The 115,343-nt window shown below is 32.0% G+C and carries 96 protein-coding genes and 2 tRNA genes (1 of these 98 running past the window's edge); 57 read left to right on the top strand and 41 right to left on the bottom strand.

From position 1 onward, the window contains the following. From IEW41_RS11700 to IEW41_RS11675, 6 genes are all read right to left on the bottom strand, one after another. A protein-coding gene (locus IEW41_RS11700; RefSeq protein ID WP_188606551.1) for a chloride channel protein crosses the window boundary here: on the bottom strand, window positions 1-292 show its 5' end (the start). 1,511 nt of this gene lie to the left of the window's left edge; only the first 292 of its 1,803 coding nucleotides appear in the window; its start codon is at window positions 290-292; the stop codon falls past the left edge of the window. Between the two features lie 43 nt (window positions 293-335). Further along, a complete protein-coding gene (aspS, locus tag IEW41_RS11695) occupies window positions 336-2,090 on the bottom strand; it encodes an aspartate--tRNA ligase (RefSeq protein WP_188606550.1) in 1,755 nt (584 codons plus the stop codon). A gap of 114 nt (window positions 2,091-2,204) precedes the next feature. Next, entirely contained in the window at window positions 2,205-5,720 is a 3,516-nt protein-coding gene (locus IEW41_RS11690; RefSeq protein WP_188606604.1) for an efflux RND transporter permease subunit, read from the bottom strand. Further along, window positions 5,713-6,900, bottom strand: a complete 1,188-nt coding sequence (locus IEW41_RS11685; protein WP_188606549.1) for an efflux RND transporter periplasmic adaptor subunit — start codon at window positions 6,898-6,900, stop codon at window positions 5,713-5,715. Before IEW41_RS11685 ends, IEW41_RS11690 begins: the two co-directional genes overlap by 8 nt. Before the next feature lie 12 nt (window positions 6,901-6,912). After that, window positions 6,913-8,325, bottom strand: coding sequence for a TolC family protein (locus IEW41_RS11680; RefSeq protein WP_188606548.1), 1,413 nt, complete (start codon window positions 8,323-8,325; stop codon window positions 6,913-6,915). 3 nt (window positions 8,326-8,328) lie between these two features. Further along, entirely contained in the window at window positions 8,329-8,931 is a 603-nt protein-coding gene (locus IEW41_RS11675) for a TetR/AcrR family transcriptional regulator (RefSeq protein WP_188606547.1), read from the bottom strand. Window positions 8,932-9,056: 125 nt separating this feature from the next. On the opposite strand from IEW41_RS11675, the gene IEW41_RS11670 reads away from it, so the two are divergent. Both IEW41_RS11670 and IEW41_RS11665 read left to right on the top strand, forming a co-directional pair. Next, complete coding sequence (locus tag IEW41_RS11670; protein ID WP_188606546.1) at window positions 9,057-10,031, top strand: polyprenyl synthetase family protein; 975 nt, start codon at window positions 9,057-9,059, stop codon at window positions 10,029-10,031. Window position 10,032: 1 nt separating this feature from the next. Beyond that, window positions 10,033-10,380, top strand: a complete 348-nt coding sequence (locus IEW41_RS11665; protein ID WP_188606545.1) for a hypothetical protein — start codon at window positions 10,033-10,035, stop codon at window positions 10,378-10,380. On the opposite strand, the gene IEW41_RS11660 is transcribed toward IEW41_RS11665, so the two are convergent. Further along, entirely contained in the window at window positions 10,364-10,837 is a 474-nt protein-coding gene (locus IEW41_RS11660) for an alpha-ketoglutarate decarboxylase (RefSeq protein ID WP_229660217.1), read from the bottom strand. The genes IEW41_RS11665 and IEW41_RS11660 overlap by 17 nt on opposite strands. A gap of 185 nt (window positions 10,838-11,022) precedes the next feature. Between IEW41_RS11660 and IEW41_RS11655 the strand changes: the two genes are divergently transcribed. After that, window positions 11,023-13,779: a 2-oxoglutarate dehydrogenase E1 component gene (locus tag IEW41_RS11655; protein ID WP_188606543.1), complete on the top strand. Its 2,757-nt coding sequence runs from the start codon at window positions 11,023-11,025 to the stop codon at window positions 13,777-13,779. A 36-nt stretch (window positions 13,780-13,815) separates the two neighbouring features. Continuing rightward, window positions 13,816-15,027 (top strand): 2-oxoglutarate dehydrogenase complex dihydrolipoyllysine-residue succinyltransferase, encoded by a 1,212-nt coding sequence (gene odhB / locus IEW41_RS11650; RefSeq protein WP_188606542.1) that lies wholly within the window; start codon window positions 13,816-13,818, stop codon window positions 15,025-15,027. A gap of 864 nt (window positions 15,028-15,891) precedes the next feature. On the opposite strand, the gene IEW41_RS11645 is transcribed toward odhB, so the two are convergent. Together IEW41_RS11645 and IEW41_RS11640 are read right to left on the bottom strand one after the other, a co-directional pair. After that, window positions 15,892-16,527 carry a response regulator transcription factor gene (locus IEW41_RS11645; protein WP_188606541.1) on the bottom strand — a complete coding sequence of 212 codons (636 nt, stop codon included), beginning with the start codon at window positions 16,525-16,527 and terminating at the stop codon, window positions 15,892-15,894. A gap of 68 nt (window positions 16,528-16,595) precedes the next feature. After that, the gene (locus IEW41_RS11640) at window positions 16,596-17,036 is read right to left on the bottom strand and encodes a retropepsin-like aspartic protease (protein ID WP_188606540.1); all 441 of its coding nucleotides are present in this window, start codon (window positions 17,034-17,036) and stop codon (window positions 16,596-16,598) included. A gap of 79 nt (window positions 17,037-17,115) precedes the next feature. Between IEW41_RS11640 and IEW41_RS11635 the strand changes: the two genes are divergently transcribed. The 8 genes from IEW41_RS11635 (at window position 17,116) to IEW41_RS11600 (ending at window position 22,322) form a co-directional block, all read left to right on the top strand. Further along, window positions 17,116-17,883 (top strand): TatD family hydrolase, encoded by a 768-nt coding sequence (locus IEW41_RS11635; protein ID WP_188606539.1) that lies wholly within the window; start codon window positions 17,116-17,118, stop codon window positions 17,881-17,883. Between the two features lie 2 nt (window positions 17,884-17,885). Beyond that, window positions 17,886-18,917 carry an asparaginase gene (locus tag IEW41_RS11630; protein WP_188606538.1) on the top strand — a complete coding sequence of 344 codons (1,032 nt, stop codon included), beginning with the start codon at window positions 17,886-17,888 and terminating at the stop codon, window positions 18,915-18,917. A 73-nt stretch (window positions 18,918-18,990) separates the two neighbouring features. Continuing rightward, window positions 18,991-19,078: transfer RNA gene (locus IEW41_RS11625), tRNA-Ser, on the top strand. Window positions 19,079-19,153: 75 nt separating this feature from the next. After that, window positions 19,154-19,927 carry a MotA/TolQ/ExbB proton channel family protein gene (locus IEW41_RS11620; protein ID WP_188606537.1) on the top strand — a complete coding sequence of 258 codons (774 nt, stop codon included), beginning with the start codon at window positions 19,154-19,156 and terminating at the stop codon, window positions 19,925-19,927. Window positions 19,928-19,947: 20 nt separating this feature from the next. Then, on the top strand, window positions 19,948-20,400 hold the full coding sequence (locus IEW41_RS11615) for a hypothetical protein (protein ID WP_188606536.1): 453 nt from the start codon (window positions 19,948-19,950) through the stop codon (window positions 20,398-20,400). A 1-nt stretch (window position 20,401) separates the two neighbouring features. Next, window positions 20,402-21,010 (top strand): ExbD/TolR family protein, encoded by a 609-nt coding sequence (locus IEW41_RS11610; RefSeq protein ID WP_188606535.1) that lies wholly within the window; start codon window positions 20,402-20,404, stop codon window positions 21,008-21,010. A gap of 19 nt (window positions 21,011-21,029) precedes the next feature. After that, on the top strand, window positions 21,030-21,518 hold the full coding sequence (locus tag IEW41_RS11605) for an ExbD/TolR family protein (RefSeq protein WP_188606534.1): 489 nt from the start codon (window positions 21,030-21,032) through the stop codon (window positions 21,516-21,518). Between the two features lie 99 nt (window positions 21,519-21,617). After that, a complete protein-coding gene (locus IEW41_RS11600) occupies window positions 21,618-22,322 on the top strand; it encodes a porin family protein (RefSeq protein WP_188606533.1) in 705 nt (234 codons plus the stop codon). Here IEW41_RS11600 and IEW41_RS11595 read toward each other — a convergent pair. The 14 genes from IEW41_RS11595 to IEW41_RS11530 form a co-directional block, all read right to left on the bottom strand. Then, a complete protein-coding gene (locus IEW41_RS11595; RefSeq protein ID WP_188606532.1) occupies window positions 22,317-22,925 on the bottom strand; it encodes a hypothetical protein in 609 nt (202 codons plus the stop codon). The genes IEW41_RS11600 and IEW41_RS11595 overlap by 6 nt on opposite strands. Beyond that, window positions 22,922-24,379 carry an RNA polymerase factor sigma-54 gene (gene rpoN, locus IEW41_RS11590; RefSeq protein ID WP_188606531.1) on the bottom strand — a complete coding sequence of 486 codons (1,458 nt, stop codon included), beginning with the start codon at window positions 24,377-24,379 and terminating at the stop codon, window positions 22,922-22,924. Before rpoN ends, IEW41_RS11595 begins: the two co-directional genes overlap by 4 nt. Before the next feature lie 92 nt (window positions 24,380-24,471). Beyond that, window positions 24,472-25,905 carry an asparagine--tRNA ligase gene (gene asnS, locus IEW41_RS11585; RefSeq protein WP_188606530.1) on the bottom strand — a complete coding sequence of 478 codons (1,434 nt, stop codon included), beginning with the start codon at window positions 25,903-25,905 and terminating at the stop codon, window positions 24,472-24,474. A 53-nt stretch (window positions 25,906-25,958) separates the two neighbouring features. Beyond that, window positions 25,959-28,355, bottom strand: coding sequence for an efflux RND transporter permease subunit (locus tag IEW41_RS11580; protein WP_188606529.1), 2,397 nt, complete (start codon window positions 28,353-28,355; stop codon window positions 25,959-25,961). Between the two features lie 73 nt (window positions 28,356-28,428). Further along, entirely contained in the window at window positions 28,429-29,706 is a 1,278-nt protein-coding gene (locus tag IEW41_RS11575; protein ID WP_188606528.1) for a DUF5686 family C-terminal domain-containing protein, read from the bottom strand. Window positions 29,707-29,766: 60 nt separating this feature from the next. After that, on the bottom strand, window positions 29,767-30,324 hold the full coding sequence (frr, locus tag IEW41_RS11570; RefSeq protein ID WP_188606527.1) for a ribosome recycling factor: 558 nt from the start codon (window positions 30,322-30,324) through the stop codon (window positions 29,767-29,769). Window positions 30,325-30,383: 59 nt separating this feature from the next. After that, a complete protein-coding gene (gene pyrH / locus IEW41_RS11565; RefSeq protein ID WP_188606526.1) occupies window positions 30,384-31,091 on the bottom strand; it encodes a UMP kinase in 708 nt (235 codons plus the stop codon). 108 nt (window positions 31,092-31,199) lie between these two features. Beyond that, the gene (gene tsf / locus IEW41_RS11560; protein ID WP_188606525.1) at window positions 31,200-32,165 is read right to left on the bottom strand and encodes a translation elongation factor Ts; all 966 of its coding nucleotides are present in this window, start codon (window positions 32,163-32,165) and stop codon (window positions 31,200-31,202) included. A 96-nt stretch (window positions 32,166-32,261) separates the two neighbouring features. Beyond that, window positions 32,262-33,044, bottom strand: a complete 783-nt coding sequence (gene rpsB / locus IEW41_RS11555; protein WP_188606524.1) for a 30S ribosomal protein S2 — start codon at window positions 33,042-33,044, stop codon at window positions 32,262-32,264. Window positions 33,045-33,232: 188 nt separating this feature from the next. After that, window positions 33,233-33,619 (bottom strand): 30S ribosomal protein S9, encoded by a 387-nt coding sequence (rpsI, locus tag IEW41_RS11550; protein WP_188606523.1) that lies wholly within the window; start codon window positions 33,617-33,619, stop codon window positions 33,233-33,235. Further along, window positions 33,619-34,074 carry a 50S ribosomal protein L13 gene (gene rplM / locus IEW41_RS11545; RefSeq protein WP_188606522.1) on the bottom strand — a complete coding sequence of 152 codons (456 nt, stop codon included), beginning with the start codon at window positions 34,072-34,074 and terminating at the stop codon, window positions 33,619-33,621. Before rplM ends, rpsI begins: the two co-directional genes overlap by 1 nt. A gap of 352 nt (window positions 34,075-34,426) precedes the next feature. After that, complete coding sequence (locus IEW41_RS11540; RefSeq protein WP_188606521.1) at window positions 34,427-35,023, bottom strand: mobile mystery protein B; 597 nt, start codon at window positions 35,021-35,023, stop codon at window positions 34,427-34,429. Then, window positions 35,014-35,475 (bottom strand): mobile mystery protein A, encoded by a 462-nt coding sequence (locus IEW41_RS11535; protein ID WP_188606520.1) that lies wholly within the window; start codon window positions 35,473-35,475, stop codon window positions 35,014-35,016. Before IEW41_RS11535 ends, IEW41_RS11540 begins: the two co-directional genes overlap by 10 nt. Before the next feature lie 290 nt (window positions 35,476-35,765). After that, window positions 35,766-36,077: a winged helix-turn-helix transcriptional regulator gene (locus tag IEW41_RS11530; RefSeq protein WP_373282963.1), complete on the bottom strand. Its 312-nt coding sequence runs from the start codon at window positions 36,075-36,077 to the stop codon at window positions 35,766-35,768. A 156-nt stretch (window positions 36,078-36,233) separates the two neighbouring features. On the opposite strand from IEW41_RS11530, the gene IEW41_RS11525 reads away from it, so the two are divergent. The 4 genes from IEW41_RS11525 to IEW41_RS11510 are packed head-to-tail and all read left to right on the top strand — an operon-like array spanning window position 36,234 to window position 38,919. After that, window positions 36,234-36,815: an NAD(P)H-dependent oxidoreductase gene (locus tag IEW41_RS11525; protein ID WP_188606518.1), complete on the top strand. Its 582-nt coding sequence runs from the start codon at window positions 36,234-36,236 to the stop codon at window positions 36,813-36,815. A 10-nt stretch (window positions 36,816-36,825) separates the two neighbouring features. Continuing rightward, entirely contained in the window at window positions 36,826-37,344 is a 519-nt protein-coding gene (locus IEW41_RS11520; RefSeq protein WP_188606517.1) for a redoxin domain-containing protein, read from the top strand. A gap of 9 nt (window positions 37,345-37,353) precedes the next feature. Beyond that, the gene (locus tag IEW41_RS11515) at window positions 37,354-37,779 is read left to right on the top strand and encodes a hotdog fold thioesterase (protein WP_188606516.1); all 426 of its coding nucleotides are present in this window, start codon (window positions 37,354-37,356) and stop codon (window positions 37,777-37,779) included. A 6-nt stretch (window positions 37,780-37,785) separates the two neighbouring features. After that, complete coding sequence (locus tag IEW41_RS11510) at window positions 37,786-38,919, top strand: low temperature requirement protein A (protein WP_188606515.1); 1,134 nt, start codon at window positions 37,786-37,788, stop codon at window positions 38,917-38,919. 69 nt (window positions 38,920-38,988) lie between these two features. Here IEW41_RS11510 and IEW41_RS11505 read toward each other — a convergent pair whose 3' ends face one another. From IEW41_RS11505 to polA, 3 genes are read right to left on the bottom strand one after another with little or no spacing between them, the layout of a single operon-like run. After that, complete coding sequence (locus IEW41_RS11505) at window positions 38,989-39,333, bottom strand: tyrosine-type recombinase/integrase (protein WP_373282964.1); 345 nt, start codon at window positions 39,331-39,333, stop codon at window positions 38,989-38,991. A gap of 45 nt (window positions 39,334-39,378) precedes the next feature. Further along, complete coding sequence (locus tag IEW41_RS11500) at window positions 39,379-40,830, bottom strand: FAD-dependent oxidoreductase (protein WP_188606514.1); 1,452 nt, start codon at window positions 40,828-40,830, stop codon at window positions 39,379-39,381. A 13-nt stretch (window positions 40,831-40,843) separates the two neighbouring features. After that, window positions 40,844-43,690, bottom strand: coding sequence for a DNA polymerase I (gene polA / locus IEW41_RS11495; protein ID WP_188606513.1), 2,847 nt, complete (start codon window positions 43,688-43,690; stop codon window positions 40,844-40,846). Between the two features lie 100 nt (window positions 43,691-43,790). On the opposite strand from polA, the gene IEW41_RS11490 reads away from it, so the two are divergent. Further along, complete coding sequence (locus IEW41_RS11490; protein ID WP_188606512.1) at window positions 43,791-44,726, top strand: isoaspartyl peptidase/L-asparaginase family protein; 936 nt, start codon at window positions 43,791-43,793, stop codon at window positions 44,724-44,726. On the opposite strand, the gene IEW41_RS11485 is transcribed toward IEW41_RS11490, so the two are convergent. Next, entirely contained in the window at window positions 44,723-45,583 is an 861-nt protein-coding gene (locus tag IEW41_RS11485; protein ID WP_188606511.1) for a cyanophycinase, read from the bottom strand. The genes IEW41_RS11490 and IEW41_RS11485 overlap by 4 nt on opposite strands. 103 nt (window positions 45,584-45,686) lie before the next feature. On the opposite strand from IEW41_RS11485, the gene cphA reads away from it, so the two are divergent. After that, window positions 45,687-48,344: a cyanophycin synthetase gene (gene cphA, locus IEW41_RS11480; protein WP_188606510.1), complete on the top strand. Its 2,658-nt coding sequence runs from the start codon at window positions 45,687-45,689 to the stop codon at window positions 48,342-48,344. 115 nt (window positions 48,345-48,459) lie between these two features. Here cphA and IEW41_RS11475 read toward each other — a convergent pair whose 3' ends face one another. Then, window positions 48,460-48,732 (bottom strand): hypothetical protein, encoded by a 273-nt coding sequence (locus IEW41_RS11475; RefSeq protein WP_188606509.1) that lies wholly within the window; start codon window positions 48,730-48,732, stop codon window positions 48,460-48,462. Window positions 48,733-48,904: 172 nt separating this feature from the next. Here IEW41_RS11475 and IEW41_RS11470 point away from each other — a divergent pair, with 172 nt between their 5' ends. Continuing rightward, window positions 48,905-50,317 carry an aldehyde dehydrogenase family protein gene (locus IEW41_RS11470; protein ID WP_188606508.1) on the top strand — a complete coding sequence of 471 codons (1,413 nt, stop codon included), beginning with the start codon at window positions 48,905-48,907 and terminating at the stop codon, window positions 50,315-50,317. On the opposite strand, the gene IEW41_RS11465 is transcribed toward IEW41_RS11470, so the two are convergent. Genes IEW41_RS11465 through IEW41_RS11455 form a run of 3 tightly spaced genes read right to left on the bottom strand, consistent with a single transcriptional unit; the run spans window position 50,314 to window position 55,949 of the window. Then, the gene (locus tag IEW41_RS11465; RefSeq protein WP_188606507.1) at window positions 50,314-51,318 is read right to left on the bottom strand and encodes an isoaspartyl peptidase/L-asparaginase family protein; all 1,005 of its coding nucleotides are present in this window, start codon (window positions 51,316-51,318) and stop codon (window positions 50,314-50,316) included. The genes IEW41_RS11470 and IEW41_RS11465 overlap by 4 nt on opposite strands. 10 nt (window positions 51,319-51,328) lie before the next feature. Continuing rightward, window positions 51,329-52,996, bottom strand: coding sequence for an MFS transporter (locus IEW41_RS11460; protein WP_188606506.1), 1,668 nt, complete (start codon window positions 52,994-52,996; stop codon window positions 51,329-51,331). 25 nt (window positions 52,997-53,021) lie between these two features. After that, a complete protein-coding gene (locus IEW41_RS11455) occupies window positions 53,022-55,949 on the bottom strand; it encodes a GH92 family glycosyl hydrolase (protein ID WP_188606505.1) in 2,928 nt (975 codons plus the stop codon). A 114-nt stretch (window positions 55,950-56,063) separates the two neighbouring features. Between IEW41_RS11455 and IEW41_RS11450 the strand changes: the two genes are divergently transcribed. Both IEW41_RS11450 and IEW41_RS11445 read left to right on the top strand, forming a co-directional pair. Next, entirely contained in the window at window positions 56,064-57,299 is a 1,236-nt protein-coding gene (locus tag IEW41_RS11450) for a metallophosphoesterase (protein ID WP_188606504.1), read from the top strand. A gap of 54 nt (window positions 57,300-57,353) precedes the next feature. Further along, complete coding sequence (locus tag IEW41_RS11445; RefSeq protein WP_188606503.1) at window positions 57,354-57,650, top strand: thioredoxin family protein; 297 nt, start codon at window positions 57,354-57,356, stop codon at window positions 57,648-57,650. A 3-nt stretch (window positions 57,651-57,653) separates the two neighbouring features. Here the strand turns inward: IEW41_RS11445 and IEW41_RS11440 are convergent, their stop codons facing one another. After that, the gene (locus IEW41_RS11440) at window positions 57,654-58,283 is read right to left on the bottom strand and encodes a polysaccharide deacetylase family protein (protein WP_188606502.1); all 630 of its coding nucleotides are present in this window, start codon (window positions 58,281-58,283) and stop codon (window positions 57,654-57,656) included. Between the two features lie 7 nt (window positions 58,284-58,290). Continuing rightward, a complete protein-coding gene (locus IEW41_RS11435; protein ID WP_188606501.1) occupies window positions 58,291-61,602 on the bottom strand; it encodes a glycosyltransferase family 117 protein in 3,312 nt (1,103 codons plus the stop codon). Window positions 61,603-61,753: 151 nt separating this feature from the next. Here IEW41_RS11435 and IEW41_RS11430 point away from each other — a divergent pair. Beyond that, a tRNA-Gln gene (locus tag IEW41_RS11430) sits at window positions 61,754-61,826 on the top strand. A gap of 50 nt (window positions 61,827-61,876) precedes the next feature. On the opposite strand, the gene IEW41_RS11425 is transcribed toward IEW41_RS11430, so the two are convergent. Further along, window positions 61,877-62,701 carry a universal stress protein gene (locus tag IEW41_RS11425; protein WP_188606500.1) on the bottom strand — a complete coding sequence of 275 codons (825 nt, stop codon included), beginning with the start codon at window positions 62,699-62,701 and terminating at the stop codon, window positions 61,877-61,879. 157 nt (window positions 62,702-62,858) lie between these two features. On the opposite strand from IEW41_RS11425, the gene rimP reads away from it, so the two are divergent. Genes rimP through infB form a run of 3 tightly spaced genes read left to right on the top strand, consistent with a single transcriptional unit; the run spans window position 62,859 to window position 67,352 of the window. Further along, the gene (gene rimP, locus IEW41_RS11420) at window positions 62,859-63,323 is read left to right on the top strand and encodes a ribosome assembly cofactor RimP (RefSeq protein ID WP_188606602.1); all 465 of its coding nucleotides are present in this window, start codon (window positions 62,859-62,861) and stop codon (window positions 63,321-63,323) included. A 12-nt stretch (window positions 63,324-63,335) separates the two neighbouring features. Further along, window positions 63,336-64,568 carry a transcription termination factor NusA gene (gene nusA, locus IEW41_RS11415; protein ID WP_188606499.1) on the top strand — a complete coding sequence of 411 codons (1,233 nt, stop codon included), beginning with the start codon at window positions 63,336-63,338 and terminating at the stop codon, window positions 64,566-64,568. A 30-nt stretch (window positions 64,569-64,598) separates the two neighbouring features. Further along, window positions 64,599-67,352 carry a translation initiation factor IF-2 gene (infB, locus tag IEW41_RS11410; protein WP_188606498.1) on the top strand — a complete coding sequence of 918 codons (2,754 nt, stop codon included), beginning with the start codon at window positions 64,599-64,601 and terminating at the stop codon, window positions 67,350-67,352. A gap of 73 nt (window positions 67,353-67,425) precedes the next feature. Here infB and IEW41_RS11405 read toward each other — a convergent pair whose 3' ends face one another. Then, window positions 67,426-67,809 carry an SPOR domain-containing protein gene (locus tag IEW41_RS11405; protein ID WP_188606497.1) on the bottom strand — a complete coding sequence of 128 codons (384 nt, stop codon included), beginning with the start codon at window positions 67,807-67,809 and terminating at the stop codon, window positions 67,426-67,428. A 211-nt stretch (window positions 67,810-68,020) separates the two neighbouring features. Between IEW41_RS11405 and IEW41_RS11400 the strand changes: the two genes are divergently transcribed. The 19 genes from IEW41_RS11400 (at window position 68,021) to remB (ending at window position 98,027) form a co-directional block, all read left to right on the top strand. After that, window positions 68,021-69,319, top strand: a complete 1,299-nt coding sequence (locus tag IEW41_RS11400) for a c-type cytochrome (RefSeq protein ID WP_188606601.1) — start codon at window positions 68,021-68,023, stop codon at window positions 69,317-69,319. A gap of 29 nt (window positions 69,320-69,348) precedes the next feature. Then, complete coding sequence (locus tag IEW41_RS11395; RefSeq protein WP_188606496.1) at window positions 69,349-72,462, top strand: TAT-variant-translocated molybdopterin oxidoreductase; 3,114 nt, start codon at window positions 69,349-69,351, stop codon at window positions 72,460-72,462. 30 nt (window positions 72,463-72,492) lie between these two features. Next, window positions 72,493-74,223: a helix-hairpin-helix domain-containing protein gene (locus IEW41_RS11390; protein WP_188606495.1), complete on the top strand. Its 1,731-nt coding sequence runs from the start codon at window positions 72,493-72,495 to the stop codon at window positions 74,221-74,223. A gap of 4 nt (window positions 74,224-74,227) precedes the next feature. Next, window positions 74,228-74,761: a DUF3341 domain-containing protein gene (locus tag IEW41_RS11385; protein WP_188606494.1), complete on the top strand. Its 534-nt coding sequence runs from the start codon at window positions 74,228-74,230 to the stop codon at window positions 74,759-74,761. 5 nt (window positions 74,762-74,766) lie between these two features. Then, on the top strand, window positions 74,767-75,348 hold the full coding sequence (locus tag IEW41_RS11380; protein ID WP_188606493.1) for a c-type cytochrome: 582 nt from the start codon (window positions 74,767-74,769) through the stop codon (window positions 75,346-75,348). 2 nt (window positions 75,349-75,350) lie between these two features. Beyond that, on the top strand, window positions 75,351-76,721 hold the full coding sequence (locus tag IEW41_RS11375) for a quinol:cytochrome C oxidoreductase (protein ID WP_188606492.1): 1,371 nt from the start codon (window positions 75,351-75,353) through the stop codon (window positions 76,719-76,721). A 28-nt stretch (window positions 76,722-76,749) separates the two neighbouring features. Then, the gene (locus IEW41_RS11370; RefSeq protein WP_188606491.1) at window positions 76,750-77,820 is read left to right on the top strand and encodes a cytochrome c oxidase subunit II; all 1,071 of its coding nucleotides are present in this window, start codon (window positions 76,750-76,752) and stop codon (window positions 77,818-77,820) included. A gap of 37 nt (window positions 77,821-77,857) precedes the next feature. Further along, window positions 77,858-79,651 carry a cytochrome c oxidase subunit I gene (locus IEW41_RS11365; protein ID WP_188606490.1) on the top strand — a complete coding sequence of 598 codons (1,794 nt, stop codon included), beginning with the start codon at window positions 77,858-77,860 and terminating at the stop codon, window positions 79,649-79,651. 69 nt (window positions 79,652-79,720) lie between these two features. Continuing rightward, the gene (ruvB, locus tag IEW41_RS11360; protein WP_188606489.1) at window positions 79,721-80,743 is read left to right on the top strand and encodes a Holliday junction branch migration DNA helicase RuvB; all 1,023 of its coding nucleotides are present in this window, start codon (window positions 79,721-79,723) and stop codon (window positions 80,741-80,743) included. Further along, window positions 80,743-82,077, top strand: coding sequence for a cytochrome P450 (locus IEW41_RS11355; protein WP_188606488.1), 1,335 nt, complete (start codon window positions 80,743-80,745; stop codon window positions 82,075-82,077). The genes ruvB and IEW41_RS11355 overlap by 1 nt, the downstream gene beginning before the upstream one ends. Window positions 82,078-82,079: 2 nt before the next feature. Next, window positions 82,080-83,006, top strand: a complete 927-nt coding sequence (gene queG, locus IEW41_RS11350; RefSeq protein WP_188606487.1) for a tRNA epoxyqueuosine(34) reductase QueG — start codon at window positions 82,080-82,082, stop codon at window positions 83,004-83,006. Between the two features lie 83 nt (window positions 83,007-83,089). Then, window positions 83,090-85,405 carry an NADP-dependent malic enzyme gene (locus IEW41_RS11345; RefSeq protein ID WP_188606486.1) on the top strand — a complete coding sequence of 772 codons (2,316 nt, stop codon included), beginning with the start codon at window positions 83,090-83,092 and terminating at the stop codon, window positions 85,403-85,405. A gap of 45 nt (window positions 85,406-85,450) precedes the next feature. After that, window positions 85,451-86,032: a Holliday junction branch migration protein RuvA gene (gene ruvA / locus IEW41_RS11340; protein WP_188606485.1), complete on the top strand. Its 582-nt coding sequence runs from the start codon at window positions 85,451-85,453 to the stop codon at window positions 86,030-86,032. 4 nt (window positions 86,033-86,036) lie between these two features. After that, a complete protein-coding gene (sov, locus tag IEW41_RS11335; protein ID WP_188606484.1) occupies window positions 86,037-93,302 on the top strand; it encodes a T9SS outer membrane translocon Sov/SprA in 7,266 nt (2,421 codons plus the stop codon). 60 nt (window positions 93,303-93,362) lie between these two features. Beyond that, window positions 93,363-93,743, top strand: coding sequence for a glycine cleavage system protein GcvH (gene gcvH, locus IEW41_RS11330; RefSeq protein ID WP_188606483.1), 381 nt, complete (start codon window positions 93,363-93,365; stop codon window positions 93,741-93,743). After that, window positions 93,736-94,098, top strand: coding sequence for a VanZ family protein (locus IEW41_RS11325; protein WP_188606482.1), 363 nt, complete (start codon window positions 93,736-93,738; stop codon window positions 94,096-94,098). Before gcvH ends, IEW41_RS11325 begins: the two co-directional genes overlap by 8 nt. Window positions 94,099-94,161: 63 nt before the next feature. Next, the gene (locus tag IEW41_RS11320) at window positions 94,162-94,887 is read left to right on the top strand and encodes an energy transducer TonB (RefSeq protein ID WP_188606481.1); all 726 of its coding nucleotides are present in this window, start codon (window positions 94,162-94,164) and stop codon (window positions 94,885-94,887) included. Between the two features lie 117 nt (window positions 94,888-95,004). Beyond that, a complete protein-coding gene (locus IEW41_RS11315; RefSeq protein ID WP_188606480.1) occupies window positions 95,005-95,802 on the top strand; it encodes an energy transducer TonB in 798 nt (265 codons plus the stop codon). Window positions 95,803-95,918: 116 nt separating this feature from the next. After that, entirely contained in the window at window positions 95,919-98,027 is a 2,109-nt protein-coding gene (gene remB, locus IEW41_RS11310) for a gliding motility outer membrane protein RemB (protein ID WP_188606479.1), read from the top strand. Between the two features lie 3 nt (window positions 98,028-98,030). On the opposite strand, the gene IEW41_RS11305 is transcribed toward remB, so the two are convergent. Continuing rightward, window positions 98,031-98,891: an MBL fold metallo-hydrolase gene (locus IEW41_RS11305; protein ID WP_188606478.1), complete on the bottom strand. Its 861-nt coding sequence runs from the start codon at window positions 98,889-98,891 to the stop codon at window positions 98,031-98,033. A gap of 150 nt (window positions 98,892-99,041) precedes the next feature. On the opposite strand from IEW41_RS11305, the gene cyoE reads away from it, so the two are divergent. The 12 genes from cyoE (at window position 99,042) to tsaB (ending at window position 108,208) form a co-directional block, all read left to right on the top strand. Then, a complete protein-coding gene (gene cyoE / locus IEW41_RS11300) occupies window positions 99,042-99,935 on the top strand; it encodes a heme o synthase (RefSeq protein WP_262891385.1) in 894 nt (297 codons plus the stop codon). 1 nt (window position 99,936) lies between these two features. Then, a complete protein-coding gene (locus tag IEW41_RS11295) occupies window positions 99,937-100,518 on the top strand; it encodes a cytochrome c oxidase subunit 3 (protein WP_188606477.1) in 582 nt (193 codons plus the stop codon). Between the two features lie 56 nt (window positions 100,519-100,574). After that, window positions 100,575-101,552: a cytochrome c oxidase subunit 3 gene (locus IEW41_RS11290; protein WP_188606476.1), complete on the top strand. Its 978-nt coding sequence runs from the start codon at window positions 100,575-100,577 to the stop codon at window positions 101,550-101,552. Window positions 101,553-101,573: 21 nt separating this feature from the next. Next, window positions 101,574-101,954: a cytochrome C oxidase subunit IV family protein gene (locus IEW41_RS11285; RefSeq protein WP_188606475.1), complete on the top strand. Its 381-nt coding sequence runs from the start codon at window positions 101,574-101,576 to the stop codon at window positions 101,952-101,954. 68 nt (window positions 101,955-102,022) lie between these two features. Beyond that, a complete protein-coding gene (locus IEW41_RS11280) occupies window positions 102,023-102,742 on the top strand; it encodes a hypothetical protein (protein ID WP_188606474.1) in 720 nt (239 codons plus the stop codon). Further along, on the top strand, window positions 102,732-103,475 hold the full coding sequence (locus IEW41_RS11275; protein WP_188606473.1) for an SCO family protein: 744 nt from the start codon (window positions 102,732-102,734) through the stop codon (window positions 103,473-103,475). Before IEW41_RS11280 ends, IEW41_RS11275 begins: the two co-directional genes overlap by 11 nt. After that, window positions 103,475-104,020, top strand: coding sequence for a DUF420 domain-containing protein (locus tag IEW41_RS11270; RefSeq protein ID WP_188606472.1), 546 nt, complete (start codon window positions 103,475-103,477; stop codon window positions 104,018-104,020). Before IEW41_RS11275 ends, IEW41_RS11270 begins: the two co-directional genes overlap by 1 nt. Further along, complete coding sequence (locus tag IEW41_RS11265) at window positions 104,013-104,243, top strand: CAMCR motif-containing small membrane protein (protein WP_373282962.1); 231 nt, start codon at window positions 104,013-104,015, stop codon at window positions 104,241-104,243. The genes IEW41_RS11270 and IEW41_RS11265 overlap by 8 nt, the downstream gene beginning before the upstream one ends. Before the next feature lie 146 nt (window positions 104,244-104,389). Beyond that, window positions 104,390-105,718: a TolC family protein gene (locus tag IEW41_RS11260; protein WP_188606471.1), complete on the top strand. Its 1,329-nt coding sequence runs from the start codon at window positions 104,390-104,392 to the stop codon at window positions 105,716-105,718. A gap of 5 nt (window positions 105,719-105,723) precedes the next feature. Beyond that, window positions 105,724-107,034 carry an efflux RND transporter periplasmic adaptor subunit gene (locus IEW41_RS11255; protein WP_188606470.1) on the top strand — a complete coding sequence of 437 codons (1,311 nt, stop codon included), beginning with the start codon at window positions 105,724-105,726 and terminating at the stop codon, window positions 107,032-107,034. Next, complete coding sequence (locus IEW41_RS11250; protein WP_188606469.1) at window positions 107,027-107,524, top strand: TlpA family protein disulfide reductase; 498 nt, start codon at window positions 107,027-107,029, stop codon at window positions 107,522-107,524. The genes IEW41_RS11255 and IEW41_RS11250 overlap by 8 nt, the downstream gene beginning before the upstream one ends. 12 nt (window positions 107,525-107,536) lie before the next feature. Beyond that, on the top strand, window positions 107,537-108,208 hold the full coding sequence (gene tsaB / locus IEW41_RS11245; protein ID WP_188606468.1) for a tRNA (adenosine(37)-N6)-threonylcarbamoyltransferase complex dimerization subunit type 1 TsaB: 672 nt from the start codon (window positions 107,537-107,539) through the stop codon (window positions 108,206-108,208). Here tsaB and IEW41_RS11240 read toward each other — a convergent pair. From IEW41_RS11240 to IEW41_RS11220, 5 genes are all read right to left on the bottom strand, one after another. After that, window positions 108,205-109,017, bottom strand: coding sequence for a mechanosensitive ion channel family protein (locus IEW41_RS11240; protein WP_188606467.1), 813 nt, complete (start codon window positions 109,015-109,017; stop codon window positions 108,205-108,207). The two genes, tsaB and IEW41_RS11240, sit on opposite strands and share 4 nt — an antisense overlap. A 99-nt stretch (window positions 109,018-109,116) precedes the next feature. Next, window positions 109,117-109,815 (bottom strand): hypothetical protein, encoded by a 699-nt coding sequence (locus tag IEW41_RS11235; RefSeq protein WP_188606466.1) that lies wholly within the window; start codon window positions 109,813-109,815, stop codon window positions 109,117-109,119. Window positions 109,816-109,867: 52 nt separating this feature from the next. Beyond that, window positions 109,868-110,218: a DUF1304 domain-containing protein gene (locus IEW41_RS11230; protein WP_188606465.1), complete on the bottom strand. Its 351-nt coding sequence runs from the start codon at window positions 110,216-110,218 to the stop codon at window positions 109,868-109,870. Window positions 110,219-110,307: 89 nt separating this feature from the next. Beyond that, window positions 110,308-110,508 carry a dodecin family protein gene (locus IEW41_RS11225; RefSeq protein ID WP_188606464.1) on the bottom strand — a complete coding sequence of 67 codons (201 nt, stop codon included), beginning with the start codon at window positions 110,506-110,508 and terminating at the stop codon, window positions 110,308-110,310. A 61-nt stretch (window positions 110,509-110,569) separates the two neighbouring features. Then, the gene (locus IEW41_RS11220; RefSeq protein ID WP_188606463.1) at window positions 110,570-111,472 is read right to left on the bottom strand and encodes a NifU family protein; all 903 of its coding nucleotides are present in this window, start codon (window positions 111,470-111,472) and stop codon (window positions 110,570-110,572) included. A 354-nt stretch (window positions 111,473-111,826) separates the two neighbouring features. Between IEW41_RS11220 and IEW41_RS11215 the strand changes: the two genes are divergently transcribed. Then, the coding region (locus IEW41_RS11215) for an FIDD domain-containing protein (RefSeq protein WP_188606462.1) at window positions 111,827-115,343 on the top strand (3,517 nt) is incomplete at its 3' end.

Genomic DNA, 115,343 nt, shown 5'->3' with positions numbered 1-115,343 from the left:
TTTTTATAAACGAAGGTGTTTCATTTGCAACGACTTTTTTAAATACATACTTGTTAAGTAAATAAACAAAAAGCAACCCTAGAACTGGTAAAATGAAGTATAATTGATTTTGAGAAAAAATTATACCATGTTCTAATAAGCTTTGAATAAAAAAAGTAATGTTTTTTAATGTTACTGCTGCTAAACCAGCAAGCAACCCAACAAGAACACTTAATATATAAACAAAGTTTTTTTGAGAGATATTCTTGTATCTCCAAATATGAAACCGTTTAAGAAGTGACTGTTTTGGCATTATTAAAACTACTAAAAAATCCTGCAATTGCAGGATTAATTTTTTATGATTTAAGGTTTAGTTTTAAACTTAACTCTTCAAGTTGTTTGTCATCAATAGGAGCAGGTGCATCAATCATCACATCACGACCAGAATTATTTTTTGGGAATGCAATAAAATCACGTATTGTTTCTTGTCCGCCAAGAATAGCAACTAATCTATCTAACCCAAATGCTAATCCACCATGAGGAGGCGCTCCATATTGAAAAGCATCCATTAAGAAACCGAATTGTGCTTTAGCTTCTTCAGGTGTAAAGCCTAAATAATCAAACATTAACGATTGTGTTTTTTTATCGTGAATTCTAATTGAACCACCTCCAATTTCATTACCATTCAACACTAAATCGTAAGCATTTGCTTTTACATCTCCTGGATTTGTAGAAAGTAATTCTAACTGACCTGGTTTTGGAGAGGTAAATGGGTGATGCATTGCATGGTAACGTTGGGTGTCCTCATCCCATTCTAATAATGGAAAATCCATTACCCAAAGTGGAGCGAATTCTTTTGGATTACGTAAACCAAGGCGTGTTGCCAATTCCATACGTAAAGCACTCAGTTGCGGACGAACTTTATTTGTGTCTCCAGAAAGTACACATATTAAATCGCCAACTTTTGCTCCAGTGATTTCAGCCCATTTTGCTAAATCAGCTTCGTCATAAAATTTATCAACTGAAGATTTATAAGTTCCATCTTCATTTACTCTACAATAAACCATTCCTAAAGCACCAATTTGTGGGCGTTTTACCCAATCGATAAGTTGGTCTATTTCTTTACGAGTATAATTGTTTCCACCAGGAACAGCAATACCAACAACTAATTCAGCAGAATTAAAAACACCAAAATCTTTATGTTGAGTAACTTCATTTAGCTCTCCAAATTGCATCCCGAAACGAATGTCTGGTTTATCATTTCCATACAAACGCATAGCATCATCGTATAACATTCTTGGAAATTCTTTGACGTCAACTCCATTTACTTCTTTTAGTAAATGACGAGTCAAACCTTCAAAAGCATTTAATATATCTTCTTGTTCAACAAATGCCATTTCGCAATCTATTTGTGTGAACTCTGGCTGTCTGTCGGCACGTAAATCTTCGTCTCTAAAGCATTTTACAATTTGAAAATACTTATCCATGCCGCCAACCATCAACAATTGTTTAAACGTTTGAGGCGACTGTGGTAATGCATAAAATTGACCTTCATTCATACGAGAAGGCACAACAAAATCACGAGCTCCTTCTGGAGTAGATTTTATTAAATAAGGCGTTTCAACTTCAATAAATCCTTCTTTCGACAAATAATTTCTAACCTCTTGAGCCACTTTAGCTCTAAAAATTAAACTGTTTTTTACTGGATTACGACGAATATCTAAATAACGATATTTCATTCGTAATTCTTCTCCACCATCTGTTTCATCTTCAATTGTAAAAGGTGGCAATATTGCAGAATTTAAAATAGTTAATTCAGACACCAAAATTTCAATATCACCTGTTGGGATATTTGGGTTTTTAGAAGCACGTTCAATAACAGTTCCTTTTACTTGGATTACAAATTCACGTCCTAATTTTTGAGCTTGCTCCATTATTGCTTTTGGTGTACGCTCTTCATCAAAAATAAGTTGTGTAATACCATATCGATCACGTAAATCGACCCAAACCATAAATCCTTTATCACGTATTTTTTGTACCCAACCTGCAAGTGTAACTTCGTTATTAATGTGTGATGTTCTTATTTCACCACAATTGTGACTTCTATACATAAATTTAATTTTTTACACTTTTCTAATTAGTAAAGTGTTTAAGGTTGCAAATTTAATGAAGTTATATGATTATCAAATAAAAAAGCCTCAACATTTGTCGAGGCTTTTTCGCTATTAATCAATGTCCAATTGGACGTTAGATCCATTTTCTAAATCTTCATTTACTGATTTCACTTTTCGTCGTAGCCACATTTTGAATTTCATTGTAAGGAAAAACATAACTGGAACAAAAATCAATGTTAGGAAGGTTGCAACTAATAATCCATAAATTACTGTCCAAGCTAATGGACCCCAAAATACTACGTTATCTCCTCCCATATAAATATTAGGATTAAAATCGCTAAATAAAGTAAAGAAGTTAATGTTTAATCCTATTGCTAATGGAATTAATCCTAAAATCGTAGTAATTGCTGTAAGTAATACAGGACGCAAACGTGCTTTTCCTGCTTTTACTATGCTTTCGAACAAATCATCGACTTCTAAATAATCATCCATATCGATATCTAATTCATTCTTTTTTCTATCAACTAAAAGTTGAGCGTAATCAAGTAATACAACACCATTGTTTACCACAATTCCAGCTAATGAAATAATACCAACCATGGTCATCATAATGACAAATGCACTTCCAGTAATTACAATGCCACCAAAAACTCCAATAAAGCTTAAGAATATTGCCATCATAATAATTGCTGGCTTTGAAACAGAGTTAAATTGAAAAATTAAGATGAAAAATATTAAGAGTAATCCTGTAAAAAATGCGCCCATTAAAAAGGCCATTTGTTTATTTTGCTCTTCAATTTGCCCTGTATAATCTATTTTGATGTTTTCTGGCAAACCTTCATAACTTTTCATTTCGTTTTGAACTTGAGTTACAATCGCTAATGCATCTGTATAACCAGGTGCTAAAGCAGAATATACTGTAACCACACGCTTGGTGCTTTTATGTTTTATAGCACTAAAACCAGAATTGTTTTCAAACTTAACTAATGTAGATAATGGAATATCTTTTAGCTTACCAGTATTATCTCTAAACGTGATATTTTGATTGAATAAAGCACTAGTGTTATATCTGTTTTCTTCATTAAAACGAACATAAATATCAAAATCATCACCACCTTCTTTATAAACACCTGCTTTTGCACCAAAGATTGAATTACGCAATTGTTGGCCAACTTGAGCAGCACTAACTCCTAATTCTCCTGCTTTTTTTCTGTCAATAGTAACACGCATTGTTGGCTTATCTTTATTAACATCAATTTTTAGCTCATCAATTCCAGCAATGTTTTTTTCATTGATGAATTCGCGCATATTTTCTGCGGTGTTAATCAATTCATTATAATCATCACCTTCCAATTCAATATTAATAGGAGCTCCAGCTGGAGGACCATCCATGTTTTTTTCAACTGAAATTAATACACCAGGATAAATGCCTACTAGAGCTTCTTGTACTTTTTGACGCAATAACTCACTATCTTCACCTTTTCTGTACTTAAACTCTCTCATGGAAGCTGTAATTTTAGCTTTATGAGGCATTTCGGCAGCAGAGCCACCATCAGTTTGTGGGTTTCCAGCACCTTCTCCTACTTGAGAAACAGCACTTTCTACCAAGAAATTATAATCACCTTCTTTATATTGGCTATTATCAAGAACCTTATAAACCCTAGATTCAATTTCTTTAGTTATGGCATTTGTTTTATCGATTGCAGTACCTTGAGGGTACTCGATGTAAACTATAATTTGGTTTGGTTTGTTATCTGGGAAAAACTCAACTTTTGTACGTTGTGTTGCTAAAGAAGCTCCAAAAGCAACAAAGGCTAAAATCAATAAAGCGAAAGTTCCAACAGTTAATGCGATAGGCATTCTACCTGAAAGCGCACGACGTAATTGACGCTCATACCAATTTTCGAGTTTTACTAAAGTGTTGTTTTGGAAATTATTTGCCATTTTTCTTAAGAACAAACGATATACCCAAAGCATAATAGCTGTAAATAACATTAATGTTCCTAATGCTCTATATTCTCCAGCTACAAAAAACACAATAAGACCTAATATTGCCATTATGCTTGTAGAAGTTATTATCTTTTTTAATGGCATGTCTTTATCTTCAATACTCATAAATTGAGACACCAAAACCGAGTTAAAAAAGATAGCCACAAATAATGAAGATCCTAAAACAACAGAGAGCGTTATTGGTAAAATCATCATGAATTCTCCCATAATTCCAGGCCATAAACCTAATGGGATAAAGGCTGCTACTGTTGTTGCTGTTGAGATAATAATTGGGAAAGCAATTTCGCTAATTCCTTTTTTAGCTGCTTCAAGCCTACTCATGCCTTCTTCATCCATGAGTCGATAGACGTTTTCTACAACCACAATACCATTATCTACAAGCATTCCTAGTCCCATAATTAGTCCGAAAAGAACCATTGTGTTTAAACTATGTCCTAAAAGATTTAAAATCATTAGCGACATAAACATGGACATTGGAATTGCAAACCCTACGAATATGGCATTTTTAAATCCTAAAAAGAACATTAAAATCGTTACAACAAGGATAACACCAAATATGATGTTGTTAACTAAATCATCTACTTGACCTATGGTTACAGATGACTGATCGTTTGCTATTGTGACTTTTAAATCTTTTGGGAAATAATCATCTTTTGCGTTTTTAACAATTACTTTAATTTGGTCTACTGCATCAACCATGTTTTTTCCAACACGCTTTTTAACGTCGAGCATCACTACAGGATCACCATATTCTCTAGCAAAAGTGGTTTTGTCTTCTTCTTTAAAAGCCACTGTTGCCACGTCTTTTAAGTAAATAGCTTCACCGTTTTCAGATTTTACAACAAAATTTTCTAATTGTGAAGGCGATTCTATTTCACCAAGAATTCTAATAGTACGACGTTGTCCACTTGCTATTAAATTACCAGCAGACATTGTCATATTACCATTATTAATAGCTCCAATGATATCGTTAAAAGTAACTTCTGAAGCCATCATTTTATAGATGTCTACAGCAATTTCTACTTCTTTATCTTGAGCACCACGTATATCTGCTTTTTTAATTTCAATTAAGTTTTCAATTCTATCTTGAAGATATTCAGCATACTCTTTTAATTTTTCAATAGGATAATCTCCAGAAATATTAATATTAAGAATAGGCATTTCTTCTGATAGGCTCAACTCAAATATATTTGGTTCTACTTTGGCACCATTAAAAGTTGGCCAATCTTCGCTTGATGTTTCACTATCAATTTCGTCTTTTACTTTTTGTTTAGCCTGGTCAACAGTAATGTTTTCATCAAACTCAACAATCACCATAGAGTAATCTTCTTGTGATGTTGAGGTAATGTCAACCATATTACTCACTGTTTTTAGTTTATCTTCAATAGGATCTGTAATCAGCTTTTCAATATCTTCAGCTGTGTTTCCTGGGTAAACTGTACTTACGTATATTTTAGTTTCATTAACCTCTGGAAAGTTTTCTCTTGGCATATTAAAAAATGCAACTAAACCAAGATAGAAGATTACTAAAATAAGCACATACATTGTGGTTTTATTGTTAATAGCCCACGATGATAAACCAAATTCTTTATCGATTTGTTTTTTGTTTTTAGCCATTTTTTTCAGTTTCATAAGTTAATACTTTCACAGTTTGGCCATCTTTTACGCTTCTTGCTCCTTCTTTAATAATTTCAACACCATTCTCAATACCTTCAAGAACTTCAATAACATCGCCTTGTGTTTTTCCTGTTTTAATAATAACTCTATTTGCTACACCTTCTCCGTTAGCATTTTTGTTTTTTACTACATAAACATATTGTTCACCTTCTGCATTTTCTGAAATAATACTTTGTGGTACTAGTAATGCATTTTCGCTTGTGTAATCATTAATTTTAAGCTTTGCAGTAAGGTTTGGTTTAATAGTTTTTTCTTTATTTGGAATAGCAATTTCTACTTTAAACGTTCTATTTGCTGGGTTTATAAAATCACTAGCCTGACGTACTTTTGTATCTATAGTTTTTCCTAAAACAGCAAATTCTACTTGTACATTTTTACCTGCAACTACATTAGAAATATAACGTTCTGGCACTTCGGTTTCTATATACATATTGTCTAGGTTTACAATGCGTATTAGCTGTGTTTGTCCTGCACCAACAACACTACCTTGTTCTGTAATAATATCATCAATAGTTCCAGAAAAAGGAGCTCTAACAGTAGTTTTAGCTAACTGCTGTTTTAATTGATTTACTGCTTGTTGTTGTGATTCATAAGAAGATTTAGCTTGTAAATATTGAATTTCGCTTCCTATTTTTTGATCCCAAAGACGTTTTTGACGCTCAAAAGTTGTTTTAGCCAAATCAGCCTGAATTTGTAATTGTGCTAATTGTTGTCCTAACCCTCCATCGTCAATTCTAGCTAATACTTGACCTTTAGTTACTTTTTGACCTTCTTTAACATACACATTGGTTAGAATACCATTGTATTCTGGAGTAATAACCATTAAGTTTTTGGTAGTCACATTACCTTGTAATTCAAGCATGTGATTAAACACTTCTTGTTTTGCAGTGAAAGTTGTTATTAGAGGAATATTTTTGGTAGTATCTAATTCAGAAATTTTTTCATCTAACAATTTTATTTTTGCGTGAATAGCTTCTTGTTGGCCAACTAATTCAGCACGTTTTGTTCTAATAGTTTCTAGATTATTACTTTCTAATACTTTTTCTACAGAATTCTTTTTTTCTTCACCACAGGAAGTTAAAATGAATGCAATTGCAATGATTGATAATATATGTTTCATTTGATAGTGTTTTTATTGTTTGTTGATTGAGTTTAATATGGTTTCTAATTCAGCTTTTTTGGTAATTACATCTAACATTGCTTGTAAAAATTCTTGTTGAGCTGTGTATAATTGAGTTTGTGCTTGACGCAAATCGAAACTAGAAGCAATACCTTCGAAAAATTTGGTTTGATTTTTAGCTTCAATACGTTCAGCAAGTTTTAGGTTTTGTTTTTTGTTATCATAATCTTCTATAGCAAATTGATAATTGCTTTTAGCAGAAGATATTTGTAATTGAAGTTTTTGTTGTGTTTCTAATAAATCATCTTCAGCTTTTTCAAGGTTTATTTTTGCACGTTGAGTTGATGCACTTCTACCTAAAGAACTAAATATTGGAATATTCATACTTACACCTAATAAAGATGACCCAAACCATTGTTGTTCTTTTTTTAAGAAATCGAAATTATCTGCATTTCCTGAATAACCTGCATTTACAAAAGCACTTAAACTAGGTAAAGCTTTACTTTTTTCTAATTTTAGTAACAACTCTTTAGAAACCTTGTCGTTCTCTGCTATTTGATAATCGATAGTGTTTTCAACATTGGCATCTGCCTCTAAAAGAGTTAATGAGATGTTTTCTTGAGTTAAAGTTTCTAGATTATCTGTTAAAACAGAATTGTTATTAAGATCTATTCCTAAAGTGATATTAAACATTTGATAAGCCAATGTTTTTAAACGTTCGGTATTTTTAAGTGAGCTTTCAACACTAGAAAGCGTGATTTGTAATTGCTCAACACTTTCTTCTTCTTCCAATCCATTTTCATAAATTTTAGTTAGATCGTTTAAGTTTTTTTGAAGCACTTCTTTGTTTCGTTGTAATATCTGAACACTTTCTTCAGCTAAAAGCACATTTCCGTAAGCATTAATAACTGCTTTGCGAACTTCTAAATCTGTTTTTACTTTGGCGTTTTCAGAAATTTCTAAATACACTTTTGCAGACTGTAAACCAACAAGATAAGAACCATCAAAAATTAATTGACTTACTGTAACTGACGCATTCATTGTTTGCTTGGTTCCAAAACGTACAGGAATAAAACCGTCAGGTGAGTTAACATCAAAATTTGTTTGGTTAGCATCAAAATAATCATTTACAACATCTATAACACTTTGTGTGTTATCAAAAGCTGCAGCTGGTAAAAGTGATACTTGTTGTTTTAACCAGTTTTGATATTCTATTTTCCCATTTATTTGTGGTAAACCTGTTGCTGTCGTTTCCCATTTACGTTGTTTTGCAGCTTCTATATCGCGTTCAGCGTTTTTTGATGTTCTGTTATTTTGTAATGCAAAATCAATGGCTTCTTGTAAGCTGAAACTTTGTGTGTTCTCTTGAGATAATCCTAAAAAAGGGAGCAACACCACTAAGGTTATTATAATTTTTTTATACATGTTTTATGATTGATTGTTTATGAATTTGTTTAATGTTTTTAGCCCTTTGTCTGTAACAATAGCTCTTAAATGGTATTCTAAATAACTTTCCATTAAATAGTCCATTGTGAAGTTTTGTGAAGGGAAAATAGTCTCGTCCTTTATTCCAGACATTCCATTGAAGTACATTCTTGAAATGAAATCGACATCTATATTAGGTCTAAAAAGACCAGTGTCTACTCCGTTTTGAATACTCTCTTTAACAGAGACGTGCATTTTTTCGAATTGCTTTAACTGTAGTCGCTGAAATATTTGAGGATAATATTTTTTAAGTTGATGTTGTGGCGATGTTTTTTCATTCTTTAAATAATTCATCACATACATTTTTATGTCGTACAATTCCTCAATAGGATTGTGTGATGCATCACAAATGCAATCTATACCATCGCAAATATTCTCAAAAAGCGAAAAGGTAACTGCTTCAACTAACTTGGTTTTGTTTTCAAAATGCACATAAATGGTTTTTTTAGATATGCCCATTTCATTGGCAATATCGTCCATTGTTACGCTTTTAAAACCTAGTGTTAAAAACAGTTCGGCTGATTTTTGTATAATTTTTTCTCTCATAATTGGGTGCAAATGTACACAAGGAAACTTTAAAAACAAAAATAGTTTCCAAAGTTTTAATAATTTCTTAACATATGTTTTTAAAGAGCTTGTAATAGTTGATTCATTTACTTTATTTTTGTGACATGCAACATATTCAATTCTATCAGGAAGCATTTCTAAAATATCTTAATGATTTTAAGGTTGAAAGGCAACCTGCTTCATTGTATCAACCAATACAATATATACTAGATTTAGGAGGTAAACGGTTACGTCCAGTTTTAACGTTAATGACTGCCGAAATTTTTAATTGCGATTATAAAAAATCTTTAGACGCAGCATTAAGTATTGAAGTATTTCATAATTTCTCATTAATACATGACGATATTATGGATGATGCGCCATTACGAAGAGGAAAAGAAACCGTTCATGAAAAATGGGATATAAATACAGGTATTCTATCAGGAGATGCAATGCTAATTATGGCATATCAGTTGTTTGAAAATTATGATGCTAAAACCTTTCAAGCATTAGCCAAGTTGTTTAGCAAAACAGCTTTAGAGGTTTGTGAAGGGCAACAATACGATATGGATTTTGAAACTCGAGATGATGTAACTATTGAAGAGTATTTAAAAATGATAGAGTATAAAACAGCTGTTTTAGTTGGAGCCGCCATGAAAATGGGAGCAATTGTTGCCGAAGCATCAGAGAAAGATCAGCAAAGTATTTATCAATTTGGAAAAAACCTAGGTATAGCATTTCAGTTACAAGACGATTATTTAGACGCTTTTGGTGACCCAAAAACATTTGGAAAACAAGTTGGAGGCGATATTATTGAGAACAAAAAAACGTATTTATATCTTAAAGCATTAGAATTTTCTAATGATGAAGATGCTTTACAATTACAACATCTTTTTGGAATAAGTCCTTCTGAAAATAATGATAAAATAGAATCTGTTAAACAACTGTTTATAACAAGTGGCTCAGCCGATGCAACCCAACAAGAAATTAAAAACTACACAAATAAAGCTTTTTCAGTGTTAGAAGATATTGCAATTTCTGAAGAAAAAAAGCAAGTTTTAAAACAGTTTGGAGAGCAGTTAATGAGCAGAAAAGTATAAAATGAAAAAAGTAACAACTTTTGAAGAATTAGTAGAGGAAGCTAATCAACTTAATTTATACAAAAAACTTATTGCTCAGTTAAATAAAGACTTGTTGTTTGCAAACATAAATTTAGAGTTTGATGAAGAGGTGCTACCTTCAAGTTTAAAGTTAATACTTCATGAAACGGTTTATAAATTAATACAAGAAAAGTTTAATGATTATCTTAACTTACTCTATATCGTTGATGTATCTGAAGAAAAAATAAAGCAGCTCGATGGAAGTGATGCCATACAATTATCAGAACAAGTAACATTTTTAATTTTAAAGCGAGAGTGGCAAAAGGTTTGGTTTAAAAATAAAATCTAACAAAAGGAGCCCAAGCGTCTGCATAAACACTTTTATCTTTATCATAAAGCACGTCATAGCGTATACCAACAGTTACATTTCTTGTTCTATAACCTGCACCAATAAACAACGCAGGATACCAATAGTTTTGGTCTTCAATTCCTAAATTATCTTCCCACTTTCTATTAACATTAAGTTCTTCAAATTCTGCCGAAAGCTGTAGTTCTTCAATTGGGCTAAATAACCCTATAATGCTTCCACCAAAAATTGTTGATTTGTATGCGTTTTTTTGACTGTTATAAGTGCCATTAAGTCCTACTCCTAAAGCAAACTTATTATTAAACTCATAAATAGCACTTGGCGCTATTGTACCACTAAAAAACCCATCGCCAAAACTTAAACCTAAACCTCCACCAAAGCGAACATGCTTCCAAAAATCTTTTTTAGAATCTGGATTGTTGTTTTGTGAAAGTATCACTGTTGAACAAAAGCAAAAAATTAGACTTAAAAGAAATTGTTTTTTCAAGATTTGTGGGCTAAAACTCATAATTAGATAATTTATTACAATTGAATATTATAAATATAATAAAACCATATCTAATTTTAGTAAAAGTTGTATTTTTGAAAAAAATTTGACAACACCAGAACGTTTTACAAAGCATAATGGATAAATTTTCCTTCTTAAACGCAGCACATACAGCATATTTTGCTGATTTATACGACCAATATTTACTAAATCCAGATTCAGTTGAACCAAGTTGGAGGGCCTTTTTTCAAGGTTACGATTTTGGTAGTGAAAGCTATGGGTTAAATGGAGAAATTGTTGAAGGTGTATCTACACAAATTCCTGAACAAATTCAGAAAGAATTTAATGTTGTTCGTTTAATAGATGGTTACAGAAACAGAGGGCATTTGTTTACAAAAACTAATCCAGTTCGAGCAAGAAGAACCTATGAGCCAACTTTAGATATAGCCAACTTTGGGTTGTCAAACCAAGATTTAGATACAGTGTTCTCTGCAGGAGAGATTTTAGGCATTGGCCCACAATCACTCAGAAGCATAATTGTGCATTTAGATAAAATTTATTGCAACTCAATTGGTGTTGAGTATATGTATATTAGAAAACCTGAAGAAATTCAGTGGATTCAAGATAAGTTAAATGTAAATGATAATCAGCCAAATTTCACGGTTGACCAAAAGAAACATTTACTTAAAAAACTAAATGAAGCCGTTTCGTTTGAAAGTTTTTTACATACAAAGTATGTTGGTCAAAAACGATTTTCATTAGAAGGAGGAGAGTCATTAATTCCAGCTTTAGATGCAATTATTGAAAAAGCTTCTGAGTATGGAGTTAAAGAGTTTGTTATGGGAATGGCTCATCGTGGACGTTTAAGCACTCTAACAAATATTTTCGGAAAATCTGCTAAAGACATTTTTAGTGAGTTTGACGGAAAAGATTATGAGCAGGAAGTTTTTGATGGTGATGTAAAATACCATTTAGGTTGGACAAGTGATAGAGTTACAGATACAGGAGCAAAAATTAACTTAAATATTGCGCCAAACCCTTCACATTTAGAAACTGTTGGAGCTGTAGTTGAAGGTATTGTAAGAGCAAAACAAGACGATAAATATCCGGACAATCCGTCACAAGTATTACCAATCGTAGTACATGGTGATGCAGCTATTGCTGGTCAAGGACTTGTTTATGAGATTATACAAATGGCATCATTAGATGGTTATAAAACTAATGGTACAATTCATATTGTAGTTAATAATCAAATAGGGTTTACTACTAATTATTTAGATGCACGTTCAAGCACCTATTGTACAGATGTAGGTAAAGTAACTTTGTCGCCAGTGTTACACGTTAATGCTGACGATGTTGAGGCTGTAGTACATTCAGTATTGTTTGCATTGCATTTTAGAATGAAGTTTAAACGTGATGTATTTATAGATTTATTAGGTTATAGAAAATATGGTCATAATGAAGGAGATGAGCCACGTTTTACTCAACCAAAATTATACAAAGCTATAGCTAAGCATGAAAACCCTAGAGATATCTATGCAGAAAAATTAATTGCACAAGGTATTATCAACAAGGAGTATGTTACAAAATTAGAAGAAGACTATAAAGCATCTTTAGAAGTTAATCTTGAAGATTCACGTAAAATTGAAAAAACTGTCATTACTCCATTTATGGAAAATGAATGGAAAAATTATGTGACAGTAACTGAAGATGAAATGATGAAGCCAATCAACACAAAGGTTTCTAAAAAAGAGTTATCAAAAATAACGCAAGTTATATCAACACTTCCAAAAGATAAAAAATTCATTCGCAAGATTGAACGATTAGTAGAGTCAAGACAAACAATGTTTGATGAAGACAAACTAGATTGGGCAATGGCAGAGCATTTGGCTTATGGTACTTTGTTAGAAGAAGGTTATGATGTTCGTATATCTGGTCAAGATGTAGAACGTGGAACTTTTTCTCATCGTCATGCAGTTGTAAAAGTAGAAGATAGTGAAGAAGAAATTTTATTGCTCAATCAAATAAGTGATAAGCAAGGAAAGTTCTTTATTTATAACTCACTATTATCAGAATATGGTGTAGTAGGTTTCGATTATGGTTATGCTATGGCAAGCCCAAAAACATTAACCATTTGGGAAGCGCAATTTGGAGACTTTAGTAATGGAGCTCAAATAATGTTAGACCAATATATTTCAGCAGCTGAAGATAAATGGAAACTTCAAAATGGATTGGTAATGTTATTACCTCATGGTTATGAAGGTCAAGGAGCAGAGCATTCTTCGGCACGTATGGAGCGTTATTTACAGTTGTGTGCAAAAGATAATATGTATGTAGTAGATTGTACAACACCTGCAAACATGTACCATTTGTTACGTAAACAAATGAAGGCTAATTTTAGAAAACCTTTAATTGTATTTACACCTAAAAGTTTATTACGTCATCCAAGATGTGTTTCAACAGTTGATGAGTTTGCAAATGGAAGTTTTAAAATGTTAATTGATGATGAGCAAGCTAAAGCTGATAAAATTAAAACATTAGTATTTGTAACAGGAAAATTCTATTACGATTTACTAGAAGCACAAGAAAATCTTGGCAGAAATGATGTTGCTTTAGTTAGGATAGAACAATTATTTCCTTTGCCAACGGATGATATTAGAGATATATTGAAGAAATATAAAAATGCCGATGATGTAGTTTGGGCACAAGAAGAGCCAAGAAACATGGGAGCTTATAGCCATATGTTGATGCATTTAGATGAGGCAAAAACATTCAGAGCAGCTTCAATGAGAGCTTATGGAGCACCAGCAGCAGGAAGTTCAACACGATCTAAGCGTCGTCACCAAGAAGTAATTGATTACGTTTTTGATAAAACCAAAAACAACCAACGATAATTTAAAGAAAACAAAAACACTAAAATATAATATACAATGATTTTAGAAATGAAAGTTCCTTCACCAGGAGAGTCTATCACAGAAGTAGAAATAGCAACTTGGTTAGTTGCAGATGGAGATTATGTTGAAAAAGATCAAGCAATAGCTGAGGTAGATAGTGATAAAGCAACTCTAGAGTTGCCAGCTGAAGCAAGTGGGATTATTACTTTAAAAGCTGAAGAAGGTGATGCTGTAGCAGTTGGCGAAGTAGTTTGTTTAATTGATACAAGCGCTGCAAAACCAGAAGGTGATGCGCCAGCAAAAGAAGAGAAAAAGATTGAGGCTCCTAAAAAAGAAGAGTCTAAGGCTCCTGCTTCTGAAACAAAAACATATGCTACAGGGACAGCAAGTCCTGCAGCTAAAAAAATACTAGCCGAAAAAGGAATGGATGCATCATCAGTTTCTGGTTCTGGTAAAGATGGTCGTATTACTAAAGATGATGCTGTAAATGCTACACCATCAATGGGAACACCAACAGGTGGTGCAAGAGGAACATCTAGAAGTAAAATGTCGATGTTGCGTCGTAAAGTTGCTGAACGTTTAGTTGAAGCTAAAAATACTACAGCAATGTTAACTACATTTAATGAGGTTGATATGTCTCCAATATTTGCTTTACGAAATGAATATAAAGACACATTTAAAAATAAACATGGAGTAAGTTTAGGGTTTATGAGCTTCTTTACACTAGCAGTTGTGAGAGCATTAAAAATGTATCCTGCAGTAAACTCAATGATAGATGGACAAGAAATGGTAAGTTACGATTTTTGTGATATTAGTATTGCAGTTTCTGGACCAAAAGGATTAATGGTTCCTGTTATGAGAAATGCAGAAAACCTATCATTTAGAGGTGTTGAAAACGAAGTAAAACGTCTAGCTATTAGAGCTCGTGATGGACAAATAACTGTTGACGAAATGACAGGAGGAACTTTTACAATATCTAATGGTGGTGTTTTTGGAAGCATGCTATCTACACCAATTATAAACCCTCCTCAAAGTGGAATTTTAGGAATGCATAATATTGTTGAAAGACCTGTAGCTGTTGACGGTAAAGTTGAAATACGACCAATAATGTTTGTTGCGCTATCTTACGACCATAGAATAATTGACGGAAAAGAGAGTGTAGGGTTTTTAGTAGCAGTTAAAGAAGCTTTAGAAAATCCGACAGAACTATTAATGAATAACGATGTGAAAAAAGCATTAGAGTTATAATAATATTTAAGCTAAAATTTAAAAGGGCAACTTATTTAATAAGTTGCCCTTTTTTCTTGAAAATATATAACTAACTAATAACTAAAAAAAATTAACAAGAATATTTACTGTAATGATTAAGATGACACTAACAATTAATCCAATGATTAAAAATTTATTGTCATGATTATATTTACGCTTCATAGTTTTCATTTTACCTAAAGTTGAAATCGTTATTATTAATTTTTTAACTAAAAGCCCTGAATCAATGACAATTTAGAGCCTTAATAGAATCCCATATAATAACTAAGTTAATAGCATTGTAAATGTCTTAATTATAATAACACCAAACAATACGTAGAACTACGTATTTTTTGTTTTTAAAAACATAAAATACTGATAATCAATAAAATGAATTTTTATTTTTTCTAATAAAAAATAAAAAAGCCCTAAATCAATGACAATTTAGAGCCTTTTAAAAATAATTCTCCCTAAGAATTAATAGCGATGTAAATATCGTTATAAAGAAAACACCAAACAATACGTAGTTCTACGTATTTTTTAATGAAAATTGAATGATTTTCGACTTTTTTGAGAATAAATCAAAAAAGGCACAACTTTTATTGGTTGTGCCTTTTTATATAATTAACTAATAACTAAAGTAAGATTACTAATAGATTTAAAGAAATAACAAGTATAGAGCTAATTATTAACCCTATTATAAAGAAAGTATTAATGAGGCCGAATTTGTGTTTCATTTTGGTGTTTAACAATTAGGTTAAAAACTCTGAATCACTAAATATCCAGAGTTTTTTTAACCTAAAAGAAATTGATTAATAGCACTGTAAATATCGTGATAAAGAAAACACCAAACAATACGTAGAACTACGTATTTTTATCTAAATATTCTTCGTTTTCTTTTGCATACAATGCTAAACTCCCACTTTTCGATTCTAGTTTGAGTTTACTAATGATGTGGCTTTTGTGTTTTTCAACAGTTCTGCTAGAAATAAATAAGATATCACCAATTTCTTTAGCAGTTTTATTTTGAGCAATAAGTTTAAGTACTTCTGTTTCGGCAGGTGTAAGGAGTTCTAGTTCTTCTGGGATTTCTTCAATCTGTAAATATTTAATTAACTCAGCACTAAAATATGGTTTGTTGTTTAATACAGATGCAATACAATTTTCAATTTCTACGAGAGCAAATTCTTTTAAAACATAGCCAAAAACACCTAACGATTTAGCCTGCTTATAAATAGTTTCATCTTTTTCGAAAGTAATTAGTATAATTTTTGTTTGTAGGTTTAGCTCTTTACATTTTTGAGCTATTTGTAAACCAGTCAAAAAAGGCATTTGAATATCTAAAATAGCAATATCAGGCTTTAACTCTTCAATATGTTGTAAAGCTTCTTTACCATTTACAGCGCTTGCAACCACATTATATTGTTTTTCTAACAAAAAGTCATTTAACCCTTTAAGTATAAGTGGATGGTCATCAGCTATAATAATTGATGCGTTCATGTGCTATTAATAATGAGGGATTTCGAGTTTAAAGATAATTACATTTTGCCAACAAATAAAGAATTAAGCTACAATTTTAAGTACAAGTATTTTTTTTCATAATCAATTATAGCTTTAGATTGCTTTAGAATATCAGCACCAATAATACCATCAACAGGCTTTGCGTTGTGGCTTATTAAAGCTGTATTTACATGTGTAAGATTGAATAAAATTAGAGCAACTTTTTTATGTTTCCATTTTCCAATTTTTAAACTATTCTTTTTAGAAACTTGAGTTAACATATCTGTTGCGCCTGCTCCAGCAGCTTTTACATCACTATCTTTGGCTTTTAATTTAAAAGTTTCTATTGCTTCAAAGCCTACGCAAGAGCTCGAAGCTCCAGTGTCTAAAATAAAAAGTCCTTTTACACCGTTTATAGTAGCTTTAATTTCAAAATGATTAGTTTTTGTAAGTTTTAATTTAACTTTTGTATACCCTTTTTTTAATAAAAACTCTTGAAGCAATTCCATATTGTATTTTATAAACATTACAATTTAAAATAATTTTTTAAGAGGAAGTATAATTATATAAAACAATTATTTTTGCTTTATGATAATTACAGATACTCATACACACTTGTACAGTGAAGCGTTTGATGAAGATAGACACGAAATGATAAAGCGTGCTATTAATAATAAGGTTACACGTTTTTTTATTCCTGCAATAGACTCAACTTATACCGACGCAATGCTTCAACTCGAAGTTGATTTTCCTGAACATATATTTTTAATGATGGGTTTACACCCAACACATGTTAAGGATAACTATAAGGAAGAATTAAATCATGTTGAAACTATGCTGGCAAAGCGTAAATTTTATGCAGTTGGTGAAATAGGTATCGATTTGTATTGGGATAAAAGCACTTTAGCAAATCAGATAGCTGCTTTTAAACATCAAATTAAACTAGCAAAACAATATAAATTGCCAATTGTAATTCACTGTAGAGATGCCTTTGATGAGATTTTTGAGGTTTTAGAAAGCGAAAAGAGTGAAGATTTGTTTGGAATTTTTCACTGTTTTACTGGTAATTTAGAGCAAGCTAAAAAAGCAATTTCTTATAATATGAAATTAGGTATTGGAGGTGTTGTTACTTTTAAAAACGGAGGAATAGATCAGTTTATTAATCAAATAGATTTAAAGCATATAGTACTAGAAACCGATTCACCTTATTTAGCGCCAAAACCTTATAGAGGAAAACGCAACGAAAGTGCTTATATAATAAAGGTATTAGAAAAACTATCTGAGCTTTATGAGTTATCAGAAGAAAAAATTGCCGAAATTACAACTCAAAATTCTAAAGACATATTTAATATATAAAAATGCCAAACACGCAACCTAACATACTATTAATATATACTGGAGGAACTATTGGTATGATAAAAGATGCCAATACAGGTGTGTTGAAAGCTTTTGATTTTAATAATCTTCTAAAAAAAATTCCAGAATTAAAACTGTTAGATTGTGAGATAAAAACCGTTTCATTTACTGAGCCGATAGATTCTTCAAATATGAATCCAGAATATTGGGTTCAGATAGCAGAAATTATTGAAAGTAATTATAATGATTTTGATGGATTTGTAGTATTACACGGAAGTGATACAATGAGTTATTCTGCTTCTGCTTTAAGTTTTATGTTAGAAAATTTAGCAAAACCAGTAATATTTACAGGGTCACAATTGCCAATAGGTGATTTGCGCACAGATGCCAAAGAGAATTTAATTACATCAATACAAATGGCATCTTTACAACATAATGGCAAGCCAGTAATAAAAGAAGTAGGTCTATATTTTGAATATAAATTATATAGAGGCAACCGAACAACAAAAATTAATGCAGAACATTTTGAAGCTTTTGAGTCTTTAAACTATCCGCATTTGTCTGAATCTGGAGTGCATTTAAAAGTTTATAAAGATTATCTATTTCAACCTAACACAAGAAAAAAATTAGTCCTTCATAAAAAATTCGACACTAATATTGCATTAATAAAGTTATTTCCAGGAATATCTCAATCTGTTTTAAACTGTATGTTTAGCTCTCCAGATATCAAAGGTATTATTATTGAAACTTATGGAGCAGGTAACACTACAACAGAAGATTGGTTTATAAAACTTTTAGATAAAACAATAAAAAGAGGAATACCTATAATAAATGTCACCCAATGCTCAGGCGGAAGTGTTAATATGGGACAGTATGAAACCAGTTCTCAACTCAAAACTATTGGTGTAATCTCTGGAAAAGACATCACAACTGAGGCAGCAATTACAAAATTGATGTATTTATTAGGAGAAAAAATTTCAGCTAAAACGTTCAAAACCATATTTGAGACGTCTTTGCGTGGAGAAATGTCCTAAAATTAACGAACAAAATTTTTTGCCTTGAAACTTTTTTTCGTTATTTGGCATGTCAATTTCGTAATAAAAGTTTAGAGAGGTGGCCGAGTGGTCGAAGGCGCACGCCTGGAAAGTGTGTATGCGTCAAAAGCGCATCGAGGGTTCGAATCCCTTTCTCTCTGCTGTAATTTTTATTTTTTAATTGCAAATTTTTTATATCTTTAACACTTTAACTAATAAAATTAAGATTAAGAACAATGAAAAGATTATTTTCTATTCTAGCCATTGCAGGTATGATGGCTTTCGGGACTGTTAATGCAAATACAAATGCTATTACAACGTCAAGCGCAACAACAGTTGCAACAACAATTCAAGAACCAGATTCAGCAGCTGAACCTGAATTAGGGTTTACTCAAGAATTAAAAAAACGTTTTATTGAAGGAGGCCCTGGGTTTATGGGTATTGTATTGTTATGTTTAATTCTTGGATTAGCAATTGCTATTGAGAGAATTATCTTTTTAAACTTATCAACTACAAACACTAAAAAGTTAACTCAAAACGTTGAAGATGCTTTACAATCAGGTGGAGTTGAAGCAGCTAAAGAAGTTTGCAGAAACACAAAAGGACCTGTTGCTTCTATTTTCTATCAAGGATTAGATAGAACTGACGAAGGTATGGATGCCGTTGAAAAAGCTGTAGTAGCTTATGGAGGTGTTCAAATGGGACAATTAGAGAAAAACGTTTCTTGGATTTCATTATTTATTGCACTAGCACCAATGCTTGGTTTCATGGGAACTGTAATTGGTATGATTCAAGCATTTGATAAAATTGAAGCTGCTGGAGATATGCAACCATCACTTGTTGCTGGAGGTATTAAAGTAGCACTTTTAACAACTGTATTTGGTCTTGTTGTGGCAATTATCCTTCAAGTATTTTATAACTACATTATTGCAAAAATCGATAGCATTGTAAATGATATGGAAGATGCTTCAATAACTCTTATGGATTTATTGATTAGAAACAAAAAATAATAATTCAATAATTATAAAAAATGAATTTACATAAAATTTTAAAAATATTAGTTGCTGTACTAAGTTTAGGCGCAATCATATCTTTAATTATGATTATTTCTAAAGGTGATGAGGCTATAAAAGCTTCAGCATTAACTGGTGACACAGCAATTATTGACCCAATGGCTTGGTTAACGTATATAATTTTTGGATTATCTATTGCATTTGTTTTGTTTTTTGTAGTAAAAAACTTATTTACAAATACTGGTTCTTTAAAAAGTACGTTAATAGGTGTAGGAGCATTTCTAGCAGTACTTATAATAGCATATCTTACATCTAGTGGAGATGATGCAAGTAATTATATGTATAATGGTGTTGCAGCAACCGAAGGAGAATCTCATATGGTTGGTGCAGGATTAAATGCATTTTACATACTTATTGTTGGTGCAGCAGCAGCAATGATATTTTCAGGAATTAAAAAAATAGCGAAATAATATGGCAAAGAGAGCAGCACCAGAAGTAAATGCAGGCTCTATGGCTGATATTGCGTTTTTACTTTTAATATTCTTTTTAGTAACTACAACTATTGAAACCGATTCAGGTATTAGTCGTAAGTTGCCACCAATAGATGATACTCAACAAGAGGATGTAATTATCAAAGAAAAGAACTTATTTACAGTTCTAATTAATGGTAAAGACCAATTGTTAGTTGAAGACGAATTGATGGAGCTTAAAGACCTTAGAAAAGCCGCAACCGCGTTTTTAGATAATGGTGGAGGTACTGATAATGAAGGTAACAAATGCGATTATTGTCATGGAAAGAAAGATCCTTCTTCTTCCGACCATCCAGATAAAGCTATTATCTCTTTAAAAAATGATAGAGAAACAACATATTCAGTATACATATCAGTTCAAAATGAACTAGTTGCTGCATATAATGATTTAAGAGATAGAAGAGCACAAGATTTGTATGGAATTACATTTAAAGAAATGCAAAAAAATCTTTCAGATGTAAATTACAAAGGAAATAAAGATAAACTTAAAGAGAAAATTGAGAAAATTCAGGTTGAATACCCTCAAAAATTATCTGAAGTACAAAACTAATTTAGAAAAATAGAATAATATGTCTAAATTTAAAAAGAAAAAATCAGGAGATTTACCAGCCATATCTACAGCATCTTTACCAGATATTGTATTTATGTTACTGTTCTTTTTCATGGTTGCTACAGTAATGCGTGAAAACACATTATTGATAAAGAATAACTTGCCAAGTGCTGATCAAATTGAAAAACTTGATAAGAAAGATTTGGTAATGTATATTTATGCAGGTCAGCCACAAGAAAGATTTCAAAGTCAATTTGGTAAAGAATCACGAATTCAACTAAATGATAAATTTGCTGATGTAAAAGATATTGCAGCCTTTATAGCTGCTGAGCGTGCATCAAAACGCGAAGAGCTTAGAGATTACCTTACTACATCTTTAAAAGTAGATAAAGATGCTAACATGGGATTAGTAGGCGATATTAAGCAAGAACTAAGAAAAGTTAACGCCTTAAAAATAAATTATACCACTAAAAAAGGTGATATAACTTTAAATAAAAAAGGCAACTAATTTTATTTGTTAAAAATAAATTTTAAACATCCTGAATATTTTATTTAGGATGTTTTTTTATATACTAATTTTAAATCTTTAATAAATTATATTTGTACTATGAGCAAAAATTTTCTTTTTTATATTTTATGTTGTTTTGTTGGTTCTTCTTTTGCTCAAGAAGAAACAGCTAACGACACTACAAATGTAGATCTAAACTATAGAGAAGATCAGTTTTATATATCTGTTACTTACAACTTACTTAATAATAAGCCTACAGATGTATCACAAAGTGGGTTTTCTAGTGGTTTTCATTTTGGGTTTATTAGAGATATGCCTTTAAATGAAAAAAGAGATTTCGCAATAGGTTTAGGTCTTGGTTTATCTTCAAATTCCTACAATCAGAATATGCTTATTCAAAAGGATAATACAAATCAGTTTACTTATACAGTAATTGATAAGAGTGTTGATGCTTTTAAAAAAAATAAGTTTACAACATATTTAGTTGAAATGCCTTTAGAGTTCAGATGGCGTAAGTCAACACCAACAGATTACACTTTTTGGAGAGTTTATACGGGTTTTAAAGTAGGATATGTTATTCATAGCTCATCAAAATATAAAGGCGATTTAGGATCTGTTAAAACAAGTGGAATAGATGATATTGAAAAACTACAATATGGTTTGACTTTAAGTGCTGGATATTCAACATGGAATTTTCATGTGTATTATGGACTAAACCCAATATTTAAAAATTCTGCTATAATAGATGGGAAAACAATAGACATAAGCAATATTAAAATAGGCTTGATGTTCTATATTTTATAGCCAATAATTTAAAACAAGTAATTGAGGTATTACACCAACAAAAAAACCAATAATTAATTCTGAATTTGTATGTGCTTTTAAATGTAGCCTTGAGGTAGCAATAGCACCTAGCATTATACATAATAAGGCTATAGTGCCATTAATATTTATTTGAAAATGAATACTAATAGCAATAGCAAACATAAAAAAGCCTGAAGCCGCTACCATATGTAAGCTTGCTTTAAATTTTAATATAGCTAATATTAAACAAGCAAAAGTTGAACAAAGAGCACCAATAAAAAAATAATATAACTCTTCAATTTCATTATGAGTTATTACTCTACTTACTAATATAAAAGTGATTAATCCATTCAATATTAAAGGAATAATGCGTTCTCTAGTAGTTTCTAGATGTACACTTTCAACTTTTTTTAATGTCTTTAACAGATAAAATAAAAGTATTGGAAGTACTACAGTTAAAATTGTTATCGAGAATATTTTAGCTTTAATTATTGGATCTGGAATGTAACGTGGAGTTTTAGAAAAATATAAAGTTACACCCAGCAGAGGCATAAATAGAGGATGAAAAATGTATGAAATTGCTTTTATAACACGATCTATCATATCTTTTTGCGTAAACGTGCTACAGGAATATCTAATTGTTCTCTATATTTTGCAACAGTTCTACGAGCTATAGGATATCCTTTTTCTAATAAAATTGAAGCTAATTTTTCGTCTGTTAATGGTTTTCGTTTATTTTCTTCTTCAATAACAGTTTCAAGAATCTTTTTAATTTCTCTTGTTGAAACTTCCTCTCCTTGGTCATTAGTCATTGATTCAGAAAAGAATTCTTTCACTAGTTTAGTTCCATAAGGAGTATCAACATATTTGCTATTAGCAACACGCGATACTGTAGAGACATCCATCTCTATTTCATCGGCAATATCTTTAAGAATCATAGGTTTTAACTTTCGTTCATCACCTGTTAAAAAATATTCTTGTTGATAATGCATAATTGCACTCATAGTCACAAATAATGTTTGTTGGCGTTGTTTTATAGCCTCAATAAACCATTTTGCAGCATCTAATTTTTGTTTAATAAATATTACTGCATCTTTTTGCGATTTAGATTTGTCTTTAGATTCTTTATAACCCTTCATCATATCAGAATATTCTCTAGATACATGAAGCTCTGGAGCATTTCTGCCATTTAATGTTAACTCTAATTCGCCATCAATAATTTTAATAGCAAAATCTGGTACTATATGCTCAACTATTTTATTGTTTCCAGCGTAAGAACCACCTGGTTTAGGGTTTAAATGTTCAATTTCATCAATAGCATCTTTAAGCTGAATTTCGCTTATGTCGAATTTTTGAAGTAGTTTTTTATAGTGTTTTTTAGTAAATTGATCAAAAGCCTTATCAATTATTGCAATCGCTAATTCAACATCTGGATTTTTCTCTTTTCGATGTAGCTGAATGCTTAAACACTCTTGAAGATTGCGAGCTCCAACTCCAGCAGGATCTAACTGATGTACTATGTGAAGCACTTTTTCTATGCTTTTTTCGTCGGTATATACATTTTGTGTAAATGCTAAATCATCTGCAATATCTGTTAACGAACGACGTATGTAACCACTTTCATCAACACTTCCTACTAAAAACTCGGCTATATCTCTTTCGTTATCAGATAATCTAAAAGTGTTTAATTGATTGGTTAAATATTGTGTAAATGAAGTTCCAGCAGCAAAAGGAATGTCTTTGTCATCATCATCTGCACTATAATTATTGGTTTGAGTTCTGTAATCAGGAATATCGTCATCACTCAAATACTCATCAACATTAATGTCTTCGCCTATTGTTTCGCTATCATCGTAATTATCATCTGTATTATCAAATTCATCATAATTATCGTCAATATTCTCTTCTTTTCCGCCTTCTAAGGCAGGATTTTCTTCCATTTCTTGCTTTAAACGTTGTTCAAATGCTTGCGTAGGCAACTGTATCAGTTTCATTAACTGAATTTGTTGTGGTGACAACTTTTGCGATAATTTGAACTGTAAATATTGTTTAAGCATATAATAAATTTGATTACTCTAAAATTAAAAAAAACAATCTATATAAGTTATAAATATAGATTGTTTTGTAATAAGAATATTTTATTTAATAGTTAAAATTCAGCATTTTGAGGTGTTCTAGGATAAGGAATTACATCTCTAATATTACCCATTCCTGTAGCAAACATTACTAAACGCTCAAAACCTAGACCAAAACCTGAATGTACTGCAGTACCATATTTACGTAAATCTAAATACCACCATAATTCTTCTTCATCTATATCTAGAGCTTTCATTTTTGCTTTTAATACATCTAAACGCTCCTCACGTTGTGAGCCGCCAACCATTTCGCCAATTCCTGGAAACAGAATATCCATAGCTCTAACCGTTTTTCCATCTTCATTTAATCGCATGTAAAACGCTTTTATATTAGCTGGATAATCAAATAAAATTACTGGACATTTAAAATGTTTTTCTACCAAGAAACGCTCATGTTCACTTTGTAAGTCGGCTCCCCATTGTTCAATAATATAATTGAATTGTTTTTTCTTGTTAGGTTTTGAATTCTTTAAAATATCTATTGCTTCAGTATAGCTTACTCGTTTAAAGTTATTATCTACAACAAAATTTATTTTTTCAATAAGACTCATTTCAGAACGTTCTGCTTGAGGCTTTGTTTTTTCTTCATCTAACAAGCGCTGCTCTAAAAATTCTAAATCTTCTCTGTTATTATCTAAAACATATTTTAAAACAGATTTCATGAAATCTTCAGCCAAATCCATATTTCCAGCCAAATCCATAAAAGCAACTTCTGGCTCAATCATCCAGAATTCTGCTAAATGGCGTGAGGTGTTAGAGTTTTCTGCTCTAAACGTAGGTCCAAATGTATATACTTTACCTAGAGACATTGCAAAGGTTTCTGCTTCTAACTGACCAGAAACAGTAAGGTTTGTTTCTTTTCCGAAGAAATCTTCTTTAAAGTTTACAGAACCATCTTCATTTAAAGGCGGATTTTTTGCATCTAAGTTACTTACACGAAACATTTCGCCAGCACCTTCAGCATCACTACCTGTAATAATAGGTGTATGCATGTAGTAAAATCCGTTTTCATTAAAATACTTATGAATAGCAAACGATAGTGATGAGCGCAAACGCATTACTGCACTAAATGTATTAGTACGAGTACGTAAATGAGCATTTTCTCTTAAAAATTCAAACGAATGTTTTTTAGGTTGAATTGGATAAGTTTCTGGATCAGAATCTCCAAGAATGTTAATTGATAATACAGCAATTTCTACATTCTGACCTTTACCTTGACTCTCAATTAATTGTCCTTTTATATGTACTGCAGCTCCTGTAGTTATACGTTTTAGTATGGCTTCGTCAGTTTTTTCAAAGTCAACTACACATTGTATATTTTGAAGCGTAGAACCATCATTTAAAGCAATAAAACGGTTAGCTCTAAAAGTACGAACCCATCCTTTTATTTCTATATCTTGTGATTTTGCGTCTTTCTTTAATAGTTCGGCAACTGTATTCGATTTCATTTGGATAATTTTATTTTTAAAGTGCAAAGATAAAAGTTTACACTATTTTAAATCTAATCTTTTAAATTTTCGTCGTCTTCCTCAGGAATAATATTTATAGAAGGCTCTTTTAAAACTTCTTTATTTGCAATACTTCTTTCTAATGATAATAATAGTGATGGAAGCAATAATAAATTAGACAACATTGCAAATAATAATGTAGCAGATACTAAAGCACCAAGAGCTACTGTGCCTCCAAAACTTGAAATTGTAAATACTGAAAAACCAAAGAATAAAACTATTGAAGTATAAAACATACTTACTCCAGTTTCACGCAAAGCAGCATAAACCGATTTTCTGATTTTCCAATGATTAGCCTGCAATTCTTGTCTGTATTTTGCTAAAAAGTGAATGGTATCATCTACCGAAATACCAAAAGCAATACTAAACACTAATATTGTTGATGGTTTAATTGGCACACCCAAATAACCCATTAATCCAGCAGTAATTAATAGAGGCAATAAATTTGGGATTAGTGAAATTAATATCATTCTAAATGACCTAAACATGTAAGCCATAAATAGTGAGATTAAGAAAATTGCTAATGATAATGAAATTGCTAAGTTTTTAACTAAGTAAGTTGTTCCTTTTTGAAAAACTAATGCTTTACCAGTTATAGTAACATTATAATTTTCTTTAGGAAAAACCTTATCTATTTTAGCCTGAAGATCTTCCTCTATACGTTCCATTTTATCAGTTCCAATGTCTTTCATAAAGGTTGTGATACGAGCGTATTGGCCAGTGCTGTCGACAAAACTTTTTAAAAGATTTGCTTCAGAAGAAGAGTTTTTTGCATACGATAAAATAAAACTATTCTCCTGACTTGTAGGTAGCTGATAATATTTTGGATTTCCGTTGTAATAGGCTTGTTTAGAATATTTAACCAAACTAACAACAGAAACTGGTCTTGAGAGTTCAGGTATTTCATCAATTAACTCTTCAAGTTCATTCATACGCTTTAAAGCGCTTAATTTCATAACACCTTTTTTGCGTTTGGTGTCTACCATTATTTCTAATGGCATTATACCATTAAACTCACTTTCAAAGAAACGTATGTCTTGAAAAAACTCTTGATTTTTAGGCATATCTTCTATGAGGCTTCCAGAAACTTTTATCTGAAAAATACCAATCATACTAACAATAAGTAAAATAACAGCAGAAAAATAGATAGTTATTTTTCGCTCTTTTACCATGCGTTCCATCCAATTAACAAAACCACCAATCCATCGCTTATTTAAATGTTCTAAATGGCGATCTTTAGGGAAAGGCATAAAACTGTAAATAATAGGAATAATAAGTAAGCACAGCATAAAAATTGCAAGAATACTTAATGATGCCACGACTCCAAACTCTTTTAATAGAGTACTTTCTGTAAGCATAAATGTTGCAAAACCCGATGCTGTTGTAACATTAGTCATCAAGGTAGCATTACCAATTTTAGTAACAACGCGTTGTAATGATTTTACTTTATTACCATGCGATTTTACCTCATTTTGATATTTGTTAATAAGAAAAATACAGTTAGGTATACCAATTACAATAATTAATGGTGGAATTAGTGCTGTTAGCACTGTGATTTCATAATTAAGAAATCCTATAATTCCTAATGTCCACATTACACCAATACTAACAACAATAAGAGAGATGAATGTGGCTCTAAACGATCTAAAAAAGAAAAAGAAAATTAGAGAAGTTACAAGTAAGGCAGCACCAACAAACAATCCAATTTCATCAACAATATTTTGAGCATTTAAGGTACGTATGTAAGGCATTCCAGATACTCGAACATCTAAATTGTTGGCATTTTCAAATGCCTCAATCTTCTTTTCTAAAACATCTATTATAAAATCTTTTCGAGCCGATGTATTAACTATATCCTTTTTAAGATAGATGGCTGTACGAACAGTTTTTGTGTTTTTATTAAAAAGGAAATTGTCATAAAATGGATATTGTTCAAACAGTTCTTTCTCTAAAATGGTTATCTGATCTAGAGACTCAATAGAATCTTTAATAAAAGGCTCTAATTCAAATTTTTGCTTATCAGTGTTTTTTACAAGCTTTTGAAGATCTTTTATTGACAGAACAGCATCTACTTCGTCATAAGATTTAAAATCTTCAGAGAGCCTGTTCCATGCATTAAGTTTTTCAACTGTAAACAAAGAAGAATCTTTAACACCAAGAACAATAAGATTACCTTCTTCACCAAATATTTTTAAAAACTCGTTATAAGTTACATTAACCTCATGGTCATCAGGTAGTAAGTTAGCTTCAGTGTAAGTAAAGCGCATATTTTTCCATTGAGAACCTAATGCGACTGTAATTAAACCTATAGTTATAAGTATGGCAATTCTGTTACGCAAAATAAGTCGCGCAATCACTTCCCAAAATCCTGTTGTGAATAATTTAAACATGCTCTTGTTTAAGAAGCGACAAAGGTAGAAAAAAGCTAAGTATTAGAGTGCTTAATTATTAGATAATATTCAATTATAAATTAACATTAAAAGTAAACTTAAAAGCAATATTATCTTCAATTTTTGGAAGATGATAACCACCATATCTGTAAGCAAAGCTAAAGCCGAAACCAAAAAGGAGTTTGTTAATTTCAAAACCTGATTCAGAGTAACCTTTGTCTAAAATTCCAAAATTAATATTTTCATGTCTCTCTACATGGCTCATATCACCTACAGCGTATCTTGTTATTAATACTAGCTGTGGTTTAAATCGAGCTGAAATCTTAAACGGACTTACATAATGTTTAAACTGAAACGTAGTAAATCTATCTGAAAAGAATTCATTAAAGTACATAGTTTCAAAACTATTTATACCAGCAACCGAAAAGCGCTGTAGTATAGTTTCTTTTGTGATATTATTTGGATATGCATGATATAAATTGGTTAAAGGAATATTTCCATTTGCAAATCCACCTGTAATTGTTGCTTCTGTTATAGCATCATTTTTGTGCTTTATCTGGTATATAGTTCTAAAATCAATTTTCGAAAAGCTAAAATTACTTTCAAAAATATCTTTAAAACTTTTAGTGTATTGTAAGGTAAACTTCGGATAGCCTTCTTTTTTTTCTATGATCCCCTTTTTAGTAATTTCAAAATCACTAAAAGGAGACCATTGAAAAGCTATTTTTGCAGTACTTAAATGAAACTCCCTAAATGTATTACCATTTACAGTATATGCATAGTTGTAGGTTGGATTAATATTACTAATTGCAAATTGTGTTTCTGATAATAAATTTTTTGCAAACTGATGTTCTAATGAAACAGCTTTAGTTATGTGTCTGTGAAATAAATCGATATTTAATAGACGAGGTTCAAAAAAAGAAAAGAAGCGTTTATCAGTTAAAAAAGCTGAACTTCCAGTTTCTTGTAAATCATCAGTATATGATAAATTTACCCAAGAATTAGTTTTTTCGGCAATTCTAAAACCGCCACCAATACTATATTTAAATGTATGGTCTCTAAAACCATAAACAACATAGCTGTTAATGCGGTATTTTTTAGAAAAGTTTTCGTTTGTGACACCTCCTAGACCTGTTCTTAATCCTTCGTACTGATTAAATTTCAGTAAATAGCGTAAGTCTAAATTTATATACTTAGTCGGTAAAAAACCATTGCCTAATTGCTTTAAAAATTCTGCTTTCTTTACAATTGAATCATTAACTGCTGTAGAGTCCTTAGGCACAGGAGTTATTTGTGATTGCGCTAAATAAGTGCAAAGAATAAGAATGAATAAAACGAAGTTTTTTAGCATTAAAAAGTAAATAGTTATAAAAATTAGTATAAAAAAAGCGACAAATTAGCCGCTTATAATTTATACTGTCATGATTTCTTTTTCTTTGATTTCTAAGATATCATCAATTCTTTTAACGTATTTGTCGGTAAGATGTTGCACATCTACTTCAGCATTTTTTTGAAGGTCTTCAGATACATCAGTAAGTTTTTTAATATCAGAATTAGCATCTTTACGAGCACTTCTAACGCCAATTTTAGCATCTTCGGCCTCCATTTTAGCTTGTTTTGCAAGGTCACGACGACGCTCTTCTGTTAAAGGCGGAACATTAATAATAATAGTCTCACCATTATTCATAGGGTTAAATCCTAAATTCGCAATCTGAATCCCTTTTTCAATTTCTTGAAGCATATTTTTTTCCCAAGGCTGAACTGTTATAGTTCTACCATCTGGTGTATTTACATTGGCAACTTGATTTAAAGGTGTTTGTGAACCATAGTAATTAACCATAACTCCACCAAGCATTGCTGGGCTAGCCTTACCTGCTCTAATATTAACAAGTTGTTTTTCTAGATGCTTAATTGCTGCATCCATTGCTTCTTTAGTTGAATCTAATATAAATTGAATTTCTTCGTTCATTTTTAAAAAACTTTAATGTTTTAATGGCTTTCAAAAAGCAAGCCAAAATGTATTTATAGTTATAAGTTTACTTTGGTTCCAATTTTTTCGCCAGCAACAACCTTAAGTAAATTGCCTTTTTTATTCATATCAAAAACTATAATTGGCAGTTCGTTTTCTTGGCTTAAGGTAAATGCTGTAGTATCCATAACTTTTAAACCTTTGCGTAATACGTCATCAAAAGTAATGTGGTCAAACTTAACAGCTGTATTATCTTTTTCTGGGTCAACGTTATAAATACCATCTACACGTGTTCCTTTTAAAATAACATCAGCTTCAATTTCTATAGCACGTAGTACTGCTGCCGAATCGGTTGTGAAATAAGGATTTCCAGTGCCACCACCAAAAATAACAACACGACCTTTTTCTAAATGGCGCATTGCTTTTCGACGAATAAAAGGCTCTGCAACTTGATTGATATGAACTGCAGATTGTAATCGAGTAGGCACACCAGCATCTTCTAGAGCGCTCTGTAATGCTAAACCATTAATAACGGTAGCTAACATTCCCATGTGGTCTCCTTGTACTCTGTCCATACCATTACTTGCACCTGCAACACCTCTAAAAATATTTCCACCACCAATAACAATGGCTACTTCTACACCTTTTTCTGTAATGGCTTTTATGTCTTCTGCATACTCTGCTAAACGTTGAGGGTCAATACCATATTGGCGAGTTCCCATTAAGGCTTCACCAGATAATTTAAGGAGGATTCTTTTGTATTTCATCGGTTGTTTTGAATGCTTACGCAAAACTACATAATTTTTTTGTTTTTAGATTATAAAAAAAGCCTCTCTAAACAGAGAAGCTTTTTATTATATAACAAATGTGTTAGACTATCCTAAAGACACACGTTTAAAATCTGTAACAGCAACGTCACCATAAGAGGCAACATACTTTGCAACATTTAATTTCTCGTCTTTAATAAATGTTTGGTCTAATAAACATTTTTCTTGATCTAAAGTTGTGTTATCAGAAATGAATCTTTCCATTTTACCTGGAAGAATTCTATCCCAAATTTGTTCTGGTTTACCTTCAGCTTTAAGCTCTGCCTTAGCATCTGCTTCAGCTTTTGCTAGAACTTCTGGAGTTAATTGTGCCATTGAGATATATTGAGGTACATTTTTAAGAGTTTTTCCTAAACGACCTAATTCTTCATTATCTTTTTCGATAACAGCAATTCTTGCTTCAGTTTCTGATGCAATAAATGCAGGGTCAAAATCTTTATAAGATAATGTTGAAGCTCCCATTGATGCAATTTGCATTGCAACGTCTTTTGCTAATTCTTCAACATTGTTAACTTTTGCAGTAAAACCTACAATAGCAGCAATTTTGTTAATATGAACATAAGCTCCAACGTAAGGTGCTTCTAATTTTTCAAAAGCATTTAAATCGATTTTTTCACCAATAACACCAGTTTGCTCAACTAATTTATCAGCAACAGTCATACCACCAAAATTAGCAGCTAATAATTCTTCTTTAGAATTACAGTTTAATGCTAAATCTGCTACATCGTTTGCTAATGCAATAAAAGATTCATTTTTACCAACGAAATCAGTTTCGCAACCTAAAACGATAGCAACACCAACTGTATTATCAGCATTTATTTTAGCAACAGCAGCACCTTCAGATGATTCTCTGTCAGCTCTTTTTTCTGCAACTTTTTGACCTTTTTTACGTAATACTTCGATAGCTTTATCAAAATCTCCTTCAGCTTCAACTAATGCTTTTTTGCAGTCCATCATACCTGCTCCTGTTGCTTGTCTTAGCTTGTTTACTTCTGCGGCTGTTATTTTTACCATAGCTTCCATAATATTTTTAAAATTTAAAAAAGTCGTTCAATTAATTTTCAACAAAGAAAAGAACTAAACGACTTATTTATGTTGTGAAATTGTTATTTATTCTTCTTCTTCAGCGGCTACTTTCTTTTTTGTAGCTGCTTTTTTTGGTGCTTTAGCTTCTTTTTCATCTTTAGCATCTTTTTCAGTTTTCTCTGATTTACGTTCAGATAAACCATCAGCGATAGCAGATGTTACAAGAGATAAAACTTTATCTATAGATTTTGAAGCATCATCATTTGCAGGAATTAAATAATCTACTTGACGTGGATCAGAATTCGTATCAACCATTGCGAAGATTGGAATGTTTAATTTTTGAGCTTCTTTTATTGCAATGTGTTCACGTTTAATATCAACTACAAATAAAGCACCTGGTAAACGAGTCATGTCTGAAATAGAACCTAAGTTTTTTTCTAACTTAGCTCTTAAACGATCAACTTGTAAACGTTCTTTTTTAGATAATGTTAAGAATGTACCATCTTTCTTCATTTTATCAATCATTGCCATTTTCTTAACGGCTTTTCTGATAGTTACGAAGTTAGTTAACATTCCACCTGGCCATCTTTCAGTAATGTAAGGCATGCTTACAGCACCTGCTTTTTCAGCAACGATGTCTTTAGCTTGTTTTTTTGTAGCTACAAATAATATTTTCTTTCCTGAAGCTGCAATTTTATGAAGAGCTTCTGATGTCTCTTCTATTTTTGCTGCTGTTTTGTAAAGATTGATGATATGGATACCATTACGCTCCATATAAATGTAAGGAGCCATGTTTGGATCCCATTTTCTTGTCAAGTGACCGAAGTGTACACCTGCGTCAAGTAATTCTTTTACTTCTACTTTCATTTTGTTTTAGTTTACGTTCTGTTGATTAGCAATGTTCCATTTGCCTTTTGGCGTTTGGCTTCATTTAGATGCTTAACTAAATCCTGACCTTTTGAGTCATGGACAACAATAACTGGTTTAAATTTTGTTTTAAAAAAACTTGATTGGAAATACGTTTTATAATATTTCCAATCGAGTTGGTAATAAGATTAACGTTTAGAGAACTGGAATTTCTTACGAGCTTTCTTCTGTCCGAATTTCTTACGCTCAACCATTCTAGGGTCTCTTGTTAACAATCCTTCTGGTTTAAGAATCAATCTGTTTTCTGCATCAACTTCGCACATTGCGCGAGATAATGCTAAACGGATAGCTTCTGCTTGACCAGTAATACCACCTCCATATACATTTACTGTAATATCAAAGTTGCCTTCATTGTTAGTCATGACCAAAGGTTGATTTACTTTGTACTGCAATGTAGCAGTAGGAAAATAAGTCGCCATGTCTTTTTTATTGATTGTAATGTTACCTTTTCCTTTGGCAACATAAGCGCGAGCAACAGCCGTTTTTCTACGGCCAATTTTGTGAATTACTTCCATTAATTAAATTCGTTTAAGTTAATTGCTTTAGGTTTTTGAGCTGCATGAGCATGCTCAGTTCCAACCACAGCAGTTAGGTTACGGAATAAATCTGCACCTAATTTGTTTTTAGGGAGCATTCCTTTTACTGATTTTTCTACTAATCTTGCTGGATCTTTTCCAAACATTTCTGTAGCAGATAAACTTCTTTGACCACCTGGATAACCTGTGTGACGAATGTACGTTTTGTCATTCCACTTGTTACCTGTTAAGTTGATTTTTTCAGAGTTGATAACAATAACGTTATCTCCGCAATCAACGTGTGGTGTGAAGTTAGGCTTGTGTTTACCTCTTAATAGTTTTGCAACTTTAGAAGCTAAACGACCTAGACTTTGACCTTCAGCATCAACCAAAACCCACTCTTTATTTACAGTAGCTTTGTTTGCTGAAATCGTTTTGTAGCTTAATGTATCCACACTAATTAATTTTATTTATTAAACATTCCTCTCTCAAAAAGAGTTTGCAAATTTACGATAATCTATTTGATTACCAAATAGTATAGGGTAATTTTTATAGACAAATTATAGGCTTGTAAATTAGAAGGTTAATTAATTTTTAGGATGCGTTATTTTAAACAGCAAAAAAAGGTCTTAATGTACCAATAAAATCACTCCGAAAGGAGTGGTTTTTAAATGTGTGGGAACTGTCTCGGCTATGAGTAGTTGCGTGGTTTAGTGGTTCACTTAGCATGTACTTACCAAACTGAAAATCCACAAGGATTTTCAGAAGTAGGCGAGAACAAACAATTAAATGTACACGTTGTTGGCATTAGTTTTCTGCAAATTTTATTAATGGTGCAATGTTCCCATTGTCAGCCTTTCTTAATGCGTTAATATACTCTTTTCTTGTTTCGTTTGCTTTAACCATGTTTGATTGATGCCACGAGAATATTTCTTTCCCAAATATTGATTCTATAATAATATCAGCCATCATTCTAGAGTGTCTTCCATTTCCATTTGGAAAACAATGAATAGATACAATGCGATGTTTAAATCTAATTGCTATTTCTTCAGGTGAAAAAGTTTTGTTTTCTATCCAATATTTAGTGTCGTCTAATAAATTTTTTAATTCAATCCCAATTTGTGTCCATGGAATTCCAATGTTTTTTTCGGTCTTTCTAAATTCGCCTGCCCATTTCCATACATCACCATACATTCTTTTGTGTAAGTTTTTTATGAACTTTTCCGTTAAAATTTTTTCAGTTTTGAATTTTGTATGAATAGACCATTCGACTGCTTTTTCAATGTTAAATTGCTCAAATTCATCCAGTTCTCCTTGAGTAGTAATAGACTTTATTTTAAGACCCTCCTTTTCTTCTTCATCTAAAGGTGTTTGTCCATCTTTATATTCTAATTCTAATCCCATAATGATTTTTTCATCTCTCGTTTTATTTCAATAGCAAGTTCTTTTATTGTTTTAGCAATCTTTTCATCTCCAATTCCTTGGTCCTCTAATTTCATATTTTGGTTTGTTCTTAAAACTATTTTTCGAGCCAGTTTTTCAGCTTTTAAGTCTACTAGTTTTTCAATGGTCCCATCTTTTGGAATAAAACCATAAACAAATTTCATATCCAAAGCATTACCAACATCCTTTAACTTATTAATGGTTATCTGACCTGTAGCTTCACGTTCCTCGATTTTTTGTATTGCTCCTTTAGTTAATTCAAGTTTGGTCCCTAATTGGTCCCTAGTCATGTTAAGAGTGGTTCTAATAGTATTCACCCATCCTTTTTGAGGGACCAGGACCATAGCTGCATCCTTAAAATTTCCTAATTTTTGGTCCAGTTGTTCTATGAGCAGTTTTTTCTTGTTTCTCATTTGTTATACATATAAGTATTTAAATTAATTCAAAAGTATACAAATATGTATAAAAAAACAAATAAAAGAATACTTATATGTCTCTTTTAAAGTTTATAAACATACAAATATGTATGATTGAGTTTATGAAAAAAGTTCTGATTTAATTACTGCCAACGGTTTTGTATATGAAAAGTAGCGGATTTTACTCACGGACTTTTCGGTTTGGTACTGACCTTAAATTTGTAAAATTCATTTTCGATTAGGCGCTTAAACCGCTATTTTTTATATACGTTGTTGTACGCTGGCTTTTATCCATTTTCTATTATTCTACATTGTTCAAAGTCCATTTCGGGATAAGCTTCATTTGCCCAATCACTTAACAACTTTAAAACGGGTAAAAGTCCAACTGCTTTTTCGGTTAATGAATATTCAACTCTTGGTGGAATTTCAGCAAAGGACTGTCTTAAAAGTAATCCATCATTTTCCAATTCTTTCAATTGATTAGTCAGTACTTTTTTTGAGATTGTAGGTATAAGTGCATTTAACATTCCAAATCGCATAGAACCATTAGATAGTAAATATAAGATAATCGGTTTCCATTTGTTTCCAATTATGTTCATCGTATGCACAAGGGAACATGCATTTGGGTTGTCTATATATTTTCTTGCCATTAGTTACTTTTTGGTTACCACTATTTGTTCAAATTCAAACACTATAGTTTCTTTTATAAACTATTATTAGTTTCTTTGCGATACAAATGTAATTAAAAATTTAAAATGAAAAATATTTTTATAATAAATGGGCATCAAAAATATCCGTTTTCAGAAGGAAAGTTAAACGAAAGTTTAACTAAAAAAGCAGAAACCTACTTTAAGAGCAACGGTTACAATATCAAGAAAACTACAATGGAAGATAATTATGATGTTAATGAGGAAATCGAAAAATTCAAATGGGCTGATGTTGTTTTCTTTCAAACTCCTTTAAACTGGATGGGTGTTAGTTGGTCATTTAAAAAATACATTGATGAAGTATTTTCGATGGGTATGATGGGCGAAATGTCTGATGGTGATGGTAGAAGTAAGGAAGCACCGAAGAAGAATTACGGATTAGGTGGAAAGTTAAAGGGAAAGTATATGATGTCAGTAACGGCTAATGCGCCAAAAGAAGCATTTAACAATCCAGAGGAAACTTTTTTTAATGGAATGAGTGAAGATGACCTTTTAAAACCAATGCATCTTAATTTTAAGTGGTTTGGTTTTGAACAATTGCCAACATTTATGGCATATGATGTAATGAAAAATCCAGAAATAGAGAATGATTTTAATCGTTTTGAAAATCATTTAAAAGCAAACTTTTAAAGTATTAATTATGAATAGACCAACACCAAAACATACAGCACCAGATTTACAGTTTCCATTATTGGATGGAAATCAATGGAATTTAGCAGACCAAAAACCAGACAACTTTACATTAGTTGTTTTTTACCGTGGGCTACATTGTCCTATTTGTAAAAAGTATTTACAACAGTTACAAGAATTGTTACCACAATTTCAGCAAAGAGGTGTTAATGTCGTAGCAGTAAGTATGGATACTGAAAAGAGAGCAAGACTTTCTCGTCAAAAGTGGGAATTACCTAATCTTACTTTGGGATATGAGTTATCAGAATCCACAGCAAGAGATTGGGCTTTGTATTTAAGTGCAGGCGTAAAAGATGGAGAGCCAAGTGAGTTTAGTGAACCAGGATTATTTTTAATTGACAATAATAATCAAGTTTATTATTCTTCTATAAACAGTAACCCTTGGGGAAGACCATATTTACCATCTTTTGTAAAAGCAGTAGATTACATTATTACAGCAGATTATCCAGCTCGTGGAGAAATGTTATAACTTTACATTATGGATGCAACAACAAAAGAAAGACTGATTCGTCTTGCTGAAGACGATATTCCTATTCATAAATATTTTGGATTAAAAGTAGATACCATTGAAAAAGATTTTATAAGAGTAAAAGTCCCTTTTAGAAAGGATTTAGTTGGAGATATCCGTACCAATCATTGGCACGGTGGAATTATTGCTACAATTTTAGATTCTGTTGGTGGTGCAATTGGTATAGCCAATTTTGATTCAGCAGAAGACAAGCTGTCAACAATAGATTTGCGAGTGGATTATTTAAGATTTGCAGATGGAAAAGATTTAATTTTTGAAGGAAAGTTGGTCAGAATGGGAAACCGAATTATGGTAACCAAAATGAAAGCTTTACAGGAGAATATATTAATAGCAGAAGGTAAAGGAGTGTATAATTTTATACGTGCAAAAAAATAATTTCTATTGAAGAAAACATTCAAATATTTAGTTCAAAATAGGCATGCCACATGGTTGGAGCTTTTTTTTGATTTGGTTTTTGTGTCCAGTATAGGTATTGTTACGCATCAACTTGCACATACGCATCACAATCATATAGACCCTAAACAAATTTGGATGTTTCCTCTTCAATTCCTATCTATTTGGTGGATTTGGACGCTACATACCTTATTCGCTAATCGTTTTGATACAGATAGTAGGTACCATAGAATTTCAAGTTTAGCCATCATGTTTTTAATGATAACAATGACTGCCTTTTTAGGCAGTGATTTATTTGAAAACTATGGGTTGTTTATTGGCTTTTATGCAGTTATTCAAATAATTATTGCGGGCTTGTATATTAATTCTACTAAAGCACTTAATGAGTCAAAAGAGTATGCTAGTAAATGCGGTATAATTATAATTATTGGAACAATTATTATTGGTGCTTCATTTCTCTTCCCTGATCCTTACAGAGAAATTACTTTAGTTTTAGGAATCTTTTTTGAAATGATAGCTTTTATTCTTGTAAGCAAAAACAAGAATGTGCCTCCAGTACATAAAGAGCATTTAGTTGAAAGAATTGGTCTTCTTTCCATTATACTTTTAGGTGAATCTATTATTAGTTTAACAACAGCCTTAAGAGATATTAATTGGGATGCATTGAGTGTCATTGCTGCCGTAACTGGATTTATAATGATAGGATTAATCTGGTGGATTTATTATGATAGCTTTCATGTAATGGAAAGATTAAAAGCAATGAAGAATGGTTTTACTCTTATTTATTCTCACTTCTTTCTTGCTATGGGATTTGTGATATTAGCTAATGTCATCAGACATGCTATTTTGAATGATTTAAACCAAAACGATTTTAGGGTACTGGCAATAGTGGGAATGTGTTTCTTTTATGTAGGAAAACAAACCATATATTTTAAATTTTTACCACCTTTTAGAAAACCTATAGTTATCAATACACTTATTTGTGTTTTTATAACAGTGGGTTCAACGTTTCTTCCAAAAATTGAATATGCACTTATAGGAGTAACAATTGGAATGCTATACTACACAATAGGAAATTTCAAGTTTACTTTGACAAAAGACGTGTCGAGGTTTTTGGATTAATAATGATTTGAAACGGTCTTTCAAGCTTGCGTACAACTGGTTATATGTGGACTAATATACTCATTATCCCTAATTATTTTCCGGATAAGAGGAATTTTTGTTCTTCTTCTCGGTTTTTTGTTCTATTGCATAATCTAAAGGACTTTTTATGTCTAACAAATCCTTTCGTGCTACATGTGTATATATCATAGTGGTTTCTGGTTTAGCATGACCAAGCAATTCTTGTATATGCCTTAATCCAACTCCACTTTCAAGTAAATGTGTTGCATAGCTATGTCGTAACGCATGTGGTGTCACTTTTCTGTTAATCTTTGCAGCCTTACAAGATCTATATAAAAACTTCCTAATACTACTTGCAGAATATGGTTTCCCTTTTTCACCTTCAACAAAGTAAACCTCAGGTTGATACGTAATTAAATAATTTTGTACAAGGATTCTTGTACGAAGTAATACTAAATATTATGTTTTTTGTCTCTTTAGTAAACTGCCTCTAGGCTCATTACTTTCATGGAGTGCAATTTTTGAATGAAGAAACTCTGCAGCTTTTGCTGAATCTTTTACTTTTGACGCACTGCGTTCTAACATTTCTGATTCAAACTCAGTTAAAACATTTTTTCTCACTCCATTTTTTCTCCATTGTGATAAAGGTCTGCAGCCTCTTGAAATTCCTCGTGCTAAAGATAAAGCATCTAGAAGAGCCTGATTTGCTCCCTGTCCTTTAAATGGGCTCATGGGATGAGCTGCATCTCCAATTAGAGTTACTTGTCCACCTTTATCTAATAAATCTGAATCCAGTAATTCACGATCATAAACTGGATAGCCTGAAATCTCAGTCTCATTTGTTGCTGCTAAAATTTGCGGAATAGGATTGTGCCACTGGGTTCTAAGACACGCTTCTTCTTTAAGAGCATGAGTTCCTTTAGCACTTAGAGCCACTGCTTCTTTTTCAGGCATTGGAAAGCTAAGTTGCCACATTATTGAGTCTGATGTATATGGCATCATATAAATACGCTCATTACCATTTGCGGTTTGAAATACTGTAGCTGAATCTAATAAAGAACTATCAATGCCTTTAAGAGCCTTTAAATGGCAAATACCCAATATAACAATGCAGTCCAAGTAGCGTAAAGGGGTAACGTTTTCACCAACAAGTAATTTTCGTACAGTACTACGTATACCATCGGCTCCTACTACAATATCAGCTTTGGCATATTTTATCTTACCATCCACATCAAAGCTCAGATTAACATTCTCACCTTTTTTTAAATCTACTAATTGGTGATTCCATTGTATTTTATCATGTCCACCTAGTTGTTCAAGCAATGCTAACCTTAGAGATTGTCTTGCTATATGTACATTGGTACGTTTTGAATTTGTTTTTGAATTTGACTGTGTCCACTTTCTCATTCCCCATTCTCCGATTACCTTTCCTTCTGTAGTATGAACCACATGTCTTGTTGAGACGACACCTTCGTTTAACGACAAAATGCCAAACCCTTTTATTGCTTTACTTGCTTGCTGTAAAGTGAGTCCATAGCCTTGCGATCTAGCATCAAAATTGCTATCTCGCTCATAAAGTGTAAAAGGAATTCTGCGATGCAAACAAGCTACTGCTAAAGCAATTCCTCCTATACCACCACCTATAATAGCAACGTGTGGGTAGTCTTCTTTATCTGATATTGGATGATTAGCAGAAAGTACCAACCCAGAGCCAGAGCATTTTAAACACGAATATTGATGACCTTTAGGACGAACTGGGGCAGTTTTTTGCTCTTTTGCTTTTTCAAAAAGATTAATTGCTTTTTGATAGTTGAGTTTTGCTTTTTTATGTAGCCCACGACTTTTTTTGCCATTGCCTTGACATTCTGGGCAAACAGTCCAACTAGCCTCATTATTTTCTGTCTTTGTCACCTCTTTTTTTGCCTTAGTGTGCCTCTAACCAATTATCTCCAATATCTAAATCAACATCTAAAGGCACTTTTAGTTTATAAGCATTTTCCATTTCGGTTTTTACTAATGTTTTTATGCTTTCCAGTTCTGGTTTGTATACATCAAACACCAACTCATCATGCACTTGTAACAGCATTTTGGTTTTGTAATTCCCTTCTTCCAGTTTTTTGTGAATGTTAATCATTGCAATTTTAATAATATCTGCAGCACTACCTTGTATTGGTGCATTTACTGCGTTACGTTCGGCAGCGCCTCGTACCACAGCATTACGAGAGTTAATATCTTTTAAGTAACGACGACGACCTAAAACGGTTTGCACATAACCATTATCGCGAGCGAAATCGACTTGCTCACTAATAAAATTACGTAGTTTTGGATAAGTTGCGTAATAAGTGTCAATCAATTCTTTAGCTTCACTACGAGATAAGTCGGTCTGGTTGCTTAATCCAAAAGCGGATACACCATAAATAATACCAAAATTAACCGTTTTGGCATTGCTACGTTGCTCTCGAGTTACGGCATTTAAAGGCACATTAAACACTTTTGATGCAGTACTTGCATGAATGTCTTCGCCATTTTTAAAGGCATTAATCATGGTTTCTTCTTCGCTTAAAGCTGCAATAATGCGAAGTTCTATTTGTGAATAATCGGCTGCCAACAAAGTGTAGTTTTCATCTCTTGGAATAAATGCTTTACGCACTTGTCGACCACGTTCGGTACGAATAGGTATATTTTGAAGATTAGGATTATTACTAGCTAATCTGCCTGTAGCTGCTACAGTTTGCATATAGTCTGTATGTACTCGACCTGTAGTTGGCTCCACCTGATTTGGTAACGCATCAACATAAGTACTTTTTAATTTAGACAACCCTCTAAACTCTAAGATATGTTGAATAATATCATGATCTTTTGCCAAATAAGATAAAATATCTTCAGAGGTTGCATACTGTCCAGTTTTGGTTTTTTTAGGTTTATCAACGAGTTTTAGTTTGTCAAACAAAATATCACCTAATTGCTTAGGCGAAGCAATGTTGAATTCTTCACCTGCTTCTTTATAAATATTAGCTTCTAGTGTTTTTATTTCGCTATCTAATTCTTCTGAAAATGAATTTAAAAATGACTCATCTAAATTAATACCTTCTAACTCCATATCTGCAAGTACACGTAGCAGAGGAATTTCAATATCATCAAACAATTTTTGAGTATTAGCGTCGCCTAATTCTTTTTCAAAATGCTCTTTTAGCTGAAGCGTTATATCTGCATCTTCCACAGCATATTCAGTTTGCTTATCTAAAGGAACATCTCTCATTGAAAGCTGATTTTTTCCTTTTTTACCTATTAATTCTTCTATAGAAATAGGTGTATAATTTAGATAAGTTTCTGCCAACACATCCATATTATGTCTCATATCTGGATTTATGAGATAATGTGCTAACATGGTATCAAACAATTTACCTTTTACTTTTACATTATATTTTCGAAGAACCTTAATATCGTATTTTAAATTCTGACCTATTTTTTGAATGGTTTCACTTTCAAAAAACGGACGTAATTGCTCAATAAGTTCTTGTGCTTCGTCTTTGTTTTCTGGAAATGGTAAATAGAAGCCTTTTCCAGCTTCCCAAGAAAAAGCAATACCAACCAACTCTGCAGTAATTGGATCAATTCCTGTAGTTTCGGTATCAAAACATACACTGGTTTGTTTCATCAGGTTTTGAATAAACAGTTTGGTTGCCATTCCTGATGCTATACTTTGATAAAAATGCGAATTAGTTGCTGCAGTAATCCTTGCATCTTGATTAGTTATAATGGCATCAGAATTACCTTGCGCATCAAATAATGAAAATTGTCCTGCTCCAGCTGAAGTAGGCTTTTTTACTGTTTGTTGTACAGATGATGATACTGCTGATGTGTTTTCTGAAGGTGAAGATTGTTCTTCAGCAGAAAACGTTTTTAAGAAATTATCGGTTAATCGTCTAAATTCTAATTCCTGAAAAATATTTTTTACTCCTTCAATATCTGGTTCAGACATTTCAAAATCTTTCGCATCAAATTCCACAGGAACATCTAGCATAATAGTTGCCAGCTTTTTAGATAGTATTCCGAGTTCTTTATTGGCTTCAATATTTTCTTTCATTTTACCTTTTAGCTCATGTGTATTTGCTAATAGATTTTCCATACTTCCGTATTGTGCTAAAAACTTCTTTGCTGTTTTTTCTCCAACACCAGGCAGGCCAGGAATATTATCTGATGAGTCTCCCATCATTCCTAAAAAATCAATAACTTGTAAAGGATCATCAACTTCAAATTTTGCTTTAACTTCTTCAATTCCCCAAGTTTCATAACCGCCACCAAAAACAGGTCTGTACATGAAAATGTTTTCAGACACCAACTGCGCAAAGTCCTTATCTGGAGTAACCATAAAGGTTTTATAGCCTTCTTTTTCGGCTTGTTTAGAAAGGGTTCCAATAACATCATCAGCTTCAAAACCTTCTTTCACCATAATAGGAATATGCATGGCTCTTAATATCTGTTCTATATAAGGCACAGCTACTTTTATTGCTTCTGGTGTTGCATCTCTATTGGCTTTGTATGCTTCAAACATCTCAACTCTATCTGCACTTCCTCCTTTATCAAAACAAACAGCCAAATGGTCTGGACGTTCGCGCTTAATAACATCTAACAAAGAGTTAGTAAACCCTAATATAGCAGAGGTGTCTATTCCTTTTGAATTGATTCTTGGGTTTTTTATAAAGGCATAGTAGCCACGAAATATTAATGCATAAGCATCAACTAAAAAAAGGCGTTTTTGGTCTGACATTGTGTTTTTATATTGAAGACTATAAAACTACAAAACTTATACTACGAATTGAAATTAATTGAAATGCAATTTGTAATTTTCGCCCATAAATAATTATAGGATGAATAATTTTTCGATTGCAATTCATGGTGGAGCAGGAACACTTGTAAAAGGACTAATGACTCCAGAATTGGAAGCAGAGTATAAAGCTGCTTTGCAAAATGCTTTAACACAAGGTTATGCTGTTTTAGAAAAAGGAGCTAGTGCTTTAGATGCTGTTGAGGTTGCAGTCAGACTATTAGAAGATTCTACTTTGTTTAACGCAGGTAAAGGCTCTGTATTTACAGCAGAAGGCACACATGAAATGGATGCCGCTATTATGAATGGAGAAAACCTTAAAGCAGGAGCAGTGTCTTTAATTACAGGAATAAAAAACCCTGTGTCTTTAGCTCGTGATATTATGGATAAAAGCTATCATGTTTTTTTAGCTGGAGAAGGAGCAATGCAGTTTGCTAAAAGTAGCGGTTATACAATTGAAAGTCCAGATTATTTTTATGATGAAGTACGATATAAACAATGGCAAGGCATAAAAGACAGCGATAATTTTCAGTTAGACCATAGCGTAAAAAAGGATGGCAAATTTGGAACTGTTGGAGCAGTTGCTTGTGACCAAAAAGGGAATATTGCAGCAGCCACATCAACTGGTGGAATGACTAACAAGAAATGGGGACGCGTTGGTGATAGCCCAATGATTGGTGCAGGAACTTACGCTAATAATAATACTTGTGCTGTGAGTTGTACTGGAAGTGGTGAATATTTTATAAGAGGTGTTGTAGCTTATGATGTGTCTTGTTTAATGGAACACAAAGGGATGTCTGTTGAAGAAGCTTCAAACGAAGTTATAAATAATAGAATTCTTAAAATACAAGGTGATGGTGGCTTAATAGCTATAGACACAAAAGGAAACATTGCTATGCCTTTTAATACCGAAGGGATGTATCGTGCTTGTAAAACCTCAAATGGTAAAGAAGTAATTGCTATTTATAAAGAAAACTAGACGAAAGGCGACTCTATTGGGAGGACTTTAACTTGTCGAGTGTCTAAATTAAAATGATCACCATTCGCTAGTACATGAACCTTAAGGTTTGTCATGGTCATTGGTGTCCCAATTTTTAGTATTTTTTCGTTGTTGTGCGTTAAATGACTTCCATCAAAAACAATGGCCATTCCTGAACCTATTACTGTACAATCGTTACCATTTTTTATAATCATACCAGTGTCTTCAGCCAATCCAATACCTAGTAAGTTCGGAAATTTTGCAACTGCTTCAGAGATACGACCAAAACGACCTCTTTGAATAAAATGAGTATCAACAATTAATTTCGGAGCCAGATTTAATCCTTTTTTCATTATTACAGCACCTTTAACAAATGCTTTTGCACTGCTACCACCAGCTATCATTTCATTTGCCATAGCCATTGCTCCAGCACTTGTGCCAGCAATCACAAATTTTTCATCGTTTATATACCTATCAGATAAAATTTTATGAATTGTAGTGCCTCCAATATATTTTGAGATTTTAGATTGATCGCCACCAGAAAACATAACGCAATCTGCTTCTTTAATTAGTGATATAAAATCTTCACGTTCTGAATCACTTTTTGATTTTATATTTAAAACATCAATTTTAGAGCAGCCTAAAGTTGAAAAAGCTGTTATATAATTTTCGCCTACTTCAACAGGAATACTAGATGCAGTTGGTATGATAACAATTTTAGCATCAACTCCACCAGCTTCATTTACGACATGCGATAAAATACCTTCTTCAATATAATCTAATCTATGGATTTCATCATCTTCAAATCCTTTGTCTTCATTTCCTCCAATAGGTATTAAAGTTCCTTTAATCTTCATTCTCAATAATTATAATTAGCAATTTGCAAAAATAAGCTTAAATAATTAAAAAAAATTCTATATTTATGAATAATCAAATTAACCACCAAAATCCCAATTTTTTATGAGAATACGTGAGATAAATGCAATGAGAGGTCCAAACTATTGGTCTGTTAGAAGACACAAATTAATAGTCATGGTATTAGACCTTGAGGAGATGGAAGAAAGACCCTCAAATAAAATTGATGGATTTAAAGAAAGACTTGAAAAAATGTTTCCAAGCATGTTTGCCCATCGTTGTTCGGTAGGTGAACCTGGTGGATTTTTTCAACGAGTTGAAGAAGGTACATGGATGGGACATATTATAGAACATATTGCTCTCGAAATTCAAACGCTTGCAGGAATGGATGTTGGTTTTGGACGCACACGTGGTTATGGTGAAAAGGGTGTTTATAATGTGGTTTTTGCTTACATGGAAGAGTCTGTTGGGCGCTATGCTGCAAAAGTTTCTGTTGAGATATGTCAAGCGTTAATTGATGGTAAAGATTATGACTTATCTGACGATATTCAGAGAATGCGAGAGTTGCGTGAAGATGAGCGCTTAGGGCCAAGTACTGGCTCTATTGTTGAAGAAGCAGCTGCAAGAGGTATTCCTTGGATTCGACTAAATAAATATTCACTTTGTCAATTGGGTTATGGTGCAAATCAAAAGCGAATTCAGGCTACAGTAACTAGTGAAACTAGTAGTATTGGAGTAGAATTGGCATGCGATAAAGAAGACACTAAATATTTGCTTGAACAAGCTGAAGTGCAAACACCAAGAGGCGATATTATTAGACGAGAAAGCAGTTTAGAAGAAGCTTGTAGATATGTTGGTTTTCCTTTAGTTGTAAAACCTGTTGACGGGAATCATGGTAGAGGAATTACTGTTAATATTAAAAATTACGATGATGCCTTAATAGCTTTTAGAAGCGCAAAAGAAAGCTCTAAAAGCGGAGCAATTATAATCGAAAAATATATCGTAGGTGATGATTATCGTTTATTGGTCATTAATAACAAATTAGTTGCTGCTGCAGTACGCACACCTGCTCATGTAATTGGAGATGGTAAGTCTACTATTCAGCAACTTATTGATGAGGTTAATAAAGATCCAAGACGTGGTTATGGCCATGAAAACGTTCTTACTCAAATAACAGTTAACGATTTAACCTTGAGTATTATTAAAGCTAATGGTTACACTTTAAACTCAGTTTTAGAAAAGGACAAACGATTATTATTAAAAGACACTGCCAATTTAAGTACAGGAGGAACAGCAGAAGATGTTACAGATATTGTACATCCAGCTAATGTATTTATGGCAGAACGAATTTCAAAGATTATAGATTTAGATATTTGCGGAATAGATGTAATGACTACAGATATTAGTAAGCCTCTAGAAGAAACAGGAGGAGCAGTATTAGAAGTAAATGCTGGACCAGGCTTTAGAATGCATTTGGCACCAACTAGTGGATTGCCTCGTAATGTTGCTGCTCATGTTATTGATAAATTATTTCCTCAAGGATCAACAAGTAGAATTCCAATTATTGCTGTAACAGGTACAAATGGGAAAACAACCACTACAAGATTAATATCGCATTTAGCAAAAATGAAAGGTTACAAAGTTGGATATACAACGAGCGATGGTGTATATATTCAAAACCGATTGTTAATGAAAGGCGATTGTACAGGTCCTGCAAGTGCCGAATTTGTACTTAAAGATCCAACAGTAAATTTTGCAGTATTAGAATGTGCTAGAGGAGGATTGTTAAGAGCTGGTTTAGGGTTTCATAAATGTGATATAGGTATTGTAACCAATGTTGCTGCAGATCATTTGGGTCTAAAAGGAATTCATACCATAGAGCAATTAGCAAAAGTAAAAGGCGTAATTCCAGAAACAGTATTGCCAGATGGATACGCAATTTTAAATGCTGATGACGACTTGGTTTATGATATGCGTAAAAGTGTAAATTGTAATGTTGCTTTGTTTTCTATGGATGAAAATAGTCCGAGAATAAAAGCAATGCAAAAACTAGGAGGTATTTCTGCAGTTTATGAAAACGGATATATTACTATTTGTAGAGGCGAGTGGAAGCTTCGCGTAATAAAAGCTGTTAATGTACCATTAACATATGGAGGACGAGCAACATTCATGATTCAAAATGTATTACCTGCTGTAATTGCAGCTTATGTAAAAGGATTTACAATTGATGAAATAAAAATTGGTTTAGAAACCTTTATTCCTTCACCTGCCCAAACACCAGGACGTTTAAACTTATTTCAGTTTAAAGATTTCCAAGTGTTGTTAGATTATGCTCATAATCCAGCAGGAATGCGTGCATTACAAAAATTTATTGAAAACATTGATGCTACTATAAAAGTCGGAATTATAGCTGGAGTTGGTGATAGACGAGAAGAAGATACTAATGAAATAGGTAGTATTGCTGCTGATATGTTTGATGAAATTATTATACGACAAGACAAACATTTAAGAGGCAGAACAGAAGATGAATTAATAGGAATGTTAGATGCAGGTATTAAAAAGAAAGACCCAAACAAGAAAACGACTATTATTCCAAATGAAAAGGAGGCTGCTACGTTTGCTATTAAAAATGCAATAAAAGGAGCTTTAATAGTTATTTGTAGTGATGTTATACCTGATGCGTTAGATTTGGTTCAGAAGCTTAAAGAAGAAGAAGCAAATAAATTATACGAGTTTTCAACTGATGATATTCCGAATAAATAGTGAGAATATCTTATAACTAAAAAATCTTCATCAGTTCTTTATATTTGAACTGATGAAGATTTTTTTATATAATTAAATGTTTACTCAAGTTAAATTGAGTTTAACATTTTAATGATTAACAATTCTTAATTGTTTTAACTTTAATTTGAAGACTTTTTCTGTAAGCTTTAATACTGATTAATTCATTACTTTTATGGTAATTTAAATCAATAACTTGAGCTTTAACAGCTGTGCTTAAAGTTTTGTTATCTTCAACTTTAATAGAGTCATTGTTAGTTGTAACCTCTAAAACTGAATTAGATTCTTGCTTTGTAACAGAAGTATTATTCTGTGCAACACTAATTAGTGGAAGTGTAAATAACAATATTAAGATTAAAACTTTTTTCATGACTTAAAACTATATTTGGTTTTAATTACATGTCAAAGAAACAGCGGAATTATAGTCTATTTAAATATATTAGATGAAAAACATCGATAAATGGTTAATATGAATTTGACAACGAAAAACATCGACGAAATTCACAAATTAAGCTTACAGCCCAATAAATAAGATAAAACTAATGACAGATTATACAACAAATACCTACTACAATCTATTTATCCGACAAAAGGACAACCAGTATAAAATAGGTAATACTACTTATAAAGAACGTGTTAAAAAATTGAATGCTTTAAAAAGGGTTGTTGAGATTACTTATAAAGAAAAAATTAGGCAAGCCTTATATGATGATTTTAAAAAACCTTTTACAGAAACTGATCTTACAGAAATTTATCCAGTAGTAAGTGAGATAAAATTTGTAAAAAGTAATTTGAAAGACTGGATGAGTCGACAAAAAGTTGAAACGCCAATGGCATTGTTGGGATCTTCTTCTTGGTATAATTTTGAGCCAAAAGGCGTTTGTTTAGTGATTTCTCCATGGAATTTTCCTTTAAACTTAACTTTTGGGCCATTAGTTTCAGCAATTGCTGCAGGTAATACTGTGATATTAAAACCTTCTGAAATGACGCCTCATATATCTAAAGTGATGGCTGAAATAGTTAAAGATATATTTGAAGACAATGAAGTAGCATTATTAGAAGGTGAAGTTGAGGTGTCTCAAGAGTTATTAAAATTGCCATTTAACCATATCTTCTTTACTGGCTCGCCTAATGTTGGTAAAATTGTAATGAAAGCAGCAGCAGAGCATTTAACATCTGTAACTTTAGAATTAGGAGGTAAGTCACCAACAATTATAGACGAAACAGCAAACTTGAAATCCACAGCTAAAAAAATTGCTTGGGGAAAATTCATAAATAATGGACAAATATGTGTCTCTCCAGATTATTTATTAGTAAAAGAATCAATTAAAGACAATTTTGTAAACGAATTAAAGCAACAAGTAAAAGCTTTTTATACTGAAGAAGCTTCAAAGTCTGAATCTTTCAGTCGTATAGTTAATAATAGACATTTTGATAGATTAGTTAATCATCTTGAAGATGCTAAAAAGCACAATGCAACATTTGAAATGGGAGGGAAAAGTAAGTCAGAAGACAACTTTATTGAACCCACTTTAATTTCAAATTTACCTGAAAACGCATCGTTATTACAAGATGAAATATTTGGTCCAATTCTTCCAATTAAGACTTATAAAACTAATGAAGAGGTTATTAACTATATCAATTCAAAAGAAAAACCATTAGCGCTTTACATTTATAGTAAACATAAGAAAACAATTAATGATATTATAAAAAACACAAGAGCAGGAAGTACGTGTATTAATAATAATGTTGTACAATACTCTAATCATAATTTACCTTTTGGAGGCTCCAATAATAGTGGTATTGGTAAAAGCCATGGTTTTTTTGGTTTTCAGGAATTTTCTAATAAGCGTTCAGTAATGAAACAACATACAAAAGGATCTATTGAATTTTTGTTTCCACCTTATACAAATTTGAAGCAAAAAATAGTAGACTTAACAATTAAATGGTTTTAAACCTTATTGAAATAATCTGATTGTATTTGTTCGTTTTTCCCATCTTGGTATTTAGTCATGCTAAACCATTGATGTATTGAATAAGAACCTGTAACACCTTTTTTGTTTACTGCAATATAACCAACCTGAAAATTCTTGTAATCACTATTTGGTTTATTTACAATTCTGCTTATAGCTTCTTCGCAAGCTTCTTGAGGTGTTTTTCCTTGACGCATTAATTCTACTACAAGAAAACTTCCAACAGTTTTTACAACTTCTTCACCAAGACCTGTTGCAACACAAGCTCCAATTTCATTATCTACAAACAAACCAGAGCCAATAATTGGCGAATCACCAACGCGTCCTGCCATTTTAAAAGCTAATCCGCTTGTTGTACAGGCGCCAGAAATATCACCATTTTTATCAATAGCAAGCATTCCTATGGTATCATGATTTTCGATATTAATTATAGGTTTGTATTGAGAGGTTATCTTCCATTCTTCCCAAGCTTTTTTTGAAGCTTCAGTTAGTAAGTCTTCTTTTGGGAAACCTAATTCGTAAGCAAATTGCTCTGCTCCTTTTCCTGCAAGCATGACATGAGGAGTATCTTCCATAACTTTTCGAGCTACAGAAACAGCATGAACCACATTTTGTAAATACACTACAGACCCACAATTACCATGTTTATCCATGATGCATGCATCTAGCGTCACATTTCCATCTCTATCTGGCAACCCACCTTTACCTACAGACTGTCCTGCTTCATTAGCTTCTTCAACTTTGCAGCCTTGTTCAACAGCATCAAGAGAATTACCACCAGCTTGTAATACTTCCCATGCTTTAGCAGTAGCATCCATAACATGCCAAGTAGCAATAACTAATGGGATTGAGCCTTTTTCTTGAGATTCGGTTGGGATTGGTTTTCCTTCAGAAGTGTTTTCAACACAATTAACTAAAGTACTTCCAACTGCTAATCCAACTCCTGTTAATGAAGCGTTTTTTAAAAATTTTCTACGTTCCATAGTTGTTTTATTAATACTCTACACCTTGTTTGTCTAATATAGTTTTGGTTCTAAATGCATAAAACAATAAATACACAAAACACAATACAGCAATCCAATATGAAGGCTGAATACCAAATACATCAGCAAGTTTACCTTGTACTGGAGGGATAATTGCACCTCCTAAAATCATCATAATTAAAAAGGCAGAACCTTGTGATGTGTATTTTCCTAATCCAGCAATACTTAATGCAAAAATACCTGGCCACATAATAGAACAGAATAATCCACCAGATAACAAAGCAAATAAAGCTAGTTGCCCAGATGCAAAAACTCCTATTAACATTCCTAAAATACCTAAGGCACTAAATATTTTTAAAGTTGCTACAGGTTTATCTTTAGCTAAAAAGAATCCACCTATTTGTACTGCAACACAGATGCTAAATAATAAAATTTCTGTGCCAGTATATTTGCCATAATTAACCAATAAAATTACTCCTAAAGCCACATAAGGAACTATAATAAGGAGCCATTTTTTTAATCCTTTACTTGGATTAAAAACTGTAATTGCTCCTACCCAACGACCAATCATCAATCCTCCCCAATATAATGAGATGAATGGTGCAATTTCGGCATCATTCATTACAGGGAGTTTTAAAGCATTTAAGTTATTTGCTTTATCTGAAACTGCTTTTAGTAACTCTCCTAAATTACTTTGAATTGTCACTTCAACACCAACATAAGTGAATATGGCTAGCATCCCTAAAACTAATTGAGGATATTTCATTGCTCCCCAACCATCAGGTTTTTTTGAAGCGTTTGAATAGGCAACCCAGATGCAAGCTATTACTGATAATAAAGATATAAATAACAATATTAAACGTTTATGCTCTAATGCTTCAGTAGTTATTTCATTACCTGTATAGGTCATAAAAATAAGAGTGAAACACGTTGCAATTATTAATGTTAAAATGATAAGTGTATTACGAGCTTTATTAGCAGTTTCGAATGTTGAGTCTGCCTTTGCTTGTGGGAGTTTTTTTGAAAAATGAAACAATGCTGCAGCTAATAAAAAGGAAATACCAACACCTAAATATAAGGCTTGAACAGTTGTTAGTTTTATCTCATTATTGGTAATCATAGCATTTAACTCGTCACCAGATAAAGGTGTAGATCCAAAGATTATAAATGCAATTACGATAGGTCCAATAGTAGTACCAAAAGAATTAATACCACCTGCAAGATTAAGTCTATGTGAAGCTTTTGAAGGTTCTCCTAATGCTATTGCAAAAGGGTTAGCTGCTGTTTGCTGTAATGAAAAACCTAATCCAACTATAAATAGAGCTAATAGGACTAAATAAAACACTTCTGTTTGACCTTGTTGAGCACCATTAACTACAAAATACATAACGATAGCTCCAATTGCAGAAATAATTAAACCATAAACAATACCTGATTTATAACCCAAGCTGTTTAATATATCTCGCTTTATTGTACTTGATAAGATGAATAACAATAATGCTCCAATATAGTAGGCTCCATAAAAAGCAAAATCGACTAATTGCGATTGAAATTGGTCGATATTAAAATAGGTTTTACAAAAAGGAATAAAAACGCCATTTGAAGCAGCAATAAATCCCCAGAAAAAAAATACAGTAACCAAAGTAGTTAATGCAGATTTGTTGTTTTGGTTAGTCATGTTAGTTTTTGTATAAGTTAGTATGTTATTGTTTTATGCTAATTTCATCAATAAAAATCCAGCTTCTTCCATCATGTTTATAGCCAAGATGCCACTTAGGGAGTTTGCCTAGTTTTCTAGCAACTATTTTTATGTACTGATAAGAATTTGAAGGCATTTTGAAATCAATAGTTTTAATTGTAGAACCATCAGAATACTTAGAAGCGTCTATATTATAATTTCCAATAAATTTATAATTATTATTATCATTAGAGGCATAACATTCTACAACGGTTGGGTAGAAAATCCATGAGCGTTGATCTTCTAAGAAGTTTACACTAATAATGTTTATAGTTTTCTCTTCTCCTAAATTCACAATCGCCACAACATCTTTATCTTGATATCCTTGCCAAGAACCTGTTCTAAAATCTTTTGTGCCTTTTATGCCATCTATAAGTGCATTCTCACCACCTCCATTATATTGATTTGCATAAGTGGTTTTTAATTTTAGCGACATATTTGGATCTATTTTATAAAAAGACGTAGAAACAGTAGCACTTTTTTCATTATCCTTTTCTGCATAGACTTTTAATAAAGTAGGCTCAGATATTTTTATTGGAGCTTCATATTTAATGAATTCTGAGTTATTATAAGCATAAAATATTGTTGCATCCTTATCAGTGTTTTCTAAAACAACTTCAGTTTCATTTTTAAATGCAACATCTCCTTTAGCAATAAAAGGAATAGGTACAATATTGTAATCTTCAATTTCGGTTTTTGGCTCATCACCTTCAGCGGTTCCCCAATCTGATGGTTCATTAGTCATAAACAATTCTAAAGTGCCTCCTTCAATTATGTCTTTATGAGAAATATAAGTTTCATTTAGAGTTCTGCCATTAAGTTTAGCACGTTTTATATACTTATTTTCAGGGTTTAAATCGTAGGCTTTAATATGAAATTTTTCACCATTTTCAAGGTTTATAGTTGTTTTGTCAAACAATGGTGTTCCAATGATATATTGATTTGAGCCTGGAGTAACAGGATAAAATCCCATAGAGCTAAATACATACCAAGCACTCATTTGTCCGCAATCTTCATTACCAGAAATTCCGTCAGGATCATTTTTATATAATTGAGTAAGAATTTGATGAACTTTCTCTTGTGTTTTATAAGGTTTATTTACAAAATTATATAAGTAAGCCATATGATGACTAGGTTCGTTACCATGCGCATATTGACCAATTAGCCCAGTGATATCTGCTTGATCTCTTCCTGATGTTTTAGTTTTTGCTGTAAATAAAGTATCTAGTTGAATTTCTAATGAATCTTTTCCTCCCATAAGCTTTATTAACCCTGAAACATCTTGAGGCACATAATTACTGTACTGCCACGCATTAGCTTCAGTATAGTTAAAATTTACTTCGTAAGGATCAAAAGGAGAGAACCATGTGTTTCTAAAACGGCCTCTCATAAACTTCGTTTCAGGATCGTATACGTTTTTATAGTTTTGTGCACGCTTTATATATGTTTCATAATCATCATCTTCATTTAATTCTTTTGCCATTTGTGCAATTGTCCAATCGTCATAAGCATATTCTAATGTTTTAGAAACAGATTCACTTTCTTCTTCAACTGGAATATATCCGAATTTTTTATATGATTTTAAACCTAAATGATCTCGAGTAGCAGAATGTTTCATCGCTTCAAAAGCTTTATCAACATCGTAATCTTTTATCCCTTTAAGATAAGCGTCAGCAATAACAGGAACAGCATGATACCCAATCATACAACCAGTGTAATTACCACTTAAATCCCAAATTGGTAGTATGCCACCTTCTTCATACTTAGCCACAAATGTGTTTATAAAATCATTTGTTCGTTTTTGTTCTATAATGGTATAAAGTGGGTGAGCTGCTCTGTAAGTATCCCAAAGCGAAAACACAGTATAATATTCAAAATTCTTAGTTTCATGAATTTTTAAATCCATTCCTCTATATCTTCCATCGACATCTTGATATAAATTTGGAGCTATCATAGTGTGATATAAAGCAGTATAAAAATTAGTTTTATAATCTATATTTGAGCTTTCAACAACAATTTTTTCAAGTTGTTTTTCCCAAGTAGACTGAGCTTTTTCTTTAACTTGGTCAAAAGTTTTTTCACCTATTTCAGTTTCTAAATTTTTTCGTGCACCTTCTTCATCAACAGCGCTAATACCTATTTTTACATAAACAGGCTCATTTTTTGGGTTGTTAAATTGAAAAGCCGCTTTTTTGTTTTTGTATTGAGATTTTGATGAGCCTAAATCAACAGTTATTGGATGCGAAAATTTAATATAATAGTATAATTTTTGATTTTTCGCCCAAGCTTTTGAGTGACGATGACCAGATAATTCGGTATCAGATAATCTTTTAATACTACCACTTAACAATTCATCTCTATGAAGTAAATCGATTATAATAATTTGGTCTTGTGCAGTTGGGAATGTGTATTTGTGAACTCCACTTCTTTGAGAAACGGTTAGTTCTACATCTATTTCCGTTCCATCTAAATGAACTTTATAATATCCAGGTTCTGCAGATTCTCTTTTATGAGAAAACTTAGCTCTGTATCCTTTTTTGCCATCACTACCATTATTAAATAACACTTTATTAGTTGGCATTAGCAAAATATCACCATAATCACTTACTCCAGTTCCACTTAAATGAGTATGAGAGAAACCATAAATATATTTGTCACTGTAATGATAACCAGAGCAACCATCCCAACCATCCAAACGAGTATCAGGACTTAGTTGCATCATACCAAAAGGCATTGTTGCTCCAGGATAAGTATGTCCATGTCCACCTGTTCCTATAAATGGATTTACATAAGAAATTAATGATTTATCTTTTTTTGCAGATTCAGTTTTTGGTTTATTATTACAACTGATTGCTAGAAAAAAAACAATTATTAAATATAAATATGACTTCATTTGCGTTATTATTCGTAATCTTTCGGAAATATACTAAATCTTAAGAGATGGTTAAATTTAATCTTAAGATTTTAATAACAGTTTAATTCAATTATATTTGATAAAAAACACTAAATGGCTCGATTCATTATTCCTCTTTTAATCTTTTCTACCATCTTTTTTTTGATTGAATTTTATGCTTTTCAGGCACTTAAAACTGTTACTAAAAGTAAAATCATAAAATGGGTTTGGATTATTTTAGCCATTGCTATTTACTTAAATTTATTCTACACACTTTTTACAACGCCTAGAAGTGCAGGTCAAACTAAAGCATTTCAGTTTGCTGCAGGATTTTTAATTACTTTTTTAATCCCGAAATTGGTATTATTAATAATCATGTTTGGAGAAGATGTGGTTAGAGTAATTCAAAAACTAATAACTTGGGTTGGACCAGGTGAAACAAAACCACTTGCAGGAAGACGTGCTTTTATTTCTAAAATAGCTTTAGGATTAGCAGCAATACCTTTTACTTCTTTTCTTTATGGAATTATAAAAGGACGTTACAATTATAAAGTACTTAAGTATGAAATTGCTTTTGATGATTTACCTGATGCTTTTGATGGCTTTAAGATTACTCAAATTTCTGATATTCATTCTGGAAGCTTTACTAATAAAGAAAAAATACAGTATGGCGTCGATTTAATAAATGAACAAAAATCTGATATTATTTTGTTTACAGGTGATATTGTAAATAATAAAGCAAATGAAATGGATGATTGGATAGATGTTTTTAAAAATTTTGAAGCCCCTTATGGTAAATTTTCAATTTTAGGAAACCATGACTATGGCGATTACGTAGATTGGAATAGTAAAGAGGACAAAAAGAAAAATTTTCAAGACGTAAAAGAGATACATCCTAAAATAGGTTTTGATTTGTTATTAAATGAAAACAGATTTATAGAAAAAGATGGGCAGAAAATAGCTATAGTTGGTGTTGAAAATTGGGGAAAAGGATTTAACCAGGCAGGAAATTTAGAAGAAGCATCTAAGGGAATTAATAAGGAAGATTTTAAAATTTTAATGTCTCACGATCCTTCACATTGGGAATATAAAGTTAAACAAGACGAATTGCATTACCATTTAACATTAAGTGGTCATACACATGGATTACAAATGGGAATTGAAATTCCTGGGTTTTTTAGATGGAGTCCGTCTCAGTATGTTTACAAACAATGGGCTGGATTATATGAAGAATTTGGAAGATATATTAACGTAAATAGAGGATTTGGCTATCATGCTTTTCCTGGTCGAGTTGGAATTTGGCCAGAAATTACAGTTATTGAACTTAAAAAAGGCACAAGTAATGCATAATTACTAGGAAATCTTATATTTGTATATAAACATTTGACTTAAAACTTTAAAGGTATGTCAAAATTTGGGGAATTAATAGATGTCGATATTCCAGTTTTGTTAGATTTTTTTACAGAATGGAATGAACAATCTACAGCAATGCATCCTGTACTTAGAGATGTAGCAGCTGCTCTTGGTGATAAAGCAAAGGTTATAAAAATTGATGTTGATAAAAACAAAGAACTAGCCGAAGCTTTACGCGTTAAAGGTTTACCTACACTTATTATTTATAAAAGTGGAGAGATGAAATGGCGTCATAGTGGTGAACAAGATGCTAATACTTTAATAGGAATTATTCAAGAATATATTTAGTTTTTATAAAGACTGAAACGAATATCCTCTTGCACTAAAATACTCTAATATTTTTGGTAATGTATGTTGCATTCTTTCGGATGCTTTAACACTATCATGAAACACAATAATACTACCGTTTTTAGCTTTAGAAATTACATTAGTATAACATTCATCATTTGATATAGTGTTATCCCAGTCAAAAGACAAAACATCCCACATTATTATTTTATAATCTAAAGCAATTAGTTTTTTGCCTTGCTTAGGGCTTATTTGCCCATATGGAGGACGAAAAAGATTTGTCTTGGTTTTAGCTTCAATAATGTTTTGGGCTTCTAATACATTCTCAATATAATCTTTAGTTTTTGTTGTCCAACCTTTTACATGATTATGAGTATGATTACCAATAGCATGGCCTTCTTCTATTATACTTTGAAAAATTTCAGGATATTTTTTTATGTTATTTCCAATGCAAAAAAAGGTAGCTTTTGCATTATGTTTTTTAAGTTGATGTAGCGTCCAACTTGTTATTTCTGGCGTAGGGCCATCATCAAAGGTGAGGTAAATAACCTTATCTGTAGTCTCAATGTCCCAAACATAGTTTGGGAACATCTTTTTGACTACTAATGGTGTTTTTGATGGAACTAGGTTCACAAGAAATTTATTCTAATTTTAAAATGCTGTCAATTGTATCAACAGGAATATCTCTTTCTTCTCTTATGTTTTTCGGTTCAGGTTCTTCATCTTCAAAAGCACTAAAGAGTTTTAAGAAATTATTGAATTTTTCTTTTTCTTTTAAAGCCAAGTCTTTGTCATTATATACAAAAACTAAATCTACTAAACTCCTATAGCGTTCAATATCCGTAACAATTTCTTCCAGATATCTCTCTTGTGTCTCTTTAGACAAACCACTGTAATAGGTTAAATTCTCTTGATATTTTTTTGTTACATCTTTGTATAGTTTACGTGCTTTTTCTTTACTACCTATTTCGTAGTAAGCACTTATATAAGGCTCTAGAAGAGTGTAATACCCAAAGTCTTCAACAGGCATCTTTTTCATAGCTAAGTCAGCAACTTTTTCAGCTTTGTCATACTTATCTTCATTAATTAACTGCTCAATAAGTCGCGCTAAATTACCTCTGTAAGTTATACTGTTTTTACGGGTTTCTATATCATGGTAAATATCTGTGCCACTATTTCCCCATTTCCAAGACATAACTTTTTCATACATTAAATCACTATCTACGCGACCCATATCAAAAGGGTTAGCTCTATCAACGGGAGTTTTTATTGGGACTAATTTGTAGCATAAACCATCTAACTGTAAGTAGTCTTTCATCCAGATATAGTCATCATCACCAAAACTTCCACCAGTAAAATAAATAGGACGCTCCCAATTATTATTGGCTATAATGTCTAACATTAATAATCGGTTTTTATATAAAGCACTTCCTTTAATTTCAATATCAATATAAGGAACAATTTCATCTGCATCTTTTGCTTTAACAATTCCGTTTTTTAATACTGCATTTTTGTCAACAGGAATTCTTACAAAACGCGTTGGGAAGAAATTAGAGTTAAGCATTTGATTAGGATATACACTTGTGTCTTCGCCAGTTTGTTGTAAAATATATCTTAGTTTAGTTCTTGGATTGTCGCTAGTTACAAAATTTAAAAAGTCTTTAATTAAAAGAGTGTCTTTTATAACTTCTTGTCTCATTATATAGTCACGAGTTCCATATCTATACTGTTCATGGGTTAGCTGTGATGGTATAGGGTCACTTTCGTAAGCTTTACGTTTCATTTGGTCTATATACCAATCGGTTTGAAATAAGCTAGTATTTACAACTCTTACATCACGGCGAATACCTTCTATTTCTTGAGCATACCACAATGGGAAACTATCGTTATCACCAATGGTAAATAATATCGCATTTGGTGCACAAGATTCTAAATACTTTATAGCCATAGCATGTGCAGTTTCTTTATTTGATCTGTCGTGATCATCCCAATTATTTGCTGCTAAAATACCTGGCACTAACGCTAGGCAAACAACAGTTATTCCTGGAGCTAAAAACTTTGATGAGGTATATTTTTTGAGTGCTTCAAAAATTGCATACACTCCAAAACCTATCCAAATAGCAAACACATAAAAAGAACCAATTACAGAATAGTCACGCTCTCTAGGTTCAAATGGTCTTACGTTGGTATAAAACTGAATTGCTAATCCTGTCATAAGAAAGAAAACCAACATAGTCCAGAAGGTTTTTTTGTCTTTACTAAAAAGGAATAGAAAACCAATTAGCCCTAAGATAAGTGGTAAAAAATAGTAGGTGTTTCTTGCCTTATTGTTTTTTACATCACTTGGTAAATTGTCTTGAGACATATTAAGATGCCAAGAATCTATAGGGTTTATTCCACTAATCCAGTTGCCATGTAAATCATCATATTTTCCTTGAATATCATCTTGTCTTCCAACAAAATTCCACATAAAATATCTCCAATACATATAGCCAAGTTGATATTCGAACATATAACCAATATTTTGGATAAGAGATGGTTTTTCAACATCAAGGTATTGACCAAATTTCTTTAAGAAACTATGGTAATCTTCATAATCTACTTTGCCTTCGTAAACGCTCTTTTTAAAATCTGAAACAATTGAACGCAATTCGTTTTGCATTTGATATTCTGGCTTAATATTAAATTCTAATAAACCAGTAAACATCATATAATTTTCGGCATTTTCTGTACTCCACATTCTAGGTAAAACAGAAGCATGCTCAGAATTATAATTTTGTTTTGCATTCTTCCAGTCGTTTATAATAACATATTTTCCTGTTTTATAATCTTTTTCATAATTAGGCTTATCATCAACATAAGGCTCATTTTCATCTAATCCTGTATATTGTTCAGTAAATAATGGACCGTAAAACAAATGTGTTTCTGGGTATTGTTCAAGGTTGTAATAAGCTAGTAATTCTCGAGCATCTGAAGGGTTATTCTCGTTAATTACAACATTGGCATTGGCGCGAATTGGCAACATTAGCCAACAAGAGAACCCAATAAAAATAAACATTAGACATAAAATTAGAGTATTACCAATTTGTTTGCCTTTGTCTTTAGTATATTTTAAGCTAAAATAGAATGCAGCAATTACTGCTAGTAAAGCAATTATTGTCCCAGAATTAAATGGAAGCCCAAAAGTATTTACGAAGAATATTTCCGAAGCACTAAATATCTTTAATGCATTTGGTAACAGTAATTTAAATATAAATAACAAAATTGCAGCTGAAGCAACATTGGCAATAATGAAGTTTTTTACTGTTATAGTTTTATAATTTTTAAAATAATAAATAAGTCCAATAGCAGGAATAGTTAAAAGGCCCATAAAGTGAACTCCAAACGATAATCCAATAACAAAAGCAATTAAAACTAACCAACGGTTTCCTCTAGGTTTATCCATATCTTGCTCCCAACGCAATGCTAACCAAAACAGAATAGCCATTATTAAAGTTGCCATAGCATAAACCTCGGTTTCAACAGCATTAAACCAGAACGAATCTGTAAATGTAAAGGCTAAACTACCTACTAAACCACTTCCTAAAATGGCAGTTTTTTTAGTTTTAGTTAAATCTTCGTCTGCTTCTTTTACTAATTTTTTTAATAAAAGAGTGATGGTCCAAAACATAAATAATATAGTAAATGCACTTGCAACAGCACTCATCATATTAAGCATCATACCAATTTGTGAAGGCTCTAAAGCAAACATAGAGAAGAAGGCTCCTAACATTTGAAATAATGGAGCTCCTGGTGGATGACCAACTTGTAATTTTGATGAAGTTAAAATGTATTCACCAGCATCCCAGAAACTTACAGTAGGTTCAATAGTAAGCCCATAAACGATTAATGAAATTAAAAAAACGAACCAACCTAAAATTGTATTCCATTTTTTATAGCTGAAATGTGTCATAAATCTATGTTTGAAAAGAAGTGCGAATTTAAGAATAAAAAAACAAGGTCTAAAGGTTTTTATGCAAACGTTAAGATTTTAGGATTATTTTCTTTAAAAAATGTTTGTGCAAATCAAACTTTGTACTAAATTTGCATCCTCATTTAGAGATTGGCCTATGGTGTAACTGGCAACACGTCTGGTTTTGGTCCAGAAGAGTCTAGGTTCGAGCCCTAGTAGGCCAACAAAAAAGTCTTCCTTTTCGGGAAGACTTTTTGCTTTTATATATGTCTCATTATATTTTAAAAGTAATAACAGGTCTTTTTGCATGATTTACTAAATCTTCACTTATACTACCATTAAAGAAATGGGCAATACCTTGTCTTCCATGTGTACTTATCCCAATTAAATCTGCATCAATCATTTTAGAAAAATTTAAAATGCCCTTTTCAACAGTTTCATCATTATAAATATTAATAGTATAATTATCAAAAGTGTAATCTTTTATAAATGCTTTTATACGTTTATTAGATTCTTCAGTTGTGCTAAAGCTATTTGCGGTATTAACCATTAGTAAGTGTATTTTCGCATTAAATGATTTGGCAAAATCTACAGCTTGTTTATACGTTTCTTTATTGTCCTTTTTAAAGTCTGAAGCAAAAACAAAATTATCAACAGTAAAATTTGCATGTTCGTTTTTAATCACTAACACAGGAATGTCTGAAGTTCTTACAACTTTTTCAGCATTAGATCCAATAAACATTTCTTTAAACCCACTAGCTCCATGAGAACCCATTACTATCATATCAACATTGTTTTCATGGCAAGTATCTATAACAGATGAAAAAGTATTATTAGCCTTAACAGTTTCGTGCACTATTATGCCATCTAAAAACTCGCTAGCCATAACTTCTTCAAATCTTTGATGAGCTAGTTTCATAAAAAACATAGCTTCAGGCAATGCACTATGAGTACTTAATGCATCAACTTCTTGCAGAGGTAATTCTAACATATGCAGCAAATATATTTCGCAGTCATGTTTTTTAGCTAATTGTGCAGCAACTTTAAGAGCATTCTCTGCTTCTTTTGAAAAGTCAGTTGGAACTAATATTTTTTTCATTGCGTTTAAGGTTAGTTATTTGTTTTAAAAATAATAATAAAAATCGACTTTATTACAGTTGCAGAAATCAATTTAAATGTTGTATATTTGCAGCGTTGTATGAAAAAAAGATAACGTGAGGGGACAAAAAGTCCCCTCTTTTTATACTAAAAAAATGCTGAATCAAACTACAGTTCAATCATTGATAGAGAATGGATTAGAAGAAAGACCAGATCTTTTTCTAATTGATTTTACCATATCAACAGATAATAAAATTTATGTCGTTATCGATGGAGATAATGGCGTGAGTGTTGAAGATTGTATTTTTATTAGCAGAGCTGTTGAGCACAATTTAGATAGAGAAGATGAAGATTTCTCATTAGAAGTTACTTCTGCTGGAGCTACGTCTCCATTGATAAATAAAAGACAGTACAAGAAAAATATTGGTAGAGTTATAAAAGTTAAAGCTAAAGAGGATATTAAAATTGAAGCAAAGTTGACAGAGGTTGATGAAACTGCAATTTCCTTAGAGTGGAAAACAAAAGAACCTAAACCAATTGGCAAAGGAAAAATAACAGTAAATAAGCAAGCTAAAATTGCGTTCGACGACATTTTAGAAGCAAAAGTGATTATAAAATTTTAATTCATAGTAGGTATGGAAAATATTGCATTAATTGATTCTTTTTCAGAGTTTAAAGATGACAAATTAATCGATCGTGTAACGTTGATGGCGATTTTAGAAGATGTATTAAGAAATGCACTTAAAAAGAAATATGGTGATGATGATAACTTCGATATTATTATCAATCCAGATAAAGGAGATTTAGAGATTTGGAGAAATAGAATTGTTGTTGCTGATGATAATGTGCAAGAACCAAATCAAGAAATTGCATTATCTGAAGCTCGTAAAATAGAGCCAGATTTTGAAGTAGGTGAAGATGTTGCAGAAGCAGTTAAATTAATTGATTTAGGAAGACGTTCTATTTTAGCATTACGCCAAAATTTAATTTCTAAAATACATGAGCATGACAATACTAATATCTATAAGCAATTTAAAGATTTAGTAGGAGAAATATACACTGCTGAAGTACATCATATTCGTCACAGAGCAATAATATTGTTAGACGACGAAGGCAATGAAATAATTTTACCAAAAGAAAAGCAAATCCCATCAGATTTCTTTAGAAAAGGAGAAAATGTAAGAGGTATAATAGAAAGTGTTGAGCTAAAAGGAAACAAGCCAACAATTATCATGTCTAGAACAGCTCCTGTATTTTTAGAAAAATTATTTGAACAAGAAATACCAGAAGTTTTCGACGGTTTAATTACAATTAAAAATGTGGTTAGAATTCCAGGGGAAAAAGCAAAAGTAGCTGTAGATTCTTATGATGACAGAATTGACCCAGTTGGAGCATGTGTTGGTATGAAAGGATCTAGAATTCATGGTATTGTTCGTGAACTTGGTAATGAAAATATTGATGTAATTAATTACACAAACAACTTACAACTATTCATAACAAGAGCTTTAAGTCCAGCAAGAGTAACTTCTGTAAAAATTAATGAAGAAACTAAACGTGCTGAGGTTTTATTAAAACCTGAAGAAGTATCAAAAGCAATTGGTAGAGGTGGACACAATATTCGTTTAGCTGGGCAATTAACAGGATACGAAATAGACGTATTTAGAGAAGGAGCTGAAGAAGATGTAGAATTATCTGAATTTACTGATGAAATAGAATCTTGGATTATTGAAGAGTTTAGTAAAGCAGGTTTAGATACAGCGAAAAGTATTTTAGAACAAGACGTTCAAGATTTGGTTAAAAGAACCGATTTAGAAGAAGAAACAATTTTAGAAGTTATTAGAATTCTTAAAGAGGAATTTGAAGAATAACACATATTTAAAGTATATTACAAGCAATTTATGGCTGATACAATTAGATTAAATAAAGTATTACGCGAACTCAATATTTCCATTGATCGTGCTGTTGATTTTTTAGAATCAAAGGGCGTGAGCGTGGAAAAAAGTCCGAATACAAAAATATCAGAAGAAGTTCACACAATTCTTTCTAACGAATTTCAAACAGATGCAAATAAAAAAGTTGCATCTCAAGAAGTAAGTGAAGCAAAGCTTAAAGAAAAAGAAGAATTGCGCGAACAGCGTGAACGTGAGCTTGAAGAGAAACATAAAAAAGAGGAAGCAAGCAAGCAAGTTGTAAAAGCCAAAGCCGAATTAAGTGGTCCAAAACAAGTTGGAAAAATTGATTTAAATCCAACTAAACCTGAGCCAAAAAAGGAAGAAGCAAAAATTGAAGAGCCTAAAAAAGTTGAACCAGTAAAACCTGAGCCAATAAAGCAAGAGGCACCTAAAGAAGAAATAAAAGAAACTCCAAAAGCAGTTGAGCAACCTAAAATTGAACAGCCTAAAGTTGAAAAACCTAAAGAAGTTGTAAAAGAAGAAAAGAAAGAAGTTGCTGAAGAGGAAGAGGAAACTTTAAAAACAAAATATCAAAAATTATCAGGACCAAAAATTGCAGGTGAAAAGATAGACTTATCACAATTTAATAAGCCTAAAAAGAAGAAAGAAGAGAAAAAGCCAGATGCAAATAAAGACGCAGCTAATAAGAAAAAAAGACGTCGTATAAGCAAAGGTCCAACTCCAGGAGGTGATACAAACTCTAACCAAAATAGAGGAAATAATAATAACCAAAGAGGAAACTTTAAAGGTAAACCTCAAGGAGGAAAACGCACAAGTACAGTAAAAGAAGAACCTAGCGAAGCAGAAGTACAAAAGCAAGTTAGAGAGACTCTTGAAAAGCTTCAAGGTAAATCTTCAAAAGGAAAAGGAGCAAAATACAGAAGAGATAAAAGAGATCAGCATCGTCAACAATCTGAAAAAGATTTAGAGCAACAAGAAGCAGACAGCAAAATTTTAAAAGTAACTGAATTTGTTACTGCTAGTGAAGTTGCTACAATGATGGATGTTCCAGTAACTCAAATTATTTCTGCATGTATGTCACTAGGAATGATGGTAACAATGAATCAGCGTTTAGATGCTGAAACATTATCTGTTGTTGCAGATGAGTTTGGATATGAGGTAGAGTTTGTAACTTCAGATTTAGAAGATAACATTGAAGAAGTTGAAGATAAACCAGAAGATTTAAAACCACGTGCACCAATTGTAACAGTAATGGGACACGTTGACCATGGTAAAACATCACTTCTAGATTATATTCGTCAAGAAAATGTAATTGCAGGAGAGTCAGGAGGTATTACACAACATATTGGAGCTTACGGAGTACAATTAGAAGGAGGCCAAAAAATAGCTTTCTTAGATACTCCAGGTCACGAGGCCTTTACCGCAATGCGTGCTCGTGGTGCTCAGGTTACCGATTTAGCAATTATTGTTATTGCTGCAGATGATGCCATAATGCCACAAACCAAAGAAGCAATAGCTCATGCCCAAGCTGCAGGAGTTCCTATAATATTTGCCATTAATAAAATTGATAAACCAGGAGCAAATCCAGAAAAAGTAAAAGAAGGATTAGCTAACATGAATTTATTGGTTGAAGATTGGGGAGGAAAAATTCAATCTCACGATATATCTGCAAAAACAGGTCAAGGTGTTAAAGAACTATTAGAAAAAGTATTGTTAGAAGCCGAATTGTTAGAGCTTAAAGCAAATCCTAATAAAATGGCTAGCGGAACAGTTGTGGAAGCGTTTTTAGATAAAGGACGTGGATACGTTTCAACAATTTTGGTACAAGCAGGAACTTTAAAAGTTGGTGATTATGTACTTGCTGGGAAAAACAGTGGTAAAGTTCGTGCTATGCATGATGAGCGTGGAAATGATGTTAAATCTGCAGGTCCTTCAACACCAGTATCTATATTAGGTTTAGATGGAGCGCCTCAAGCAGGTGATAAGTTTAGCGTATTTGAAGATGAACGTGAAGCTAAGCAAATTGCTGCTAAACGCACACAATTACAACGTGAGCAATCTGTAAGAACACAACGTCATATTACACTTGATGAAATTGGTAGACGTATTGCATTAGGTGACTTCCAAGAATTAAACATAATCCTTAAAGGAGATGTTGATGGTTCTGTTGAAGCATTAACCGATTCGTTCCAAAAATTATCGACTGAAGAAATTCAGGTTAATATTATACATAAAGGTGTTGGAGCTATTACTGAAAGTGATGTGTTATTAGCTACTGCATCAGATGCAATTATAATTGGATTTAATGTACGCCCAATGGGTAATGCAAGAACAATAGCTGATAAAGAAGAAATAGATATCAGAATGTACTCAATTATCTATGATGCTATTAATGACTTAAAAGATGCTATGGAAGGTATGTTATCTCCAGAGCTTAAAGAAGAAATTACTGGTACTGCTGAAATTAGAGAAGTCTTTAAAGTCTCTAAAATTGGAACAATTGCAGGATGTATGGTAACTAGCGGTAAAATATTCAGAAACTCTAATGTAAGATTAATTAGAGATGGAGTTGTAATATACACAGGCGAATTAGCCTCACTTAAACGATTTAAAGACGATGCAAAAGAAGTTGCTAAAGGATACGATTGTGGTATGCAAATTAAAAACTACAACGATATTAATATTGGAGATGTAATTGAAGCATTCCATGAAGTAGAAGTAAAAAAGAAATTAAAATAATTAAAGAGAATATACTTTAATAAAAAAGCGACCATTTGGTCGCTTTTTTATTATCTATAAATTAATATTTTAGCTAGTTTTTTTCTTTTTTAGAATAAAAAATAAATGCATTTGCAAAGTTCTTTTTAACTTTCACTAAAGCTCTATCAGCTTCTAGTCTGCTTCTAAAATTCCCTACCCATACTTTGTAGTTTGGAGTTTCGTATTCCATAGATATTGGCCAATCTTTATATAAAGAACTAAATTGACTTTTGGTAGATTCAGCTCCACCTCTTTCACCAGAATACACCTGAATTTTATATAAATCAACAGTTTTTATATCTTTTTTAAATTCTAATAATTTTTCAATGTCTTTATCTTGGTCAATTACAACGTTTCCTTCTTGTGCTTGAGCTTTTAAAGAAAACCCAATGAATATCAAGCAAATAAATGCGCCTTTAATACACGATTTTATCATAACTTTTTTAAATTTTATACAAATGTAAATTTATTAAACTTAAATATCACTCAATTTATTATTTAGAATGTTTATAAATTATCAATTAACAGTTCTCTAACATTTCTAAAATCGACTTTAAGTATTACTTTTGCGTGAGATTTTTAACTGTATTTTTTTCTTATTAATGAAAAAATCATACCAAAGTTTAGAAGATAATTCAACTAACAATATGAAACAGGTGATACACCGTAAATTAACCTCAAAGATTCTATATTTAGGGTTTGTTATATTACTTACGCTTTCAACGTCACTACAAGCTCAAGATGGTGATCCTGCAAAAGGAAAAGCTTTATTTAACACTAACTGTGCTGCTTGTCATAAACTAGATAAGCCAATGACTGGTCCTGCTCTTAGAAATATTGAGCAAAAGCTAGCAGATGAGCAAGGTTTAGACAGGGCGTGGATTTCTGCATGGATACGTAATAGTGCTGCTGTTATTAAGTCTGGTGATGCTTATGCAAACAAAATTTTTAATGAGCATAACGGAACAGCAATGACTGCTTTTCCAACATTAGAAGACCAAGACATTAGTGATATTTTAGCTTATACTGCTGAGGTTGTTGAAACTCCAGCTCCAGGCACAGGAACTGATGTAGGAGTAAATCCAAATTCAACTACAGATAATTCTTCAAGCAAACTTATATTAGGTGCTTTAGCTTTATTGTTTGGTTTATTAGCAATGGCTTTAGTTATAGTGAGACGTACTTTAAATCGTTTTGCTGAAGCTAAAGGAGTTGATATAGCAACTAAAGAAAAAGGATTGCCACTTTGGAAGGCATTTGTTAAAAATCAATTTTTAGTAATAGTAACTGCAATTTTATTCTTGTTAGCAAGTGCTTACTTTATATTTGGTTATTTGTCTCAAATTGGAGTTGATCAAGGGTATATGCCAGTACAGCCAATTCATTATTCGCACAAAATACATGCTGGCGATAATGGTATAGATTGTAAATACTGTCACTCTTCTGCAAGAGTAAGTAAAACATCAGGTATACCATCATTAAATGTGTGTATGAACTGTCATAAAACTATTTCTGAAGTTGCTCCAGAAACATTAGCTGAAGGAAATAAAATAGGAGTAGATTATAACGCTGAAATTCAAAAGCTATATGCAGCAGCAGGATGGAGCGATACAGAACAAAAATATACAGGAGAAAGTAATCCGGTTAAATGGGTAAGAATACATAACCTTCCAGATTTTGCATATTTTAATCACTCACAACACGTTACTGTTGGAGGTATTGAGTGTCAAACATGTCATGGTCCTGTTGAAGAAATGGAAGTAATGTATCAATTCTCTTCATTGACAATGGGATGGTGTATTAACTGTCACAGAGAAACAAATGTAAAAGTTGAAGACAATGCCTACTATACAAAGATACACGAACAGTTATCTAAAAAGTATGGAGTAGACAAACTTACTGTTGCACAAATGGGAGGTTTAGAATGTGGTAAGTGTCATTATTAATTTATTAAGAAGTAATTCAATTATATAATATGTCATCAAACAAGAAATACTGGAAAAGTGTTGAGGAGCTAAACGAAAACAGCTCTATTGTTGAGGCGCTTAAACAAAACGAATTTGTTGAAGAAATTCCTACTGATGAGTTTTTAGGAGATAAAAGCACATTAGAAGCTTCTTCTACAACACGTCGTGATTTCTTAAAATATGTTGGTTTTAGTACAGCTGCAGCTTCACTAGCGGCTTGTGAAGGACCAGTGATTAAGTCGATTCCTTATGTAGTGCAACCTGAAGAAATTATTCCTGGTGTTGCAAATTACTATGCAACTACAATTGCAGATGGTTTTGACTTTGCAAGTGTTTTAGTAAAAACTCGTGAAGGGCGTCCAATTAAAATTGAAAACAACACAATGGCTACTGCTAATGGTGGTGCTAATGCCAGAGTTAATGCTTCAGTTTTAGGGTTATATGATAGTTTAAGAGTTCAAGGGCCAAAGAAAGACGGTAAATCAATTTCTTGGAGTGCTTTTGATTTAGAAACTAATCAAAAGTTAACCGACTTAATGAATGCTGGTAAGGAGATTGTGTTATTAACACAAACTTTTGCAAGTCCTTCAACAAGTAAATTGATATCAAACTTCAAAGAAAAATATGGTAATGTACGCCATGTAGTTTATGATGCTGTTTCAGAATCTGCTGCATTAGATGCATACCAAGCTAAATATGGAGAACGCGCTTTAGCTAATTACGATTTCTCAAAAGCTTCAACTATAGTTTCTGTAGGTGCTGACTTTTTAGGAGATTGGCAAGGTGGTGGTTTCGATTCAGGTTATGCTCAAGGACGTGTGCCTCAAGAAGGTAAAATGTCTAGGCATATTCAGATTGAAGCTAATATGTCGTTATCTGGTGCAAATGCAGATAAGCGAGTGCCTGCAACACCAAGCCAACAAAAATTAGCTTTAGCTAAATTATATAGTTATGTTATTGGTGGTTCAGTTTCTGGAGACCTTCCAAAACAAATTGATGATGCAGTTCGTAAGGCAGCTTCACAATTAAAAGAAGCTGGAAGTAATGGTGTTGTTGTAACAGGAATTCAAGATGTTAACGCACAAACTGTAGCGTTAGAAATCAATGCTTATTTAAGTAGTAAAGTATTTGATAAATCTGCTCCAATAAAAACAAGACAAGGTAATGATGCAGATGTTGCAACTTTAGTGGCTGATATGAAAGCTGGAAAAGTTGGTGCTATCATTATGAGTGGAGTTAATCCATTATATACATTACCAAACGCAAATGATTTTGCTGAAGGGTTAAAGAAAACAGAATTATCTATTGCTTTCTCTATGAAAGCTGATGAAACAGCTTCAGTTACTCAATATATAGCTGCTGCACCTCATTATTTAGAGTCTTGGGGAGATGTTGAACTTAAAAAAGGACATTACGGTTTAACACAACCAACTATTCGTCCTTTGTTTGATACACGTCAGTTTCAAGATGCTTTATTAAAATGGACTGGTAATGATGTGTCTTATCACGATTTTATTAAAGATAATTGGAATACAGGTATTCTAGGCGGAAGTTCTTTCAACCAAGCATTGCATGATGGATTATTTGTTGGAGCTATGCCTGCATTAGAAAACGCACCTGAAACAACCGAAGCTAATACTTTAGAAACTGTAGCTTCATCTGGAGATGCAGCAAGAGCCTTAGCATCATCATCTAAAGCAGAAGGATTAGAGCTAACATTATACACTAAAGTAGGAATGGGAGATGGTCAGCAAGCCAATAACCCATGGTTACAAGAGTTTCCAGATCCATTAACAAGAGTATCTTGGGATAACTATTTAACTGTATCTACAGCAGATGCAAAGCAATTAAATCTTAAAAATTGGCATGTTGCTAATGGAGGTTTAAATGGTAACTATGCAGATGTTACTGTTAACGGTGTTACTATAAAAAATGTGCCAGTAATTATTCAACCAGGACAAGCTAATGGGTCTGTAGGATTATCATTAGGTTATGGAAGAACAGCTGGATTAAAAGACGAAATGAAAACTGGTGTTAATGCTTATGCGTTATACCAAAACTTCAATACAGCTCAAAATGTAAGTGTAACAGCAGCTTCAGGAGAACATGAGTTTGCTTGTGTACAATTACAAAACACTTTAATGGGTCGTGGAGATATCATTAAAGAAACAACACTAGAAATTTTCAACACAAAAGATAAAGATTATTGGAATGCAATTCCGGTGGTGTCTTTAAATCACGTTGAAACTCCTGTTACTTCTCCTGATGTAGATTTATGGGACGAATTTGACCGTTCAATTGGTCATCATTTTAATTTATCTATCGATTTGAACGCTTGTACTGGATGTGGAGCATGTGTTATTGCATGTCATGCTGAAAATAACGTTCCTGTAGTTGGTAAATCAGAAATACGTCGTAGTCGAGATATGCACTGGTTGCGTATTGATAGATATTATTCTTCTGAAGATACGTTTGAAGGAGATGATACTAAAAAAGAAAACTTCTCTGGTTTATTTGGAGATAATGGTTCACTTGGTGGATTTAATGAAATGGAAACACCTGCGGATAATCCACAAGTAGCATTCCAGCCAGTAATGTGTCAGCATTGTAATCATGCACCTTGCGAAACTGTTTGTCCAGTTGCTGCAACGTCTCATGGTCGTCAAGGCCAAAACCACATGGCTTATAACCGTTGTGTAGGTACACGTTATTGTGCAAACAACTGTCCTTATAAAGTTCGTCGTTTCAACTGGTTCTTATACAGCGAAAATGACGAGTTTGATTATCATATGAACGATGATTTAGGACGTATGGTATTAAACCCAGATGTTGTTGTTCGTTCTCGTGGTGTTATGGAAAAATGTTCTATGTGTATTCAAAAAACACAAAAAACTATTCTTGATGCTAAACGTGATGGACGCGAAATTAAAGATGGAGAATTCCAAACAGCTTGTTCTTCTGCATGTAGTAATGGAGCAATGACTTTTGGTGACATCAATGATAAAGAAAGTAAAGTTGCAAAACTTAAAGAAGATAACCGTATGTATCACTTGTTAGAAAGCGTTGGAACAAAACCAAACGTGATGTATCAAACTAAAGTGAGAAATACAACTGAAGCATAATATTAATTAAGTAATAATTATAAAAGGATTATGGCGTCTCATTACGAAGCACCTATTAGAAGACCTTTAGTTACAGGTGAAAAATCATACCACGATGTATCTGTGGATGTTGCACGACCTGTTGAAGGTAAAGCCAATAAAGCTTGGTGGATAGTTTTTTCTATTTCATTAGTAGCTTTTCTTTGGGGAATTGGATGTATAATTTATACCATTTCAACAGGAATTGGTGTTTGGGGTCTAAACAAAACTGTTGGTTGGGCTTGGGATATTACTAACTTCGTTTGGTGGGTTGGTATTGGTCACGCAGGAACTCTGATTTCTGCAGTACTTTTACTATTCCGTCAAAAATGGAGAATGGCAATTAACCGGTCTGCTGAAGCAATGACAATTTTCTCGGTAGTTCAAGCAGGATTATTCCCTATTATTCACATGGGTCGTCCATGGTTAGGGTATTGGGTATTACCAATTCCAAATCAATTTGGATCACTTTGGGTAAACTTTAACTCACCATTACTTTGGGATGTATTTGCGATTTCTACTTATTTATCAGTTTCACTTGTATTTTGGTGGACAGGTTTATTGCCAGATTTTGCAATGATTAGAGATAGGGCAGTAAGACCTTTCCAAAAGAAAATATACTCTTTACTAAGTTTCGGATGGTCAGGTAGAGCAAAAGATTGGCAACGTTTTGAAGAAGTATCTTTAGTGCTTGCAGGTTTAGCAACACCACTTGTACTTTCGGTACATACAATTGTATCTTTTGACTTCGCAACATCTGTAATACCAGGTTGGCATACTACAATTTTCCCACCTTATTTCGTTGCAGGAGCAATTTTCTCAGGATTCGCAATGGTAAATACACTTCTTATTATCATGAGAAAAGTGTGTAGCCTAGAAGATTATATAACAGTACAGCACATCGAATTAATGAACATTGTAATTATGATTACTGGTTCTATCGTAGGTGTAGCTTATATCACAGAGTTGTTTATTGCATGGTATTCTGGAGTAGAATACGAGCAGTATGCATTCTTAAACAGAGCAACTGGTCCTTATGCTTGGGCATATTGGATGATGATGTCTTGTAACGTGTTCTCACCTCAATTTATGTGGTTCAAGAAATTAAGAACTAGTATTATGTTCTCATTCTTTATCTCTATTGTGGTAAACGTTGGAATGTGGTTTGAGCGTTTTGTAATTATCGTAACATCATTACATAGAGATTACTTACCATCTTCATGGACAATGTTCCAACCAACATTTGTTGATATTGGAATCTTTATTGGAACTATTGGATTCTTCTTTGTATTGTTCTTACTATATGCACGTACATTCCCGGTAATTGCACAAGCAGAGGTAAAAACAATTTTAAAATCATCAGGTGAGCGTTATAAAAACATCAGAGAGAGAGGAGATAGTTTAGTTGGAACAGGAGCTGATGAAAGAACTTCGGGAAAAAAAGTAGCTATTAAAGCAAATGAAAAGCCTAAAGTTGATAACTCAGATAAGGTTAATAGTTTGTTTGAAAGTATCGGAAAGTTTGATGCTAACACTCAAAAAGCTGACGACCTTAAACTAATAAATGGTATTGGTCCTAAGATGGAAGAAGTATTAAATAGCATAGGTATTTATACTTTCTTACAAGTGAGCAAAATGACGAAAAAAGAATATGATTTGTTAGACGAAATCACAGGCACTTTCCCAGGAAGAGCTGAGCGTGATGATTGGTCAGGACAAGCTAAAAATTTAATAAACAAATAATAGTATGGAAGAATCTTCGAAAGTAATTCACGCTATTTATACTGATGATGATGTATTAATGTCAGCTGTTAAGAAAGTTAAAGCTGAAAAACATCATATTGAAGAGATATATACACCTTTTCCAGTTCATGGACTAGATAAGGCTATGGGATTAGCTCCAACCAGAATTGCTATTGCTGCATTTATGTATGGTTGTGTTGGATTAACAGTTGCAATTGTAATGATGAATTTCATTATGATTGAAGATTGGCCTCAAAACATTGGTGGTAAACCAAGTTTTAGCTATATAGAAAATATGCCTGCATTCGTACCAATTATGTTTGAGCTTACAGTGTTTTTTGCAGCTCACTTAATGGTAATTACATTTTATTTACGTAGTAGAATGTGGCCGTTTAAAGAGGCTGAAAACCCAGATACTAGAACTACTGATGACCATTTTTTAATGGAAATTGCAATTCATAATAACGAAAAAGAATTAGCTGATTTATTAAAGGAAACTGGAGCAGTAGAAATTAACATAATTGATAAAGCGCATTAATACAGATGAAAAGCTTATTTAAAATAACAGTATTGATTGTAGTATTAGTATCGGTTGTATCTTGTAAAAAAGATACTAGACCAAACTACCAATTTATGCCAAATATGTACGAACCTGTAGGTTATGAAACTTATAGCGAATCAAATGCTTTCAAAAATGGGTATGAGGCACAATTACCTGCAGAAGGTTCTATACCAAGAGGATTTAAACCTTTTGATTTTGATAGCACTAATGAGGGTTATGAATTGGCTAAATCTACACTTACTAGTCCATTAGATTCTACACAAGTTGATACAGAAAGAGGTAAAATTTTATATGACATATACTGTGGGATTTGCCATGGAAATAAAGGTGATGGACAAGGGAACTTGGTTAAAAGAGAAAAAATATTAGGTGTACCAAGTTACGATGATGCAGGAAGAATGTTAACTGTTGGAAGTATTTATCATACAATTTACTATGGTAAAAATGCAATGGGTTCTTACGCTAATCAGCTTAATGAAGAAGAGCGTTGGCAAGTAGTTGACTATGTGCTAAAATTAAAATCAGAATTAGGAGGAAATAAGACTGTTAAAGATTCAATATAGATATGTATACATTTTCAAATAAATTAAAGACATTTTCAATTGCCTTAATCATTTTAGGATTAATAGGTGTTGGATATGGTTTTATGACATCTCATAAATCTTTAGATGATGTAAAAACAATGTTGGCAGAAGAATCATCTGCTCATGGAGGAGGTCATGGTGAAGTAACTGCGCATGAAGTTGTTGCTGGACATGATAACGATACACATTCAGAAAACAAAGGAGCAGAAGTTTCAGAACACCATGGAGACGAACATGCAAAGCATGTACAACATCAAATAGCTAATAGACCTTGGTCTGCATTATATGTTGCAGCATTCTTTTTTATGATGATTGCTCTTGGTGTATTAGCGTTTTATGCAATTCAATTTGCTGCTCAAGCAGGATGGTCTCCAGTACTATTTAGAGTTATGGAAGGAATTACTGCATATTTGCTTCCTGGAGCTCTAATTGTTTTAGGAATTGCTGTGGCATCTGGTACTTCTTGGTTAGGAGGTCATTACAATTTATTTGTTTGGATGGATCCTGAAGTAGTTGCTCACGATAAATTAATTCAAGGTAAATCAGGATTCTTAAATATGACTGGCTTTATCATTCGTGGATTAATATTTATAGCAGGATGGTGTACTTACAGATATTTTGCACGTAAATTTTCTATCGCACAAGATAATGCTGATGTTAATGATAATAGAAATTTCAAAAAATTATTCCGTATTTCAGCGGCATTCTTAGTATTCTATATTTATACAGAGTCTATGATGTCTTGGGATTGGATTATGAGTGTAGACCCACACTGGTTTTCTACATTATTTGGATGGTATGTGTTTGCAAGTATGTTTGTAAGTGGTATTACTGTTATTGCACTAGTAACAATCTATTTAAAATCTAAAGGACTTTTACCTCATGTAAATGATAGCCATTTACACGATTTAGCAAAATTCATGTTTGGTATTAGTATTTTCTGGACTTACTTATGGTTTTCACAGTTTATGTTAATTTGGTATTCAAACATTCCAGAAGAGGTAACATACTTTGTTACTAGATTCCAAGATTACCAATTACCATTTTTAGGCATGGTAGTTATGAACTTTGTATTCCCATTATTATTGTTAATGAATAGTGATTACAAACGTATTCCTTGGTTTGTAATTATGGCTGGTATAGTTATTTTATGTGGACATTATATAGATATATTTAATATGATAATGCCTGCAACAGTTGGAGACAGATGGTTTATTGGAATTCCGGAAATTAGTTCAATAATGCTATTTGCAGGATTATTTATACTTGTAGTATTTACAGCTTTAACAAAAGCACCATTACTACCTAAAGGGAATCCTTTTATTAAAGAAAGTGAACATTTCCATTATTAATAACATTAAATAAAGAAGAGATACGACAATGACTGCTTTTTTAACAATTATAATAGTACTTTTTGTAGCTGTTGCAATTTGGCAAATGGTGAAAATATTTGATTTAGCTCAAGTTAATACTGACGAATCAAATACTGGAGTTGCAACTGATTATGACAATAAAATTAATGCTTATTTAATGATAGGTTTCTTAATTTTTATTTATGTCATTACCATTGTGTGTTTTGTAAAATGGGGAGATTTACCTTTAATGTCAAACTCAGCATCAGCACATGGTCCAGAAATAGATAATTTGATGATCATATCTATGGTTATCATATTTATTGTGCAAACAATCACTCAATTTTTACTTCACTACTTTGCTTTTAAATATAGAGGAGAAAAAGGAAAAAAAGCATTGTTTTATGCAGACAACAATACTTTAGAAGCAATATGGACAATTATTCCTGTAATTGTATTGGCAGGTTTAATTATTTATGGATTGTTTACTTGGACTAGCATTATGAATATTAATGAAGATGATGACCCAATGGTTATAGAGTTATACGCTCAACAATTTAACTGGAAGGCTCGTTATTCTGGTCAAGATAATGTTTTAGGTATGGCTAATGTTAGATTAATAGATTTAGACAGAGCTAACATTTTAGGGCTAGATGAAGCCGATCCAAATGCTCAAGATGATGTTATAACTACAGAGCTTCATTTAGTTGTTGGTAGACCTGTGCATTTTAAAATGCGCTCTCAAGATGTATTACACTCTGCTTATATGCCTCACTTTAGAGCACAAATGAACTGTGTTCCTGGTATGGTAACTGAATTTGGTTTTACACCTACAGTAACTACTGAGCAAATGAGAGCTACACCAGAAATGGTTGAGAAAGTTCAACGTATTAATAAAATAAGAGTCGAAAAGAGTGAAGCTTTAGTTGCTAAAGGAGAAAGTGCTTTAGACACTTACACATTTGATTACTTATTATTATGTAATAAAATTTGTGGTAAGTCTCACTACAATATGCAAATGAAGATCATCGTTGAAACTCAAGAAGAGTTTGACGCTTGGATGAAAGAACAAAAAGAATTTAAAAATTCTTTAAACTAAACTAATAAAAATCGTTTTAAAAAAGTATATATAGATTATGTCAACACACGCAGATACTCACGCACACGACGACGATCACGGACATCATCACAAAGAAACATTTGTAACAAAGTACATCTTTAGTCAAGATCATAAAATGATTGCTAAACAGTACTTAATTACAGGTACAATAATGGGTGTTATAGGAGTTATAATGTCTCTTATGTTTCGTATGCAAATTGCATGGCCAGAAGAACCTAATGTTATCTTTGAAGCTTTATTAGGTAAATGGGCTCCAGATGGAGTTATGGATGCAGATATATATTTAGCATTAGTTACAATACATGGTACAATTATGGTATTCTTTGTATTGACAGCAGGATTAAGTGGTACGTTTAGTAACTTATTAATTCCGTTGCAAATTGGAGCACGAGATATGGCTTCTGGGTTCTTAAACATGGTGTCTTATTGGTTATTCTTCTTATCAAGTGTAATCATGGTAATCTCGTTATTTGTTGAAGCTGGACCAGCTGCTGCAGGATGGACAATCTATCCACCATTAAGTGCATTACCAATGGCTCAAGGAGGTTCAGGAATGGGTATGACATTGTGGTTGGTATCTATGGCTATCTTTATTGCATCATCTTTATTAGGATCATTAAACTATATTGTTACTGTAATTAATTTACGTACAAAAGGAATGTCAATGACAAGATTGCCTTTAACAATTTGGGCATTTTTCATTACAGCAGTAATTGGTGTTATTTCATTCCCTGTATTACTTTCAGCAGCATTATTATTAATAATGGATAGAAGTTTTGGAACATCATTCTTCTTATCTGATATATTTATTCAAGGTGAAGTATTACATTATCAAGGAGGTTCTCCAGTATTATTCGAACACTTATTTTGGTTCTTAGGACATCCTGAAGTATATATCGTTATCCTTCCTGCTATGGGATTAGTTTCTGAAATTATGGCATCGAACTCACGTAAACCTATCTTTGGATATCGTGCGATGATTGCTTCTATTTTGGCTATTGCTTTCTTATCAACTATCGTTTGGGGACACCATATGTTTATCTCTGGTATGAATCCATTCCTTGGTTCTGTATTTACATTTACAACATTATTAATTGCAATACCTTCAGCTGTAAAAGCCTTTAACTGGATTACAACCATTTGGAAAGGTAATTTACAATTGAATCCTGCTATGTTATTCTCCATCGGGTTTGTTTCAACATTCATTACAGGAGGATTAACAGGTATTATTCTTGGAGATAGTGCCTTAGATATAAATGTACACGATACATATTTCGTTATTGCTCACTTCCACTTAGTAATGGGTATTTCTGCTCTTTACGGAATGTTTGCAGGTATATACCATTGGTATCCAAAAATGTTTGGTCGTATGCTTAATAAAAATTTAGGTTACTTACATTTCTGGGTAACTGCGGTTTGTGCTTATGGTGTATTCTTTCCAATGCATTTTATAGGAATGGCTGGTTTACCAAGACGTTATTATACAAACTCTAACTTCCCATTATTTGATGACCTAGCAAATGTGAACGTTATCATTACAATCTTTGCGTTGGTTGGTGGAGTTTTCCAATTAGTATACCTATACAATTTCTTTAGCAGTATGTTCTTTGGTAAGAAAACAGTACAAAACCCTTGGAAATCTACAACATTAGAGTGGACTGCACCAGTGAAACATATTCATGGTAACTGGGAAGGTGAAATTCCTCACGTATACCGTTGGTCTTACGATTATAGTAAACCAGGATATGAAGAAGATTTTGTGCCACAAAATGTGCCTTTAAGAGAAGGTGAAGAAGAACTTCAGCACTAGAAAAATATATTTATAATACAACATCAGCCTTTCTAATTAAGAAAGGCTTTTTGTTTATATTTGTGTTGTATGAACGAGAATCTAAACCCATCTAACGAAAACTTTTCTTCTGAAGAACTTGATGTTGAAAAAAAATTAAGACCATTATCATTTGATGATTTTACAGGTCAGGATCAGGTATTAGAAAACCTTCAAATTTTTGTCCAAGCTGCAAATGGTCGTAATGAAGCATTAGACCATACACTTTTTCATGGGCCTCCAGGACTTGGAAAAACCACTTTGGCTCATATTCTTGCTAGCGAATTGAATGTTGGTATTAAAGTTACTTCAGGGCCAGTTTTAGATAAACCAGGTGACCTTGCTGGATTACTTACAAATCTTGAAGAACGAGATGTTTTGTTTATTGATGAAATACATCGATTAAGCCCAATTGTTGAAGAGTATTTATACTCTGCAATGGAAGATTACAAAATTGATATAATGATTGAGTCTGGACCAAATGCAAGAACAGTTCAAATTAATCTTAATCCATTTACACTTATTGGAGCAACAACACGTTCAGGATTATTAACCTCTCCAATGCGTGCTCGTTTTGGTATTCAAAGTAGATTACAATATTATAATACAGAGCTATTAACAACTATAACTCAACGTAGCGCCTCTATTTTAAATGTACCTATTTCTATGGAAGCTGCTGTAGAAATTGCTGGTCGTAGTAGAGGAACACCACGTATTGCAAATGCATTATTACGTAGAGTTAGAGATTTTGCTCAAATTAAAGGGAATGGAAGTATTGATATTAAGATTGCTAAATTTGCTTTAGAAGCTTTAAATGTTGATGCTCACGGATTGGATGAGATGGACAATAAAATTCTTACTACTATAATTGATAAGTTTAAAGGCGGACCAGTTGGCATTACTACTTTAGCTACAGCTGTGAGTGAAAGCGCTGAAACTATTGAAGAAGTTTACGAACCTTTTTTAATCCAACAAGGATTTATTATGAGAACACCTCGTGGGCGCGAAGTAACAGAATTAGCATATAAACATTTAGGAAAAATTAAAAATAATATACAGGGAGGTTTGTTTTAATGCCAAACTACAAGTATCCATATAAAGTATCATTCTTTAAATTTTTATTTAATTCTTCTGAAATCACCAAAAACCCAATCCCTTTTCATAAAAGATATTTTAATGAAAGTAATGAAGGGTCTTTTTCTATTAAACCATTTTTTAGTAAACAAATCATACTTACTAAAGATGCAGAGCTAGCAAAGCATATTTTACAAAAGCACCATAAGGTTTACGAAAAATCGAAGTTACAGACTAAATTTTTATCAAAGTATATTGGTTATGGTTTATTAACTTCAACAGGAGATTATTGGCTGCAACAAAGAAGACTTATTCAACCAGCATTTCATAAAGAAAAGATTAATAATCTTGTTGCAATAATTAATCAAACAGTAAATGAGCAGATTAAAAACTTAAAATCTGATGATTTTGTGCAGCTATATCCTTTAATGAATGAGCTAGCTTTTCAGGTGGTAGCAAAATCACTATTTAATTATTCCGCAGAAAAACATACACTTAAAAGACTGCAAGTAATTATTGAAACACTTCAAAAATTTATTGTAAAAGATATTAGGCAACCTCATAAAAGATTATGGTTTATACTCAAAGGCGATATAAAGCATAATATGAAGTTAGTTAAAGAAAGTAGAGCTATTATTAATAACATTATAGAAACTCGAAGAGCCTCTACAGAAGAGCATGACGATTTATTAGATATGCTTTTAAAAGCAAAATATGAAGATGGAACATCAATGACAAACACTCAGCTTATTGATGAGATTTTAATACTCTTTGTAGCAGGTCACGAAACAACTGCAAATGCCTTAACCTTTACGTTATTTTTACTTGCAAACAATAAAGAAGAATTGAATAAAGCTAAAAGTGAGAGTGTCAATTTAGATAACAATACTTTAGCTTTTGAAACATTACCAAAGCTCAATTTTATAAAAATGTGCGTTGAAGAAAGCATGCGGTTATATCCTTCGGCTTGGATAACAGATCGTGTTGCTCTCGAAGATGATGTTTTAGGGAATTATCATATTAAAAAAGGAACTCTAATAGGAATTTCTATTTATGAAATGCATAGGAACATTAATTATTGGGAAGATGCAGATAAATTTCAACCAGAGCGTTTTTCTGATAAAAACAAGAAAAAAACAGCAGCATATTATATGCCATTTGGAGCTGGCCCAAGATTATGTATTGGTAATAATTTTGCTATGTATGAAATGATGCTCGTAGTAAATACAATTATTAATAAATTTAATATAGAAACCAATAAAGCAGAAGTAAAATTAAATCCGTTAATTACATTAAAACCTCTAGATGTAGAAATGAAATTTACTTCAAAATAAAAATGATTAACTCTAAGAATCATAATACAAGTTTAATTAAAGCTGAAGCTAAACGTCTTGGCTTTTTGTCTTGTGGTATTAGTAAGGCACAGTTTTTAGAAGCTGAAGCACCAAGACTAGAAAAGTGGTTAAAAAACAACATGCATGGCGAAATGCAATACATGGAAAATCATTTTGATAAACGTTTAGACCCAACAAAATTGGTTGAAGATTCTAAAAGTGTCATTTCTTTATTGTTGAATTATTATCCATCAGAAGTCCAAAATTCAGAAAGTTATAAGTTGTCAAAATATGCTTTTGGTACAGACTATCACTTTGTTATTAAAGACAAGCTTAAATCACTATTAAATTTTATTCAAGATGAAATAGGAGATGTGAGTGGTAGAGCTTTTGTAGATTCTGCTCCAGTTTTAGATAAAGCTTGGGCAGCAAAAAGCGGATTAGGTTGGATTGGGAAACACAGTAATTTATTAACACAGCAAGTGGGTTCATTTTATTTTATTGCCGAGTTAATTATTGATTTAGATTTAGAATACGATTTACCAACAACAGACCATTGTGGTACCTGTACAGCATGTATCGATGCTTGTCCAACTCAAGCTATAACAGAGCCTTATGTTGTTGATGGTAGTAAGTGCATTTCTTATTTTACAATAGAGTTAAAAGAAAATATTCCAACAGAATTTAAAGGACAATTTGATGATTGGATGTTTGGTTGTGATGTTTGCCAAGATGTATGTCCTTGGAATCGATTTTCAAAATCACATAACGAGCCACTATTTAATCCTAATCCTGAATTATTATCAATGACCAAAAAAGATTGGGAAGAGATAACAGAAGATGTTTTTAAAAAAATATTTAAAGATTCAGCTGTTAAACGCACAAAATTTTCTGGATTAAAAAGAAATATTCAATTCTTAAAAGATTAGACTTTAATCCTTAGTATTATTACATTTGTTATTGTAAAACGAATTCAATAAAACGAATTTCGAAGTGATTTAATCCAGATTATATGAGTAAGCAGAGTAAACGAAGAGAAGCATTAGTATATCACGCAAAACCAACACCAGGAAAAATTCAGGTTGTACCTACTAAAAAGTATGCAACACAAAGAGACTTATCTTTAGCATATTCTCCTGGAGTAGCAGAGCCTTGTTTAGAAATAGAGAAAGATAAAAACAATGTGTATAAATATACAGCTAAAGGTAACCTTGTAGCAGTAATATCTAATGGTACTGCAGTTTTAGGTCTTGGTAATATTGGTCCAGAAGCCTCTAAGCCTGTCATGGAAGGAAAAGGATTGTTATTTAAAATATTTGCTGATATTGATGTGTTTGATATTGAAGTTAACACAGAAAATGTTGAAGAATTTGTACAAACTGTAAAAATGATTGCGCCAACTTTTGGTGGTATAAATCTAGAAGATATTAAAGCACCAGAAGCGTTTGAAATTGAACGTCGTTTAAAAGCAGAATTAGATATTCCTGTAATGCATGACGATCAACATGGTACTGCTATTATTTCGGCTGCAGCATTATTAAATGCTTTAGAAATTTCAAATAAAAAAATAGAAGACGTTAAAATTGTTATTAGTGGAGCAGGCGCTGCAGCAATCTCTTGTACGCGTTTGTACCAAGCTTTTGGTGCTAAACGCGATAATATTGTAATGACTGATAGTAAAGGTGTTATTAGAGATGATAGAGAAGGGCTTACACCTGAGAAGACAGAATTTGCAACGCATCGTAAAATAGACACACTAGAAGAAGCAATGAATAATGCCGACGTTTTTATTGGGTTGTCAACAGCTAATATAGTGACTCCAGAGATGTTAAAGTCGATGGCTAAAAACCCTATTGTATTTGCAATGGCTAATCCAGATCCAGAAATTGAATATCAATTAGCAATCGATACAAGAAAAGATATTATAATGGCTACAGGTCGTAGTGATCATCCTAATCAAGTTAATAATGTGCTAGGATTTCCATTTATTTTCAGAGGAGCTTTAGATGTTAGAGCAACAAAGATTAACGAAGAAATGAAAATGGCTGCTGTTAAGGCTTTGGCAAATCTTGCTAAAGAACCAGTTCCAGAACAAGTAAACATTGCCTATGGAGAAACACGTTTAACGTATGGTAAAGACTATATTATACCTAAACCTTTTGATCCTCGTTTAATTGCCGAAGTACCACCAGCTGTTGCAAAAGCTGCTATGGAAAGTGGCGTGGCAAAAGAACCAATTGAAGATTGGGAAAAATACAAAGAAACTCTTTTAGAACGATTAGGGTCTGATAATAAGATTGTTAGACTGTTAACTAACAGAGCAAAAATGAACCCTAAGCGAGTTGTTTATGCAGAAGCAGATCATTTAGATGTGTTAAAAGCAGCTCAAATTGCACATGATGAAGGCATTGCTATTCCTATTTTATTAGGAAGACGAGAAACAATTCTTCAATTAATGGAGGAAATTGAATTTGAAGCTAATGTTCAAATTATTGATCCAAAATCTGATGAAGAGGAAGCACGTAAAAATAAGTACGCAAAAGTATATTGGGAGCAACGTAAACGTAAAGGAGTAACACTTTATTCGGCTCAAAAAATAATGCGAGAGCGCAATTATTTCGCTGCAATGATGGTAAACGAAGGAGATGCTGATGCGCTTATTTCTGGTTTTTCAAGAAGCTACCCTTCGGTTGTAAAACCAATGTTAGAGCTTATTGGATTGGCAAAAAATGCAACAAGAATTGCAACAACTAATTTAATGATGACGCAACGTGGACCAATGTTTTTGAGTGACACATCCATTAATATTGATCCTACTGCTGAAGATTTAGCGAAAATAGCTCAAATGACTGCCAGAACAGTAAGAATGTTTGGTTTGGAGCCAGTTATGGCAATGATTTCATTTAGTAATTTTGGTTCTTCACCAAGCCCTAGAACAACCAAGGTTAGAGATGCTGTAAAACTGTTACATGAATCTAATCCAGATTTAATTGTTGATGGCGAACTGCAAACTGATTTTGCTTTAAACAGTGAAATGCTTGAAGAGATGTTTCCATTTTCTAAACTTGTTGGCAAAAAAGTAAATACATTAATTTTTCCTAGCTTAGACTCAGCTAATATAACCTACAAGCTTCTTAAAGAACTCAATAAATCTGAATCGATTGGACCTATTATGATGGGAATGCGAAAACCAGTACATATTCTTCAATTAGATGCAAGTGTTGACGAAATAGTTAACATGACAGCAATCGCTGTTATTGATGCACAACAAAAGGAAAGAAAAGAGCTAGAACTTAAAGCATCATTAGAAAACGTATCAGCTTCATAATGTAAATAATTTTATTACATTTGAGTTTTTAACTAAAGCTATTACATGATTACACACATTCAAGGAAAACTTGTAGAAAAAAATCCGACAGATGTTGTCATCGACTGTAATGGTGTAGGCTATTTACTCAATATATCATTACATACATATTCTCAAATTCCAGATAATGAGAATTTAAAGCTTTACTCATATTTAATTGTAAAAGAAGATTCTCATACTTTGTATGGTTTTTCGTCTATTGCCGAACGAGAGATTTTCAAGTTATTAATTTCTGTAAGTGGTGTAGGAGCAAGCACAGCAAGAACTATGTTGTCGTCTTTAACACCCAAACAGGTAAGAGAAGGAATTGCACATGGTGATGTGGCTTTAATTCAATCTATTAAAGGGATTGGTGCAAAAACTGCAGCTCGTGTAATTTTAGACCTTAAAGATAAAGTTTTAAAAGTGTATGATATTGACGAACTTTCTACGGTTAAAAACAATACAAGCAAAGATGAAGCGTTATCTGCTTTAGAAGTTCTTGGATTTGTAAGAAAACAATCAGAACGTGTTGTAGATAAGATAGTGTCTAATCAACCAGATGCCAATGTTGAAACCATTATAAAAGAAGCATTAAAAAACTTATAACGATTTGAGTACAACTAACTATACTTTTTCAAAATCAATTCAATATATACTGCTAATAAGTACTACACTTTTTAGTAGTTTAGTTTTTTCTCAAGATCCAACAACACCTCAAGATACTACTATTACAAGTTTTGCATTTGGTAATATAAATATGCCAAATCCTAATAGTATTGTTTCAAAATACACATACGACCCAATAACAGACAGATATATTTACACTGAAACAGTTGGGAAGTTTAATATTAATTATCCAATTATACTTACACCTGCCGAATATCAAAAGTTGGTTTTGCAAGAAAATATGCGTTTGTATTACAAACAAAAAGTTGATGCTGCTTCAGGAAAAAAGGACGGAACTGAAGAAGAACAAAAAAATCTTCTTCCAGAGTTTTATGTTAATTCAGGATTTTTTGAATCTGTTTTTGGAGGTAATACTATTGAAGTGATACCACAAGGTTCTGTTGAAATGGATTTAGGGGTTTTGTTCACAAAACAAGACAACCCAACATTTTCTCCGCGTAACAGAAGCAATTTCACATTTGATTTTAATCAACGTATAAGTTTAAGTTTATTAGGTAAAGTTGGAACAAGACTTCAGGTTACAGCTAACTATGATACACAATCAACATTCGATTTTCAGAATCTAATTAAATTAGAATACACACCAACTGAAGATGATATTATCAGGAAGATAGAAGTTGGTAATGTTAGTATGCCACTTAATAGTTCGTTAATTACTGGAGCACAAAGTTTATTTGGTGTGAAAACAGAGCTGCAATTTGGTAAAACAAGAGTGACAGCTGTATTTTCTGAACAAAAGTCACAATCACGATCTGTGGTTGCACAAGGAGGAGGGACATTAGAAGAATTTTCTTTTTTTGCAAGAGACTATGACGAAAATAGACACTTCTTCTTAGCACAATATTTTAGAAATAAATATGATGCAGCAATGTTGCGTTATCCTTTTTTAGAAACTAATGTTCAAATAACACGTATTGAAGTTTGGGTAACTAATAGAACTAATCAAACAAATAATGTTAGAAATATTACAGCTTTTCAAGATTTAGGAGAGTCTTCAATAGTTGGTTCCACTGTAAACATTTTGCAACCAGGAGCCTTACCAAACAATCCAAACAACGCATTTGACCCAACAAACATTGGTGGACCAGGTTCTCAATTAACTGCAGCAGTTAGAGATATAACTACAGTTGAGCAAGGTATTTTAATTCCTGCCAACGAAGGATTTGATTTTGGTAAACTTGAAAATGCTAGAAAACTTAATCAAGGTTCAGATTATACTCTACATTCACAATTGGGATATATATCATTAAATCAACGATTGTTAAACGACGAAGTTTTAGCAGTTGCCTTTCAGTATACAGTTGGTGGTACAGTTTATCAAGTTGGTGAATTTGCTAATGATGGTGTGAATGCTACAGATACTTCTACAGATACTAACACTGGGAATACTATAATAAATAACAATAGCTTAGTGTTGAAAATGCTTAAAAGTGCCATAACTAGTGTAGATCAGCCTATTTGGGATTTGATGATGAAAAATATTTATGACACTGGAGCTTATCAATTAAGTCAAGACGATTTTAAATTAAATATATTTTATACTGAAGCCTCTCCTCTAAACTATATAAAACCTGTTGATGGAACTACATTTCCAACATTTAACAGTAACACACCAATAGACCCGACAGATGATTCCGAAATAGTTGATACACCTTTAATAAGATTATTTCATTTAGATAGGTTAAACTTTAATAATGATCCTCAAACAGGTGGTGACGGTTTTTTCGATTTTGTTCCTGGACAAACAGTTTTAATTCAAAATGGAAAAATAATCTTTACAAAAGTTGAACCTTTTGGACGATATTTATTTGATATTTTAGATGATGATGGTAACCCAAATAACAATGCAGCAGACTACGAGCAAGATGTTTATACCAATCCTAATCAAGAAAAATATGTATATGACATTCTTTATAAAGCCACTAAAACAGCAGCTTTAGATGAAAGTGAAAAAAATAAATTTCAATTAAAAGGGCGTTATAAATCATCAGGAGGAGATGGTATTCCTATTGGAGCTTTTAATGTGCCAAGAGGCTCTGTTAAAGTAACAGCAGGAGGAAGAGTATTAGTTGAAGGTATTGATTATACAGTAAATTATCAATTAGGACGTGTACAAATTTTAGATGAAGCCCTAAAAGCATCTAATACTCCAATAAATGTTTCAGTAGAAAACAATGCAGTATTTGGACAACAAACACGTCGTTTTACAGGGATTAATGTAGAGCATCAGTTTAATGAAAAATTTGTATTAGGAGCAACGTTTTTAAATTTGAATGAGCGACCAATTACCCAGAAAGCAAATTACAATACAGAATCTATAAACAATACCATATTTGGACTTAACGGAAATTATTCAACCGAAGTTCCTTTTTTAACTCGATTAGCTAATAAATTACCAAATATTGATACTGATGTGCCATCAAACTTATCTGTAAGAGGAGAGTTTGCATACTTGGCGCCAGGAGCACCAAAGGGCACAGATTTTGAAGGAGAAGCAACTGCTTATGTTGATGATTTTGAAGGCACACAAGGCTCTATAGATTTATTATCACCTCAATCTTGGTTTTTATCTAGTAGACCAAAACAGCTTGGTATAACAGCAAATGAAGATGATAATGGTATTGAAAACGGATTTAACAGAGCTATGCTTAACTGGTACACAGTAGATCCTATTTTTTATAGTAATCAAAGACCTAGTGGTATAAGTGATGATGATGTTTCTAATTTATATACAAGGAGAGTTTTTATTGATGAAGTTTTTCCTCAAATAGATGTAGTGCAAGGACAAAGCACTGTAATTCCAACATTAGATTTAGCATATTATCCAACCGAAAGAGGTCCTTATAATTTTCAAACAAATAACATTGATATAGCAACAGGTACTTTAACTGCACCTAACAATAGTTGGGCTGGTATTACCAGACAAATAACGTCTACAGATTTTGAGCAAGCTAATGTTGAGTATATAGAGTTTTGGGTACAAGACCCATTTTTAGATAATACTACAAACCCAGGAGGAAAACTTACAGTTAATCTTGGTAATATTTCAGAAGATATTTTAAAAGACGGAAAAAAACAATTCGAGAACGGGTTGCCTGAAGATGGAGATATTAGTTTTTTAGCTCCAACTGTTTATGGAAGTATTGTACCAAGAAATCAATCTTTAATTTATGCGTTTTCAACTACAGGTCAACAACGAAGAAATCAAGATGTTGGTTATGATGGTTATGATGATTCAGAAGAAGCTGTACCTGGAGATCCAAGATATACTCCTTTTGCAGGATTAGAAGATCCATCTAAAGACAATTACAAGTATTTTTTACAAGCAGATGGTGATATTTTTGAGCGTTATAAACTGTATAATGGATTAGAGGGTAACTCTCCAGATACATTTACAGATACCAATAGAGGTTCTACTCCTCAACCTGATGTAGAAGATATTAATAGAGATAATACAATGAATACTATAGATAGTTATTTTGAGTATGAAATTAATATTACGCCTGCTACACTTTCTGATCCAAATAACACTCAAATAAACGATATAAAAGTTAAAAACGTAACTCTGCCTAATGGCCAAACACGTGAGGTCAAATGGTACCAATTTAGAATTCCAATTGCTAGCCCAACTAGAGCAATAGGAGGGATTACCGATATTCGTTCAGTTAGATTTGCCAGATTATATTTAAAAGAGTTTTCTCAATCAACAGTATTAAGGTTTGCAACCCTAGATTTAGTAAGAAGCGATTGGAGACGTTACAGATTAACTTTAGATGACGAACCAAATAATGACAACGATAATACTGAATTAAATGTTGGGATTATTGGGTTACAACAAAACGAAGGAAATTATGTGTTACCTCCTGGAGTTGTTTTAGAGCAACTGAACAATAACAATAATATCATAAGACAAAACGAACAATCATTAGTAGTCGAAGTATGTGACCTTGAGCCTGAAGACTCTAGAGGAGTCTTTAAAAATATAAACATAGACATGCGTCAGTATAACAAGCTAAGAATGTTTATTCACGCTGAGCCTCAAGAAGGAATTAATTTGTCTGATGGTGAGTTGGTTGGTTTTATTAGAATGGGTAATGATTTTACTCAAAATTTTTATCAAATTGAAGTGCCATTGCAAGTGTCTACAGGAACATTGTCACCAACTGATGTTTGGCCAGAAGCTAATGAGATTAACTTAAAACTAGAAGTTTTAGAACAAATAAAATCATTAGGTATTTCTAATGGAACTTTAGCAAACATTGATCCTACATTTTATGATGTTACCGATTCAGGATTGACTGAAGTTGGCGAATTTGATCCACATACAATGGGTGTTCAACGTGTGGCAATTAAAGGAAATCCAAATTTTGGAGATATAAGAGTTTTAATGGTTGGGGTTAAAAACCCTGGACAAGGAGGTATGGATGCTTGTGGAGAAATCTGGTTTAATGAACTTAGATTGGCCGATTTAGATAATCAAGGAGGTTGGGCAGCAGTTTTAAGCATGGATACTAATATTGCAGACTTTGCCGATATAAGTGCAACAGGTCGAAGAAGCACAATAGGATTTGGTGGAATTGAGCAAAGACCAAACGAGAGAAGTCGAGAAGATGTAAAACAGTACGATGTTGTGACTAATATAAATTTAGGACAACTTTTACCAAAAAAATGGGGAGTACAAATCCCTTTCAATTATGGTCAAAGTGAAGAACTTATTACGCCTGAATACGATCAATTTTATAGAGATATTAAATTACAATCTCGTTTAGATGCCGCTACTTCAGATCAGGAAAGTGAAACCATTAAAACACAATCTGAAGATTACACTAAACGACAAAGTATTAATTTTATTGGAGTTAGAAAGCAAAGAACAGGAGATGCTAAACCTCGTTTTTATGATGTTGAAAATTTAACTTTTAACTATTCATATAATAAAATTGAGCATAGAGATTTTGAAATTGAAAATTCATTAGACCAAAAAATTAGAACAGGAGTTAATTATAACTACAGTTTCAATCCAATGGTAATTGAGCCATTTAAAGAAAACGATTCTATTTTCAGAAACAAATATTGGAAAATACTTAAAGACTTTAATTTTAATCCTATACCAACTAGTTTTTCTGTAAACACTGACATTTTACGTCAGTTTAATAAACAAAAATTTAGAGAAGTAGATTTAACAGGAGGGAATATTGGCTTAGAAGAATTATTCAGAAGAAATTATAGATTTGATTTTCAATATGCAATAAATTATAATCTAACAAAAGCATTAAGCTTAAACTTTACTGCATCTAATAGCAATATTGTTCGTAATTATTTTGTAGATGATGTAATCAATGGCAGGCAAGACCCAACACTGAATGTTTGGGATGGTTTCTTCGATTTTGGTGATCCAAATATTCAAAGTCAGCAATTACAATTAAATTATGAAATCCCTTTATATAAAATACCAACATTTAATTTTATTAGAGCGACATATTCATATACAGGCGATTTTAGTTGGCAAAAAGGATCCGACCTTAATAATAATTTACCAATTACAGATCCAGATACCAATGTTACAAACACTTACAATTTAGGGAATTCAATACAAAGTTCAGGGACTCATAATATTAATTCAAGTTTTAATATGGAGACTTTGTATAAATATGTTGGATTAACAAAAAAACAACCTAAAAGAAACAACGCAAGAAGTAGTGCCCCAAAAGGACTTCCTTCTAATAATGAAAAACAAGTAGAACCAAAGCAGAAAGGTAATGTAGCTGCTAATTCATCATCAAATAGTGCAGGCACAAAAGTATTTAATACTGCAATAGATATACTAACTATGGTTAAGAGAGTTCAAATTAACTATAGAGAGAATAATGGTAATTATTTACCAGGTTACTTAAGAACGCCAGGGTTTATAGGTACACTTAAACCAACATTTGGCTATACTTTTGGTGATCAAAGTGATATAAGAGATTTAGTTGCTAGAAACGGTTGGTTAACAGTATATCCTAATTTTAATGAGCAATACACAGAAGTAAGTAGTAAAACACTAGATTTTTCTGCAAATGTTGAGTTAGTTAAAGATTTAAAAATTGATTTTACAGGTAGTAGAACTTATGCATCAAATTTTACCGAAAACTTTAATGCTACTGATACAAATAATGATGGCTTAAGTGATACTTATAATAGTTTAATCCAAAATACTTTTGGTAACTTTAATATTTCAACATCATTAATAAAAACAGCATTTAGCAAAAGTGATGAAGTCCGTTCTGCAGCGTTTGAAGATTTTAGAGCAAACCGTTTGGTAGTAGCAAACCGATTAGCAAGAGAGTTTTATGGAAACAGTAACTATGCGGTTGATGCCGAAGGCTATCCTTTAGGTTTTGGAAAAAACAGCCAAGCAGTATTATTGCCTTCTTTTTTATCTGCTTACCAAGGAGCAAACCCAGACAAAGTTAAATTAAGTGCATTTAGAGATGTGCCTATTCCTAACTGGACGTTGAAATACACAGGCTTTATGCAGTTTGCTTGGTTTAAAAAGAACTTTAAGCGTTTCTCTGTAACTCATGGTTATAGAGCAGGTTATACAATTAACCAATTCCGAACTAATTTAGATTTTAATCCTGCAGATCCTACTTTAGATTATGCAAGTCAAAATCCAAATGTTTTAGACCAATCAGGTAATTATAAAAGCCAAAACCTTTATAGTAATATAAATTTAGAAGAACAATTTAGCCCATTAATTAGATTGGATTTCGAAATGAAGAATTCAGTTAAAATAGTTACTGAAATAAGAAAAGATAGAGTCTTATCTTTAAGTTTCGATAATAACTTATTAACGGAAATACAAGGAAAAGAATATATTATAGGTCTTGGATATAGATTTAAAGATGTAAGAATACGTTCTAAAATGGCTGGGCCAGGTCAAATCATAAAAAGTGATTTGAACATGAAGGCAGATATATCATTAAGAGATAACAAAACGATTATTAGATATTTAGATTTAGAAAACAATCAGGTGACTTCTGGTCAAACCATTTGGGGAATAAAATACTCTGCAGATTATGCTTTTAGTAAAAATCTAACAGGAATATTCTATTTTGATTATTCGTTCTCAGAATATGCTATTTCAACAGCCTTTCCACAAACAACTATTAGATCTGGAATTACCTTACGATATAATTTTGGAAATTAATTTTGAATTAAATCGTTTTAAAAAGTACATTTGTTACCATAAATTTTATAATCAATTAAGATGAACATACCATCACAATTAAAGTATACCAAAGACCACGAGTGGGTAAAAATAGAAGGCGACATTATTACTGTAGGAATTACTGATTTTGCTCAAGGCGAATTAGGAGATATTGTTTACGTAGAAGTTGAAACAGTTGACGAAACTTTAGAGGCTGAAGAAATTTTTGGAACAGTTGAAGCAGTAAAAACTGTATCTGATTTGTTTTTACCAGTATCTGGCGAAATAATTGAATTTAACTCTTCACTTGAAGATGAACCAGAAAAAGTAAACTCAGACCCTTATGGAGATGGTTGGATGATTAAAGTAAAATGTTCTGATGTGTCTCAGTTTGATAGCTTATTATCTGCTGACGATTATAAAGCATTAATTGGTGCATAAGTACTTTGAACTTTTACTTGTAGTAACTTATTCAATCGTTTTAACCGTTGCTAGTCTTATAAGACTTAATAAAGTTCCAAGTTTAGGTTCGTCGTTTGATGATAAAATTTATCATTTTTTAGCCTATTTTGTATTAATGCTATTATGGTATAATTACTTTAGAAGAAAAACCATTTCAAATACAATTTTAATCTCAGCTTCAATAGCTATTGGGTTTGGGTTAATAATAGAAATATTACAAAATAAAATTACCGAAACCAGAGTTTTTGATTTAAATGATCTAGCAGCAAACACTTTTGGCGTTATTTTTGCTGCACTAATTATTACTTTCTATAGAAAGTTAAAGTTAAAATAAATTAATCGTTTGCTTTTTTAACAATTTATTGGTTATTTTAGCATTCCTAAACAAGTTTAAGATATGGAACCGAAAAAAAATCCAAAATCAGATGTAAGCAGAAACAGTTCGCTATATTTTGCTGTTGGTCTGGCTTTAGTATTATTGCTTACTAATTTGGCAATAAACTATAAATCATATGATAAAAAAGAGATTGATACAGGAATGGTTAATCTGGATATGTTAGATGAAGAAGAAGTGCCAATCACTCAGCAAGAAATAACACCACCACCACCACCACCTCCACCACCACCAGTTCCAGAAGAAATTAAGGTTGTTGAAGATGAAAAAGAGGTAGAAGAAACTATTATAAAGTCTACTGAAACAAATCAAGAAGAAAAAATCGTTAAAGTAAAAGACGTAAAAGTTGTTGAAGTAGAGGAAGACATTGAGGTTCCTTTTGCTGTTATTGAAAATGTGCCTATTTTTCCTGGATGTGAAAAAGAAAGCGGAAACAATGCTAAAAAGCAATGTATGTCTGATAAAATTGCTGAATTTGTAAATAAGAAATTTAATACAGAATTAGCTGGAGATTTAGGTTTATCAGGTAAACAACGTATTAGTGTTATTTTTAAAATAGACAAAAACGGAGAAATTACTAATGTACAAGCAAGAGCTCCACATCCTGGATTAGAAAAAGAAGCAAAACGTGTTATTGGATTACTTCCAAAAATGCAACCAGGTAAGCAAAGAGGTAAAGCAGTAACTGTACCTTATTCATTACCAATTCTTTTCCAAGTACAAGACTAAAAAATACCATTTTATATTATATTCAAAATCCCGTCTAAAATTAATTAGACGGGATTTTTACTTTGGTATGCTTATTGCGATTTTATCATAATATTAACATTCTAAATAATAAGTATTATGAAAAATTTAAAAAACACAACGAATGTTGCTGGCCAGAGCAACAAAAACATTGTGAAATCGCAAAAGCACGATGTAAATTTACAAAAAAACTCCACGCTTTATTTTCAAGTGGGTTTAATTCTTTGTCTTTTGGCAACTTATGGGCTTTTTGAAATGAAGTTTGAAACCCAGCTAGCAAAGTTAGCACAAGTTGCACCAATTGATGAAAATTCAGAATACTTTGCAGATAAATTTAAAGTGTTTGAAGCTGTGCCTCAAAAAAGAGAAGTAAAACCTAAAGCAGTTAAATTAGCTGATAACAATTTAAAGCCAGTTGATAATGATTATAACGATGAGTTAATTACTGATATTTTAACTCCAGATGATATTACTACAGATAAACCAACTGATGTTGGAGATTTAAAACCAACTATTGAAACTCCTGAGGATATTCAACCTCCGTTCAGTATAATTGGTGTTGAGAAAGTGCCTGTTTATCCTGGATGCGAATCTGCAACAACAAATGAAGAGCGTTTACAATGTATGTCTGATAAGCTAACTAAACTTATTCAGAAAAAATTTAATACAGAGTTAGCTCACGACTTAGGATTAAGTGGTACTCAAAAAATATATGTTGCATTTAAGATAGATAAAAACGGAATGGTTACAGATGTTAGAGCAAGAGCTCCTCATAACCAATTAGAAAAGGAAGCATTGAGACTTACAACAAAAATACCTAAAATGACTCCTGGAAAACAACGAAACATACCAGTAGATGTTTTATATAATTTACCAATAGTATTTCAAGTGCAATAAAACTATACAATTTTAAATATTTAAACCGTTATCTTTAACAGATAGCGGTTTTTTTGTAAGCTGTTTATTTTTAAAAAAATAGTATCTTACGCCTATAAAAAGGTTGTAGCCATCTTATGAAGAAACTCTTCTTATTCATTTTTACGATAATCACTTTTAATAGTTTTTCGCAAAGCATTAATAACTATGAAAAACCTCCTGTTTTTCCAGATTGTGAATCACAGTCTATAGATAATCTTAAAGCGTGTTTTAATAATAAATTAAATCAGCATATTTACTCAAATTTTAAAGTACCTCAAATAGTTTTTGACGAGAACTATAAAGGAGATATTAAAATACTTTTTGAAGTTGATAATGAAGGAGGTGTTTCTGTGCTTTATATCGATTCGGTATATGATGAATTAAAAGAAGAAACTAAGCGTGTTTTCGATAGCTTACCAAAAGTTACACCAGGAACTTATAATAGTCGTCCAATTAGTTTTCAATACTCACTAACAGTAAAAATTCCTTTAGTAAACCCAGAAACTGTGCAGAGCGAAATAGAGAAGACAGAAACCATAAAAAAAGTTACTGACCTTGATGAAATAGTGTCTACTGAGTTTGATAGTATAAACAAGAATATTGTAAAGTATCAAAATTTGGAATATAGTAGTCAACTTAATATTCCATTTACACACACATATTATGCGAGATTTGATGCTAATATGAATGGTTTAGGTACAAACAGTCATACAGCTTCAAAACCATTTATTTATGATGAAGTAGCAAAGTATTACGATTTTGAAGCTGAAAAAAAAGCTTTAATAAAAGGTAGCGATAGTTGGTGGAGCAAGAAATTATGGGATGAACATTTGGTGCAAGTGCAAGGTAAAGATTATTGGTTTACAATAGACCCAGTTTTCGATTTACAAGTTGGTAAAGACACCGAAGCAGATTTTAATACTACATATAATAATACTAGAGGGTTTTATGTGCAAGGAGGATTAGGCAAGAAGTTTAATTTTTCAGCATCTGTTTTTGAAAGCCAAGGACGTTTTGCGCAGTATTTTAATGATTATGCAGAAAGCTTAAAAGCTTTTGGTCCAGATCCAGCAATAATTCCTGGAAGAGGCATCGCTAAAAGATTTAAAGAAGATAGTTATGACTATCCTGTTGCTGAAGCATACATATCGTATTCGCCAGCAGAATTTATAAATGTTCAGTTTGGTCATGGTAAAAACTTTATAGGAGATGGATATCGTTCATTATTTCAAAGTGATGTAACTAGTCCTTATCCTTTTTTAAAATTAAACACTAAATTCTGGAAAATTAAATACACTAATACCTGGATGTGGTTAAAAGATGTACGTCCAGAGGTTGTAGTTGATAAAGCTTTTTTAACCAAATATATGGCTAACCATTATTTGAGTTGGAATGTTTCTAAACGCTTAAATATTGGATTGTTTGAATCTGTAATTTGGAATAATACAAATGACAGAGGATTTGATATTAATTATTTAAATCCTTTAATTTTCTTTAGAGCCATTGAGTTTGAAACTGGGCAAGGTGCAGGTAATGCTGTAGTTGGAGCTTCAGCAAAATACAAATGGAATAATAAAGTAAATCTTTATGGACAATTTATTTTAGACGAGTTTTCATTAAATGATGTTAAAGCAGGAAACAAAAGTTGGAAGAATAAATTTGGGTATCAATTAGGCGTCAAATACTACAATGCATTTAAAGTCGATAATTTATTGCTTCAGTTTGAATACAACCAAGTACGACCATATACATATTCACACAATACAATTGTACTTAATTATGCGCATAACAACCAACCAATGGCGCATCTTTGGGGAGCCAATTTTAAAGAAGCAATACTTATTGGTCGTTATAATTACCAACGTTGGTTTGCTGATGCAAAATTTATAGTAGGATTAAGAGGTTTCGATTTTAATGATGGAACTGATGATTTTAGTTATGGAGGAGACTTGTATAGAGATTATAACGACAGACCATTTGATAGTGGTGTTGAAATAGGACAAGGGATAAAAACAAAAACCATTAATGCAGAATTACAAGCAGGTTATATCATAAACCCAGTAAGTAACTTAAAACTGTTTACTAATATTAGCTACAGAAATTTTAATCCAGATGCTACTACATTAACCACTTTTAAAAGAAATACAGTTTGGTTAAGTGTAGGTGTGCGAACAGATTTGTTTAATTGGTATATAGATAACTAAAACCTATTCTTTCAAGCTTAAATAAAATGTTCTTCTAATTTTTTCAGAAGAAATAAAATTCCAGCTATATCCTAAATCGTCATACACTTTAGTAATTTCAGAATTTGCTGCAACTTCGTCTTCAGTTTTGCCTTTTTTAATTTCTGAAAGTACATTGTCTTTTAACGTTTCAAGCATTTCTAAAAAGAATTGGTATTCAGCTTTAGTAGATAATTCACCATGGCCAGGAATAATTTTAGTATCATCATTAATAGCACTTAATCCTTTTTTAACTGCTTCAATGTATCCATTAACACTTCCGCCAGAATTCAAATCGATGTAAGGATAACGCTTGTTAAAATACACATCGCCTGTATGCAATACATTACTTTTAGTAAAATATAATAAAGCATCACCATCAGTATGAGCATGTTCAACATGAAAAACACTAATTTTCTCTCCATTAATATGTAGACTCAATTCGTCATTAAAAGTAATTACAGGCAAGGCATCTTTTGGCTTATCTTCTAAACGTTTTCGAACATTATCATGAGCTATTATTGTTGTGCCTAATTTTTTCATATTTTCATTTCCACCAGTATGGTCGCCATGATAATGAGTATTTACTAAAAATTGTATTTGTTTATCACTTAAAGTTTTAATTGCAGCTTCAATTTTTGTAGTTAAAGGCGCAAATTGATCATCAATTACAAAAACACCATCATCACCAACTGAAACACCAATATTTCCTCCAGCACCAACAAGCATATATACATTGTCAGACAGTTTAGTAGTAGTGATAGTTACATTGTCAAAATTTTGAGCTCTAGTAAAACTTACAACACTAAATGCAATTGTAACCAATAAGAATTTAAGATATTTCATGAGTAAATCGATTTTTAGTAAAAGTTCTTTAAAGATACTAAAACTTACAAGTATACATAAATTACTAATTTACTTTTATTAAGCGTTGCTCAAAACCAATTTTCAAAGTATCTTTGCACTCGCAATATGTAGCAACAAATAGTATAAGTATTGAGCACAAAAAATTCTTCAATTACAGTAACTTCAATTATTTCTGATTTTAAGGAAATTACTAAAATGCGATTGTCATTAAGCGTTGTATTTTCTTCTATTGCAGGATATCTTTTAGGAACACAACAAGTAGAGGTTTACACGCTCATATTATTAGCTTTTGGAGGTTATTTTATGGTTGGAGCATCTAATGCTTACAATCAGATTATTGAAAAAGATTTAGATGCGTTAATGGATCGCACTAAAAACAGGCCAATTCCTGCAGGACGCATGTCTGTTAATACTGCATTTACTATTGCGGTTATTTTTACAATTTTAGGAATAGCAACATTATATGTTATCAATCCTCGTACAGCAATGTATGGAGCGATTTCTATCTTTTTATACACTTGTGTTTATACACCATTAAAAACAAAAACACCTTTAGCAGTATTTGTTGGAGCCATACCAGGAGCAATTCCTTTTATGTTAGGATGGGTTGCGGCACGTAACGATTTTGGTATAGAGCCAGGCACTTTATTTGCTATTCAGTTTTTTTGGCAATTCCCACATTTTTGGGCTATAGGATGGTTTTTATTTGATGATTATAAAAAGGGAGGCTTTTTTATGTTGCCTACTAGAGAGAGAGATAAAGGAACAGCAGTACAAACTATCATGTATACTATTTGGACGGTTTTAGCCTCTATAATCCCTGTATTTGGTTTTACAGGAGAACTAAAACTATCTATAGTTGCGGCAATTGTAGTTTTTGGGCTGGGACTAGTGATGTTGTATTACGCAATTCAGCTATTTAAAAAAAGAACAGCACAAGCAGCAAAACAATTAATGCTAGCAAGTGTATCATATATAACATTATTGCAAATAGTTTACGTTGTAGATAAATTTATTAGATAATATGGATTTAACAGAAGGAACCATTGAAGAAAAAAATATCAGAGCAAAAAAAATGATGCTTTGGTTTGGTATTTTATCATTAATAATGTCATTTGCAGGATGGACAAGTGCATTTATAGTAAGTAGTAAACGAGAAGATTGGTTAAGAGATTTTCAGTTACCAAATGCTTTTATAATAAGTACTGTAGTTATTTTAATTAGCAGTATCACTTTTATTCTTGCAAAAAGAGCATTAAAAAACAATAACAGACAGCTAACAACAATTTGGCTTTTGGTTACCCTAGCATTAGGTGTAGTGTTCATAGTAAATCAGTTTACAGGCTTTCAGCAAATCATTGATTTAGGCTATAACTTTACAGGGCCAACAAGTAATGTAACCATGTCATACGTTTATTTGATTGCTATGGTGCATATTTTGCACGTGGTTGTTGGTATAATTTGTCTTTTAGTGGTAATTTATAATCATTTTAAACAAAAGTACAATCCTAGTAAAATGCTTGGTTTTGAACTCGCAGCAACATTTTGGCATTTTATTGATGTATTATGGATATATCTCTTTTTCTTTTTATATTTTATTAGATAAATAAAATGATTATTTTTGTGCAACTTTTAACATTTTTTAAATACTAATCGCTAAATATGGATACTACAGTTGTAAATACTGGTGCAGAAGAAAAAACTTGGGGTGGAGGTAATAAGCCTTTAAACGCAAGTTATGGTAAAATGATGATGTGGTTTTTTATCGTTTCTGATGCCTTAACTTTTTCAGGTTTTTTAGCAGCCTACGGATTCTCAAGATTTAAATTTATTGATTATTGGCCAATTGCAGATGAGGTATTTACTCACGTACCATTTGTACACGGTAATTATCCAATGATCTATGTTGCATTTATGACCTTTATTCTAATTATGTCATCAGTTACTATGGTACTTGCTGTAGATGCTGGACACCACATGAATAAAGCAAAAGTGACACTATATATGTTTTTAACCATCATTGGTGGTTTAATATTCGTTGGCTCACAAGCTTGGGAATGGGCAACATTTATAAAAGGCGATTTTGGTGCTGTTGAAACAAGAGGAGGAAACATTCTCCAATTTGTCGATGCTGAAGGGAAAAGAGTTGCGTTAAGTGATTTTGTGGTAGCAGGCGAGCATGAAAGAGTTGAACATGAGAGTAAAAATGGATTATGGTTTGTTGATGAAGGAACACTTCCAACTTACACTATGCAAGAAGTTATAACTGGTTTTGAATCTCATCCAGACTTAGCAATAAGAACTCAAACAATTAATGAGCAAGGTCATAAGACAGTTCTTTCGAGAGAAGAATCTATAAAACAACTTAAAGCTAATGGAATTGGTATTGTTGAAGGAGCTAACTTAAGACATAACGAGTATGGAACACCATTATTTGCTGATTTCTTTTTCTTTATAACTGGATTTCACGGATTCCACGTATTCTCAGGAGTTGTAATTAATATTATTATTTTCTTTAATGTAATATTAGGAACTTATGAAAGAAGAGGAAGTTATGAAATGGTAGAAAAAGTAGGATTGTATTGGCATTTTGTCGATTTAGTTTGGGTATTCGTATTCACATTCTTCTACTTAGTATAATTTAGATAATTTATTTTAAAAATGGCACACGCACATAAATTAGAAATATTAAGAGGTTTAATTAAGTTTAAATCAAACACACAAAAAATTTGGGGAGTTTTAATCCTATTATCTATTATTACAGCTGTTGAGGTTGTGTTGGGGATATATAAACCAGAGTCATTAATGGCTCATGTTTTAGGAATGAAAGCCTTAAACTGGATATTTATTATATTAACTATTGTAAAAGCATACTACATTACTTGGGATTTTATGCACATGCGTGATGAAAAAGCAAGTTTAAGAAGAATGGTTGTTTGGACAGCTATTTTCTTAATTGCTTATTTACTGTTTATTCTTTTACAAGAAGGAGATTACATAGAAAGTGTTTACTCTTCTGGTTTTGTGAAAAAAGATTTTTAGTTAAAAAATATTGAGTTAAAACTATATAAAAAGACGGTTATTTAAACCGTCTTTTTTATTTTTGCACTATGATAAAAAAACAGGTTAAGCGCAATATTGTACTCGGAATTTTATTCTTACTTCCAGTCACTTTTTTATTACTATTATTACCTGCAAAGCACAACTACAACCCTTTAGAAGTTGTAAATGAAAACGTATCAGAGTTAGTAGGATTTACTTCAGACTCTAACGAAAAAATCATTCTTAAAGATCATATTACTGTTTTAGCATTTCTAGGAAAAAAACCAATGGAAAACGCTATAGCAGCATCAAACCTAAAAGAGTTGGTGTATGATAAATTTAAAGGATTTAAAAAATTTCAAATAGTAGTTGTTGTATCTAACGGAACACAAGATGAAGTCGAACAACTTAAAAAAGAAATACAATCTTACGAAGATTTAAAGTTTTGGCATTTTGTTTATAGCGATGAGAACACTATAAATACTTTGTATAGTAACCTCAAATCAGATTCACAGCTTAATCAAAATTTATCAACCAATAGTGTTTTTATTATTGATAAAGATTTAAATCAAAGAGGAAGAACTGACGACAGATCAGATAATGAGTTGGCAAAAAACAAACCAGCTTATAGTTTAAACTCTTATGATTGTATAGAAGTTGCAATTATAAAAAATAAAATGAGTGAAGACATGCGAGTTTTATTTACAGAATACAGAGAAAAACGTAAGGGTAATTTCGATTCTTCATCAAGAAGAGCTAACGATTTAAAAGGAAATAATGAGCAATAAAACTAATTATTCATACATAGGCATTGCGTTTATTATTCTATTATTTGGTATCATTTTTATACCAAGAATAGTCGATAGAATAAAAAATGGTGATGTTGTAAGAAATGAAAGTAGAAGCGATCAGGCAAAAGATAAAAACAAGTATGTTTCAGATTTAGCTTTTCTAGAAATTAATAACCAACCCAAAAAAGTACCATCATTTAGCTTTACAGATCAAAACGGAAACACAGTTACCAATAAAGATTACGAAGGCAAAGTATATGTTTTAGAATTCTTTTTTACAACATGCCCAACTATTTGCCCTCGTATGAATAGAAACTTGGTGCAAATTCAGGAAGAGTTTAAAGGCTTTGATAATTTTGGTGTGGCATCTTTTACTATAAATCCTGAGCATGACACTGTTGAAGTTTTAAAAGCATATGCCGAAAGCTATAAAATAACCAACCCTAACTGGCATTTAATGACAGGTAATGAAGAACAAATATATAAACTAGCAAACGAAGGGTTTAATTTATATACAGCAAAAGATGATGAGGCAGAAGGAGGCTTTGAACATTCAGGAAATTTTGCACTAATTGATAAAAACGGATTTATTCGCTCTAGAATTGTAAATGGAAATCCGATAATCTATTATAACGGAATGATTTCTGAAGCAGAAAAGATTGATGATGAAGGGATGAGTGAAGAAATAAGTATACTAAAAGAGGATATTGCTAAACTTTTAAAAGAATAATGACTAAAGAAAACTTACAAGCGGAAAAAAAATATAACAAATGGATTGTTGCACTATCAGTAATTATTCCATTAGCTGTTGCTGCATTATTTGGTGTTAACTTACGCAAGCTTGGTTTTGATGTCGAACCACTTTCATTTTTACCACCAATTTATGCAACTGTAAACGGAGTTACTGCAGTGGTTTTAATAGCTGCCTTTATAGCTATAAAAAACAAAAACATAAAGCTACATGAAAGATTAATGAAAACAGCAATTGCTTTATCTGTAGCTTTTTTAGTAATGTATGTAGCTTACCACATGACAAGCGATTCTACAAAATTTGGTGGTGAAGGCGCTATTAAATATGCTTATTATTTTATATTAATTACACACATTTTATTGTCTATAGTAATTATTCCATTTGTGTTAATTACATATGTAAGAGCAATAACAAATAATATAGAAAGACATAAAAAAATTGCTAAAATCACATTTCCAATGTGGTTATATGTTGCCATAACTGGAGTTATAGTTTACTTGATGATTTCACCATATTATGTATAAATTGAAAAGCAGAGTTATCTTTTTTCTATTCTCTTTATTCTTTTTTCTAAAAGGAAGCGCTCAATGCGCAATGTGTAGAGCAGTTTTAGAAAGTGAAGAAGGTCAAACAACTGCAGAAGGAGTAAATGATGGCATTATTTATTTAATGGCAATTCCTTATATATTAGTTGCTAGCATTGGCTTTTTAATATATTGGAAGTTTTACAAAACCAAAAAAGATTAAATTTCTTTAATTAATCAGTAACATTTTCTGCTTTTATAAGTCTAATTAGCAACAATCAAAAAGACTACAAGTGTAAGATTGCTATTTTATTGTTTATTTTTACAATTACATGTAACAATTTTACCATTGCAAAGACATATGTTTATATGAAAAAATCAATCTTTATACTTTTTGTTTTAATAGGAATGGCGTCTCAAGCGCAAGTAAAAAAATGGACACTTCGTGAATGTGTCGATTATGCTTTAGAAAATAATATCTCTATTAAACAATCCGAATTAGACGTAAAAACTTCAGAGATTAATAAAAAAGATGCATTTGGTAATTTCTTACCATCTTTAAATGCAAGTGTATCTCATTCATGGAGTATTGGTTTAGGGCAAGACCCTGTAACATTCGATGCTGTTAATTCTACTACAAGAAATCTTTCAGGAGGAATAAGTTCTGGTATCGATATATATGCAGGTTTAAGAAACATAAATCAATTACATCGCTCTAATTTAGGAATTTTAGCAAGTCAATATCAATTAGATAAAATGAAAGATGATATTTCGCTTTTTGTTGCGAATTCATTTTTACAAATTCTTTTTAATAAAGAGCAATTAAAAGTTTTGCAAGCACAACACGAAGTAAGCAAGCAAGAATTAAGCAGAACTAATGAGCTTGTTGAAGCTGGTGTTTTGCCTAGAGGAGATTTATTAGAAATACAAGCTACTATAGCAACTCAAGAACAACAAATAGTAAATGCTGAAAATGCTATTTTAATTTCTAAAATTCAACTAGCTCAAATATTATTAATAGAAGACTATAAAAATTTCGATACAGCTGATGTTGATTATGAAGTACCACCAACTAATATTTTAAATGAGTCGCCTGAAGCAATAGTAGAAAAAGCAAAAGAGACACGTTATGATATCAAAATTGCTGAAACTAATTCTAAAATGGCAGAATACGATTTAAAAATTGCTAAAGGAGCAATGCAACCAACATTAAGAGGATCGTATAGTTTTTCTTCAAATTATTTTACTTCAGGATTGTTTGATACACCAGATTTTGAGTCTCAAATCTCTGATAATAAAAATCACAATTTTGGACTTCAATTAAGTATTCCAATATTTAATGGGTTTGCAGCAAAAAACAATGTAAGCAGAAGTAAAGTGAATTTTGAGCGTTCTAAAAATTTATTAGAGCAAGCTAATTTAGATATGGAAACTACAGTTTACCAAGCTTATAATGACACAAAAGGAGCTTTGAAAGCTTATGAAGCTGCATTAAAAACTTTAGCTGCAAGACAAGAAGCTTACAATTATTCTAAAGAGCGATATAATGTTGGATTATTAAATGCTTTCGATTTTAGCCAATCGCAAAACAGATTTGAAGCAGCACAAAGCGAAGTTATAAGAACCAAATACGATTATATTTTTAAACTAAAAGTTTTAGAATTCTATTTCGGAATTCCAATTACAGAATTAAATTAACCACTATGAGTAAGACAGTAAAAATTATTTTAATATCACTTGCAGCACTAGTAATTTTATTATTAGTAGGTAAAAGCGCAGGTTTGTTTGGTAATAAAGGGAATTTTAAAGAAGTTGAAATTGAAAAAGTAACGCTTAAAGATATTGTTGAAAAAGTATCTGCAACAGGAAAAATTCAACCAGAAGTAGAAGTTAAAATTTCTAGTGAAGTTTCAGGAGAGATTATTGAGTTGCCTTTTAAAGAAGGTCAGCAGGTTAACAAAGGAGACTTATTAGTTAGAGTAAACCCAGATTTAATTCAATCTGCAGTAAATAGATCTCAAGCAAGCTATCAAAACGTAAAATCAGGTTTAGAGCAAGCAGAAGCCTCTTTAAGAGAAGCAAAAGCAAGTTATAACAGAAATAAGCAGTTGTTTGAAAAAGGAATTATCTCTAAAGCAGATTGGGATAAAGCGGTGTCGTCTTACGAGATTGCTCAAGCAAATCGTCAATCGGCTTACTATAGTGTGCAGAGCGCTGGAGCTACTGTTAACGAAGCTATGGATAACCTAAATAGAACAACTATATATGCTCCAATGAGTGGAACAATTTCTAAATTAGATGTTGAGTTGGGTGAGCGAGTAGTTGGAACACAGCAAATGGCTGGAACCGAAATTTTAAGAGTTGCCAACCTTAATAATATGGAAGTTGAGATAGATGTTAATGAAAACGATATTGTTAAAGTACAAATAGGCGATTCTACAATTGTTGAAGTTGATGCATATCTTAAAAAAGAGTTTAAAGGTGTTGTTACAGAGATTGCAAATTCTGCCGCAGGAGCATTAACTGCAGATCAAGTAACAAACTTTAAAGTAAAAGTGCGTATTGTTGAAGAATCGTATAAAGATTTATTAGAGGGGAAGCCAGAAACTTACTCACCTTTTAGACCAGGAATGACTGCAACAGTTGATATTATTACTAACAAACGCCCTAAAGCAGTTTCTGTGCCAATTAGCGCTATTGTTATTAAAACAGATACATCATCTGTAAAAAAGCCATATGCTTCTAAAGCTAAAACTGATGATAAATCTCCAAATGCTAAAGTAGAAAGCGAAGAGAAATTTGAATGTGTTTTTGTAGTTAATAAAGGTGAAGCTAAATTAAGAGTTGTGAAAACAGGAATACAAGACGATAGTAATATCGAAATTGTTTCAGGACTTAAAGAAGGCGATGAAATTATTACAGGACCATATAATGTTGTTTCAAAAACACTTAAGAGTGGAGATAAAGTTCAACAGAAAAAAGTAGAAGCTAAAAAAGAAGAAGAAAATGAATAGTAAGACATTTTTAAGTGTTTTATTCATTACCATAAGTACAATTTCTTTTGGGCAAAAGAAGCAACTTTGGGCTAAGTCTTTTTTAAATAAAAAAGCACCAGAACTCAATATTCAACAGTGGGTTAGTGAAAAACCAAATACTGAAGGGAAATTTATTCTTATTGATTTTTGGGGAACTTGGTGTGGACCTTGTATAAAGGCAATACCAGAGTTAAATGAATATCAAGAAACATTTAAAGATCAACTTGTTATTATAGGAGTTAGTAAAGAATCTTTTGAAAAAGTAAAAGGTTTTAAAAAAGCTAAAATGGAATATTTTAGTGGTATTGATGTAAACGGAGCCTTAAATGATACTTATGAAATAGAAGGGATTCCACATGTAGTTTTAATTGATCCTAAAGGAATTGTTAGATGGGAAGGGTTTCCTTTTTTAGCAGGTTATGAGCTTACATCTAAAACTATTGAAGATATAATAGCTAAATATAAGTAAACCAGATATGGTATGTCATATATTTTAAATATAGAAACAGCAACAACCAATTGTTCAGTCTCTCTTTCTAAAGAAGGAGAGATTTTGGTTTTAAAAGAAGATTATAATACTAATTATTCTCATGCAGAGTCATTGCATATGTTTATAGAAGAAGTTATAATTGCTTCAAAAATTAAACCTTCTCAAATAGATGCTATTGCAGTAAGCAAAGGACCTGGTTCTTATACAGGCTTAAGAATTGGTGTTTCTGCAGCAAAAGGACTTTGTTATGCTTTAAATAAGCCTTTAATTTCGGTTGCTACATTACAATCATTAGCCAATCAGGTAACTATAAATGATGGTATTATTGTAGCAATGCTAGATGCAAGACGATTAGAAGTATATTCAGCAATTTTTGATAAAAATCATAATAAAATAAGAGAAACAAAGGCTCAAATTTTAGATGAAAACTCTTTTAAAGATTATTTAGAAAAGGGCAAAGTTTACTTTATTGGTGATGGTGTTGAAAAAACTAAAACACTAATCAAGCATTCTAATGCAATTTATATTGAAGATAAGCTTCCATCAGCAAAAGAGATGAGCAAATTATCGTATGATAAGTACAAAAAAAACGACATCGAAGATGTCGCTTATTTTGAGCCTTATTATTTAAAAGACTTTATAGGTTTAAAACAAAAATCTTAACCTTTCTTTTGTATTTCTACTTGATGAGGATAAGGAATATCTATTCCGGCTGCATCAAGTGCTTCTTTTGTATTTTCAGTAGTTTCAAAATAAACAGACCAATAATCAGCAGTTTCACACCAAGGCCTTACCGCAAAATTAATAGAGCTATCTGCTAACTCTAATACATTTACAGTAGGCGCAGGATCTTTTAAAATTTTAGGATTAGATGTTAATACATTCATTAACACTTCTTTTGTTTTTTTTATGTCTGAATCATAACCAACACCAAAAATTAAATCTACTCTTCTAGTTCCTTCTGTACTATAATTTACAATATTGCCATTAGATAGTACTCCATTTGGGATAATTATTTCTTTATTTGAAAGACCAGTTAGTTTTGTGGTAAAAATCTCAATTAGTTTTACTGTTCCTACTTCTCCTTGACATTCAATTAAATCTCCAACTTTAAAAGGTTTAAAAAGCATAATTAAAACACCACCTGCAAAATTAGCTAACGAACCCTGTAATGCTAATCCTACCGCTAAACCAGCAGCGGCTAAAATTGCAGCAAAAGAAGTAGTTTCTACACCAACTGTACCTAATACAATTACAATTAATAAAATTTTAAAAGTCCAAGAGGTTAGGTTTAATAAAAACTTTTTTAAGCTTATATCATAGTCGCCTTTTTCTAGAGCTTTTTTAATGCCTTTAATTATAAGTTTAATAACCCAAGAGCCAATAACCCATATTAAAATTGCTCCAATTACTTTAGGTGCAAAATTGATAATTAAATCGTAGCCTTTGTCAATCCAGTTTTGTAAATCCATATTCTGTATTTTGATTTTTTACAAGTTAATAATAAATAGATATAATAAAAAACCCTTCCAAATTGAAAGGGTTTATTTAATATAAGAATAAGAAATAAATTAAATCAATGTATTAGTAAATTGAATTAGTTTATTCATGTCGTCTTCCTTTTTTAGTTTAAGTTTTTCTTTTTTAATAAAGTCTAACACTTTTTTCTCATTACCAGGAAAAAGTTTTGAAACATCTTTTTTGTTTGTTGATAATAAAACAGCATTATTATCATTTATTTTAACATAATAAGCATCACTACCTCTTTTATATCTTGCTGGTTGAGAAGAATCATAACTAGTAACTGCAACTTTTTCTTTTACGAAAGTTATGTTTTCCTTTTTAAGAAGTTTAATATTTGAATTTGGATTACTTAAATTAACAAAGTATCCAAAATTCTCGTTTTCATTTTTATCAAGATATCCATAAACTTGATAAGTTTTATTATTAGAAATTAGCTCTACAACAATATCTCTTCTATATTTATTTAAAGCATATGCCACATTGTTAGCTCCTTTAACTTCAAATTCATCTTTTAAAGCATTATACCTTACATAAAAAATATTGTCTTCTGACGCTGAAATTTTTGCAGGTAAAAATTCTTCGTTAACATAAGGAGATCCTTCAATTTGACTGTTTTCAACAACAGGAGTAGTAGATATTAAGCCACCTGATGCTGAGCCACCACTAAGTTGACCAGAAATAAGTTCTTGAGCTCCAGAGCTAAAAGTAAATAGAGATAAAGTGAAAATTAATAATAACTTCTTCATAAATGATATATTTTTTTGGCAAAAAAAAGAAAAAAATGACGATTAGAAAAATTTAAAACGTTAAGATTAATGTAATTATTGCTGGAAGAGATTGAATATAAAACAGTTTAGTTTTTTTTGTTGAGTAAGCTCCATAAACACCAGCTATTATTATACAGATTAAAAAGTATTGTTTAAAATTATTATTTTCAACTACTAACGAATAGATTAGTCCTGCTGCCAAAAAACCATTATACAATCCTTGATTAGCTGCTAATACACTAGTTTCTTCAGCAAATGCTTTGGATTTTAAACCAAATGCTTTAATACCCTTAGGAGTTGCCCACAGAAACATTTCTAATATTAAAAAGTAAAAATGTTCAATTGCAACTATGATGACTAGTATTGATGATATTATTTTCATAATGAAGTTTATTTAATCAAAAATAATGAAATTAAAGAGTATAAAAAAAGCACTCATTTAGAGTGCTAATTTTTTTTGTATATGTATTACTAGTTCACTTCGAAAGTAATTTTTAAATTTACTCTAAATTCAGTCACTTCATCGTTTTTTACAATTGCGCTTTGGTCTTGTACGTAAACCGATTTAATATTTTTTACTGATTTTGCTGCATGCTTTACAGCTTTTATTGTAGCATCTTCCCAACTTTTATCGGAATTAGATAATATTTCAATAACCTTTAATACTGCCATCTTTAAAACAATTTTAAAATTAATAATAAGTGTTTTATAAAGATAATAATAAAAAAATTAATTATCCATTTATGGCTTCAACTGTCTCAACTTTACCTTTAAGCATTTCTTTAAGCATATTCTCAATACCATTTTTTAAAGTAAAAGTTGATGAAGGACAACCACTACATGCGCCTTGTAATATTACTTTAACCGTTTTACTTTCTGAATTATATGACTGAAATTGGATATTGCCGCCATCACTAGCAACGGCAGGTTTTACATATTCTTCTAAAATGTTTATAATTTCTTTTGATGTGTCATCTAATGCTTCAAAAGTATCATCTAATTGTTGAGTTGTTTTTTGTAAGCTTTGTGCAGCGTTTGGTTGGAGTATGTCTTTACCATTTTCAATATAACTTCTTATAAATTCTCTTAATTCTAGAGTTATATCATTCCATTCAGCCACCTCATATTTAGTTATAGAAATATAATTCTCATCCATAAAAACTGCTTTCACAAAAGGAAGATGAAAAAGCTGAGTTGCTAATGGAGAAAATTTAGCATCGTCTATTGAAGTGAACTCAAATGAATTAGTGACTAACTTTTTATTAGCAACAAATTTCATTGCTGATGGATTAGGTGTACTTTCAGCATAAACAGTAACAGGTACTTTTTTGCTTTTTGCATCTGGAGTTATAATAATTCCATCATTATTAATATATGATTCTATTTGTTCAGCAACATCATCTTGAACGTCTTTCCATTCAACAATATTGTAGCGTTCAATTGCAATAAAATTTCCTGAAATGTAAACCTTTTTAACAAAAGGTAAGTAAAAAAGTTGTTGAGCTAAAGGCGAATTTTTGGCTTCATCAATGTTATTGAATTCAAAGCTTTGATGATTGGTCAAAAAAGAATTTGCTTCAAATTTTATTATAGCTGGGTTATTTGTTTCTTTTATATTAATCTTTACATTTTCCATCTCAAGTATTTTTTGCAAAAATACTAAATACCATATTGAAATATTGATTATTTCTTAATTGATTAAGTTAAAAAGTATTTAAACTAATTAAATATAAACAGGTGTAATTTAATTGTTTAGTAATATAACATAACACATTAACTGTTAAATTGGGTTTTTTATAGCTAATTTGATGACGTTATTACTTAATTTTATTAAATTTCTAGCTTTTTAAAAGCATATTACAATTTGGATTAAAGTTTTTTTTGATTTGACAATAATGATTTTTAATCCCTTTAATTGATTAAAATCCTGGTATTTAGTTGTTTAGATTAGATATTTTTATTGATTTTTAATAAAACTATTTCACATTCAATGATGAAAAAATTATACTTACTATTAACATTATTAATTTCATTCAATGCTTTATCCCAAGATGTTTTTATGCAGAATGGAACCTTTGACAGATGTGCTCCAGATAAATTTTATGATTCAGGAGGAGCGTCAGGTAACTATAGCAGTAATGAAAATTTTGTAGCGACTATTTGTCCACAAAATGCTGGGGAATTTATTATTCTAAACTTCACAAGTTTTAGTACACAATTAAATCAAGATATTTTAACCATTTATGATGGTCCAGATACTACAGCTCCAGTCATTGGAACATATTCTGGAGGAGGTGCTGGAAATAATCCTGGTAATATTCAAGCTTCAGGAGCAAATACTAGCGGTTGTATAACAGTAAAGTTTGTTAGTAATGCATCAGGGACAACTACAGGATGGGCTGCAGATATATTTTGTGCCGTTCCTTGTCAAACAATAACAGCATCTATAGATAGTACTAATCCAGTTGCAAATGGTTCGGGAGTTATACAGATATTACCTGGAGACAATGTAGATTTTACAGGAAGTGCAACATTTTCAAATGATGGAACTGGTGCAACCTATAACTGGAATTTTGGAGACGGAAATACATTAGCAGGCCAATCGGTTTCCCATATTTATAATACACCTGGGACATATACTGTAACTTTTACGGTTACAGATACAAACCCACAAGGTTGTTCAGGTACTGATACAATTATTGTTTTTGTGCTTGGGCCTAATGTGGTAATTGATCAAACGACATATACAGTTGAAGAACTTATTGAAGATGTGCTTATTAATAGTCCATGTGCTCAAGTATCAAACATAACTTATTCGACAGGAACAAATTTTGGGTCAGTAAATGGTATAGGATATTTTTATGGTAATGGAGTAGATTTTCCTTTCCAAGATGGTATTATTTTATCTTCAGGAAATGCTGCGGAAGCTAGAGGGCCAAACAATAATGCAATGAGTGCAGGAGGTGGAGCATGGCCAGGTGATGCAGCACTAAATGCAACAGTTGGGATTACTTCAAATAATGCATCAATAATTGAATTCGATTTTGTTCCTCTTGCGAGCACTATTAGTTTTGATTTTTTAATGGCTTCTGAAGAGTATGATATGGGAGGTTTTGAATGTACTTATTCTGATGCCTTTGCTTTTTTACTGACAGATGCTTCAGGGAATACAACAAATTTAGCAGTTTTACCAGGCACAAATACACCTATATTAGTTACAAATATTCACCCATTTAATGGGTCATGTCCAGCAATAAATGAACAATATTTTGGAGCATATACTCCTAATAATCAACCTCCAATATCTTTTGATGGACGAACTGCTGTATTTACAGCTCAATCTGCTGTGATACCCGGAGATACTTATCATATAAAATTAGTTGTAGCAGATGCTACAGACACACTATTAGATTCTGGAGTATTTTTAAGAGCAGGCAGTTTTAACTTAGGAGGGGAATTAGGAGATGATATTACTATCGCAGCAGGAAACACAGTATGTACAGGAGGATCAATTACATTAGACACTCAAGTACCTACCGCTACACATATTTGGTATTATGAGGGAGTGGTTATCCCTGGAGAAACCTCCTCAACAATTACTGTTACTCAATCTGGAACTTACAGTGTAGATGTTATATTTTCAGGAGCTTGTCAATCGAGTGATTCTGTAGTCATTGAATTTTACCCAGATATTGTAATGGGTTCAGTTCAAGATGTTACGCTTTGCGATCCTGGTTCTGCTCCTTATAACTTTGATTTAACCCCTAATGATGCTTTGGCTTTAGGAGCATTAGATCCTTTAGATTTTGTGGTTACTTATCATGAAACTCAAGCAGATGCAGATGCTGATACAAATCCAATTACTACTCCAGCATCTTATTCAGGCACAGACGGACAAATTATTTACACTAGAGTAGAATTTCTGAATTCTGGGTGCTATGCTACAGACACTTTTACTTTAATTATTACACCACAGCCAACAATTAATCCTGTTGCTGATATGGAAGTATGTGATGATGTCTCTAATGATGGTTTTGAGCAATTCGATTTAGAACTTCAAACACCAGGGATTTTAGGAGCTCAAGCCGCAACAGATTTTATCGTTACATATCACACATCTTTTGCTGATGCTGATGCTGGTACTGGAGCATTAGTTAGTCTTTATACTAATATAAATAATCCTCAACCAGTTTATGTTAGAATAGAAAGTTCGCTAGATGCTAATTGCTATAATGCTTCTCCTAATGCTGTTTTTAGCTTGGTAGTTAATGATAGAGCATTAGCTAGCCAACCTGCAGATATGTTTGTTTGTGATGATGCAAGTAATGATGGAGTAGGTCAGTTTAATTTATTATCTCAAACAACTACAATTTTAGGAAGTCAGTTGCCTGCAGATTACACAGTGACTTATTATGAAACACAAACAGATGCTGAGATGGGAGTTAATCCTATTTTAAATCCAACGACATATAATAATACTAGTAACCCTCAAACAATTCATGTTAGAGTTTCAGAAAACGCCACTCCAAATTGTTATGGTTATACGACCTTCACTTTGAATGTTAATCCGCTACCTAATACGATTATACCAACACCCTTAGAAGTATGTGATGATAATAATGATGGTTTTGCGATATTCAATCTTACAGATAAAAATGTAGAAATTTTGAATGGCCAATCAGGAGTTTCAGTAGCATATTATGAAACTTTAGCAGATGCTAATTCAGCGACTAACCCTTTATTTGATCCTTATACAAATATCATAATAAATGCACAAACAATTTATGTAAGATTAGAAGACAATAATACTAACTGCTACAATACAACAACATTAAATTTAATTGTTAACCCATTACCAGTTCCTAATGCGCCAACGCCTTTAGAAGCTTGTGATGATGATACAGATGGGTTTTCAATTTTTGACTTAACTTCAAAGGATGCAGAAGTTTTAAATGGTCAAACAGGTATGGTTGTTACTTATCATGAAACTCAGTCTGATGCAGATAATGATGTTAATAATCTAACAAGCCCTTATAACAATATAGTTCCGTTTAATCAAACAGTTTATGTAAGACTTGAGAATACTACTTCTGGTTGTTATGATACAGTTCAACTTTTGTTAACAGTTAATTCGTTACCAGTTATTTCATCTATTAGCGATTATGAATTATGTGATTATAATAACCCAAATGACGACCAAGAGTTTTTTGATTTAAGTATAAAAGATACTGAGGCTTTAAGTGGTGAAGCTAATGTGATAGTAAATTATTATGAAACACAAGCTGATGCATTAGCAGGAACAAATGCATTAATCAGTCCTTATCAGAATATTAGTAATCCACAAATCATTTATGTTGGTTTAGAGAATACTGTTACGGGTTGCATAAGTATAACAACATTTAATTTAATAGTCCACCCTTTACCAGTTATAGTAGTTCCAACGTTATTAGGTGTTTGTGATGACAATGTACCAGATGGATTTACGAGTATAGATTTAAGTGTAAAGA

It is taken from the genome of Aquaticitalea lipolytica (assembly GCF_014641635.1).
GTDB lineage: Bacteria > Bacteroidota > Bacteroidia > Flavobacteriales > Flavobacteriaceae > Aquaticitalea > Aquaticitalea lipolytica.
Note: the sequence above shows the minus strand (reverse complement) of the source record. Positions and strands in the feature narration are given on the sequence as shown.

What these genes read in the sequence shown, in the direction of transcription:
- aspS (WP_188606550.1), bottom strand. Translation starts at nt 2,090, where the DNA reads ATGTATAGAAGTCACAATTGTGGTGAAATAAGAACATCACACATTAAT.
- IEW41_RS11690 (WP_188606604.1), bottom strand. Translation starts at nt 5,720, where the DNA reads ATGGCTAAAAACAAAAAACAAATCGATAAAGAATTTGGTTTATCATCG.
- IEW41_RS11685 (WP_188606549.1), bottom strand. Translation starts at nt 6,900, where the DNA reads ATGAAACATATATTATCAATCATTGCAATTGCATTCATTTTAACTTCC.
- IEW41_RS11680 (WP_188606548.1), bottom strand. Translation starts at nt 8,325, where the DNA reads ATGTATAAAAAAATTATAATAACCTTAGTGGTGTTGCTCCCTTTTTTA.
- IEW41_RS11675 (WP_188606547.1), bottom strand. Translation starts at nt 8,931, where the DNA reads ATGAGAGAAAAAATTATACAAAAATCAGCCGAACTGTTTTTAACACTA.
- IEW41_RS11670 (WP_188606546.1), top strand. Translation starts at nt 9,057, where the DNA reads ATGCAACATATTCAATTCTATCAGGAAGCATTTCTAAAATATCTTAAT.
- IEW41_RS11665 (WP_188606545.1), top strand. Translation starts at nt 10,033, where the DNA reads ATGAAAAAAGTAACAACTTTTGAAGAATTAGTAGAGGAAGCTAATCAA.
- IEW41_RS11655 (WP_188606543.1), top strand. Translation starts at nt 11,023, where the DNA reads ATGGATAAATTTTCCTTCTTAAACGCAGCACATACAGCATATTTTGCT.
- odhB (WP_188606542.1), top strand. Translation starts at nt 13,816, where the DNA reads ATGATTTTAGAAATGAAAGTTCCTTCACCAGGAGAGTCTATCACAGAA.
- IEW41_RS11645 (WP_188606541.1), bottom strand. Translation starts at nt 16,527, where the DNA reads ATGAACGCATCAATTATTATAGCTGATGACCATCCACTTATACTTAAA.
- IEW41_RS11640 (WP_188606540.1), bottom strand. Translation starts at nt 17,036, where the DNA reads ATGGAATTGCTTCAAGAGTTTTTATTAAAAAAAGGGTATACAAAAGTT.
- IEW41_RS11635 (WP_188606539.1), top strand. Translation starts at nt 17,116, where the DNA reads ATGATAATTACAGATACTCATACACACTTGTACAGTGAAGCGTTTGAT.
- IEW41_RS11630 (WP_188606538.1), top strand. Translation starts at nt 17,886, where the DNA reads ATGCCAAACACGCAACCTAACATACTATTAATATATACTGGAGGAACT.
- IEW41_RS11620 (WP_188606537.1), top strand. Translation starts at nt 19,154, where the DNA reads ATGAAAAGATTATTTTCTATTCTAGCCATTGCAGGTATGATGGCTTTC.
- IEW41_RS11615 (WP_188606536.1), top strand. Translation starts at nt 19,948, where the DNA reads ATGAATTTACATAAAATTTTAAAAATATTAGTTGCTGTACTAAGTTTA.
- IEW41_RS11610 (WP_188606535.1), top strand. Translation starts at nt 20,402, where the DNA reads ATGGCAAAGAGAGCAGCACCAGAAGTAAATGCAGGCTCTATGGCTGAT.
- IEW41_RS11605 (WP_188606534.1), top strand. Translation starts at nt 21,030, where the DNA reads ATGTCTAAATTTAAAAAGAAAAAATCAGGAGATTTACCAGCCATATCT.
- IEW41_RS11600 (WP_188606533.1), top strand. Translation starts at nt 21,618, where the DNA reads ATGAGCAAAAATTTTCTTTTTTATATTTTATGTTGTTTTGTTGGTTCT.
- IEW41_RS11595 (WP_188606532.1), bottom strand. Translation starts at nt 22,925, where the DNA reads ATGATAGATCGTGTTATAAAAGCAATTTCATACATTTTTCATCCTCTA.
- rpoN (WP_188606531.1), bottom strand. Translation starts at nt 24,379, where the DNA reads ATGCTTAAACAATATTTACAGTTCAAATTATCGCAAAAGTTGTCACCA.
- asnS (WP_188606530.1), bottom strand. Translation starts at nt 25,905, where the DNA reads ATGAAATCGAATACAGTTGCCGAACTATTAAAGAAAGACGCAAAATCA.
- IEW41_RS11580 (WP_188606529.1), bottom strand. Translation starts at nt 28,355, where the DNA reads ATGTTTAAATTATTCACAACAGGATTTTGGGAAGTGATTGCGCGACTT.
- IEW41_RS11575 (WP_188606528.1), bottom strand. Translation starts at nt 29,706, where the DNA reads ATGCTAAAAAACTTCGTTTTATTCATTCTTATTCTTTGCACTTATTTA.
- frr (WP_188606527.1), bottom strand. Translation starts at nt 30,324, where the DNA reads ATGAACGAAGAAATTCAATTTATATTAGATTCAACTAAAGAAGCAATG.
- pyrH (WP_188606526.1), bottom strand. Translation starts at nt 31,091, where the DNA reads ATGAAATACAAAAGAATCCTCCTTAAATTATCTGGTGAAGCCTTAATG.
- tsf (WP_188606525.1), bottom strand. Translation starts at nt 32,165, where the DNA reads ATGGTAAAAATAACAGCCGCAGAAGTAAACAAGCTAAGACAAGCAACA.
- rpsB (WP_188606524.1), bottom strand. Translation starts at nt 33,044, where the DNA reads ATGAAAGTAGAAGTAAAAGAATTACTTGACGCAGGTGTACACTTCGGT.
- rpsI (WP_188606523.1), bottom strand. Translation starts at nt 33,619, where the DNA reads ATGGAAGTAATTCACAAAATTGGCCGTAGAAAAACGGCTGTTGCTCGC.
- IEW41_RS11540 (WP_188606521.1), bottom strand. Translation starts at nt 35,023, where the DNA reads ATGGGATTAGAATTAGAATATAAAGATGGACAAACACCTTTAGATGAA.
- IEW41_RS11535 (WP_188606520.1), bottom strand. Translation starts at nt 35,475, where the DNA reads ATGAGAAACAAGAAAAAACTGCTCATAGAACAACTGGACCAAAAATTA.
- IEW41_RS11530 (WP_373282963.1), bottom strand. Translation starts at nt 36,077, where the DNA reads ATGAACATAATTGGAAACAAATGGAAACCGATTATCTTATATTTACTA.
- IEW41_RS11525 (WP_188606518.1), top strand. Translation starts at nt 36,234, where the DNA reads ATGAAAAATATTTTTATAATAAATGGGCATCAAAAATATCCGTTTTCA.
- IEW41_RS11520 (WP_188606517.1), top strand. Translation starts at nt 36,826, where the DNA reads ATGAATAGACCAACACCAAAACATACAGCACCAGATTTACAGTTTCCA.
- IEW41_RS11515 (WP_188606516.1), top strand. Translation starts at nt 37,354, where the DNA reads ATGGATGCAACAACAAAAGAAAGACTGATTCGTCTTGCTGAAGACGAT.
- polA (WP_188606513.1), bottom strand. Translation starts at nt 43,690, where the DNA reads ATGTCAGACCAAAAACGCCTTTTTTTAGTTGATGCTTATGCATTAATA.
- IEW41_RS11490 (WP_188606512.1), top strand. Translation starts at nt 43,791, where the DNA reads ATGAATAATTTTTCGATTGCAATTCATGGTGGAGCAGGAACACTTGTA.
- IEW41_RS11485 (WP_188606511.1), bottom strand. Translation starts at nt 45,583, where the DNA reads ATGAAGATTAAAGGAACTTTAATACCTATTGGAGGAAATGAAGACAAA.
- cphA (WP_188606510.1), top strand. Translation starts at nt 45,687, where the DNA reads ATGAGAATACGTGAGATAAATGCAATGAGAGGTCCAAACTATTGGTCT.
- IEW41_RS11475 (WP_188606509.1), bottom strand. Translation starts at nt 48,732, where the DNA reads ATGAAAAAAGTTTTAATCTTAATATTGTTATTTACACTTCCACTAATT.
- IEW41_RS11470 (WP_188606508.1), top strand. Translation starts at nt 48,905, where the DNA reads ATGACAGATTATACAACAAATACCTACTACAATCTATTTATCCGACAA.
- IEW41_RS11465 (WP_188606507.1), bottom strand. Translation starts at nt 51,318, where the DNA reads ATGGAACGTAGAAAATTTTTAAAAAACGCTTCATTAACAGGAGTTGGA.
- IEW41_RS11460 (WP_188606506.1), bottom strand. Translation starts at nt 52,996, where the DNA reads ATGACTAACCAAAACAACAAATCTGCATTAACTACTTTGGTTACTGTA.
- IEW41_RS11455 (WP_188606505.1), bottom strand. Translation starts at nt 55,949, where the DNA reads ATGAAGTCATATTTATATTTAATAATTGTTTTTTTTCTAGCAATCAGT.
- IEW41_RS11450 (WP_188606504.1), top strand. Translation starts at nt 56,064, where the DNA reads ATGGCTCGATTCATTATTCCTCTTTTAATCTTTTCTACCATCTTTTTT.
- IEW41_RS11445 (WP_188606503.1), top strand. Translation starts at nt 57,354, where the DNA reads ATGTCAAAATTTGGGGAATTAATAGATGTCGATATTCCAGTTTTGTTA.
- IEW41_RS11435 (WP_188606501.1), bottom strand. Translation starts at nt 61,602, where the DNA reads ATGACACATTTCAGCTATAAAAAATGGAATACAATTTTAGGTTGGTTC.
- IEW41_RS11425 (WP_188606500.1), bottom strand. Translation starts at nt 62,701, where the DNA reads ATGAAAAAAATATTAGTTCCAACTGACTTTTCAAAAGAAGCAGAGAAT.
- nusA (WP_188606499.1), top strand. Translation starts at nt 63,336, where the DNA reads ATGGAAAATATTGCATTAATTGATTCTTTTTCAGAGTTTAAAGATGAC.
- infB (WP_188606498.1), top strand. Translation starts at nt 64,599, where the DNA reads ATGGCTGATACAATTAGATTAAATAAAGTATTACGCGAACTCAATATT.
- IEW41_RS11405 (WP_188606497.1), bottom strand. Translation starts at nt 67,809, where the DNA reads ATGATAAAATCGTGTATTAAAGGCGCATTTATTTGCTTGATATTCATT.
- IEW41_RS11400 (WP_188606601.1), top strand. Translation starts at nt 68,021, where the DNA reads ATGAAACAGGTGATACACCGTAAATTAACCTCAAAGATTCTATATTTA.
- IEW41_RS11395 (WP_188606496.1), top strand. Translation starts at nt 69,349, where the DNA reads ATGTCATCAAACAAGAAATACTGGAAAAGTGTTGAGGAGCTAAACGAA.
- IEW41_RS11390 (WP_188606495.1), top strand. Translation starts at nt 72,493, where the DNA reads ATGGCGTCTCATTACGAAGCACCTATTAGAAGACCTTTAGTTACAGGT.
- IEW41_RS11385 (WP_188606494.1), top strand. Translation starts at nt 74,228, where the DNA reads ATGGAAGAATCTTCGAAAGTAATTCACGCTATTTATACTGATGATGAT.
- IEW41_RS11380 (WP_188606493.1), top strand. Translation starts at nt 74,767, where the DNA reads ATGAAAAGCTTATTTAAAATAACAGTATTGATTGTAGTATTAGTATCG.
- IEW41_RS11375 (WP_188606492.1), top strand. Translation starts at nt 75,351, where the DNA reads ATGTATACATTTTCAAATAAATTAAAGACATTTTCAATTGCCTTAATC.
- IEW41_RS11370 (WP_188606491.1), top strand. Translation starts at nt 76,750, where the DNA reads ATGACTGCTTTTTTAACAATTATAATAGTACTTTTTGTAGCTGTTGCA.
- IEW41_RS11365 (WP_188606490.1), top strand. Translation starts at nt 77,858, where the DNA reads ATGTCAACACACGCAGATACTCACGCACACGACGACGATCACGGACAT.
- ruvB (WP_188606489.1), top strand. Translation starts at nt 79,721, where the DNA reads ATGAACGAGAATCTAAACCCATCTAACGAAAACTTTTCTTCTGAAGAA.
- IEW41_RS11355 (WP_188606488.1), top strand. Translation starts at nt 80,743, where the DNA reads ATGCCAAACTACAAGTATCCATATAAAGTATCATTCTTTAAATTTTTA.
- queG (WP_188606487.1), top strand. Translation starts at nt 82,080, where the DNA reads ATGATTAACTCTAAGAATCATAATACAAGTTTAATTAAAGCTGAAGCT.
- IEW41_RS11345 (WP_188606486.1), top strand. Translation starts at nt 83,090, where the DNA reads ATGAGTAAGCAGAGTAAACGAAGAGAAGCATTAGTATATCACGCAAAA.
- ruvA (WP_188606485.1), top strand. Translation starts at nt 85,451, where the DNA reads ATGATTACACACATTCAAGGAAAACTTGTAGAAAAAAATCCGACAGAT.
- gcvH (WP_188606483.1), top strand. Translation starts at nt 93,363, where the DNA reads ATGAACATACCATCACAATTAAAGTATACCAAAGACCACGAGTGGGTA.
- IEW41_RS11320 (WP_188606481.1), top strand. Translation starts at nt 94,162, where the DNA reads ATGGAACCGAAAAAAAATCCAAAATCAGATGTAAGCAGAAACAGTTCG.
- IEW41_RS11315 (WP_188606480.1), top strand. Translation starts at nt 95,005, where the DNA reads ATGAAAAATTTAAAAAACACAACGAATGTTGCTGGCCAGAGCAACAAA.
- remB (WP_188606479.1), top strand. Translation starts at nt 95,919, where the DNA reads ATGAAGAAACTCTTCTTATTCATTTTTACGATAATCACTTTTAATAGT.
- IEW41_RS11305 (WP_188606478.1), bottom strand. Translation starts at nt 98,891, where the DNA reads ATGAAATATCTTAAATTCTTATTGGTTACAATTGCATTTAGTGTTGTA.
- IEW41_RS11295 (WP_188606477.1), top strand. Translation starts at nt 99,937, where the DNA reads ATGGATTTAACAGAAGGAACCATTGAAGAAAAAAATATCAGAGCAAAA.
- IEW41_RS11290 (WP_188606476.1), top strand. Translation starts at nt 100,575, where the DNA reads ATGGATACTACAGTTGTAAATACTGGTGCAGAAGAAAAAACTTGGGGT.
- IEW41_RS11285 (WP_188606475.1), top strand. Translation starts at nt 101,574, where the DNA reads ATGGCACACGCACATAAATTAGAAATATTAAGAGGTTTAATTAAGTTT.
- IEW41_RS11280 (WP_188606474.1), top strand. Translation starts at nt 102,023, where the DNA reads ATGATAAAAAAACAGGTTAAGCGCAATATTGTACTCGGAATTTTATTC.
- IEW41_RS11275 (WP_188606473.1), top strand. Translation starts at nt 102,732, where the DNA reads ATGAGCAATAAAACTAATTATTCATACATAGGCATTGCGTTTATTATT.
- IEW41_RS11270 (WP_188606472.1), top strand. Translation starts at nt 103,475, where the DNA reads ATGACTAAAGAAAACTTACAAGCGGAAAAAAAATATAACAAATGGATT.
- IEW41_RS11265 (WP_373282962.1), top strand. Translation starts at nt 104,013, where the DNA reads ATGTATAAATTGAAAAGCAGAGTTATCTTTTTTCTATTCTCTTTATTC.
- IEW41_RS11260 (WP_188606471.1), top strand. Translation starts at nt 104,390, where the DNA reads ATGAAAAAATCAATCTTTATACTTTTTGTTTTAATAGGAATGGCGTCT.
- IEW41_RS11255 (WP_188606470.1), top strand. Translation starts at nt 105,724, where the DNA reads ATGAGTAAGACAGTAAAAATTATTTTAATATCACTTGCAGCACTAGTA.
- IEW41_RS11250 (WP_188606469.1), top strand. Translation starts at nt 107,027, where the DNA reads ATGAATAGTAAGACATTTTTAAGTGTTTTATTCATTACCATAAGTACA.
- tsaB (WP_188606468.1), top strand. Translation starts at nt 107,537, where the DNA reads ATGTCATATATTTTAAATATAGAAACAGCAACAACCAATTGTTCAGTC.
- IEW41_RS11240 (WP_188606467.1), bottom strand. Translation starts at nt 109,017, where the DNA reads ATGGATTTACAAAACTGGATTGACAAAGGCTACGATTTAATTATCAAT.
- IEW41_RS11235 (WP_188606466.1), bottom strand. Translation starts at nt 109,815, where the DNA reads ATGAAGAAGTTATTATTAATTTTCACTTTATCTCTATTTACTTTTAGC.
- IEW41_RS11230 (WP_188606465.1), bottom strand. Translation starts at nt 110,218, where the DNA reads ATGAAAATAATATCATCAATACTAGTCATCATAGTTGCAATTGAACAT.
- IEW41_RS11225 (WP_188606464.1), bottom strand. Translation starts at nt 110,508, where the DNA reads ATGGCAGTATTAAAGGTTATTGAAATATTATCTAATTCCGATAAAAGT.
- IEW41_RS11220 (WP_188606463.1), bottom strand. Translation starts at nt 111,472, where the DNA reads ATGGAAAATGTAAAGATTAATATAAAAGAAACAAATAACCCAGCTATA.